This is a genomic window from Bradyrhizobium frederickii, from assembly GCF_004570865.1.
Lineage (GTDB): Bacteria > Pseudomonadota > Alphaproteobacteria > Rhizobiales > Xanthobacteraceae > Bradyrhizobium > Bradyrhizobium frederickii.
Genome location: NZ_SPQS01000004.1, coordinates 332,906 through 438,965 on the forward strand (window position 1 = coordinate 332,906; position 106,060 = coordinate 438,965).

79 protein-coding genes, 1 tRNA gene and 2 pseudogenes (1 of these 82 only partly in view) are annotated in these 106,060 nt (G+C 59.5%); 57 read left to right on the forward strand and 25 right to left on the reverse strand.

Annotation, left to right across the window (positions count from 1 at the left end; all coding sequences use genetic code 11):
* Positions 1-1,592, reverse strand: the 5' portion of a protein-coding gene (locus E4K64_RS09435) for a hypothetical protein (protein ID WP_135163248.1). Its footprint begins 388 nt before the window's first position; 1,592 of the gene's 1,980 nt are visible here — the first part of the coding sequence; it begins with the start codon at positions 1,590-1,592; its stop codon lies off the left edge, out of view.
* 110 nt (positions 1,593-1,702) lie between these two features.
* Positions 1,703-4,027: an AAA family ATPase gene (locus E4K64_RS09440; protein ID WP_135163249.1), complete on the reverse strand. Its 2,325-nt coding sequence runs from the start codon at positions 4,025-4,027 to the stop codon at positions 1,703-1,705.
* A gap of 255 nt (positions 4,028-4,282) precedes the next feature.
* Here E4K64_RS09440 and E4K64_RS09445 point away from each other — a divergent pair, with 255 nt between their 5' ends.
* From E4K64_RS09445 to E4K64_RS09470, 6 genes are all read left to right on the forward strand, one after another.
* Positions 4,283-4,588, forward strand: a complete 306-nt coding sequence (locus tag E4K64_RS09445; protein WP_135163250.1) for a hypothetical protein — start codon at positions 4,283-4,285, stop codon at positions 4,586-4,588.
* The gene (gene rfbC, locus E4K64_RS09450; RefSeq protein ID WP_135163251.1) at positions 4,585-5,142 is read left to right on the forward strand and encodes a dTDP-4-dehydrorhamnose 3,5-epimerase; all 558 of its coding nucleotides are present in this window, start codon (positions 4,585-4,587) and stop codon (positions 5,140-5,142) included. The genes E4K64_RS09445 and rfbC (E4K64_RS09450) overlap by 4 nt, the downstream gene beginning before the upstream one ends.
* A 14-nt stretch (positions 5,143-5,156) precedes the next feature.
* On the forward strand, positions 5,157-6,215 hold the full coding sequence (rfbB, locus tag E4K64_RS09455) for a dTDP-glucose 4,6-dehydratase (protein ID WP_135163252.1): 1,059 nt from the start codon (positions 5,157-5,159) through the stop codon (positions 6,213-6,215).
* 8 nt (positions 6,216-6,223) lie between these two features.
* Entirely contained in the window at positions 6,224-7,210 is a 987-nt protein-coding gene (rfbD, locus tag E4K64_RS09460; RefSeq protein ID WP_135163253.1) for a dTDP-4-dehydrorhamnose reductase, read from the forward strand.
* On the forward strand, positions 7,119-7,994 hold the full coding sequence (gene rfbA, locus E4K64_RS09465) for a glucose-1-phosphate thymidylyltransferase RfbA (protein WP_209311951.1): 876 nt from the start codon (positions 7,119-7,121) through the stop codon (positions 7,992-7,994). Before rfbD ends, rfbA begins: the two co-directional genes overlap by 92 nt.
* 115 nt (positions 7,995-8,109) lie before the next feature.
* Positions 8,110-9,216: a hypothetical protein gene (locus E4K64_RS09470; protein ID WP_235884624.1), complete on the forward strand. Its 1,107-nt coding sequence runs from the start codon at positions 8,110-8,112 to the stop codon at positions 9,214-9,216.
* A 16-nt stretch (positions 9,217-9,232) separates the two neighbouring features.
* Here the strand turns inward: E4K64_RS09470 and E4K64_RS09475 are convergent, their stop codons facing one another.
* The gene (locus E4K64_RS09475; protein ID WP_135163254.1) at positions 9,233-10,138 is read right to left on the reverse strand and encodes a glycosyltransferase family 2 protein; all 906 of its coding nucleotides are present in this window, start codon (positions 10,136-10,138) and stop codon (positions 9,233-9,235) included.
* Between the two features lie 189 nt (positions 10,139-10,327).
* Between E4K64_RS09475 and E4K64_RS09480 the strand changes: the two genes are divergently transcribed.
* From E4K64_RS09480 to E4K64_RS09510, 7 genes are all read left to right on the forward strand, one after another.
* Positions 10,328-11,122, forward strand: coding sequence for a WecB/TagA/CpsF family glycosyltransferase (locus tag E4K64_RS09480; RefSeq protein ID WP_135163255.1), 795 nt, complete (start codon positions 10,328-10,330; stop codon positions 11,120-11,122).
* A 3-nt stretch (positions 11,123-11,125) separates the two neighbouring features.
* Positions 11,126-12,250 carry a non-hydrolyzing UDP-N-acetylglucosamine 2-epimerase gene (gene wecB, locus E4K64_RS09485; protein WP_135163256.1) on the forward strand — a complete coding sequence of 375 codons (1,125 nt, stop codon included), beginning with the start codon at positions 11,126-11,128 and terminating at the stop codon, positions 12,248-12,250.
* On the forward strand, positions 12,243-13,505 hold the full coding sequence (wecC, locus tag E4K64_RS09490; protein WP_135163257.1) for a UDP-N-acetyl-D-mannosamine dehydrogenase: 1,263 nt from the start codon (positions 12,243-12,245) through the stop codon (positions 13,503-13,505). The genes wecB and wecC overlap by 8 nt, the downstream gene beginning before the upstream one ends.
* Before the next feature lie 34 nt (positions 13,506-13,539).
* On the forward strand, positions 13,540-14,703 hold the full coding sequence (locus E4K64_RS09495) for a DegT/DnrJ/EryC1/StrS family aminotransferase (protein WP_135163258.1): 1,164 nt from the start codon (positions 13,540-13,542) through the stop codon (positions 14,701-14,703).
* Positions 14,704-14,719: 16 nt separating this feature from the next.
* On the forward strand, positions 14,720-15,721 hold the full coding sequence (locus tag E4K64_RS09500) for an NAD-dependent epimerase/dehydratase family protein (RefSeq protein WP_135163259.1): 1,002 nt from the start codon (positions 14,720-14,722) through the stop codon (positions 15,719-15,721).
* Positions 15,722-15,907: 186 nt separating this feature from the next.
* Complete coding sequence (locus tag E4K64_RS09505; protein ID WP_135163260.1) at positions 15,908-16,960, forward strand: NAD-dependent epimerase/dehydratase family protein; 1,053 nt, start codon at positions 15,908-15,910, stop codon at positions 16,958-16,960.
* Between the two features lie 426 nt (positions 16,961-17,386).
* Complete coding sequence (locus tag E4K64_RS09510) at positions 17,387-18,550, forward strand: acyltransferase family protein (RefSeq protein ID WP_135163261.1); 1,164 nt, start codon at positions 17,387-17,389, stop codon at positions 18,548-18,550.
* A gap of 123 nt (positions 18,551-18,673) precedes the next feature.
* On the opposite strand, the gene E4K64_RS09515 is transcribed toward E4K64_RS09510, so the two are convergent.
* On the reverse strand, positions 18,674-20,014 hold the full coding sequence (locus E4K64_RS09515) for an NAD(P)H-dependent oxidoreductase (RefSeq protein ID WP_135163262.1): 1,341 nt from the start codon (positions 20,012-20,014) through the stop codon (positions 18,674-18,676).
* A 58-nt stretch (positions 20,015-20,072) separates the two neighbouring features.
* The gene (rfbC, locus tag E4K64_RS09520) at positions 20,073-20,693 is read right to left on the reverse strand and encodes a dTDP-4-dehydrorhamnose 3,5-epimerase (RefSeq protein ID WP_235884625.1); all 621 of its coding nucleotides are present in this window, start codon (positions 20,691-20,693) and stop codon (positions 20,073-20,075) included.
* A gap of 190 nt (positions 20,694-20,883) precedes the next feature.
* On the opposite strand from rfbC (E4K64_RS09520), the gene E4K64_RS09525 reads away from it, so the two are divergent.
* The 5 genes from E4K64_RS09525 (at position 20,884) to E4K64_RS09545 (ending at position 26,220) form a co-directional block, all read left to right on the forward strand.
* A complete protein-coding gene (locus E4K64_RS09525) occupies positions 20,884-21,681 on the forward strand; it encodes a sugar phosphate nucleotidyltransferase (protein ID WP_135163263.1) in 798 nt (265 codons plus the stop codon).
* Complete coding sequence (locus tag E4K64_RS09530) at positions 21,678-22,331, forward strand: PIG-L deacetylase family protein (protein WP_135163264.1); 654 nt, start codon at positions 21,678-21,680, stop codon at positions 22,329-22,331. The genes E4K64_RS09525 and E4K64_RS09530 overlap by 4 nt, the downstream gene beginning before the upstream one ends.
* A 65-nt stretch (positions 22,332-22,396) precedes the next feature.
* Positions 22,397-23,884: a lipopolysaccharide biosynthesis protein gene (locus E4K64_RS09535; protein WP_135163265.1), complete on the forward strand. Its 1,488-nt coding sequence runs from the start codon at positions 22,397-22,399 to the stop codon at positions 23,882-23,884.
* A 31-nt stretch (positions 23,885-23,915) separates the two neighbouring features.
* On the forward strand, positions 23,916-25,067 hold the full coding sequence (locus tag E4K64_RS09540; RefSeq protein ID WP_209311952.1) for a hypothetical protein: 1,152 nt from the start codon (positions 23,916-23,918) through the stop codon (positions 25,065-25,067).
* Positions 25,015-26,220: a glycosyltransferase family 2 protein gene (locus E4K64_RS09545; RefSeq protein ID WP_135163266.1), complete on the forward strand. Its 1,206-nt coding sequence runs from the start codon at positions 25,015-25,017 to the stop codon at positions 26,218-26,220. Before E4K64_RS09540 ends, E4K64_RS09545 begins: the two co-directional genes overlap by 53 nt.
* A gap of 32 nt (positions 26,221-26,252) precedes the next feature.
* On the opposite strand, the gene E4K64_RS09550 is transcribed toward E4K64_RS09545, so the two are convergent.
* Positions 26,253-27,332, reverse strand: a complete 1,080-nt coding sequence (locus E4K64_RS09550; RefSeq protein ID WP_135163267.1) for a hypothetical protein — start codon at positions 27,330-27,332, stop codon at positions 26,253-26,255.
* Between the two features lie 33 nt (positions 27,333-27,365).
* Positions 27,366-28,736, reverse strand: a complete 1,371-nt coding sequence (locus E4K64_RS09555) for an O-antigen ligase family protein (protein WP_135163268.1) — start codon at positions 28,734-28,736, stop codon at positions 27,366-27,368.
* Positions 28,737-28,870: 134 nt separating this feature from the next.
* Here E4K64_RS09555 and E4K64_RS09560 point away from each other — a divergent pair, with 134 nt between their 5' ends.
* The 7 genes from E4K64_RS09560 (at position 28,871) to E4K64_RS09590 (ending at position 35,864) form a co-directional block, all read left to right on the forward strand.
* Complete coding sequence (locus E4K64_RS09560) at positions 28,871-29,665, forward strand: hypothetical protein (protein WP_135163269.1); 795 nt, start codon at positions 28,871-28,873, stop codon at positions 29,663-29,665.
* Between the two features lie 59 nt (positions 29,666-29,724).
* Complete coding sequence (locus E4K64_RS09565; RefSeq protein WP_135163270.1) at positions 29,725-30,717, forward strand: glycosyltransferase family protein; 993 nt, start codon at positions 29,725-29,727, stop codon at positions 30,715-30,717.
* Between the two features lie 106 nt (positions 30,718-30,823).
* On the forward strand, positions 30,824-31,792 hold the full coding sequence (locus E4K64_RS09570; protein WP_135163271.1) for a class I SAM-dependent methyltransferase: 969 nt from the start codon (positions 30,824-30,826) through the stop codon (positions 31,790-31,792).
* A 105-nt stretch (positions 31,793-31,897) separates the two neighbouring features.
* Entirely contained in the window at positions 31,898-32,650 is a 753-nt protein-coding gene (locus tag E4K64_RS09575; protein WP_235884626.1) for a class I SAM-dependent methyltransferase, read from the forward strand.
* Positions 32,651-32,849: 199 nt separating this feature from the next.
* Positions 32,850-33,665 (forward strand): FkbM family methyltransferase, encoded by an 816-nt coding sequence (locus tag E4K64_RS41865; RefSeq protein ID WP_167771908.1) that lies wholly within the window; start codon positions 32,850-32,852, stop codon positions 33,663-33,665.
* On the forward strand, positions 33,629-34,837 hold the full coding sequence (locus E4K64_RS09585; protein ID WP_135163273.1) for a glycosyltransferase family 4 protein: 1,209 nt from the start codon (positions 33,629-33,631) through the stop codon (positions 34,835-34,837). The genes E4K64_RS41865 and E4K64_RS09585 overlap by 37 nt, the downstream gene beginning before the upstream one ends.
* On the forward strand, positions 34,827-35,864 hold the full coding sequence (locus tag E4K64_RS09590) for a glycosyltransferase family protein (protein ID WP_135163274.1): 1,038 nt from the start codon (positions 34,827-34,829) through the stop codon (positions 35,862-35,864). Before E4K64_RS09585 ends, E4K64_RS09590 begins: the two co-directional genes overlap by 11 nt.
* A gap of 222 nt (positions 35,865-36,086) precedes the next feature.
* Here E4K64_RS09590 and E4K64_RS09595 read toward each other — a convergent pair whose 3' ends face one another.
* A complete protein-coding gene (locus E4K64_RS09595; RefSeq protein WP_135163275.1) occupies positions 36,087-36,944 on the reverse strand; it encodes a phosphatase PAP2 family protein in 858 nt (285 codons plus the stop codon).
* Positions 36,945-37,819: 875 nt separating this feature from the next.
* Between E4K64_RS09595 and E4K64_RS41870 the strand changes: the two genes are divergently transcribed.
* From E4K64_RS41870 to E4K64_RS09615, 4 genes are all read left to right on the forward strand, one after another.
* Positions 37,820-38,008 (forward strand): IS66 family transposase, encoded by a 189-nt coding sequence (locus E4K64_RS41870; RefSeq protein WP_430642484.1) that lies wholly within the window; start codon positions 37,820-37,822, stop codon positions 38,006-38,008.
* A 609-nt stretch (positions 38,009-38,617) separates the two neighbouring features.
* The gene (locus E4K64_RS09605) at positions 38,618-41,449 is read left to right on the forward strand and encodes an Ig-like domain-containing protein (protein ID WP_167771910.1); all 2,832 of its coding nucleotides are present in this window, start codon (positions 38,618-38,620) and stop codon (positions 41,447-41,449) included.
* 896 nt (positions 41,450-42,345) lie between these two features.
* Positions 42,346-44,280: a type I secretion system permease/ATPase gene (locus tag E4K64_RS09610; protein ID WP_235884627.1), complete on the forward strand. Its 1,935-nt coding sequence runs from the start codon at positions 42,346-42,348 to the stop codon at positions 44,278-44,280.
* On the forward strand, positions 44,277-45,590 hold the full coding sequence (locus tag E4K64_RS09615) for an HlyD family type I secretion periplasmic adaptor subunit (protein WP_135163277.1): 1,314 nt from the start codon (positions 44,277-44,279) through the stop codon (positions 45,588-45,590). Before E4K64_RS09610 ends, E4K64_RS09615 begins: the two co-directional genes overlap by 4 nt.
* A gap of 1,702 nt (positions 45,591-47,292) precedes the next feature.
* Here the strand turns inward: E4K64_RS09615 and E4K64_RS09620 are convergent.
* The 5 genes from E4K64_RS09620 to E4K64_RS09640 form a co-directional block, all read right to left on the reverse strand.
* Positions 47,293-48,147, reverse strand: coding sequence for a hypothetical protein (locus tag E4K64_RS09620; RefSeq protein WP_135163278.1), 855 nt, complete (start codon positions 48,145-48,147; stop codon positions 47,293-47,295).
* A 305-nt stretch (positions 48,148-48,452) separates the two neighbouring features.
* Complete coding sequence (locus E4K64_RS09625) at positions 48,453-54,158, reverse strand: LamG-like jellyroll fold domain-containing protein (RefSeq protein ID WP_135163279.1); 5,706 nt, start codon at positions 54,156-54,158, stop codon at positions 48,453-48,455.
* A gap of 158 nt (positions 54,159-54,316) precedes the next feature.
* Entirely contained in the window at positions 54,317-56,335 is a 2,019-nt protein-coding gene (locus tag E4K64_RS09630; RefSeq protein WP_135163280.1) for a preprotein translocase subunit SecA, read from the reverse strand.
* A 10-nt stretch (positions 56,336-56,345) separates the two neighbouring features.
* The gene (locus tag E4K64_RS09635; protein ID WP_135163281.1) at positions 56,346-58,499 is read right to left on the reverse strand and encodes a zinc metalloprotease; all 2,154 of its coding nucleotides are present in this window, start codon (positions 58,497-58,499) and stop codon (positions 56,346-56,348) included.
* Positions 58,500-58,509: 10 nt separating this feature from the next.
* Positions 58,510-60,426 carry an efflux RND transporter periplasmic adaptor subunit gene (locus E4K64_RS09640; protein WP_135163282.1) on the reverse strand — a complete coding sequence of 639 codons (1,917 nt, stop codon included), beginning with the start codon at positions 60,424-60,426 and terminating at the stop codon, positions 58,510-58,512.
* A 171-nt stretch (positions 60,427-60,597) separates the two neighbouring features.
* On the opposite strand from E4K64_RS09640, the gene E4K64_RS09645 reads away from it, so the two are divergent.
* From E4K64_RS09645 to E4K64_RS09665, 5 genes are all read left to right on the forward strand, one after another.
* Positions 60,598-61,545: an efflux RND transporter periplasmic adaptor subunit gene (locus E4K64_RS09645; protein WP_135163283.1), complete on the forward strand. Its 948-nt coding sequence runs from the start codon at positions 60,598-60,600 to the stop codon at positions 61,543-61,545.
* A 22-nt stretch (positions 61,546-61,567) separates the two neighbouring features.
* Positions 61,568-61,882 (forward strand): hypothetical protein, encoded by a 315-nt coding sequence (locus E4K64_RS09650; protein ID WP_135163284.1) that lies wholly within the window; start codon positions 61,568-61,570, stop codon positions 61,880-61,882.
* Between the two features lie 700 nt (positions 61,883-62,582).
* Positions 62,583-63,197: a transglutaminase-like cysteine peptidase gene (locus E4K64_RS09655; RefSeq protein WP_135163285.1), complete on the forward strand. Its 615-nt coding sequence runs from the start codon at positions 62,583-62,585 to the stop codon at positions 63,195-63,197.
* A gap of 277 nt (positions 63,198-63,474) precedes the next feature.
* Positions 63,475-64,014, forward strand: a complete 540-nt coding sequence (locus tag E4K64_RS42055; protein ID WP_488225966.1) for a GlgC family sugar phosphate nucleotidyltransferase — start codon at positions 63,475-63,477, stop codon at positions 64,012-64,014.
* A 33-nt stretch (positions 64,015-64,047) separates the two neighbouring features.
* Positions 64,048-65,166, forward strand: coding sequence for an LbetaH domain-containing protein (locus tag E4K64_RS09665; RefSeq protein WP_135163287.1), 1,119 nt, complete (start codon positions 64,048-64,050; stop codon positions 65,164-65,166).
* 60 nt (positions 65,167-65,226) lie between these two features.
* Here the strand turns inward: E4K64_RS09665 and E4K64_RS41875 are convergent.
* Positions 65,227-65,413, reverse strand: a pseudogene (locus tag E4K64_RS41875) (hypothetical protein); the annotation flags it as partial.
* Between the two features lie 43 nt (positions 65,414-65,456).
* Positions 65,457-65,777, reverse strand: coding sequence for an H-NS histone family protein (locus E4K64_RS09670; protein ID WP_430642483.1), 321 nt, complete (start codon positions 65,775-65,777; stop codon positions 65,457-65,459).
* 927 nt (positions 65,778-66,704) lie between these two features.
* On the opposite strand from E4K64_RS09670, the gene E4K64_RS09675 reads away from it, so the two are divergent.
* Positions 66,705-67,394: a LuxR C-terminal-related transcriptional regulator gene (locus E4K64_RS09675; RefSeq protein ID WP_167771911.1), complete on the forward strand. Its 690-nt coding sequence runs from the start codon at positions 66,705-66,707 to the stop codon at positions 67,392-67,394.
* Positions 67,395-67,436: 42 nt separating this feature from the next.
* Here the strand turns inward: E4K64_RS09675 and E4K64_RS09680 are convergent, their stop codons facing one another.
* Complete coding sequence (locus E4K64_RS09680) at positions 67,437-67,688, reverse strand: hypothetical protein (protein WP_135163289.1); 252 nt, start codon at positions 67,686-67,688, stop codon at positions 67,437-67,439.
* A gap of 220 nt (positions 67,689-67,908) precedes the next feature.
* Here E4K64_RS09680 and E4K64_RS41880 point away from each other — a divergent pair.
* Positions 67,909-68,265 (forward strand): annotated as a pseudogene (locus E4K64_RS41880) (hypothetical protein); the annotation flags it as partial.
* A gap of 780 nt (positions 68,266-69,045) precedes the next feature.
* Here the strand turns inward: E4K64_RS41880 and E4K64_RS09690 are convergent.
* The 4 genes from E4K64_RS09690 to E4K64_RS09705 form a co-directional block, all read right to left on the reverse strand.
* Complete coding sequence (locus E4K64_RS09690) at positions 69,046-69,837, reverse strand: Crp/Fnr family transcriptional regulator (protein ID WP_135163290.1); 792 nt, start codon at positions 69,835-69,837, stop codon at positions 69,046-69,048.
* Positions 69,834-70,190 carry an SRPBCC domain-containing protein gene (locus E4K64_RS09695; RefSeq protein WP_135163291.1) on the reverse strand — a complete coding sequence of 119 codons (357 nt, stop codon included), beginning with the start codon at positions 70,188-70,190 and terminating at the stop codon, positions 69,834-69,836. The genes E4K64_RS09690 and E4K64_RS09695 overlap by 4 nt, the downstream gene beginning before the upstream one ends.
* A 100-nt stretch (positions 70,191-70,290) precedes the next feature.
* Complete coding sequence (locus tag E4K64_RS09700) at positions 70,291-71,322, reverse strand: LLM class flavin-dependent oxidoreductase (RefSeq protein WP_135163292.1); 1,032 nt, start codon at positions 71,320-71,322, stop codon at positions 70,291-70,293.
* Positions 71,323-71,488: 166 nt separating this feature from the next.
* Entirely contained in the window at positions 71,489-73,546 is a 2,058-nt protein-coding gene (locus E4K64_RS09705) for an ATP-dependent helicase (protein ID WP_135163293.1), read from the reverse strand.
* A 121-nt stretch (positions 73,547-73,667) separates the two neighbouring features.
* On the opposite strand from E4K64_RS09705, the gene E4K64_RS09710 reads away from it, so the two are divergent.
* The gene (locus E4K64_RS09710; RefSeq protein WP_135163294.1) at positions 73,668-74,258 is read left to right on the forward strand and encodes a TMEM175 family protein; all 591 of its coding nucleotides are present in this window, start codon (positions 73,668-73,670) and stop codon (positions 74,256-74,258) included.
* Between the two features lie 9 nt (positions 74,259-74,267).
* Here E4K64_RS09710 and E4K64_RS09715 read toward each other — a convergent pair whose 3' ends face one another.
* On the reverse strand, positions 74,268-74,648 hold the full coding sequence (locus tag E4K64_RS09715; RefSeq protein WP_135163295.1) for a YciI family protein: 381 nt from the start codon (positions 74,646-74,648) through the stop codon (positions 74,268-74,270).
* Positions 74,649-74,846: 198 nt separating this feature from the next.
* Between E4K64_RS09715 and E4K64_RS09720 the strand changes: the two genes are divergently transcribed.
* Complete coding sequence (locus tag E4K64_RS09720; protein ID WP_126258047.1) at positions 74,847-75,032, forward strand: hypothetical protein; 186 nt, start codon at positions 74,847-74,849, stop codon at positions 75,030-75,032.
* A gap of 27 nt (positions 75,033-75,059) precedes the next feature.
* Positions 75,060-75,263, forward strand: a complete 204-nt coding sequence (locus E4K64_RS09725) for a hypothetical protein (protein ID WP_135163296.1) — start codon at positions 75,060-75,062, stop codon at positions 75,261-75,263.
* Between the two features lie 10 nt (positions 75,264-75,273).
* On the opposite strand, the gene E4K64_RS09730 is transcribed toward E4K64_RS09725, so the two are convergent.
* Positions 75,274-75,987, reverse strand: a complete 714-nt coding sequence (locus E4K64_RS09730) for a substrate-binding periplasmic protein (protein WP_167771912.1) — start codon at positions 75,985-75,987, stop codon at positions 75,274-75,276.
* 338 nt (positions 75,988-76,325) lie between these two features.
* On the opposite strand from E4K64_RS09730, the gene E4K64_RS09735 reads away from it, so the two are divergent.
* Positions 76,326-78,731 (forward strand): ATP-binding protein, encoded by a 2,406-nt coding sequence (locus E4K64_RS09735; protein ID WP_135163298.1) that lies wholly within the window; start codon positions 76,326-76,328, stop codon positions 78,729-78,731.
* A 329-nt stretch (positions 78,732-79,060) separates the two neighbouring features.
* Positions 79,061-79,134: transfer RNA gene (locus tag E4K64_RS09740), tRNA-Gly, on the forward strand.
* A gap of 72 nt (positions 79,135-79,206) precedes the next feature.
* Here E4K64_RS09740 and E4K64_RS09745 read toward each other — a convergent pair.
* The gene (locus E4K64_RS09745) at positions 79,207-79,701 is read right to left on the reverse strand and encodes a site-specific integrase (protein ID WP_235884631.1); all 495 of its coding nucleotides are present in this window, start codon (positions 79,699-79,701) and stop codon (positions 79,207-79,209) included.
* 417 nt (positions 79,702-80,118) lie between these two features.
* Positions 80,119-80,643, reverse strand: coding sequence for a DinB family protein (locus tag E4K64_RS09750; RefSeq protein ID WP_135163299.1), 525 nt, complete (start codon positions 80,641-80,643; stop codon positions 80,119-80,121).
* A 65-nt stretch (positions 80,644-80,708) separates the two neighbouring features.
* Between E4K64_RS09750 and E4K64_RS09755 the strand changes: the two genes are divergently transcribed.
* A complete protein-coding gene (locus E4K64_RS09755; protein WP_235884633.1) occupies positions 80,709-81,347 on the forward strand; it encodes a TetR/AcrR family transcriptional regulator in 639 nt (212 codons plus the stop codon).
* Positions 81,348-81,625: 278 nt separating this feature from the next.
* Positions 81,626-81,871 (forward strand): VOC family protein, encoded by a 246-nt coding sequence (locus tag E4K64_RS41095; protein ID WP_235884635.1) that lies wholly within the window; start codon positions 81,626-81,628, stop codon positions 81,869-81,871.
* Between the two features lie 662 nt (positions 81,872-82,533).
* Here E4K64_RS41095 and E4K64_RS09765 read toward each other — a convergent pair.
* Entirely contained in the window at positions 82,534-83,106 is a 573-nt protein-coding gene (locus E4K64_RS09765; protein WP_167771913.1) for a hypothetical protein, read from the reverse strand.
* Between the two features lie 90 nt (positions 83,107-83,196).
* On the opposite strand from E4K64_RS09765, the gene E4K64_RS09770 reads away from it, so the two are divergent.
* The 14 genes from E4K64_RS09770 to E4K64_RS09835 all read left to right on the forward strand — a co-directional run.
* Complete coding sequence (locus tag E4K64_RS09770; protein WP_135163301.1) at positions 83,197-93,624, forward strand: VCBS domain-containing protein; 10,428 nt, start codon at positions 83,197-83,199, stop codon at positions 93,622-93,624.
* Positions 93,625-94,464: 840 nt separating this feature from the next.
* Entirely contained in the window at positions 94,465-94,680 is a 216-nt protein-coding gene (locus E4K64_RS09775) for a hypothetical protein (RefSeq protein ID WP_135163302.1), read from the forward strand.
* A gap of 105 nt (positions 94,681-94,785) precedes the next feature.
* The gene (locus E4K64_RS09780; protein WP_135163303.1) at positions 94,786-95,292 is read left to right on the forward strand and encodes an A24 family peptidase; all 507 of its coding nucleotides are present in this window, start codon (positions 94,786-94,788) and stop codon (positions 95,290-95,292) included.
* A gap of 1 nt (position 95,293) precedes the next feature.
* Complete coding sequence (gene cpaB, locus E4K64_RS09785; RefSeq protein ID WP_135163304.1) at positions 95,294-96,262, forward strand: Flp pilus assembly protein CpaB; 969 nt, start codon at positions 95,294-95,296, stop codon at positions 96,260-96,262.
* Complete coding sequence (locus E4K64_RS09790) at positions 96,262-97,458, forward strand: CpaE/TadZ family protein (protein WP_135163305.1); 1,197 nt, start codon at positions 96,262-96,264, stop codon at positions 97,456-97,458. The genes cpaB and E4K64_RS09790 overlap by 1 nt, the downstream gene beginning before the upstream one ends.
* Complete coding sequence (locus E4K64_RS09795) at positions 97,455-98,831, forward strand: TadA family conjugal transfer-associated ATPase (protein ID WP_135163306.1); 1,377 nt, start codon at positions 97,455-97,457, stop codon at positions 98,829-98,831. Before E4K64_RS09790 ends, E4K64_RS09795 begins: the two co-directional genes overlap by 4 nt.
* Positions 98,831-99,760 carry a type II secretion system F family protein gene (locus tag E4K64_RS09800; protein ID WP_135163307.1) on the forward strand — a complete coding sequence of 310 codons (930 nt, stop codon included), beginning with the start codon at positions 98,831-98,833 and terminating at the stop codon, positions 99,758-99,760. Before E4K64_RS09795 ends, E4K64_RS09800 begins: the two co-directional genes overlap by 1 nt.
* Positions 99,757-100,665 carry a type II secretion system F family protein gene (locus E4K64_RS09805; RefSeq protein WP_135163308.1) on the forward strand — a complete coding sequence of 303 codons (909 nt, stop codon included), beginning with the start codon at positions 99,757-99,759 and terminating at the stop codon, positions 100,663-100,665. The genes E4K64_RS09800 and E4K64_RS09805 overlap by 4 nt, the downstream gene beginning before the upstream one ends.
* Positions 100,666-100,667: 2 nt before the next feature.
* Positions 100,668-101,315, forward strand: a complete 648-nt coding sequence (locus tag E4K64_RS09810; RefSeq protein ID WP_135163309.1) for a methyltransferase family protein — start codon at positions 100,668-100,670, stop codon at positions 101,313-101,315.
* A gap of 54 nt (positions 101,316-101,369) precedes the next feature.
* Entirely contained in the window at positions 101,370-101,816 is a 447-nt protein-coding gene (locus E4K64_RS09815; protein WP_135163310.1) for a hypothetical protein, read from the forward strand.
* A gap of 8 nt (positions 101,817-101,824) precedes the next feature.
* Positions 101,825-103,162, forward strand: coding sequence for a TadG family pilus assembly protein (locus E4K64_RS09820; protein ID WP_135163311.1), 1,338 nt, complete (start codon positions 101,825-101,827; stop codon positions 103,160-103,162).
* Positions 103,159-103,578, forward strand: coding sequence for a TadE family protein (locus E4K64_RS09825; RefSeq protein WP_135163312.1), 420 nt, complete (start codon positions 103,159-103,161; stop codon positions 103,576-103,578). The genes E4K64_RS09820 and E4K64_RS09825 overlap by 4 nt, the downstream gene beginning before the upstream one ends.
* 430 nt (positions 103,579-104,008) lie before the next feature.
* A complete protein-coding gene (locus tag E4K64_RS09830; protein ID WP_135163313.1) occupies positions 104,009-105,670 on the forward strand; it encodes a type II and III secretion system protein family protein in 1,662 nt (553 codons plus the stop codon).
* A 12-nt stretch (positions 105,671-105,682) separates the two neighbouring features.
* On the forward strand, positions 105,683-106,060 hold a 378-nt coding region (locus tag E4K64_RS09835; protein ID WP_135163314.1), incomplete at its 3' end, for a hypothetical protein.

Here is a 106,060-nt window from a genome sequence, read left to right on the forward strand (position 1 = left end):
TTCGTGGACCGACCGATCTCGGCTGCCTTGTCGGACTTAAGGGGCAGAATTGCAGTGAATCCTGAGGCAGTCGAGGCATGCTCGCGCGTGGATTGGTGCGTTGAGGCCAAGGCTTCATTCGAGCCGGCAACCGATGTAACTGAGAGTCGATCACTGAAAGGCCACCTTTGCGAGACGATCCAACCCGTTTGCGCAGCCAACAGCAACCCGATCATAGTCAGAGCAACGCGGGTCGGAGGCCATCGGGAAGCGAAGATAGGCCAAGGAATCCGTCGCGCTGCCGTGGTTTGGTCGCTGGCCTCCGTAGGCGGCCGCAATTCGAGGGTCTCCACGTCGCGAGCCGTCCCCGACAGGCTTTGAGCAAAAGCCAGGCCGAAGACCGCCGCCACCAACAGTGATGCCCATAAGTCGAAAAGGCTGTTTTCGGCAAAGGCCAGTATTGTCAACGATACGGAAGCGCCGGCGCCGACGGCTGGGTACAAGTAAGAGTGATTGCGAGACAAGGCGCGCCCGAACAACATGCAGGCGCTCATGACGGTAACCATCAACAGGCCACAAAGGAACGTACGTCCCATTTCGACCGCGACCGCTGCGGCGGCGGTCGGTCGTTCGCGCATTGCGAGCATGCCACCGTCCGCATAAATCGGCAGAAGCGCAACAAACGTACCTGCACCGCTCCCGATCGGGTGAGTGTCCTGTAGCATCCGCTCAGTTGCTGCCCGAGTCTGCGTCGACAGGGCAGTCGTCAGGTCAGCATTCCGATTGATTGGAATGAAAGTGAAGCTGGCGACGAACAACATGGCGGCGGTCGCGAGAACGCCAGCTCTGCCCCACAGGCCAAAGAACCATTTGCGAATAGCGACCACCGTGAGGATGGTTGTCATTCCGAGCAGGACGGCAATCAGCGCGATCCAGCCGCCACAAAGCGCGGCCGCCGCAACGGAGACGATCAATGACAGAATGGCGCAGGTCATCATGACGAGCGGTCCTGCCGGCGAGCGAGGGGATCTTCTAGGCCGCCGGAATTGGTCGACCGCACGGATAGCCATTGCAGTGGAGAGAAGGGCACCAAGTGCCGCCGCGGTCAATGTCCAGACTTGTTCGGCGGGCCAGGAACCACTCTGATTGCTACTTCTCCATACCGAAAATATGCAGATGGCCGCGGTGATCGATACGAGGATATAGAGGACTTGCGCCGCCCGATTCTTGTCCAGAGTAACGACTGCGGTGACGACGCCCGCAGCGAGGACAGCGTTGTAATGCGAAAGCGCCAATATCGTCTCGCGTACATCAACCGAGAACCTCTCTGCGAGAGGTTGGTCTAGGGCTGCCGATGAAATCGCCCAGATCTGATTTCCAAGGCCACGGAGCGGGATCGGAACCACCTGCAAGGCAATCCAAAGCACGGGCGCGGCGAGAGCCAAAATGAAGAGGGGCCGCAGAAGCTTCGCGAAGCAAGCGAGGGTTGACGACGTGGAGAAAAGGCCGGCGGCCAGTATAGCGGCCGCAAGAACGCCCGATAGCGCCGCTAGACCTAGCAGGTTCGGGACCACAGCAAAATCCGCAGAGACGGCCGCCAGCGCAGCGAGCATCGTAGACTGAAACATTTTACACCATCTCTGACTCTGACTCGCCCAAAACGGAGAGCATATTGCAGAAGGTGCGGACTCCGTCGTGAGGTCCGACGTATGTCAAAGTCATCCTAAGAATCCGACAAGCCATATCTGATGTAGTGGCTGTCATCGTAGTAATCACTTCGATGGGCGTCGTACCGTGCCATTGCCCTTATATCAGTCTTGTTGAGGACGACGCCGATCAAGGAATCGGAGATGGTCGGCGCAGTATGCAGGGCATGCTGAACGACATCGATTTTGGTCCGTCCCCATTCGACGACGAGAACGTAGCAGTCGATCAACGGCGCAGTGACGCGCACATCCACCAGAGGCGAGAGCGGAGGGAAGTCCACAATGACGTAGTCGTAGGACTGCCGCAAGCGATCGAATAGCTTGGTCATGTTCTCGGCGGAAAGGATCTCGCTCGTGTGAAGCAGGGGTCCGCGCCGGACAGCTGGCAAGAATGCGAGATTGGTTCTGGGATCGTGCCACAGCGCTTCTTCGAGCGAGTGCTTTCCGTTTGCCACCTCAATCAATCCAAATGCAGCTTTCGGAGCCATAGCCGCAGAAAGTGAAGGGTTTCTAAGGTCGCAATCGACTACAATAGCGCGCTTTCCGCTATGTCCGATGAGGTGAGCCAGGGAGGCTGCAATCGTCGTCTTGCCTTCATTTGGCAGAGCCGACGTGATTCCGATCACCTGGTTGGAGGCCTTCGCGGGGGTGTGGTCTATGGCAAGCTTGATCGAACGGATGGCTTCCGTGAAGCGGGAAAGGGGCATTCCGACGACGGTTCGGTGAAGCGCTGGCACGGTTGACATCGTGCGTGATCGCAGATCTTCATCCGCTTGCTGGGATCGGACGGTCGACTTCTGCGCCTTCGGAGGCGACAGCAAAGGGATCAGCGACAAGCAGGGTAGCTCCAGTGCGGCCTCCACCTGTGAAGACGTGCGAAAAACTCTATCCATGAGATCTCGCAGAAGAGCCAAGCCGATCCCGAGCGCGAGTCCAGCGACCAGGCCGAAGCTCAGCACCAAGTTTGCCTTCGGCTTGCTTTTGCGCTCTGGCGTGGCGGCGGGAAAGATCACCCGGGTTTCCGAAATCGGAAATGTCTCCTGCTGAGTCGTCCCCATGGAGTGTTGCAGAAACGCCTCGTGCATGGCGCGCAGACTTCTCGCTCGGCTCTCTAACTCCCGTATGGTTAGCTCTGCGGAGTTCGTCAGGCGCGATTGCGAGACGGCCCGAGCAAGCTGCTTCTCCAGTTCCTGCTGCCGCTGCTGAGCAGCTTCCAGTTCATTTTTGCTGGTTTCGGCGAGCCTCTTGACCTCTTCGAGGATAGATGTGCGAATGTCACGTATCCGAGCCCGCAGGTTGACAACCGCCAAATGGTCGCGCCCGAACCGGGTTGACCAATCGGCTTCGCGACGTGACAACTCGAGATATTGCTGGCGAAGCGTAGTGACAATCGCACTCTGGAGGACATCGGCGCTCGCCGCGTCAGGAGCGCTGATGGTGGATGAGCCAGCTGCATTGGCGCGCAGGACCGCGTCGTAGCGATTGAACTTGACCTGTGCATCGGAGGTCAGGGTTCGGGCGGCTACCAATCGCGCGCTGAGATCGTTGACAGGCTGTTCGTCAATCGATTTTCCGCCTGCCGAGACGATGTTGTTCTGGGACTTATATGCGCTCACGGCGCGTTCGGCCGCTAGTGCTTGCTCATTGAGATCCTGGAGCCGTTCTTGCAACCAACTGGCTGCCGTCCGCGTGGCCTCGAACCTCGAATTCATCTGGTCGTTAAGGTACGCGTTAGCCACGGCATTCGCGATCTCTGCCGCGCGTTCCGCGTTGCTCGAACTGTAGCTTACCTCGATGATCTTGCTATATCCGACCCGGTACGCGGACAGCCTATCCAATAACGCGGCAATCGCGCCTTCCCTGGGCGTATCAGCCTCCGCATCGTGCTCCGGCTGCTGGTTCCGGTTTCGAATGCGATGCAGCAGCGAGCTGAAGGACCACCGCGAGCCGGAAAGATCTGGATCCTTGGCGAGGTTAAGCTGCGTTATGACTGCCGCCGCAATTCCCCGCGACCTTATCATCTGTAGTTGCGTTTCGATTTGGGCCGCGTCGACGACGGGCTCCGGAAGAAGCGACTGTTGTTGAACGAATTGAGCGCGAGGATTCGACAGCAGGATTTGTACCTGAGCCGTGTAGGTGGGAGGAGAAAACCGCAGGTAGAGCAGCGCGGCAGCGAATACGAGAGCCGCGGTGACGATGATCATAAGATATCGACGCCTTACGAAGATGACCGCGAACTTGACAAGATCGCCGATTCCCCCGCCGTTGATTTCGTTCGACTGGGTCGGGCCGCCCAGAGGGAAGCGCGTTCTGTCGGTCTGTAGAAGATTACTCTGAAGCATGGGGTACCTGTCAGGCTCGGGAGCGCGTCGGATTGGTCGCCCGCATGCGGGCGTTTGGGCTATGATCTATTAAATTGAATAGTATCTCAAAAAAATATCATTGCCAAATTAAATATTATTCTGTTATTAATTTGTGGCTGGCGCGGAAAGGCGGCTCGGCCTGTTCGCATGGTGTCGCTGCTGCGCCCGACGGGATTCGGCGGATAAAATTTAAATATGATTTGGATTCGTGCGATTAAAAGCCCGGCGGGGCACATGTTGAAGGTGAAGACAGTGTCGGGCCTCCCTAATCATCCAATGACGGTGGAACGCTTTGAATGGGCCGCGTTGTCGCTGGCAAGGCGGGGCGATGCGAGTCGGCTCGAAACCCGGGATTCCTACCGCGCCGCAGAGGCGTGGCATGCGCAGGTACCCATCATGACGGGCCGGCAAGTGCCTATCATGAACTCGAACGACAACGGCAAGAGCAGTCTCGACGAAAGCATTTTCGATCAGTGGTTTGAAGACCTCGTTGCGCCTTTTGTCGGGACTGAGCAGCAACTGGCTGAGGGCTTTCCATGATGGAAGTACGGTGTTTGGAGATCCCAGATGTCAAGATGATTCAAACGGAGCGATTATCGGACGCCCGGGGTTACTTCTGTGAGACGTTTCAGCGATCCGCCTTCGCGGAGAAGGGGATTCTCGTCGATTTCGTCCAGGACAATCAATCCAGCTCAGACAAGGTTGGGACAGTCCGAGGCTTGCACTTCCAGCGACCGCCGTTCGCCCAAGCCAAGCTCATACGAGTGCTAAGCGGTGCTATTCTCGATGTCGTGGTCGATCTTCGGCGTTCGTCGGCAACCTTCGGAAGGCATATAGCTGTCAAGCTGGATAGCCGAACCGGAGAGCAACTGCTTGTCCCGAAAGGCTTTGCGCACGGTTTCTGCACACTGCAACCAGGGACCGTCGTGTTCTACAAGGTCGACCAAGTCTACACGCCAAGCCATGACGGAGGGCTCTATTGGGCCGATCCGGGACTGGCGATTGAATGGCCGGTGACAACGGCCGAGGCCCAAGTGTCGCCAAAGGACAGATCCCTGCCCAGGCTGGACCAGCTTGCGGCCGTTTTCGAGTGATGGAGAGCGGTCAGATGCGCATTTTGGTGACTGGGGGAGCGGGATTTATCGGATCTGCCGTGTGCCGTAGCCTAGCGCTGCAGAAGGGCGCCGAAGTGATCAATGTCGACAAGCTGACCTATGCGGCCAACCCATCCTCGCTAGCGCCCATCCAAGGGCTAAAGTCCTATCTGTTCGAGCAGCAGGATATCTGCGACCGCGAGGCCATGGATTTCGTGTTCAGCAGCTACCGGCCTGACGCGGTCATTCACCTCGCAGCCGAGAGTCACGTCGACCGCTCAATCACCGGCTCCGCGGCCTTCATTGCCACGAATATTGTGGGCACCTACACGTTGTTGGAAGCAGCGAGAAAATACTACGAGGGCCTCTCGGTACCAGGGCGAAAGCGGTTTCGCTTCATTCACGTCTCGACAGACGAGGTCTACGGTTCACTCGGAGCCGCTGACTGCTTCCGGGAGGAAACGCCTTACCGGCCGAGCTCACCCTATTCGGCGAGCAAGGCAGCCTCGGATCATCTCGCACTTGCGTGGTTCAAGACCTATGGCCTGCCGGTCATTGTGTCGAATTGCTCGAACAATTACGGGCCGTTTCAGTTTCCAGAAAAGCTCATTCCCTTGACGATTCTCAATGCGATCGAGCGCAAGCCGTTGCCGGTGTATGGCGACGGCCGAAACGTACGGGACTGGCTGCATGTCGAAGATCATGCGGCAGGGTTGATCACGCTTCTGTTCAAAGGCAAGCCCGGCGAGAAGTACAATTTCGGCGGAGATAGCGAACGCTCCAACCTAGACGTGGTTACCCAGATCTGCGACGTCGTCGACAGACTGTATCCCGGTCCGGCAGCGAGACGATCGATGATTACTTTTGTGCCAGATCGTCCGGGGCACGATATCCGCTACGCGATCGACGCATCGAAAGCTCACCGTGAACTTGGCTGGCAACCCACAAGGACGTTCGAGCAGGGGCTGGCCGAGACCGTCGCATGGTATCTCAAGAGCCGCGCGTGGTGGGAGCGTGCCCGCAGCGGGGTCTATGACGGCTCGCGTCTGGGGCTCCTCGCTACACAACATTGAGGCTGCAAATGACGGAAAGGCCCATTCTGATTGCTGGTCGCAACGGTCAGTTGGCAAGGTGTCTTCATGACCTGGCGACGCTGCACAGCACGCCAGTGGTCGCCCTTGGACGCAGCGGCATCAATCTGGAGGCCCATGGCGAACTCCGCCGAACGATCGATCCGTTCGCACCGTCCATGATCATCAACGCTGCCGCTTACACGGCGGTGGACCTAGCAGAGTCGGAAGTAGCAAAAGCATTCGGCATCAATCGCGACGCAGCGGCCGCGTTGGCCGACGTCGCATGGCAAATGAATATTCCATTCATCCACATCTCGACCGACTATGTCTTTGACGGCACAAAGCTGGATGCTTACGAGGAAAGCGATGTTCCTGCGCCATTGAATGTGTATGGCGCATCGAAGCTGGCCGGCGAAGCTGCGGTTCTAGCTGCTCATCCGCTCGCAACGGTGATTCGCACTTCATGGCTATATAGTCCCCATGGCAACAACTTCGTTCGGACGATGCTGCGGCTCTGTGAAGCGCAACCGATCGTCAAAGTCGTTGAGGATCAATGCGGAAGTCCAACATCCGCACTCGACCTTGCGTCGGCGATCCTTCAGCTCTCGGGACGGCTGCTAACCCACGATCGCAGAGCCATGGCCGGCATCTTTCATCTTGCCGGACAAGGTGAGACGACTTGGCATGGGTTTGCCCAAGCGATTTTCGAGTTGCTCGCTCATCGGGGAATCCGGGTGCCGCAGCTTGAGGCCATTACGAGCGAACAGTACCAGACCGCCGCGCGACGGCCACGGAATTCGCGCCTCAATTCATCCAAGGCCGAACGTGTCTTAGGCCTTCGATTGCCGTCGTGGCGTTGCTCTCTCGAAACCTGTCTCGGCCAACTCGTGGAAGGTGGAATCGATGCTGAAAGGAATAGTGCTGGCTGGCGGCAGCGGAACTCGACTGTATCCAATCACGAGAGCGGTCAGCAAGCAGCTACTGCCCATCTATGACAAGCCGATGATCTACTACCCGTTGTCAACGCTGATGCTGGCAGGGGTGCGCGAGATCCTTATCATAACCACTCCTTCAGACCGGTGTCAGTTCGAGCGCTTGCTGGGGGACGGTAGTCAATGGGGAGTTAGACTCAGTTACGCGGAGCAGCCCCGACCCGCCGGTCTGGCCGATGCGTTCATTGTCGGCGCCGACTTCATCGGGAGCGATCGCGTTGCGATGGTTCTTGGAGATAACATCTTCTTTGGCGACGGCCTGAGCGAATTGCTCGCAAGGGCTGCCGGGCGTCAGGAAGGTGCAACCGTCTTCGCCTATCGCGTACGAGACCCGGAGAGGTATGGCGTCGTTACGTTCGACGAGGACGATCGCCCACTGCGAATTGAGGAGAAGCCGAACCAGCCGAGCTCGAACTGGGCGATCACAGGTCTCTACTTCTTCGACAACAACGTGGTGCGCTACGCACGGCGCATCGAGCCGTCGTCGCGCGGCGAACTCGAGATCACCGATCTACAGATGCGATATCTTTCGGCCAAGGCACTCCATGTTGAGCGGATGGGGCGGGGGTTCGCCTGGCTGGATACCGGAACAGTGGAGTCGCTAATCGATGCGGCGATGTTTGTGCAGACGCTCGAAAAGCGCCAAGGCATGAAGGTTGCCTGTCTTGAGGAAATTGCGCTGAGGCAAGGTTTCATCGAGCGCGACCAGATCGAAGAGCTGGCGCGACCGTTGGAGAAGAGCGGTTACGGTCAGTACTTGCGCGAGATCGGTTCTCTCCTGACTTGAGGTCGGGCTGAATCATCCACAGAGGTCGAAACGAGCTAACCGTGGTTCTTCGATGAACATCAGCCCTATTACGAGTGGATCTTTGATACCCGATTCCTCGCAGGACTCGCCCCTGGTGCGCTATGCGCTCAGAGGATTGGAGCGGTGCTGGTTATCTGAACATCGCTGCTGGTCACATATCTACCATCTGGACGGGCGCGCGTCGCCAAACGAGTCGTTACGGCGCAGTGATGTGTTCTACACGCTTAACGTTCTGCTCGGAATGTCGAGGATAAAGAAGGGTCCTAGCGGCCTCAACTTATTGGAAACATTCCATCACAATGCGGTCCAACTCACGGTCCTTGCGGTGCCAAAGTATGCACTAGGTATGGCGCTCTGGGTTTCCGCGGAACTCCGCTTCGAGCTACCCGAGCAGGTGAGGCGCGACGTGCGAGCGCTCTTGAGCGATCAGGCGGGCTGGAAGACCTTTCGGGCTCAGGATCTGGGTATGCTCTTAACGGGCGTGGTGGCTCGGGCCAGGGCCGGCGACAGGGAGTGGGTGTCTTTCGCCGCTCCGCTGTATCGCTTTCTCCAGGAGCGATTCCACAGCGGATCGGGGCTATTTTTCGACGCATCATCAGGATTTCGGCGGCGCTTCGCTTCGTTCGCCACGCAGATCTATCTTTCAATTGCGTGCTATCACTACGGCGAGTTCGCAGGCGAGTCATCCGCGCTCGCCATGGCCGACGCCTGCGTTCGCAAGTTGATTGCACTTCAAGGCCCCGACGGCGAGTGGCCCTGGTTTTTCGATGCGGCTGGGGGGCGCGTGCTTGATTTCTATGAAGTCTACTCGGTGCACCAGTATGGCATGGCTCCGGCTCTGCTGGAATGGGCGGAGCGCTATCGAGTTCGGGGGGCACGGAATGCCTTAATCAAGGGATTTAATTGGGTGCTGGGTCAGAACCAGCTTCGCCGCTCGATGCTGGTGCCCGATCTGGGGCTGACTATCCGATCCCAGATTCGAAAGCGGGAGCTGACAACGCGGGCGCCGAGGATGCTGCGCGCAATCAAGAACGCATACTCCGGATGCGAGGCCGGGCTAATTGAAGATTCCGGTGTTGGACTTCGGCTGGAATGCCGTAGCTACGAACTAGGTTGGATGTTGTGGTCGTTCGGCCAGCGAAGTGACTTGCTGGAACTGACCCACAACTCGGCATTTGGCAAGATACCCATACCGGCCTGATGCCGAGAATATCCTTCTAACGATTCCAGGCGACGGCTCGCCGATTGCGCAGCAGCGACAGCATTGTTATGACCCGATGCATTCGTACGGCACACATGACGGCGATAGCCTTGATACGGGCTCCGATACCGTAGAGCCGGTCACTCGTTAAGATCGTGATGATGCCGGGAGCGGGCGAAGCTAGGACAAGCAGGGCCTGCGCAATCCAGCGCAATCTCCATGCCGGCTTGCCGTCGGCCATGTTGCGGTAGTGCAGGAGTTGTCGGTCCCACTTGACATATAGCTCCTGCAGAGAACTCCTGGCCGGGTGGAAGACGATCATTTCCGGGATATACCGGAATCGAAGCCCGGCACGCTGGGCCCGTTGTCCCCACTCCATATCCTCCGCCACGTCGATCCCTGCGAACGGTCCGACGGAATGGAAATCCCGGCGAAACATCGCCATGTTGCCTGTGCCGCAGTAGCCATCGCGCTCGATGTAGAGCTTGAACCGATAGGCGAAGACGCTCTCGTAGGCTGCGATGGCATCCAGGTGTGGCTTCGCGTCGCGCCAGATGCGGACGTCCCCTCCGAGCACTGTCCCAGGCGGGAGCGAATGCAGTGAGCGCCATACGCTGCTCAGCCAATCACAATGTGCCCTGCAATCGGCGTCGATGAAGGCAAGCACCTCGCCGCTCCCAGCAGCAACTCCGGTGTTACGCGCCGGGCCAGGCCCGGGCCGTGCCTCGCGCAACAGCCGTACGCCTGGATATTGCGCGATGACGTCGGTCGGCAACGTAACGGAGCCGTTGTCAACGACAATGATCTCGAACGAATCCCGGGGGATGCTCTGCGCCTCGAGACTGGCCAGACATGTCTTAAGCGCCATGGGCTGATTCAAATGTGGAACAATCACCGAAATCGCTCGAGGTTTAATGTCCATTTAATTTCCTCCGACGCCAACGTTGCGGCTTGGTCGTTGATTGGAGCTTCTTATCCCGTATTCAAGCCGAAAATATAATATCAATATAACTTGCAAATAAAATCGCTGTCATTATTATCTCGATATTAATTAAGTTCAATTGAAAGCGGTCTTTCGCTCAAAGCGAATCTTGGCCGGGGGAGGAAACCCATGCGTGCCTACTTTCTGGGGTGCCCCATCGATATCTTGACCATGGCAGAGACCGTCGGCCTTGCGCGCAAGGCCATGCGAAGCCGCCAGCGTCTGCAGCATGTCGCCCTGAACGTGGCGAAGTTCGTCAACATGCGCTCCGATCCAGTGCTCGCCGCTGATGTCGCCAGCAGCGACATTGTCGGAATCGACGGCATGGGAATCCTTTGGGGAGCGCGGGGGCTTGGTCTCCCGGCAACGTCGCGAGTCACCGGCGTAGATCTCCTCGGCGAGTTGCTGAAAGTGTGCGCGCAAGAGGGCTTCCGACCGTATTTTCTGGGAGCCTCACCCGCCGTCGTGCAACAGGCGGCACAGCGTGTTCGGGACGAGCACCCCTCGCTTGTCTTTGCTGGGGTGAGGCACGGCTATTTTTCCAGCGAGCAGGAGAACGAGGTCGTCCGCGATATTCGGTCCAGTGGCGCCGATTGCCTCTTCATTGGTATGCCCACGCCGCGGAAGGAACGCTTCCTTGCGGCCCACCGCGACGAGCTCGGCGTACCGTTCATTATGGGCGTTGGCGGAGGGTTTGACGTTCTCGCGGGCTCGGTTCTGCGAGCTCCCATTCACATGCAGCAACTCGGCCTGGAATGGTTGTACCGCATCTATCAGGAGCCCAGACGGATGTGGTGGCGGTATGCCAGGACGAACACGCTGTTTGCAGGAATCTTGACGCAAGCGTTCGCGCGGCAGGCACTTAGACGGCCGCCCAGCATGTACAATGTGCTGCCCCCCGGGACAGGCCGGATCGGAGGGTGAGGCGTGCGAAAGCATTTTTTCATATTGTTAGGAACCAGGCCGGAAGCGATCAAGCTGTTTCCGGTCATCAAGCGGCTCAAGGCCGAGCAGAACAAGGACATCTCCCTCACGGTCTGCGCGACAGCGCAGCACAGAGAACTGCTCGACCAGGTTCTCAAGATGGCTAAGGTGGTCCCGGATTTCGATCTCGACGTCATGACGGTGAATCAGACTCTCGATAATCTGACCGGCCGGCTATTGGCGCAGATCGGAGATGTCCTGGAGAGGGTGAAGCCCACCAGAGTGATCGTCCAGGGCGACACTGCGACTGCCATGGCAGGTGCGCTGGCGTCATACTATCACCGCGTCCCGGTCTCGCATGTCGAGGCGGGACTGCGAAGTGGAGATATCTTCGCGCCCTGGCCCGAGGAGGTGAATCGCAAGATCGTCGGCTCGATCGCCGATCAGCATTTCGCGCCGACTGAGCGTGCTGCGAGAGCGCTCCGGGCGGAGAACGTCTCCAACGATCGCATCCACGTCACCGGAAATACTGTTGTTGACGCGCTGATCATCGCGAAAGCCATGGTAGAGGCCGATCCGCAGCTCTCATCCCGTTGGGACGGAATCAGGAAGCGGCACGGCAACCGTCGCATCATCCTGGTCACCTGCCACCGCCGGGAGAATTTCGGTGGAGGTGTTCTCAACATCGTGAATGCACTGGAGACGATCTTGAGCCGGGAGGACGTTGCCGTCGTCCTTCCGGTTCATCCGAACCCGAACGTCCGCGACGTGTTCGCAACACGGCTCGCCGACCATCCGCGCGTCGTGCTGATTTCCCCCCAAGAGTACACGGATTTTGTCAGCCTTCTCTCCATGGCGCATTTGGTGCTGACCGACTCAGGCGGCGTTCAGGAAGAGGCGCCGACGTTCGGAAAGCCGGTCCTTGTGATGCGGGAGACGACCGAACGCCCGGAAGGAGTCGACGCGGGAACCGCGCGCCTGGTTGGAGCGAACTACGACAGGATCGTCGGGGAGACGTTCCGGCTACTCGACGATGATGAGACTTATGCTGCTATGTCTCGCTCCCACAATCCATTTGGCGATGGGCGTGCCAGCGAGCGGATCGTGAAGGTGCTTCTCGATGCCTGAACTCCAGAAGGTTGCTGTCCTCGGGCTTGGCTATATCGGCTTGCCGACGGCCGCGCTGATAGCCAGCCGCGGCCTGCAAGTGGTTGGCGTGGACACAAAGGAGTATGTGGTCAGGACGGTGGCCTCCGGAGCCATTCACATTTCGGAGCCCGATCTCGACGGTCTCGTTTCCAAAGTAGTGTCGAGCGGCGCGTTGACGACTTCAAGCAAGCCGCAGGCCGCCGACGTCTTCATCATCGCGGTACCCACACCCATTGACAGCAATAATCGGCCGGATTTGTCCAACGTGAATGCAGCCGTGGAAAGCATTCTCGATTTGCTTGTTCCGGGCAATCTCGTCATTCTCGAATCGACCTCGCCAATCGGAACCACTGAAGGCATCGCAAAACGGATTAACGAGAGCAGGCCGGACCTGAGAATCGGCGTCAATGGCCGCGAGGACGGCGCAGTGTACGTCGCATATTGTCCTGAACGCGTGTTGCCTGGGCGGATCTTGAGCGAACTCATCGATAACGACCGATGCATTGGGGGGATCACTCCTGCCTGTGCGCGGCGCGCTCAGCGCTTCTATAAGATGTTCGTTCGCGGCGCTTGCGTTGCCACCACCGCGCGCGCCGCCGAGTTGGTCAAGCTAACGGAGAACGCGTTCCGGGATACGAACATCGCCTTTGCCAATGAACTCTCGATGATCTGCGACAGATTCGACATCAATGTCTGGGAGGTGATCGATATCGCGAACCGCCATCCACGCGTGAACGTGTTGCGGCCGGGCCCAGGCGTGGGCGGGCACTGCATTGCCGTCGATCCGTGGTTCATTATCGATTCGGCGCCCGACCTTGCGCGCGTAATGCGAACGAGTCGTGAGGTTAACAACGCCAAGACGCAGAAAATTATTGAGCGCGCAGAGGCGCTGATCGAGGATCATCCCTACGCAAACGTGGCCTGCTGCGGGCTAACCTTCAAGGCCAATGTCGACGATTTGCGCGAAAGCCCGGCCATGGAGATCGCCGTACATCTGGCGAAGAAGTACGGACAGCGCATCAAGGTTGTCGAGCCCAATCTGCGGCGGCCACCGCCGGAGCTTGCCGACCACCATATCGGCTTGCTGAACATCGACGAAGCATTGCGCACGTGTGAGATTGCCCTTCTCCTGGTCGACCACGACGAGTTCAAGATGGTTCCGCTGGCCGAACGCCGTCATCTTGACGTAATCGACACGCGAGGTATCTGGCAAGACATGCCTGTGCGGACGTGAAGCTGCCGAACGTTCCAGAAGCGGGAATACCGAATTGATACCATTCTTGGACTTGAAAGCACAAGCTCAGACGGTCGGATCGAAAATCGACGCCGCGATCAGGCGTGCCATCCGACATGAGCGCGCTACATCGAGGCTTGAAGCGGGCGCTTTCGAGGAACGCTTTGCGGACTACTGCAACGTTGCGTGCTGCCGCGCTGTTAGCAGTGGCACATCGGCGCTCCATCTCGCATTGCTGGCCGCCGGAGTGGGGCCGGGCGACGAGGTGATCACGGTCTCGATGAACTTCGTCGCGGCGACGGCCGCCATCATCAGGTGCGGTGCAACACCCGTCTTCGTGGACGTCGATCCAGTCACGTGGACGATGAATCCAGCTTTGATCGAGGCTGCGATCACGAGCAAGACGAGAGCAATCCTGCCGGCGCATCTGCATGGACTGATGGCGGACATGGATTCAATCATGTCGATCTCCCGCCGCCACGGCCTCTTGGTAATCGAGGACGCTGCGCAGGCGCATGGCGCTAGCTACAAGAGCAGGCGGGCCGGCTCGATCGGAGATTTCGGCTGCTTCAGCTTCTATCCCGACAAGAATCTCGGAGCCTATGGCGAGGCTGGCGCGGTTGTCACGGATCATCCGGAGCTCGCGCGACGCGTGTCCTGGCTTCTCGACCGGACGCAGGAGGACGAGGGCAATCATGCTCTTGCAAGATGCGATCATGGAATGGACGAAGTTCAGGCGGCAGTGCTGAACGTAAAGATGGACTACATCGAAGCCTGGACCGAGGCACGTCGATCGATCGCCGCGCAGTATGATCAGGCATTGTCCAGTCTGGCGGTCGCGCGTCCGCGGCCACCCAGCCACAGCCGGCATGTCTATCATATTTACGCCCTGAGGCTTCGGCACCGCGATCAGGCTATTGCCATGCTGGGACGCGCGGGGATCGGGGTCGACGTTCACTACCCCGTTCCGGTCCATTTACAACAGCGTTACGCAGAGCTTGGATATCGCGTCGGCGACCTGCCTGTAAGTGAGAGGCTTGCGAGCGAGTTTCTATCGCTCCCCATTTATCCCGAGATGTTACCGGAGCAAACCGGCATCGTTGGCTCCGAAGTGAAGAAAATTGCGGGAGGGGAGCAAACGTTCCGGAGCGGCTGGACATTCCAGGACGGAATGCCTCGACATGGCCTCGTAGCCTAGAACCAGGAGGGCGGTCGTGCTGGATCTCAAGGGAAAACGCGTTCTCGTTACCGGAGGTGCCGGATTCATCGGTTCGCATATCGTGGACTCGTTGTGCGACGAAGGCTGCAGCGAGATCGTGGCGCTCGACAATATGGCGACCGGTCGACCCGAGAACCTCAGGAGGTCGCTTAACCGAGGACCGGTGCGATTGGTCCGTGGCGATTTGCGCGACACGAAGCTGGTTGAAGCTCTGGTAAGAGGGGCCAACATCATCTTTCACCACGCCGCGCCGTGCAGCGCTCATTGCTTGGCTGAACCGCGTCTTGCCATGGAAGTCATGGTGAACGGCACCTTCGATCTGCTTGAACTCTGCGTAAAGTACGACGTCGAGAAGATCGTCGCCGCGTCATCTGCTTCGGTGTACGGTGTAGCGGAGGAGCTTCCGACGACGGAACATCAGAATCCATATGGAAACCGTACGGTCTATGGAACAGCGAAGGCTTGCAGTGAAGGCCTGCTCCGCGCCTTCAACGATATGCACGGACTCGACTATATCGCTTTGAGATATTTTGACGTGTATGGCAGTCGAATGGACGTGCACGGTCGATACGGCGAGATGTTGATCCGCTGGATGGAGGCGTTGGAGGCTGGAACGCCCCCGGTGATAGTTGACCACGACCAGCAGACCGTGGACTTGGTGCATGTCCGTGATGCCGCACGCGCAACCATCCTTGCGGCGAGGGCAAAGGTCAGCGACGAGGTGTTCAACGTGGGGAGCGGTATCGAAACAACCTTGGTGCAGCTCGCTTCGGCCTTGGCTTCCGTTATGGGTCATGACGGCATGCTCCCGCAAATCGCGCCCGAGCATTCGACCAATCCGATGCAGCGCCGAGTGGCGTCGACAGGCAAGCTGGAGCGTCTGCTGGGCTTCCAAGCGACGGTGCCGCTCGAACTCGGACTGACGGAGTTTGTGAAGTGGTGGCGCTCCGAACGGGGACTTGTTGCCGGGCGGCATAGGCAGGCCCTGGCGTCATGAGTCTCCCTGCTGGGCCACGGCATCCCGTGAAGAAGCCAAGGCCGTGCGAGCAGCCGTCCTGGCTCTGCACTCTGCGTGACGAGGCGGTCTTCCCGATGGCAGGGGGCGGCACTTGACAGAACTCTGGCCGAAACACGTACAGCGGGCAACTTTCGTTCATGAAATTGAGTGCGAGGGAGAATGGCAATGCGAGTTCTTGTAACAGGTCATCTTGGCTACATCGGCACGGTCTTAATCCCAATGCTGGTCGGCGCCGGTCACGAGGTGACTGGAATGGACAGCGATATCTACTCCCGGTGCACATACGCCCCTGGCGGTAGCATTCTCGAGGTCCCGACGATCTGGAAGGACGTCAGAGATGCGGAGGTCACGGATCTCGTTGGCTTCGACGCTGTGCTGCATCTAGCCGCACTCTCCAACGATCCGCTCGGCAATCTGAGGCCTGAACTGACCGACCAGATCAATCATCGCGCAAGCGTTCGCATCGCCGAGATAGCAAAGCATGCCGGCGTGCGTCGTTTCGTGTTCGCCTCATCCTGCAGCAACTATGGAAAAGCCGGTGAGGAAATGATCGATGAGACCGCAGCGCTCAATCCGGTGACGGCCTACGGACAATCCAAGGTCGCGTCGGAACGTGGTATTTCGGCGTTGGCCGACGACGGGTTTTGCCCAGTGTTTCTGAGGCCAGCGACAGCGTACGGAGTCTCTCCGCGGCTGCGCTTCGATATTGTCCTGAATAACCTTGTTGCATGGGCGTTTACGACAGGAAGAATTCACCTGAAATCGGATGGCTCGCCCTGGCGGCCGATCGTCCACATCGAGGATATTTCTCGAGCTTTCATAGCCGCATTGGAGGCACCTGCCGAGGCCGTCTTCAATGAGGCGTTCAATGTCGGTCAGACTGCTCACAATTATCGAATTCGGGATTTGGCCGAGATCGTCGCGAGTGTGGTGCCGAATTCTACGGTGGAGTTTGCCGAAGATGCGAGTCCAGACGAGCGATCCTACCGAGTGAGCTTCGAAAAGATCCGCCGCAAGTTGCCAGGGTTCCAGCCCCGCTGGGACGCTCGAATGGGCGCCGAGCAGCTCTACAGGGTCTATCGTTCGTCTAAGTTGACTTTGGAGGAATTCGAAGGGCCGCGATATCAACGCATCGGCCATATTCGGAGGCTGCTGGCGGAAAGAATTCTGACTAGCGACTTGCGCCACACGAGACCGCAGCTTGCAGCGGTGTCTTGAATAGTCAGCTCACCGTGCACTAAAGCCGGTTGAAAGAAGCCAACGCGGGTATATTGCTGTGCCGCCCCTGTGATTTCGTCAGCGCAGGCCCCGCGCTTACTGGCTGGATTCGGGCGTTGCTTCGGCCAGCACGACGCGTTGGCGATCGTCATCCAGAGGGCGTCGTTCGCCGAAAATGTCGCGGGTAGGGCATTGCGAGGTCGCGTCCTCTTGAAAGTCATCAAATGACGGAATCTCTCCGAGTAGCGGCCGACTGAGCTTCACTAGGACATAAGCCGAGAGGCCGCGCTGGCCTCGGGAACTACCGCGATCATGGTCACCTTATTCTGAGTCAAAGTCTAAACATTTAGATTTGTTAATGACCAAGCGTCAAAATCCCGACAAATGGAAATGAAATAATGTTCTCCGAACCAACGTTAGCGATACGTGCCATCCTTTTCGACTCAACCGAAGCAAGGAAAGGGCGCCGCGCTGAAGAAGTTTCGAGCCATCGAAGGACTGCGAGGCTGGCTGGCGTGGACCGTGGTGTTGGCGCACCTCGCATATTGTTCGGGCTTCAGTGTCGGAGCATTGGGACCGCATGTCAGATCGCTGGGCCCGCCGGCCGTTCTCGTTTTTCTTATCGTCAGCGGCTTCGTGATCACACACGTTGTTATCGAAAAAGCGGAGCCATATCCGGTCTACATCATCCAGCGTTTTGCTCGACTGTTTCCGTTGTTTGCCGCCACCTGCTTTTTCGGGTTCTTCACCAACGATCTACTTGCCATTTCGCTAGCTGCTCCTGGCTTTAGCGATTCCGAGTTCGCAAAAGTTGCTAATGGTGTCGCCGCAAGCAATCACAAGTACTTCTGGTCACACCTTCTCGCGCACCTCACGATGCTGCACGGTGCCATCTCCAATGCAGCGTTGCCGTATTCGGAGTACGCATTCAACATGCCAGCATGGAGCATTTCGCTGGAATGGCAATTCTATCTTGTTGCGCCGCTGATAATCTGCATCATCCGAAATGAATTGCTCATCCCGTTGCTGGCCATTGCAGTTGCGATTTGTGAGTTTTGGTTCAGGAGTTTCGTCGGCACTGCTCAGCCCGGGGCTTTGCCGCTCGGGGTTAGTTACTTTGTGGTGGGAATTGTGAGCCGGTTCACCTACCCGTATGTGGAAGGCCACAATTGGCTTGTCCAGGCCGTGGCTTTGGCGATCGTCCTTTTACCGTTGCGCAATGAACTGCGACCGTTCCTGATCTGGCTTATTGTATTTTTTGGTCTTCCGCGGAAGTGCCATGAGCGGCCGGGACTTGCTGGCAATATATACTCCTGCGCGCTCATGAGTCCCGTGGCGCAATATTTTGGTTCGCGCTCCTACTCGATCTTTCTGTGTCATTACCCCATCATTTCCGCGATTGTTTGGATCCTCTTCAGCTACTCTGGGACTGCTCCTGGGATGTTGCTGCTTTCGTGCCTGAGCATACCCGCCACGATCATCGTTTCAGAACTTACGTATCGATACATTGAACTGCCGGGGATCAAGATGGGAAAACGCGCCGCGGCTTGGATGCAGCCGCCGATCACGTCGGGTGTGGCTTCCCAATGAATATTAGTGCGAGGATCCGCTCGAGCAAGATCAACGAGTCAGACAGGCGAGCGGGCTCGTGGCGACGCGTTCGCAAGCCGGCGTCACATGGCTCGGCAAGACGTGGTCATTCATTCAGCCCCTTCAAGCCGTGAGAGCAAATGAAGCATCCCGGGTCCGTTGCTCAAGCCAAGTGTCTCCGTTGAAGTGCTTGTATTGTTCTGCACGCAGCTTGTCGGCCAAGCGACCCGGCGGCAGATCAACATCCGCATACGTCAGGACTGCATCCTTTTTTACTGCGTGCCGCAATCTGCAACCCTCTACGAGACCTTCAGGAAGGTACTGCATTTGGCTCATTTCCTCGGAGTTCACGGCTTCGCCATAGGTCATGTACATTCCATAATCATCGAGGACCTCGCCCACCTCCAAGTCACGCTTGGCGATAGCACAGACCTCGACAACCGGACCGGCGATGGGAGGGGCGACCAAATCCTTGAAAAGAAACGCGCGGGCTATCGAGTTCGGTACTTCGAAGTGAACGAGGTGATAGGGTGTGAAGAACGAGTACAAGGGGCCTTCACCCATTTTGTACAAGCTCAAATACTTCTGTTGCTTTGGATCGGTGTGCTCGGCAAGCACGTAAACCTTGGTCAGCGGTGTGCCGACGAGATAGTCGATGATTCCGCCCAGGGCGCGGACCTCGTCTATGTCGTAGAGCGCGCCGATCTTCATAACGTCGCCGCGATATTCCAGCCCGCGCGACATGCCGCGTGATCTTACCTTGAAGCCAGTCGCATTGGCCACGATCGTCTGCTCGAAACTGATCTTGGATCCATCGGCGAAGCTGGTGACCATGGCCGGGTTCTGGCCCCATTGCTCGGCAAATCCTTTCTGCGTGGTGGGGTTGCGATACGGATCCTGGAGTCCCTTGATGTTGCCGACGACGCGTGGGATCAAGCCGAGGCCCTTTACCCATCGAACTAGGTTCATTTGCACTCCCGGTTCGTCGCCATCGCATGCGGACAGGGAGCCGCCGTACTTCTTTGCATAGACCTGCAAGATCGGTCCGATGGTGGCGTCAATCTCCGCATTCATGAGGACGACGGTTTTCTGGTGCTTGAAGGCTTCCAGCGCGACCTGAGCGCCGAGCTCAACTGATCCGGTCACGTCGACGATCACGTCGACCAGATCCGATCTGGCGAGCAGGAACGGGTCCTCGGTGACCACCGGAATGCCGGCGGCAATGGCTCTGTCGAGCCGCCCTTGGCTGTCAACGTCAGCGACGTCGGTCTGGCCGGAATAACCGAACACGTCACGCCCGCGCTGGGGCTTTCGGCTGTATATGGCAACGACCCGCATTCCGGGAATGCTGTTATTGATTTGATTGGTAAGCCCCTGAGCCATGAAGCCCGCGCCGAGAAGACCGACACGGATAGGCTTTCCGGCTGCATGACGAACTTGCAGTGCGTGATCGACGAGTATCATCGTAGAATCTTTCAACGGGAAGGGATCGGTAGGGGGCTGCTAGCAACGCGCTTTCGCGTCAACCAACGATGTCGGCGAGTTCCATCCGCCCTTTCAGTTCGGCTTCGACCTCGCTGAGTAAGCGAAAGTTCTGATCCTTTTCCGAGATCACGGAAATCGGAAGCGGCCAGGTCAGCCCGAGCCTGGGATCATTGTACATCAGCCCGCTCTCCGCCTCGGGAGTATAGAACTCCCCCACTTGGTAGCTGGTGTCGGTATTGTCGGCGAGAGTCTGATAACCGTGAGCAAACCGTTCCGGCACGTAGAGCGCCCGCTGGTTGATGTCGTTCAGCTCGACAGCGACATGCTGTAGAAAGGTCGAGCTCTCGGGGCGGAGGTCGACTATAATGTCGAGGATGGCGCCACGCGTGCACCGAACCAGTTTCGTCTCGGACGCCGGCGGAAACTGAAAATGCATGCCGCGCAGGGTTCCCCGCCGGACATTTGACGCGATATTGGCCTGCGCAATGCTTGGATTGAGGCCGAGGGCCCTAAACTCTCTCTGGCAAAAAGTTCGGGCAAAAAAGCCGCGCGGATCTTCGCGCCGTTCAATATCGATAATATAGGCCCCTTTAAGTTTGGTTTCGCTTATAATCACTTCAATTCCCTCCTCAATACGCCGCGAGGCGCTCAAATGCATCGAAATATCAACAATTATAGTGCTTAAGAGCGGAATCTCAAAATAGTTTTCGAAAAATATTGATTAATGTGCCTCGTGATGTAAAATGTGAATTAAATAGTGATGGTGTTATATATTAAATAGACGACTGCCCCGCTTGTAGCCATCTGCCGCGATCGAAAAGGCCGGCAGAAATATGGGAATCGCTGCCATGAAAGTCGTACTGTTCTGCGGGGGCCTCGGAACCCGCATACGAGAATATTCTGAAAGCATTCCGAAGCCCATGGTGCCGGTCGGACAACACCCGATGCTCTGGCACGTTATGCAATATTACAGCCAGTATGGTCACCGCGATTTCATATTGTGTCTCGGGTACAAAGCCAACGCGATCAAGGAGTATTTCCTGAACTCGGATCGTTGGGCTCACAGCGATTGCGTTGTTTCCAACTTCGGCAGGAAGGTTGAGGTCATCGGCGAGCAGCCACCAGATTGGCAGGTGGCGCTGGTTGACACTGGCATTTGGCGAAACATCGGTCAGCGCTTGATGGCGGTGCGCTCTCTCGTGGAGAACGAGGATGTCTTTCTTGCAAATTACAGTGACGGTCTGACCGACGCGCCGTTACCTGAAATGATCGAGCGATTCAAGAAGAGTGGAATGGTTGGATGTTTTGTTGCCGTGCATCCTCCGTTCAATTTTCATCTTGCTGAATTCAACGGCGGAGACACCGTCAAGCGTTTGCGCTCTAGTCAGCAGTCCGAGATCTGGATCAATGGGGGTTACTTCATTTTCCGGAAGGAGATCTTCGACTACATACGTGAGGGCGAGGAGCTCGTGCTCGAACCCTTCAATCGCCTGATCGAGGACGGAAAACTTATGGCATACAGGTACGAAGGGTTCTGGCGCGCGATGGATACGCTGCGGGATCGCCAGGTTCTTGAGGAGATGATCGAGCGCGGCGAAATGCCCTGGAAGGTTATTCCGGAAGCGCGCACGCAGGCGGCTTCATGAAGGGCTTCCGACTTGCCGCGCCCGGAGAGCGTCTCTCGATCCTTTGTCTCGGTGCGCACTCGGATGATATCGAAATAGGTGCCGGTGCGACAATTCTGAATTTGATTGCGCGTGGCGTTCGGCTTGACGTGCATTGGTGTGTACTTAGCGCGCCAGGTGAACGTGAGAGTGAGGCGAGGGCGTCTGCTGCAGAATTTGTGTCCGAAGCCGCTCGTTCTCAGATTGAAGCAATGGCATTTCGAGACGGCTTCTTTCCGGAGCAAGGTGACGAGATCAAGGAGTGGTTTGAGTCGTTGAAACGACGCGTCGAGCCGGATCTGATCCTGACGCACCGCGGAAACGACGCCCATCAAGATCATCGTCAGGTGTCGCGTTTAACCTGGAATACATTCAGAGATCATCTCATTCTCGAGTATGAGATTCCTAAATGGGATGGAGACCTCGGTCGACCGAATATGTATTCGCCCGTTTCGGCTGGAGCATTGCAACGGAAGATCGATCTGCTGATGTCGCACTTTGGAAGCCAGCGTTCCAAACAATGGTTCGATCCTGAGGTCTTCCGCGGTCTAGCGCGGCTGCGGGGCATGGAATGTCGGGCGCCGGAAAAATATGCTGAGGCATTTGTGGCGAATAAACTCACCCTGTGGTGACAAGGCGTTGGGGAAGCGTGTTCCAAAAGCGAGCCGATGCCGAACTCTCTCTACCGGGGATTGGAATGGACAACCTCAAGGGGATGATGATTCGCGGCGGCGTGGTGCGGCTTGGAGGCCAAGCGGCGAATTTCGCTCTTCGACTTGGTGTCATGGCAGCCCTCGCGCGCCTGCTGGACCCGCAGGATTTCGGATTGGTTGCGATGACAACGGCCGTCACTGGGGCTCTTCAACTCTTCACAACGGCAGGATTGTCGTCGGCCACAGTCCAGAAAGAGACTGTCACCAATGAACAAATGTCGACATTGTTTTGGGTCAATCTTGCGGTCGGAATGATGCTCGCGCTCATCTGCGCGGCAGCCGCACCTGCTCTCGTGGAGTTCTACCATGAGCCTCGTCTGTTTTGGCTGACTGTCGCAGCAGGCTTTGGATTTTTCCTGAGCGCCGTAGCAGTGCAGCATTCAGCACTGCTTCAGCGTCAACTGCGGTACACAACGTTGACAGCCATTGAAGTGCTCTCACAGGCGGTAAGCGTTGCTGCCGGAGTTGCTATGGCCTTCTACGGTTTGGCATATTGGGCCATTCTAGGAATGACGCTGATTTCGACTGCGGTCTACATCGTGTGCGTATGGGTCGCCGCGGGGTGGATTCCCGGCCCACCGCGCCGGACTGCCGGTGTCCGTGGCATGTTGAGTTTTGGTGGGATAGTCACCTTGAATTCTCTCGTAGTGTACGTGGCCTACAATTTCGAGAAGTTGCTTCTCGGCCGGTATTGGGGAGCCGATGCTCTTGGGATCTACGAACGAGGATATCGGCTTGTCAATCTGCCAACGGCAGAGCTCAACGGAGCGATTGGAGGCGTCGCGTTTTCAGGATTGTCGCGGATTCAGAGCGATTTGCCTCGACTGAAGAGCTACTTCCTGAAGGGCTATACCGTCGTCCTGTCGATGACGCTACCCATCACGGTATTCTGTGCCGTGTTCGTGGATGACATCGTCGAGGTCGTGCTTGGTCCGAAGTGGAGAGATACGGCGGTCATTTTCCGCCTTTTGACTCCCACGATCTTAGTGTTCGGCATTATCAATCCCCTTGCGTGGTTGTTGTATTCGGCAGGCCTACAAGTACGAAGTCTGAAGATCGCCCTGGTGATCGCTCCTCTGGTAGGTGCGGCTTACCTCATCGGATTGCCGTACGGTCCGACGGGTGTCGCGTTCGCGTATTCCTCCGCGATGGTATTGTGGCTCATCCCCCACGTTCTTTGGTGTTTGCACGGCACGGTTATTTCCCCACGGGATATTCTTTTCGCAGCAGGCAGGCCATTGCTCGCAGGAGCGGCAGCGGCAGCAGTAGCTTTCGGAGCTCAACTCTGTCTTGGAGGTTCAGATTCGCATCTCCTGAGGCTCCTTCTTGGAGGCTGCACTATCGTCGCAACCTATGTCTGGATGCTGCTGTTCCTTATGGGACAGAAGACAGTCTACTTCGATCTGTTGAAGGAACTGCAAGGCGCACTTTCCACGAAAACTCACGAAAAAAGCGCGGCTAAGGTTCAATAGCGGACGACGGCCGCCGCCTTTGGAGGGCAAGATGACTAAGCTGCGAGCGGGCGACTGGGTAGAAGTGCGGACAAAAGAAGAAATCCTTGGAACGCTCGACAGCAGTGGTCGCTTCGAGGGGCTCCCGTTCATGCCGCAAATGTTCAAGTATTGTGGTAAGCAATTCAAGGTCTACAAGCGTTCCCACAAGACTTGTGACACCGTCACAAACACCGGTGGCAGATGGCTCCCGAACGGTATCCATCTTGATCTACGATGCGACGGTGAGGCGTATGGTGGCTGCCAAGCTGCATGTCTCATTTTCTGGAAGGAGGCTTGGCTCAGGCCCATCGACGAAAGCGAAGACGGTGTGGTGATTTCACCAGATCGTCGGAACGAACGGGTCAGACAAGGCAAAGGCCAATGTACAGAGGAAGACGTCCTTCGGGGGACGCGTATCGGCGATAGTGCCGCGGATGCAGAAATCCGATACTCCTGCCAGGCAACCGAATTGCCGCGCTTTACCACGTTGGCTCGATGGTGGGACGTCAGGCAGTACGTGGAGGATTATACCTCCGGGAACGCCAGCTTGGGACGGATCGCACGCGGATTCGTATACCTGGCCTACTGGCATCTTGCACTCGCCAAGAGGGCACGACTGGGTCACGTTTCCCGCCTGGCTTACGACTTCTTCCAGGAACTGCGGGGCGGCATTCCGTTTCCGCGGTGGAAGGGAAAAATACCACATCGGCATCAGACTCCGACTGTCACCTTGAACCTCCAGCCTGGTGAATTGGTGCGAGTGAAGACTTACAAGGAAATTCTCGCGACCGTCGATGCCGAAAACATAAATCGAGGCATGGCTTTTGATGCGGAGCTGGTCCCGTATTGCGGCGGCGTCTACAAGGTTAAGGCACAGATGACTAGATTCATCGATGAGAAGACCGGAAGGATGAGGTCACTCAAGACGCCGGCTGTGATCTTGGAGGACGTTTGGTGCAGGTCTCGATACAGCAATTGCAAGATGTTTTGCCCGAGGAGCATCTACTCCTGGTGGCGTGAAGTATGGCTTGAAAGGATTACTGAAACGCACGAGCGGGGACTCGCAGCTGATGGTCGTTTGAAGGAGAGATCGCGATTGGAGCTAGTTGATGGGCCCCATGCTACTTCGGATGCCGGAAAAATCGGAGCAATGGAACATTGATCGGTCGTCAGTGATCGCCACCGATGGAATGACACAGGTTTTCGAGTTCGCCATGCGAGTTTCAAGCGAGATCGAGAATTCATCCTCACCCGTCAGTCTGCAGCGGTCGGAAGCTGAAGAGTCCATCGCGGGACCGGATCCTGTCTCGCGGTGGACCGACCCTCTGGTGACCATTGCAATTCCCACGTTCAATCGAGCTACGTGGTTGCGGGATTGTGTTCGCCTGGCGCTGAATCAATCGTATCCACATTTCGAAGTGCTCGTGTCAGACAATGCGTCGATCGATGAAACTGCCCTGGTCCTGGGCCAATTCAATGACGAAAGACTACGGGTCGTGCGTCAGCCCAAGAACATAGGGGCGACCGCAAACTGGAATGCTTGCGTGGCACAGGCGAGAGGTGACTATATCGTATTTGTTCCAGACGACGACAGAATTGCGCCGTGGCTGTTGGAACGATGCCTTTCGCTGATCCGTAGAGAGCCCGAACTACCGATCGTGATGGCATTGGGTGAGGCCCGGATCGTCGCGTCGGGGCGCAACCTGCCACCACAGGCTAGTCGAAATCTGACGACTGGAATCTGGGACGGCGTGGATGTCCTTGATGAATATCTGAAACGGCGGATCATGGTGCAAGGTTGCACCACGCTGCTTCGTACCGAGAGACTCCGGGCCTGGGGAGGATTCCCGGCAGGATGGCCGTTCGCGAGTGATCTTTCAAGGCATCTCCCATTGCTGCTGGAAGGCAAGGCAGGTTTTATAAATGAATGTTGTGGCTCCTATTCCCTTCACGATGCCACGCAGACATCTCGGCTAGCTCTCGAGAGCCACCTGGAGGATCTCAAGAAACTGATTGATCTTATATCGCTCACGGCGGAGCGCAGAATCGGGAATGAACGAAAGCGCGTTCAATTGCAATTGCGAGCCAGACATTTCCTGGCCCGTGAGGCCGTCGGGATCATTGCCTCGTATCGCAGAAGGGGCACTCGGTTTCGCGAACTTCTTCCAGTGTTGAGGCAACGGGGCCACTACCTGCTGGCCCTGCGGGGTCAGGACACTTTCGCGCTCATGGGACTGGCCTGCTGGCTGCTTCTCCCGGCACCGATTATTGGCAGGCTCCGCCGCCTCAAGAGGAAGCTCATGTCAAAGGCGTAGCAGCCGCGTCGGATGTTGAGTGATGCGCGAAGTCACGGGCGTGAGGGTTTCGGCTTCGGCCTTGTGGCGTCCTGGACGACCCGCCCGGTCACCATGTTTATGTTGTTTGTGAAAACGGTCTTCGCGTAACGGTCGTTTGGCCCGGCTGCCGGATAGTTAAAGCCAAAGGCCTTTGTCACATCAAAATAGTTGTCATGCGTAGAGAATATCCCGGACAGATTGGCGGCGTCGGTGCCCGGACCGGATACCGACATCCAGTAGGTGACGCTGCCGATCAGGGTATTGCAGCCAAACTCGCCCGAATTAGTGTTATCGGCAATGAACCCCTGAGTGCTGCCGCCATTCTGGACCGCGGTGTTGTAAAGGATGCGGGTCGCTTCCACGGTCGGCCCGTAAACCTGCAGATAGTCCCCGTGGGTCCCTGGGCCGCGCATTCCCGCCTGTTCTAGTAAATTATACCGAATGATGATGTTGCCGCCGTCTCGGCCATGCCGGCCGATCAGATCGGAATTGGAATTCTTCAGCCACGAATACTCGATCGTGAGGCCGGGCCCTTCCATTTCGATCAGGAATTCGGCACGTCCGCCCCCGCTCAGGCCGTCAATGATGCAGTTGATGATGCGCAAATTGGAGGCGGACGGTGTGCCGCTGATGACACTACTCTGCGGACCGCCTGGATTCAGACCGTCGAATTTCGAGTTGATCAGGCTGGTGTTTGCTGCCGTAGTCACAACGGACCAGCCGCTGAAATCATAACCATCGAGCGCAACATCGTCGCCTGTCACCGTGATGCTCTTCTGAGCCAGGTCGAGCGAAACGCCTTCCATCGAGATCTTTGCCGGATCGTTGATAGGAGTATTCGTCGAATAGCCAACGCAATAATCAACACCCGCTACCCTCCACTCCGGACGGACTCTGTATTTGGTCAGGAGAGACGGATACTGAATTGTACAAGCGGGCGCGTGGCCGGAGCCGTCGTCGTGGGCTGGCTTGTCGACTGCAGAGCGCTCCGGCGCGGGCATATCTCCGGAAGGGACGTTTTGCGCCTGGCTAGCGACTATCGACCAAGGCAGCGCGAACGCGAGAAGAGGTTTAATATAGCGCGCTGTCATGGGGGAAGCAGGAGCCTTGCCCGGCGAGGTTCGTTACCTAGACGCATAGAATCCCCGAGTTACGTGCCCGACGGTGAGGTCACGATCGGCGCTAGCCGTCACTTGGCGATAGAGCACTAGGCTTTCGGCTGCCGCGACGGAGTCCTCCTTTAGCGACGCGCGAATGCCGATCCAAATCCCCCAAAGTATCCAGCTGTTGTTCCAATAATGGACTGTCAAGCCCACGAACATGAACATTGCGAGGCCCAATGTGAATGCCGTACGCATATTCCTCATATGGGCATCAAGGCCGTGCGGAATGCTGGCGGTCCGCCTGGACGGAAAGAATGCTGCAATATTCGCTAGCAGAATAAATATGACCAGTGGGATACCAAACCGGAGCGCCAAGGTCAGCCAAACACTGTCGACTGAGGCGTTGCCAAAGAAATCATCAGGGGACGCGTACGAGCCGAATCCGTACCCTACATAAGGAGAGAGATCGATATAGTAGCTGGCGCTTTCCCAAGTCGCGACGCGGAAATATCCGGTAGCTGGGTCGAGCGTCAGGTTTGCGACGATCCAAGAGAATGGCTTGTTAGCGGCCAGAAATACGATTCCAAGGAACATGAAAAGGCTTGCCACCAAGGCGTGCCATCTCCAGCGTTGCCCTAGCAGCATCTGATCGTAAAAATAGACGGATAGTACAATCCCGAATGCCATCAGCGGCGCCGAAGACATTGATAGGACACATCCAAAAAGGCACAGCCCGCAATACAAAGTTCGACCAAGGAAGCTGCGCTCCGAGTACAGAAAGATGGCGCCGACGACGGCGCAGAATGAGCCGAATAGGATCGCGTGAGGAAATGTTGAGGTCGCTCGCAGCAAGCCGTAACGATATTCATAGCCCGTGCTCTGCAAGCCCATAAGGGCTGCGACGACATTGTGCCGGGTGAGATGCTCCAGGACCGCAACAGCAACGATCGCTGCGGTAACAGGCTTCAGGACTCGAACAAAAGTCTCCAACCCCTGGCGCCCAAAAAAGTAAGCGCGAGCTACGATGTAGCCGCCGGAAAATTCGAGGACGAGAGCGGCCGCGGAAGACCACCCTTGATCGGTTTGCAGTACCGCCACGAACATCCAAGCTGACGCAGCGCATACGAAGAAATCCGATGCGCATAGCCGTCGCCCTCTTTGAAACAGCTGGGCCAGGGCAGGAACCATCAGCAAGGAGATTGCAATCCGCGCCGGAATGAACTTGGCACCCCCCACGTACATCGTCATGTACGAGGGCATGGCGCACCCGAGCAACAGCAGCCATGCCACCCATCTATTTGAACCCGTCGCGATTTTCCTTTCAAGCGCACCGGCCTGGAGCAGCGGTCCACTTTCCGCCAGGCCGGATCCATTGAGGCCGTAGGACGACATGAGCCCTTCTCGATCCGAAACATTAATTTAGGTCAGGGTATATATTATTTAATGTCGACTGCCAAATAATATGTTGATAATAAATCTTGCGGCTGTATATTTAATTTAATTGGCCGTGCGGCCGAAGGTGGGAAATGACCTGTTCGATAGAGGTTTATTGCGTCGCCAACGAGCAAGCGACACTTGCTCGAAATCTGAACCGATCTCCAGAACTTGCGGACAACCGTATTAAGGTTTCCGTTATCTGGGGGGCCACCGCCGCATCAGCGGCATATCACCAGGCGATCGCGGCGGCCAAGTCGGATATCGTCGTATTCGCCCATCAGGACGTTTATTTTCCCGAGGGCTGGTTTATGGCGCTGCGGGCAGCTTGCGAGAGATTGAATTCGATTGACCCGTCATGGGCTGTCGCCGGAATCTGCGGCATGACGCCCGACGGAGAATTCGTTGGGCATTTGTGGGATTCCGGCCTGGGCACCGTATGCGGCGGGCGATTTGACCGAGCCCGCCCTGCTGCGAGTCTCGATGAGGTCGTTTTGATCGTGCGCCGGGCCGCGGGCATTCTGTTCGATCCGAGCCTGCCCTCCTTCCACCTGTACGGAACGGACATCGTGCTGGAGGCAAGGAGGGCCGGCATGAAGTCCTACGTGATCGACCTGCCGATTATCCACAATAGCAAGGCAACTCTTCGTCTCGACCGCTCCTACCTGGCTGCCTACCGCTTCATGACTCGGAAGTGGACGGCGCAACTTCCTTGGCCGACGGTGATCGTTCAGTTGACCAGGAATCCCCTGCCGCTGCTGCTTCGTCGTCTCCGGCTGAGATACAGGGCGATACTGAGCGCGCCCACGCTAAACCCCAAGTTCGAGTGTCCTGAAGCAAAGGCGAGGGAACTGGGATTTGCACAAGCAAGTGAGGATGCCATTTGACCGATTGCTTGAGTGGTGCCGTGCAGAGGCGGGACGATGCTGCTGGTAAGCAGCCTTCGATGACGATTGTGGTCTGCATCGAGTCAGGGATGCTGGAGCCACTTACGCTGCGCATGGTGGAGAGCCTTCGGCGCTTCGGCGGCCGCTTTGCAAACCTGGAAGTTATTGCCGTCACGCCTCGGTCTACTCCGGTTCTCACGCGAGAGACGCATCGCCGAATGGAGGAGCTTGGGATCAAGCATCTACGCGTCTTTCCCGATAATCCGTATGTCTGGCACCATTATATGAATAAGGCGGAGGCGATTGCTGCCGTCGAGAGCAGGGTCACAACAGAGGCGATTGCGTGGATCGACAGTGATATCCTGTTCTTGCGTGAGCCCAACGGACTTGAACTTCCTCCTGGGGTAGATTTCATCGCGAGCGCTCCGGATGCCGGTGTGATCGGGTCGGGGGGAGTAACCGATCCAAATGATCCGTTCTGGGAGCGGTCCGCTGCACTCATCGGAAGAGTTGCTGACGACCTTCCATGGCTCCAGACGGGCGATGGACACCGGATTAGGTTCTACTGGAACGCGGGCCTCTACGTGTATCGGCGCAACACGCGGTTCGGGAGGGAATTTCTCGCCGACTTCAAGACATTTCTTGACCGGCAAGTGGCCCGTACACACTCGCAAGTGCACTTCATGGATCAAGTCGTGCTGGGTTTGACGGTGATCCGGCTCGGGCTGGCTTGGCAAGCGCTCCCGGATTCAAGCAACTTCCCCCTGTGTAGCTATCTGCCGGGAAATTATGACGGGGCAAAGATAACGGGAGTAAGTGTACTGCACTTTCACGATTCCATGGAGCCGAGGCTCTGGAACAAGCTTCTGGAAACGCTCGTACCGGGACATCCGCAGATACGTGAATGGCTCGAGCATCTGGGCCCGGTCATCGTGCCATCTTCGATTCCATCCTCGCTGGCGCGTGAAGGTCTCCGAATGGTTCGGGGCGCACGTAGACGCGCCTACTATGCTCGGTCCGGCTTTATCAAAGCTTGGAGTCCGGCACGATGATGTCGACCGAATGCACAGATTGGGAGATTGAGACAGTGGGCCGCGATAACGACGTGACCTCGCAGGAGGGGCCAGGTCATGGTTCAGCGTCCAAAGGGAGAGAGTTGTGGGTATCGATCTGACGGGCCTCCGTGCGCTCAGCTTCGCGAACCGAGTCTATGGATTCGATTTTCGGAATACGGTCACTCTCGGAAGACATGAGATTCATTTCTGGAAGCAGGAATTTCATGCGGTTCGGAAGAATTCGAACCTCGCATACGATCAGTCGATTGCAGTAGGGTGCTACTGCGAGTCGCTCCTTCGCAAGCTTGGTGCCGAGAACATCGTCTCGATTGACGCATCAGCTTTCGAAGGTGCATCGCTTATACATGATTTCAATCTTCCGATACCGAGCGATATGCACGAAAAGTTCGATACGTTCCTCGACTTCGGGTCGATCGAACACATCTTTGATGTCGCGCAGGTGGTCGACAACATAGTGAACCTGGTCAGGCCGGGCGGACACGTCCTTATAGCGACGAACGCAAACGGCTTTCCCGCGCACGGCCTTTACCAGTACTCGCCCGAATTCTTCTACAGTCTTTTCAGTAAACGAAATGGCTTCGAAGATACCGCTATCTTCCTGATCAAGTCATCCCGCCCGATGAAGTGGCATCTGATTAGGCCGCCAGTGGCCCTCAACCGCAGGAATCAGATCCCCTTTGAAGAGCAGAAGGTGATGATGGTATTCTCGAGAAAGGTCCGCAGCGTTTCCGACTTGAGCGTGCAACAGTCAGACTACGATGCGACCTGGTCGAGCTTCGCTACTGGAAGTTGGGCCGCCTGGGATAGACAGAATATTCCGAGGTGGAAGAGCATGCTTCATGAGTTCATAGGTCCTTTCCTTTTTCGAAGCCTCTCGTATCACTTCAAATCAGCTCAGGCCCAGCGCAAATACCGGGCCGATCATATTGTCGTTGATCCCGACTCCGTGGACCCGGCGGACTTCGCGAGAATGATAGCGGATGCGGGAGTGCCGAAGCCGCCCTCAAGGGGCGAGATGAATCAGGCTGAAGGGGCAACGCAACTGCATTGATCGGCCCAGCATGCCAACGCGTTACGCACTGGGCCACAACCGGAGGTCTCCGGGCGAAGGTCTGGCCGCTTTTGGATAGACATAGTGACTGGAAGGGTTTGGAAGATGCGGAGCCTCGAACATGCGGTTGACCCCCGTGCTCCTTTGCTGAGCGATTTGAACAAGCAACGGGCCTTGGCGCCCGGAGCAAACATGAGCTGCTACTTTCATCATGTGCGTCAGGAGATACGACCATTGCTGCCGAGGACCGCAACGAACATCCTCGAGATTGGAGCCGCCTCCGGGCAGACGTTGCGGTGGATCAGAACGATCTACCCGGATGCAATGACGACCGGCGTCGAGATAAATGACGCGGTCGCAGAGGAACTTAGCCGCAATGCGGATGTGGCGATCTTGGGTAGCATTGATGAATGCCTACCTCGGCTCAAGAAGTATGATCTCATACTGTTGCTCGACGTCCTCGAGCATCTGGTCGAGTCGAAAGCTGTTCTGCAGAAGGTGCGAGGATTGCTCCAGCCTGGTGGTCACGTCGTGGTGTCTGTGCCAAATGTCGCGCATCTCAGTGTCGCGATTCCGCTTCTGTTCAAGCGCCAGTTTGAATATCAGGATGCGGGTATTCTGGACCGCACCCATCTCAGGTTCTTCGTCGAGGATACGGCGATCGGGCTCATGAACGACGCGGGTCTGAGAGTCTCGAAGGGTCTGATTTCCGGAATGCAAGGCTACAAGGCAAAGACGCTCCATCGTCTTTCGTTCGGCCTGTTGAAGCACCATCTGGCGAAGCAGTACATCATGCTTGGAGAGGCCATCGATGGCGAGGAACCTCAGAAGTCGCTTAGCTGGAAGATCGCCGAATGAGGCCGCTCGCTGACCGCGCTCGCATGTAGTGCGTCCGCGTACTATTGCACTTGATACGCCGAGGCGCACGAAAGGTTGGAGCGGTACTTGATCGTCGATGTGGCAGCCTCATCCTGCTTCAGGTGTGGAGTTGTGGCCGCCGCACAAAAAATATCAGAGGAATTGTTTGCCGTTCCCCAAGGATAGTGATCGAGCAACTATGAATTTGAAGGCAGTAGCCCGCTATCTTTATGCCAACGTTCCCGGCGTTGCGGCGATCAGGTTTGCTATTAAAGACAGTGTTGCGCCGTACTTCTTCAAGCCGGAGTTTCGCGGAGTTGGGTTGCTCGGCATCGGAGGCGCCTTGATAGTGGATGTGGGCGCGAACCGAGGCCAGAGCACTGCTGCGTTCAAGAGACTTGCGCCAAACTCCCGTATCATAGCCTTCGAGCCCGAGCCGCGGTCCGCGAAGCGACTCGCACTTCGCCATCGTCGTGATGACGCGGTGACAATTCTCGACTGCGCGCTTGGCTGCAGGTCCGAAGTTATCGACTTCTTTCTCCCAAGATACGGCCGATGGGAATGCGACGGAATGGCCGCGACTTCCTACGAGGAGGCGACGGCATGGTTAAAGAATCCGGGCAGGATGTACCGTTTCGACGCAAAGAAGCTAACAGTGCGAGAGCATCGGGTTACGTGCAAAGCGCTAGATTCTCTCGACTTGGCACCGGTTCTTATCAAGCTTCATGCCCAGGGAGCGGAGCTGGAGATCCTCAAGGGCGCGCAAGGAACGTTACAACAGCAGAGACCTGCATTGATGTGTGCGTTTGCCTCGCCAGCGATTACTAAATTCCTGTCTGACCTGGGCTATCGCCCCTACGTTTACGATCGGGGATGCTTTAGGTCGGGAACTGCACCGCTATCCGTAACCTTCACTTGGTACCTGACAGAGGCACACGTGAAAGGATCTCATCGAGCTAGGCGCAGGATGTTTTCAATTTGGAAAACTATGCGCCGCGGATGGCACCCAATCTAGACGGTCATACTACAGAGGTTGCATTGAGTGTCTCGACGGGCGTTTTGATGCCATTGCCGCTTACGGGCAAAGGAGTGGGCTACACCTGCGGCTCCCTCGCAGAGGCTATGGTCGATCAGAATTTTGGCGTGACGATCGTTACTCCGCGCAGCCGATGGCCTCTGCCCCTGGTGGAAGTGATCGAGGCCTTGCCCGCTTGGAAGCGGTACTTCCCATATGGCTGGGTGAAGAACAGCGCTGGCCGGAGCATGGAGGCTGCGTTCCTCTCATATCTGGATCGCTGTCGATCGCGCAGGTTGGCTGCCTATCTCTGGCCCAGCGCAAGCATGGAGTTGCTCCAGGAATTGAAACGGCGTGACGTCACGGTGTTTCGAGAGCAGTTCAATTGTCATACCAGGACCGCCAAGACAATTCTCGACCAAGCATACGGCAAGATCGGTGTGGCGCCCATGCATGGGATCACCGACGCGACAGTTGATCGCGAAGCCAAAATTCTGGAGGCGATGGACTACATATTCTGCCCGAATCAACCGGTCGAAAGTTCGTTGGTCGAGAACGGTGTGTCGAAAAGCAAATGTTTAGAAACATCATACGGCTGGGACCCAGTCCGCCTTTCGGGAAAGAACCAGCTGCTTCCCTCGAGCCACGGACTGACGGCGGTCTTCGTCGGGATCATTGGCGTACGAAAGGGAGCCCATTTGATCCTCGATTATTGGGCGAAAAGCAGGGTGACGGGCAGGCTGGTACTGGCTGGAAGAATGGAGCCAGTCATCAAGGAAAAATACAGCGACTTGCTCGCAAGGGAGGACGTGACGGTGCTTGACTATGTCGAGGATGTCGGGGCGCTTTATCGATCGGCTGACATCTTCGTTTTCCCATCCCTGGAGGAGGGGGGACCCCAAGTCACCTACGAGGCGTGCGGTTGCGGCCTACCGATCATAACGACCAGCATGGGCGCGGGACGGATCGTCCGAAATGAACGTGAGGGCCTGGTGCTGGATCCGTATGATGCAGCTGGTTGGATTACCGCTATTCGTCGGCTGGCGGAGGATACTGAACTTCGACAACGAATGTCGGTTGCTGCGCTTGAACATGCGGAGCGTTTTACCTGGACCGCGGTCGCTCGCAAGCGCCGCGAGCAGATAATAGGGCGTCTGGGCTATGGCAACTGATCGCGCCAAACTTGCGGTGCTCATCGTCTCCTATTGCAATCCGGATGATGTTGATCGGTGTCTGAAGTCGTTGGTTCATTCTGATTGGAAGGATTTCGAGGTCTTCGTCTGTGAGAACGGTGGGAAGGAGGCGTTCGAGCGGTTGGTGGCGGTAGTTGCCGGTCCAGGGCAAACGCTCCAGCAGCTGCACGGCGGCTCGGATATTCTGGATCAAGCGAGAGGAAGACTAGGCGCCGTCGAAAAATGTCGATTCCTGAGCCGGACAAATATCGTTCGGCTTGGACTTGCGGTGGATAATCTGGGCTATGGCGGTGGCGTCAACGCCTGGCTCGAGCAATTCCTTGAAAGCCCGGGCTGGGATGCGGTGCTCGTTCTCAATCCCGACACTGAGGTGGACAGTCGTTGCTTGTCCGAACTAATGGCGAAGGCTGCCGCAGGATTTGGTATGGTTGGTGCGACCTTGGTTTTCGATCACGTGCCGGATAAGATTATCAGCTACGGTCTTCATTGGTCGTCGACGACGGGCCGTGTCGTAGCAGTTGGTCGAAACGCTCCGGCGGGGAGTGCTCCGTCGCACGAGCAGATGTCTGAGATTGACGCGATCAGCGGTGCTTGCGTTCTGGTCACACGCGACTTCGTTGAAGAGGTCGGTCTGATGACCGAAGATTACTTCCTCTACATGGAGGATCTGGACTGGGGGCGTCGCCGTGACAGGCATCTGATCGGCTTTGCTGAACGAGCGATCGTACGGCACATCGGGGGCACGGCTATCGGTTCTGCCGTAGATCCGAGGAAACGCTCCTACTTGTCGGTGTATCTGTCTGCCCGCAATAGCATTGTCTACGCTCGCCGGGAGGCAGGATGGCGATGGGGCCTCCATTTTGCTTTCGGCTTGTTGTATGCGACCAGATATGTCGCCATGGGGGCTCCAACCGCCGCGAAGATCACGGTCAGGGGACTGATTGACGGAGCGCTGGGAAAGACGGGAAAGCCGGATGCTTCTCTCCGATTGCACGCGGTTGGCTAGAACTCCTGTCTGAGAATCCCGAGAACTGGGAACGCGCGCGGCAGCGGCTGGGAGAGGTCGTTCGTCCTTAACGTCGTGCAGATCGCTTCCAGCCAAGCCATGAAAGATGAGAGCAGGCCAGCGCCGCGGGCTTCCTTGATTCCGCAGTCGTATTGGCCAGAGGGTACCGATGTAGACTCGATATGACCGCGAACAAACTATCGGAGCTTCACGCTAGTGTGGCTAGCCCAACAATCGCACAAGATCTTTTCCGAGTTTCTGTAAACTAATGAACAACATGGACGCGTCACTCAAGAAAATGAACAGAAGTGCATGGACAATATACATGTAATCCCGAAATCGGATCAGCATGCGTTCGAATAGCTCTCGCGGGTATGGAATTACGTAGAAGAGTAAGACGCATGCCGGTCCTAAGACCAGCGAGCCGGCCACGTCGCTCGGATAGTGCCATCCGAAGATGACCCGCGGGACTGCTATAATGACGGCGACCCAGAGAAAGCAAAGTAGTCCGACCAATCGATTTTCTATGAGGATCAGTGTGGCTAGTGCAAAGAATAGTGTCGAAGTGTCGCTAGGGAACGAGTTTCTGCGGTCCCAATCCAAACTCCATCGCGGATCGGCTACATTCAAAGGAAGCGCTGGGTCCAGAAGCGGACGAATGTGAATGGCAAAATGAAATTGTACCCAGACGGAGAGAACGGTTGCAAGGCAAACCGCAATAATTCCGGTGAGCATCCGGCCGCGCCGTACTCGGTCATCGCCGGCGAACCACAACGCGAGGATTGAGAAGAAGATAGGAAATCCCCTGAACAGGGAATTGTTGGCAAGTTCCCATACGTATAGCGAGTCAGTTGCAGCGAACGAGTTGAGCCTGAGAAGGAGGTCCCGATCCCATGCGCCGCTTGCCGTCCCGCTGAATCTTGCCGTAAGAAGCTGCAATCCGAAAATTGTCGCGGCGAGCGCAATTGCTGGCGCGGCCAATGTTTTCGACAGCCTATCCCAGGCGGAGCGCGCGCCCTCCGTGGGCACGCTCGAGGTCACAGATGACCTCGTCTGATTCTTCGCGAGCTGCCGTTTCATGCGTATAAATTCCATTGACTCCAAGGCTATATTAATCCGTTGAACAAATAAATGGGGGATATTGTAGTTAAATATAGGGGTGGGGCTCGCGGGTAACGGTGGCTTCAAATGACCTGGAGCGGCAACACCGAAGCTGCTGTCCACGACAATGGCAGTCCCCAAGTTCTTCAGAGCACGACACGAGTAACGGGACGATTTGCTGCCGCTGGCGCAGGGCACATTCAGGCGAGGTGAAGACGTCGACGGAGAAGTGGTCAACCCCCCAAACCCTTGAAACGGGGGAGATACAGCACTCGCTCTCTTAGGGGTATCGTTCGGAGCGTGATCGCCAAGACAGCCCCAATGCAGGCACCAGGCCCGGCTAGGCCGATCGAAGGGGACCGAGGTCGACCGTCGCCTAGATCCTGGTCTCCGAACAAGGCGTCCGCCTGCCGTTCTACCAGCAGGGCGAATTGTGCCTATTGAGCTCGGCCCAGCGTTGACAGGACCGAGGCCAGGAGCATCGACCCGCGTCCGTTGCATGAGTGCCTCATCGGCAGGGATCAGCTATCCGCCGACGAAACGATGATGCCGGTGCTCAACCCCTGCCGTGGGCACCCCAAGACTGTTCAGCTCTGGATCTAGGCGGTGGACTACCGGCCATGGAGCTAGGCCGATCTGCCTCGCCTATGTCTTTCAACCAGCGTTCTGTTCGTGGCGCAGGCGGGGTAACTTCTTCGAACTTGCCACAGCGGCCGGGCTCCCGTTGTCGGCGAAGCGCTCAGGCCTGTCGAAAAGGGCATCGGTGGCCATAGCGCCGAAGAGCGCTGTTCGTTCGGCAACAGAACCGGCCGCTGGAGGAGGCTTTACAAGGGGGGGCTCCGTGCAGAGCTCGCATTGAATCAGCCAAAAGAGCAAGCTGGCGAGCCAACCGGAGCGCCCTGACGCGCTTCACTGAAGATGGCCGCATCGCGCTCGAGAACAGCGCGGTCGAGCGCTTCATCCGTCCGATCACGCTTTGGAAAATGCGCGGTTCGCAGGCTTCGACTAAGAAGCCGAGCACTGGGCCATCTTCGCCGCTGTAAGGTGAACGACTCGATCCCCTTGCCTGTCTGTCTAACACTCACCCGGATCGTCAACGGCCAAGCAACGAGATCGATGAACTGCTTTCGTTGGCCTATTGTCGGTACGCATCCAGCTGTGGTCTGAAGAAAGCATGAAGCACATTGAGACTGTGCAGTGTCGCTACGAAAAAAGTGCGAGTCGCGCGCCGCGTGTGATGAAGTTCGGATTTTGCTTGCCACAATATTTATTCGCGTGTCGATTAAACTCTCGTATGTAAACGAAAACATTAAATTGCGGATTCTGCGGATTGCCGAAAGTGTCGGACCGCAATGCGCAACAGCAACTATTTCCACAGAAATCAATGGCGCCAGACGATAATATTCTTTGTTTTGAATTGCGAAGGATTCACAATGCGAGCGTCTAGGCACTTCTGCAGTTTGATTTATTTTCAAGTGAGTGTGGCAGGTGCGAGCCAAACATCACCCCGGCGTAGCCTAGTTGTGGTCCCAAAAAAGCCTGCGGCGCCCAGCCAATAGTCGCCTCGGCGATCATCACGTGGTGGTTTGTCCAATAATCAAAGTGAATGGCGTGTTGCTCGGGGAAGGCCCTTCGGGGTGGAGCACATGCGGATGGACATCAAATCAGGAGAACAGGTAATGGCAGTTAACGACGGTTCTGCGAACGCGCCGGTTGGATCAGCGCAGCTTTCGAGCTTGCTGGACACCTATGGTGCGAACCGGCCGGCATGGAATGTCGCGGGGGTGGACTATCACGTCGGCGTACCAACGGGGCTGACGCTCAAGGATCCTGCAACGATCTCGATGGCAGGCGTGTCCGTTGACGCGGCTCAGAAGAGCATCACGGTGACGGGCAGCAACGTCACGCTCGACGGTTATGATTTCGGCGGCTGGGCTGTCGTAACCACGGCAGCGAACACCACCCTGACCAACTCGAACTTCAATGGTCTCAATCCGTCGGGTCCGCAGGATGCCGTTATTACAGGGTCGTCGTCGTCCTCAAATCTGCATATCACCAACTGCACCATCGATGGCCTGAGTGGCGGTGGGCATGCCGAATTTCTCGTCGAAATGGAAGGGCCCGGCCTCACGATTGAATATTCGTGGCTGAAGAATTCCAACTCCGACCTGATCGGCCGCCATGGTCAAGACGGTGGCGACATCACGATTCAATATAACCTGCTGCAGCAGGCCGGCATGGGCGGCGCTGGCACCCACGGCGACTATCTCCAAGTCTATGGTCCGACCATCGATTCGACCCACATTCTTTACAACACGGCGGTCCAGGATGGCGGTACGACCCAGGGCTTCATTGCCGACAACACCAAGTCGGGCGAGTTTGCCGGCAACACTCTGATCGGCAGCGTCAGCTATTGGATGTCCGTCTCCGGTCCGGGGACCGATGCCGCCAATCTGAGCGGCGCATTTTCCACGCACGACAACTATTTCGATGTAACCAAAGCCTTCGGGTTCAACTATCCGGCCGCTGGCCCGGACGACTCCTATTCCCAGACCTCCTTCGTGCACAATGTGAACATGGTGACCGGCGAGGTCGAGCAGGATGCCAATGCGCCTGCTTACACTGGCCCAACCTACACGGCGCCAAGCTCGCCTGCTCCGAGTGCCCCTGCGGCGCCGGTTGTCTCCTCGTTCTCGACCGACAGCGGTGTTGCGGGGGACGGCATTACCAACGACAGCACGCTCGAGCTCAAGGGCACGGCTGCTGCCGGCAGCACGGTCAAGATCTACGACGGTTCGACCCAGATCGGTACGGCGACTGCGACTTCGACCGGAAGCTGGGACTACATCACCCAGGTCCTGACCGACGCAAAGCACACGCTGACTGCGACCGCGACCAACTCGTCGGGCCAGACCAGCGCGGCCTCGGCGGCGGTGGCTGTTACCGTCGACACCAAGGCACCCGCGGCACCGACGATCGCGAGCGATACCGTCAACGCGACCAATCAGGTCGTGATGTCGGGGACCGCTGAAGCGAACAGCGCGATCAAGGTGTTTGATGGAACGACGCAGGTCGGGACGGCGACAACCAACTCGAGCGGCGCCTGGAGCGTCACGACGTCTGCCTTGTCGGCCGGTTCGCACGCCCTGACGGCGAAGGCGACCGACGTTGCCGGCAACGTCAGCGCAGCGTCGACGGCCGTGGATCCGGTCATTGGCACCACCACGTCCGGCACGGGCACGGGCACGGGCACGTCTGGCACCTCGGGTACGGGCACCTCAGGCACTGGCACCTCTGGCACTGGCACCTCTGGTACGGGCACCTCTGGTACGGGCACCTCGGGCACTGGCACCACTGCGCCTGCCGCACCGAAGATCGCTTCTTTCTCGACCGACAGCGGTGTCGCCGGTGATCACATCACCAGCGACAAGACGCTGACCCTGGCGGGAACTGCGGCTGCCAACAGCACGGTAAAGGTGTTCGACGGCTCGACCCAGCTCGGCATCGCCACGGCGGATGCCAACGGAGCCTGGCACTACTCAACCGCTGGGCTGCTCGACGGCAAGCACAGCCTCACTGCGACGGACACGGTCTCTGGCGTCACCAGCAAGGCATCGACTGCGCTGGATGTAACGGTGGATACTACTGCTCCGGATGCTCCGGTTCTGTTGAGCGATCCCACCACGCACAACCGCGCAACGGTATCCGGAACGGCGGAGGCGGGGAGCTCGATCAAGCTCTATGAAGGCACAACCCTGCTTGGCACGACGACGGTCGGAAGCGACGGCGACTGGAGCGTGACGACCCCGAATCTCAAGCACGGGTCCCATACCTTCACCGCGACCGCCACCGACGCTGCCGGCAACACCAGCGCGTTGTCGCAGCCGATCGATCCGCCAATTGGCTCGCATGGCCCCAAGGAGGGCAGCTCGACGGTGGAAGTCACCAATGTGCGTCCGCATTGGGATTACACCGCAACAATCAAGGGCATTGCCGATCCCAACAGCGAGATCAGGCTGTCCGACGGCACGGCGTCGGTCGGTTCGGTCACGGCGGGAGCCGATGGCAAGTGGAGCTTCCACACCTCCGATCTGTCGGGCAAGACCCACGCCTTTACCGCCGAGCAGGTCGACACGACCGGCCAAGTGGTTGGGACCAGTTCGGGCGAGGCGATCATTGGCTCCGGCCACCGCGATACGCTGACCAGCACCGCGGGCAATGATGTCATGGTCGGCAAAAGGGGGGCGGATACGTTCGAATTCGCGTCGAACTTCGGTCACGACGTCATCAAAGACTTCGCTGCCCGCGGACCAGCTCACGACACGATCGAGTTCAGCAAGAGCGTGTTCGACAGTTTTGCAAGCGTTCTCTCCCACGCGGCCCAGTCAGGCCACGACGTCGTCATCGCGACGGGAAGCGACACGCTGACGCTGAAAAACACGCAGCTCGACAAGCTGAACAGCCACGACTTCCATTTCGCGTAGGCGCGAATTCAGCGACATGGAGTAGCCGATCTGCGGTGCAGATCATGGAAGGCGGGGATGGTCCCCGCCTTCTTTTTTTGATGCCTCTATTGCGATCTGCGCGTGAGCAGCTTCCCGTTGTTCGCTGGATACAGCGCGCGAACAAGATCGATGCGCGCGACTGGAGCCGGTCGCGCTTCGTGCGAAGGTGATTCTCAGGCCGGTCGCGACAAGCATCGGGCGCGTCGAATGGCGATTCTTTCGTCGCTCCGATTACCAGCCTTGTTTGGCCTTCATCGCATTTAAAAAATGTGAGTGCGAGAAAATTGAACATTAAAAATTAAATAAGGCGCGGAAGTCCGTACTCAATTGTTGGCCGGATCGGCTGGCCGGGTTGTTTAAGTAAACGATTTCTGTGTGTTCACGCCGTGCTGCGATGGAGGCGTGTTGAGTTTCGTGATCTGGCATGACATCAGGGAAATTCGCGACGATTTAATCGAAGGCCTACCGCGCGATTATTGTAGTGCCGCGAGTTGACGTGCTGGTTAAAAAAAACCTCGGCCCGGCCCCCGTCTGGTCCCAAAAAAGCCCATGGCGACCGGCACGTGAGGCCAAGCTGATTAACCATGAGTGGTGAATACAGGTCGCCACGACATCGCGCTCTGCAAACGATTTCGTAGCGGAGCACGTGTTGGAAGCCGGGAGAGCGGATTGAGCGAATTAAATGGCAGGACGGTTATCATGTCCGCGTTGGTTATCGGGGAGGCGACACGCTCACGTTGGCTTGGCTCGGTGCAAAATCGGTCTGACTTCTATCTCGCGTAACAGTAACTCGATGACGGGGAAATCAAACTCACATCTGCCTTGGGGAGCCTCTCGGGGATCATCACTTAAGGCACGGTTCAAGGGCGGGAGCCATGACAAATTCTGAACGGTGGGGCGCAATCCCCTTGCCAGCAAGCCTTTATCGGATCCAATTTTCGCGTTTGACGAGACTTGGGGTCGTCGCACGACAATGGGCGGAAGATGCCGAACTGCGGACGCAGGGGCCGATCGGCTGGGCAAAGCGTCTCGTCGAAGTCTTGCGGCAACGATTGTTCTCCGGTGTCCCGCGGCCGGCTGGCGACGATGATGAGTCGCGGTCAGAGCTGTCGGCTTTCCTGCGGTCTTGCCGCCGGATTTTCTGGGCTCTCGCGGCCTTCAGCGGGATGAGCAATCTCCTCATGCTCACCGGCTCGTTCTTCATGCTGCAAGTCTACGATCGGGTGCTGCCCGGGCGCAGCATACCGACGCTGATCGCCTTGATGGTTCTGGCCACGGTGCTTTACCTGTTTCAGGGCGGGCTCGACCTCGTCAGGAGCAGGATCAGCGCCCGGGTCGGCCGGTATTTCGATGAAGCGCTCGGCGTTCGCATATTCGATGCGCTTGTTCGCCTGCCCTTGAAGACCAGAGCCGATGGCGATGGCTTGCAGCCAATGCGTGACCTTGATCAGGTCCGCAGCTTCCTGTCGAGCGGAGGGCCGACGGCGCTGTTCGATCTGCCCTGGATGCCAATCTATCTCGGCGTCTGCTTCCTCTTTCACTTCTGGATCGGCGTCACTGCGCTGGCCGGCGCGCTGGTGCTGGTCGGCATTACGATGCTCACGGAAACACGCACGCGAGGCCCGGCAAAGGCGACCTCGCGTCTCGCTGTTTCGCGAACCGCACTGGCGCTCGAGGGGCGGCGAAACGCCGAAGTTCTACAGGCCATGGGCATGCGGCAACGGGCGGCCTTACGTTGGCACGATGTCAACGCGAAGTACCTCGCTGCCCATGAGCGAGCCAGTGACGTCGCAAACGGACTCGGTGGTGCCTCCAAGCTTTTTCGGGCGATCTTGCAATCGCTGGTTCTCGCCGTCGGCGCCGTCCTCGTCATCAACCAGGAATCGACGGCCGGCATCATCATTGCGGGATCGATCCTCACCGCGCGGGCACTGGCGCCCGTCGAATTGGCCATCGCGAACTGGAAGGGATTCGTCGCCGCGCGGCAATCAGGGCAACGGCTCGATGGGTTGCTGAAGCTTCTGCCTCACGACGAGGAGCGGTTGGCGCTACCTCCGCCGGTTGAGACCCTCACGGCCGAGCACCTCTATATCGGCGCCCCAAACGCGGAGAGGCCCACCGTCAGTGAAGTGTCGTTCCAGCTGCGGTGCGGGCAGGCGGTTGGAATCATTGGTCCGAGCGGATCCGGCAAGTCGACGTTGGCACGTGCGCTGGTGGGAGTGTGGCCATGCATGCGAGGCAAGATCCGGCTCGACAACGCCGCGCTCGATCATTGGTCTTCGGACGCCCTCGGCAAGCACATCGGTTATCTGCCTCAGGACGTCGAATTGTTCGACGGCAGCATTGCGATGAACATTGCACGGTTCGACCCGCATGCAACGGCCGCCGCAGTTCTGGAAGCTTCGCATGCCGCGGGCGCGCACGATCTCATCCTCTCCCTTCCGGACGGCTACAGTACGAAGATCGGCGAGGGAGGGCTGGCGCTGTCGGCGGGGCAGCGGCAGCGTATCGGGCTCGCGCGCGCCTTTTACGGCAAGCCCTTCCTGGTGGTGCTTGATGAGCCCTCTTCCAATCTCGATGCCGAGGGCGAGGAGGCCTTGACCGAGGCGATCCTGAACGTGCGCCGCCGGGGAGGGATTGTCGCCGTTGTCGCGCATCGCCCGAAGGCGCTGGAAGGCGTGGACCATGTCTTGTGCCTCGGCGAAGGCAGGGTTCAGTCCTTCGGCAAGAGAGAGGAGGTTCTCAGGAAAGTGCTGCGAAATCCGGTACCGCTCAAGGTCGTCGCGGAAGCTCAAGGAGGAGGCCGATGAGCGGTCAGATAGCGCCGGCGTTGCAATCCATCCAGCGTTACATGATCGTCGGAATGATCATGCTCGCTCTGGTGACCTTCGGGGTCGGCGGCTGGGCGACAACGACCCAATTGTCGGGCGCGGTGATCGCCCAGGGCGTGGTCGTGGTGGATTCGAGCGTCAAGAAGGTTCAGCACGCCACCGGCGGGATCGTCGGAGAGTTGCGCGTGCGGCAAGGCGACCGTGTCAATGCAGGCGACGTTTTGATCCGCCTCGACGAGACCCAGACGCTCGCGAATGCGACGATCGTTACCAATAGCATCGATGAGCTGCTCGCGCGGCAGGCTCGTCTCGAGGCCGAGCGTGATGGCGCCGAGCAGGTCGTGTTTCCAAAATTGCTGCTTGACCGGGCCAAGGAGAGCAACTCCGAGGCGAGCCGCGCGATCACCGCGGAGCGGAAGCTGTTCGATTTGCGTCGTCAGGCGAGGAGCGGCCAAAAAGCGCAGTTGCAGGAGAAAACCCAGCAGCTGGAAAACGAAATCAAGGGCTATACGGGGCAGACCGAGGCCAAGCAGAAGGAAGTCGAGTTCATCCGCCAGGAGCTGGAAGGCGTGCGCAGCCTCTGGCAAAAAAATCTGGTGCCGATCACGCGGCTCAATTCCCTCGAGCGCGACTCCGCGCGCCTCGAAGGTGAGCGCAGCCAACTCGCAGGAATGATTGCTCAGTCGAAGGGCAAGATCTCGGAAATCGGACTCCAGGTCATTCAGATCGACCAGGATCTGCGGACGGAAGTCGGCAAGGACCTGATCGAAACGCGCTCGAAACTCTCCGAACTGGGCGAGCGCAAAACTGCGGCGGTCGATCAGTTGAATCGGGTCGATATCAGGGCACCACAATCCGGCCGTGTCCACGAGCTCAGCGTCCACACGGTTGGAGGGGTCATTTCTCCCGGCGAGCAAATCATGCTGATCGTACCTGATGCGGACTCGCTTGCAGTCGAGGTCAAGATCGCACCGCGCGATATCGACCAAGTCTATGTGGGGCAGACCGCGACGATGCGCTTCGCAGCGTTCAACCAGAAGACCACGCCCGAGATCGACGGAGAGGTCAGCGTGGTCTCGGCAGACATCACACAGGATCAGCGTGCCGGCACGAGTTACTACACGGGTCGCGTCCTGCTGAAGCCCGAAGAGCTGGTAAAACTCGGGTCGGCCAAGCTGCTGCCGGGCATGCCGGTGGAGGTCTTCATCAAGACCGCTGGTCGGACTGCGCTGTCCTACCTGCTCAAGCCGCTGCACGATCAGGCGGAGCGTGCCTTCAAGGAGCGCTGAGTCTTCGCGGAAGCTGGGCAGCGCTCGACTTCACGCAAGCGGGGCCGACACCTATTCGTGGGGGTCGGCGTTGCGGCCCGGCTCTGAAACCAGGGCTGGTCGGCCGGACGCATCGTCGGCGGGCGGGCTCGACGGACGAAAGCGCGTCACGAGCCGGGACGGAGTTTGCGATCTGGCTTGAAGGCCTAACCGCGACGTTCCGGGGATATCAGGTCGCTGCCAGAGATTTCGCGGGGCGTATGTAGTGAGCTCGCCCCACCTCCTGATCAACTGCAGTAAATCGTGCGGCTTTCGGCGGATCGAGCGTGATGGATGCCTGTTGCCCGGGGGCGAAACTACCGATCGCTCGATCGACCTCCCGCTCAGTACGTCCATTCGCCTGGCGTACAGGGTCATCGCCGCCACGCAGGTAAGTATTGTAGCTTCAGCCCCCAGAATGACTAGTAGCTCACTCGGCATGTGAAATCTGTCCTACCCGAGAAATTACTGCATGAAGATTTGACGCCGGAGAAATACAGCTATGGGTTTTTGCCGTTGAATGGCTGCGCCGGCTCATGGAATGGCTGCGCCGGCTCATGCGAAGCGCGTGCAAGATCAGGCGGAGCGTGCGTTTCAAGGGGCGCTGACGCCTAATCGGCATTCGTCCACTTGCGCGCAGGCGCAGGGACGGCCTGTCGGTCGAGCGGCCGGTACTCGGCTTGCAAGCTTGCACAAGCTTGCAAACAGCGTGGGCTGAATCCGACCGCCCCTGCTCGCAAGCTATACGCCCCGAGCAGGATCGTTCGACCATCGCTCTGAACAGAGCCGATTGCTTAGTCCGGTTTGCGTCGACGGCGCTTGATTACCCAATAGGCCGCATATGCAACTGCGGCGAAGGATAGTCCCGCGCCCGCGACCGGTCCAGGTGCGCCCTGTGCCGTCCCCTGACCCACGTAAGTGTAGCTTTGGTCGGGAGGAAAGAACAGAGTAGCCGTGAAATAGACGCCGGCCGGCACCGCCGCGGCCATCGTGAGGAAAATCGCAAGGACCCACCCAGGTAAGGTCATATTTTCTTCTCCCTTTGCGCGGCACATTAATAAATATTTGATCGTTTAATAATCATAATAATTAATTTCCGTCAATATAAATCTTGGGTAGATTCCAGCTGACAATACGCGCGCGACAATTTGACGTCGGTGCATCGAAGTTCAGATATCCAGTTCAGATATCCATATGAGGAGAGTCGTGAACATCCGAGAGCTCTTTGAATCACGTGGGTCGATCTTGAAGTTCACTCCATGGGAGCCGTTCCGCATTGCAGGCCAAGCTTTCCGCCACGTCGATGACGGGAGTGATTTGTCGAATGAATCCAAGTTCGCGAAGGAATCTCGATCGCAGATAGTGCAACACTGTCCATGCGGTCGGTTGTTGCGTGTACACTTCGCCCCGAAACACGACGAACGAGCGATCAGTCCCTGTTGCAAGATGTCGAATAAGATGTCGGTTCGATCCGTCCGGAGTAAGCTTAGCGACCTGCAATTGACACGACGCTCTGGTGGCTCGGATGATCAGAGTGCCTGTCGTAATTTCATTAGTTGCTGTGACGCTGAAGTGATTTCGTTCGAGGAATCTAATAATATCCTCTCTTAGCTGGCCTGGATTTTCGAATGGAATCGCAATCTTCCATCCAGTGGCCAGTAATAGCACGGCCGCGATAAACCACTTAAATCCGGCGGAAGAGCTCACGCCTCACCCCCAGCACGCAGAAGCCGACCGTCAGGCCCAAAATGGTCGTGTTCGCGACCGCGTCGCCCCACCAACTATGGAACATGGCGTAGTGCCATTGGCTCAGGCCCATAAAGCTTATGCGAGTAACATTCACCGTTACGACGGAGATGCAAGCCATCAGGCACCAGAATAGATCGTAAGCAGATTTCTTGTGGTTGACTAACTGGCTCACAGTCACCCAGCATAGAAATGCAAGCGATACGTTTGCGAGCGAAGAGCACCCTGGCAGAATGACCAGAACGCCGGAAGCGTCGGCAAATTCGACGACGTCCCCGGTTCGAGAGGTGCGCAATATCCAACCAACGAGACCCGCATCGATCCGTAAAATTAGCTCGGCAAAGAAATGAAAGAATAGCCGGCTCCAAAACATGGGCACGGTAACAGCCAGTAGTATGAGAGCGCCGCGCCGCGATGATGAGGCATCGGCCGTGTTGATGACATAGAGACTGAGCGCGGTTACTGCCAGCCAGCTGACGGGACCTACCGGTAGAATGGCGAGCAGCACAAAGGCCGCTCCCAAGACGAGTTCTGAAGAGCGAATCCCGATCGTTCGGTCTTGAAGAACAAGGGAAATTCCAGCGGCGCATGATATCCAAACGAGTACACTGATTTCAAACGTGCCAAGAAGCGCATCTAGCCATCCAAGCCCATGGACCGATTGAATGACGCGGGATGCTAGGCCACTCGCACAACCGAGAGCGAATAGACCCGCGAAGAACTCACCTCGAGTTAGGTCCTTCGCCAGCGCCGATGCGCAACTACCAACAATCGGTTCATCCGAAGCGGTCATAATACAGTGCCTCGTGCCACTTCAACTTAGCCGTGAAAGGCTCCGACGACAATCGGAGTGCCGCGAACCCTCCGACGTCTCTCCCTCCTGGAGGCTATTTAAGCCTCCGCGGCGGTGGAGTACAGGTCGGAGCCCTACGCAAGCCACCGTTCTGCTCGGTCCGGCACCTCGGTGCGTCAGTTCGACCAACCAGCCGCCGAACGACTGGGGCACGGCGCCGGCGCGTTGGCTATTCAGGGCGTTGCTGCACACGCGGTTGTGCGCAACGGCGTTGGCGCATAAGCCTTGGGACCGCGGCATGCAGATTAACTCACTGCCTTGAAGGTCGCGACCTGCATCACCCATGCTGCAGAGCCTTGGAGAGATGCGGTTGCGCTGTAGCTACCTGTCGCGGTTACGAACCGGTCCTGGGCAATATCAAGGTCGGGCGTCGTAATGACGCGCGTGGTAAACCCGCTGCCTGCCGCAGTGAAACCACCCGTCGTCGTTCCGGCACCAAAAATGAGTTCATGCGCGGTGGACGTTGTAACGGCCCCGGTGCTGGCTGAACTGCTGGTGCCGGCCGCCGAGGCGCCGACATCGAACGGATTGATGACAGCGAGACCGCTGTATTCCAGAGCGCGAATATCCACGTATTGAGTCGCAGTGTTGAAGGTCACGGTCACAGCGTTCGCGCCGGCGGCGGCTTGCTTGATATTCGGGGCGTAGTAGATGGCTTGGCTGATACCGCTGCCTCGCGCTGTCGGGACGGCGAGCTGATAGACGTTGCCGGCCGAATCCGTGACGGATGTGATATTCGATGTCGTGTTATTCCATCCGATCACGAGGATGTTCGTGTTCCCTGTCGTCTGCGCGTTCGTGTAGGCGACCGATACCTGGGCCTGGTTGGTTTGCGGGGTCGCGGAATTCACCTGGACGAATGCTAACGGGGCCGGCGTCGTGACGGCATTATAAGTCGCAGTATAGGTCGCGCCGCCGACGGGGACTGTGATGATGTGATCTTGAGTGCCGCTATCCGACCACGAGACGAAGTTGTAGGTCGTGCTTCCGACGGTCACATTGCGCGCTTCGATCTCATGATTGAAGCCGACCAACGTGTCGTAGGTGAACGGCGTCGTGCGCGCGATGCCGTCCACATACAGTGTTAATCCGGCAGGCGCCGTGTTGAAATTGAGATTGACCTTATCGGGGAAGATCGTGACGGATTGGCTCGACTGCAGCCCGCTGGAATCGGTTACGGTCAGTGTGATTCGATACCGCGTGAATCCGCTGAAGTCGTGCCCGGACGTCGGGATCGTGAACGTACCGCTGGTCACGCCGGTGATGGGGATGCCCGGATGAACATGACCTTCGTGGAGGAAGTCAATATTCCAGGTGTAGGCGCTTGCGGCGAGCGTACCATCTTCGGCATCGGTTGCGGTGCCGCTGAATGTGATCACGTTGCCCGCCCTGAAGATCGCGCCATCAGTTGGCCCAAGGAGGCTGACAACGGGACTATTGCCGACGCTGATTGTGATCGGGGTCGATAGCGTCGAATTGACTCCGTCGGAGACCGTTAGCCGGGCCTGATAAGGGCCGGAGACCGAATATGTGTGCGATGGGTTGGCCGCGGTCGAAGTCGCGCCGTCACCGAAGTTCCACGAATAGGTGAGAGGCTTTCCTTCAGGATCAGATGAACCGTTGCTGGAGAAGTTGACGGTCAGCGGGCTGGGTCCTTTCGTTGGTGATGCCGAAACCGTCGCTACCGGAGGCAGATCCGATTGAATGAATTCTATGCGGCGGATTTTGCTTACGCCGAATGTGCCGCTGATATCGGAATAGCCGAGGTCGACATAGTAGAGCGCGCCATCCGGGCCTTCGGTCAAGTAGACAATGTCGCCGTAGGGGCCATCTACCGAACCGTCGGCTGGCTCGAAGTTGAAGACGCCGGCGACGTTTCCGTTGGCGTCGAACGTCAGCCGCTTGATCCAGTTCTGAGTGTAATCCGCGAAGAAGAAGCTGCCCTGATAGCTGCTTGGGAACTGTGTGCCGTGATAGACAAATCCAGCGACGACCGCGGCGTCGCGTCCATTGTGCGGGTAGTAGTAAGCCGGTGCAGTGTAGGCGGGATTCCCGTTCGGAGTTTCTACGTTCGGCCAGCCGTAATTGGCACCCTTCGCCCCGATGTCGATTTCCTCGATTGCGGTTGAATAGCCGTTCCCGCCGACATCGCCGATGATCAGTCTCCCGGTGGGCGCGTCGTAGTAGGCGCGGAAGGGATTTCTCAGGCCAAGCGCCCATATTGCATCGTAGTTCGGTCCGTTGCCGTCGTAGAACGGATTGTCGGTGGGAACGGTGCCATCCATGTTGTATCGCAGGATCTTGCCGCGCGGCTTCGTGAGGTCCTGCGCTTCGCCAGCCTGGAAATGCTCCCCGGTCGTGAGCAGGATCTTGCCGTCGTTGCTGAAGTTGATCGCACCGCCGTGGTGCTCGGCATTGGCAATTTCCGTATCTTGATAGATGACGAACTCGCTGCCAGGGACAGTACCCGTCAGCGTTGCGTTCGCCGTGAAGCGCGAGAAGCGATCCACGTTCGGCGTCCCCAGCGTATAGAAGATGTAATAGTAATGATTGGTGTTGAAGTTGGGGTCCAGTGCAATGTCATAGATGCCCTGCTGTACGCCCGCCGAGCCGATATTGGTGAGTTGCAGGAACGGCGTTGGATCGGGCGTGGTGTAGGGCGGCGGCAATATCTTGATTATGCCCGCAAGTTCCACCACCAGCATGCGGCCATCGGGAAGGAATTTGATTGCGGTCGGCAGATTGAACCCCGTCGCGAGAATCTCGTTCTGGAAAAAGCTGCTGTTCGCGACGTTGACGGTTATCGGTGCTGACAACGTCGTATGGCCGTCTATGTCGGTCGCCTTTGCGGTGATAGTGTGCGCGCCGTTGCTCGCCGTACGCGTGTCCCACGCAAGCGCGTAAGGATCGGTCGCATCGGGGGATCCGGTTGCCACATTGTCGATATAGAACTGCAGATTGGCGATGCCGGTATCGTCGGTTGCATCTGCTGTCACATTGACGATGCCGCTAACTTGCGCCCCATTGATTGGGGAATCTATCAAGACCTGCGGCGATCCGGCCGTCGGGTTGCCGACGGGCGTGGTCATATCCGATTGGACTTGCGCCAACGTCAGCACGCGGTTGTAGATGCGCAGATCGTCGAGCGCTCCCTTGTAGAATTGCGCGGTCGACGCATCCGCCCCGACGCGCATGGGGTTGCCGCGCGCCGTGATAGTTGCTGACAGCGCTTGCGTGTTGACGAGGGTTCCATTGACATAGGTTTTGACTTGCGCGCCATCGAAGGTGATGGCGAGGTGGGACCACTGGTTGAATGGCAAGGTAGTTCCCGAGGCGGCGACGCGCGCGCCACTGGATGTCCCAATATAGAAATCGGTCTGATTGCCGCCGCGCAGTTCCAGTCCATACTGGTAGTAAGGTGACGACATGGTCGTATTCCAGAACTTCCCGATAACGACGGAGTCGCCGCTCGCGAGTGGCTGGGGATTGATCCACGTCGACAATGTAAGGGCACTACCGGAGATGTTGGTCGAGGCAGAGTTTGGAATGGAAATGTAGTCATTCACTCCGTCAAAGCTCGCGGCCTGGCCATGCTTGCCGACCACCCAGGCGACGCCATTGTTGAGTGTGGCGAGGTTCGACTGCCCTGAGGAATCGCCCGCCGTCGTTCCGGATCCTTCATCGAAGGAATAGGCCGCAACCAGACCCGGCGTTTGAGTGTTTGACACCGTGATGCTGACGGGCAGCGAATCGCCGGTGTTTCCGGAGGTATCCCGTGCGCGTGCCATGATCGTGTGGACGCCATTCGCGACCGTCGTCGTATCCCAACTGACGCTGTAGGGTGACGTTAGGTCTTCGCCCCCGCCGACCGCGATATTGTCCACCAGGAAGGTCACGCCCGCCACCCCGGCATTGTCGGATGCATTGGCACTGATCGTGATCGTACCCGAAACGGTCGCTGATCCCGTCGGCCCTGTGATCGTGGACGTAGGTAGTGTCGTGTCGGGCGTCAGCGTAGTGGCAATGGCCGGTGTGGACTGTCCGGAGAGGTTCGACGCCGCGTCCCTCGCCCGCACGGTATAGGTGTAGGATGTGCCTGGCGACAGACCGGTATCGCTGAACGTGGTCGTCGTCGGGGTGCCAACCTGCGTACCATTGCGGAAAACCTGATAGCCGGTGACCGCAACGTTGTCGGTCGAGGCGTTCCATGACAGATTGATCTGCGTTGTCGAAGCCCCGGTCGCCACCAGGCCTGTAGGAGTCGATGGCGGCGTGGTGTCCTGGGTGGCGGTCGTCGTGAATGTGGCGTTTGAGCCGATTCTTTCGTTCCCGGCAGCGTCGATCGAACGAACGCGGTAATTGTAGGTAGTGTTGGGAGCAAGGCCGGTTAGCGCAACGCTGTGTGCCGTCACCAGGGTCGCGTCGAGCGTCGTCGACGATCCGTAACTGTTCGTCAGTCCGTACTCGACCCGCGAAGTCGCGGGCTCGTTGGTGGTCCAGGTGACTCGTGCGGTGTTGGCGGTTAGGTTCGTCGCTGTCTGCCCACTGATCGTCGGCGCCGTGGTGTCGAGCACGATGGTATCGGTCACGGCTGCGGACCAGTTTCCCGCGGCGTCCATGATCTGGACATAGACCGTCTTAGTGCCTGTTGTGTTCGATAGCGTCCAGGTCTTGGTCGGGGCGAAGGCTTCCGCCGTCGAATACGAACTCCCGTTGTTGGAGAAGCGCATCTGCTTGACGGAAGTCACTGCATCGGTCGCAGTGATCGTAAGCGTGACTGAGGTGCTGTTGGTTGCCGCGGCGCCGCCGTTGATCGTCACCGTACCGGTCGGCGCCTGATTGTCGACCGTAATGCTGATTGGCGTCGAGGTGGTTATGTTGTTGGCGGCATCGCGTGCCTGCGCGGTCAGCGCATGCGAGCCGTTCGATGCCGTGGTAGTGGTCCATGAGACACCGTACGGCGAGGTGGTATCCTCCGTGCCGATCAGGGTGTTGCCATCGAGCAGAAACTTGACTCCGGCAACGCCGATGTTGTCCGATGCGCTCGCTGCGAGACTCACAGACCCGGATACGATCGAGGCCGGAGGCGTGAGGGACACGGCCGGGGCAATCGTGTCTGCCGTTCCGGCGAGGGGAGTCGCCATATCGGTCTGGATCTGATCGGGGGTGAGCGCATGATTGGCGATGCGCACGTCATCGATAAGGCCAGGAAAATCGAATCCTGTACGGCCCGGCCGACTGCCGATATTCACGTTGGCCGTCGAATTCTGCTGGGAGCTCGTGACTGTGCCAGTCAACTGCCCGTTGTCGAGGACGCCATTGAGATAGACGTTCAAAGTTTGGCCCGCGGCGTCATAGACGCCGGCGACGTGATACCACGTGTTGGGCTGCAGCGCCGTCGCGCCGTAGCGGAACATCTGCCCGCCCGAGCTGTTGGTGAGCTTGAACCCGATCGTGCGAGGTCCGGTGTCCGCGGTGATGTCAAGCTGGTATCCGGATTCGCCCCAGGTGCGCTTGGAGACAACAGGCGCATCGTCAGCGGGGAATGAACGGACGTAGACCCACGCACTGAGAGTCATGCTGCCAGTCATTTGCAGCGCACTCGGATTCCCGAGATCGACGAGGTCGTTCACGCCGTCGAGTGCGACCGCATTGCCGTATCTTCCCCCTGTGAAGGTCGCACCGTTCGTGAGCGTGCCGACGATGCCGTGACCAGATGCATCTGCCGTTGTGGTGCCCGAGACCTCGTTGAAGGCGTAGCCTGCCGTGATGCCAAGAGGATCCGCGGCGAGCAGCATGCGCGGCTCGAGCGTCTCGAAGATCAGCGGCGAATGACTAGCCGAATGACTAGCATCGCTTTTGCCATCGACGATCGTCTTGCGATCGCTTCTCGCGCTGCCGTAAATGATCCGTCGCGCCAGATGGCCGAACAAGCCCCAGGAATTCGACATCGTTGTCTCCGAACGCCGCAACCTGAAATCGCGCTGGACAATTAATTGATATGTAATGTCCAATTAAATAGTACCATAATGTACCGCGCTGGCCATATATTTATGATCTCCAAGATATAATAATATTTGCGTGTGTGCTGCGGATGGGCGCGGGACCATCATTCAGTCCCGGTGAAGCTGAGAATCCTGTTGAAACGCAGATCTTCGGCGAGGGCGGTACGTCTGGCTCGCCCGTGAATGCGCTCGGCTGCGTGTTGGCCGTAGCTGCGCAATGCGCGTCCTAAAGCTCCTTGAATTGGCTGCGTTCGTTTCGATTGTTTGCCTAGTAACCGAAGAAGCTTCGGATTGATAAAGCGCCTGAAAAGCTCATCATCGAGCGCGACGATCGTTTCGTAGCTACCGGAATCACCCTGGCGGCCGGCGCGCCCAAAGAGTTGGCGGTCGATGCGGCGGGACTCGTGATATTCGGTCAGGATGACATGCAAGCCGCCGCGGCTCCGGACTGCAGGATGTAGTTGTATGTCGGTGCCGCGGCCGGCCATGTTGGTGGCGACCGTTATGCGGCCCGGTTGACCCGCGCCCGCAATGATCTCGGCCTCTGCGTGGTCCTGGCGCGCGTTGAGAACCACGGATTCGAGGCCCGATCTGCCAAGCAACTCCGAAATTTGCTCAGAGGCTTCAACCGAGCGGGTCCCGACGAGCACGGCGCGACCTTTGCGAACGATCTCGTGAACAGAAGCGACCACGGCGTCCCATTTGACGTTGGCCGTCGGGAACAAGCGTGTGCCGGAATTCGTTCGTCGCAAAGGCCGGTTTGTCGGGATGCGTACAACGCGGAGGCCGTAGATGCCGTACAGTTCACCTGCCGGCTCGATCGCCGTCCCGGTCATGCCGCAAAGGTGCACGTAGCGGCGAAAGAAGCGCTGATAGGTAATTTGTGCAAGGGTCGTGCGTTGCTCCGTGATGCTGCAATGTTCCTTGGCTTCGATAAGTTGGTGAATGCCGCCTTCCCACGAACGGTCTGGCATGATGCGCCCGGTGTACTCGTCGACGATCTGCACCTTGTCATCGGCGACGATATACTGAACGTCGCGTCGGTAGAGATGAAGGGCGGCAAGCGCGTGCTGCGCGAGTTCTTCGCGCGCACGTCGGATTGCCCATAGGCCTGTTAGTCCTGCAGCGAGCTGAGCGATCCGGCTTTCGCCGCGGCTGGTTAGCCGCACCGATTTCTCGTTTGCGCGCACATGAAAGTCGTCGCCGGGCACCAGGCGTTGAGCGAACTCAAGTGCGGTCTCGTGCAGGCTCCCGGCATTCTCAGGCTTTTCTTGCGTTCCGGAGAGGATCAGCGGCACGCGAGCCTCGTCAATCAGGACGCTGTCTGCCTCGTCTACGATCGCAAAATGCAGTCCGCGCAGAAGCGGTGTTTGATGGTGGCTGGCAAGTCTGCTTTTGAATATTGTATCGAGAGAAAGCCGAGAACGGGCACGGCGAGGGCCGAGCGTGAGCCGATCGCGGAGATAGTCGAACACAAGCTCCTTATTGGTACAATAGGTGACGTCGCTCGCGTAGGCTCTTTGCCGTTCCTGCCGCGACTGCCCGTGCTCGACGAGCCCGACGGTGAGATCAAGCGCGTTGTAGATTGGTGCGAGCTGTTCGGCGTCGCGGCGCGCGAGATAATCGTTGACCGTGATGATATGAACCGGACGTCCCATGAGTGCGGCGGTGATCGCCGGCAGCAGCGCCGTCAAAGTCTTGCCTTCACCGGTTTCCATTTCGGCGACTGCGCCTCCCATCATGGCGGCGCCGCCGAGCAATTGGACCGGAAAGAGACGCACTCCGACGTGACGACGCGCCGCCTCGCGCGCCAGCGCAAACGAACGCGCCATTTGATGCGAGTAGGGGGGAGTTGACAGTAATGATGCGCGCAGCTCCTCCGCGGTTTCGCGCAAGCGCCGGTCTGTCAGGACAGCGAACTGCGGTTCCAGATCACCGACCGACCGGACGAAGCGGCCGAGGCGGTCACGCGCGAGGGCCGGCTGCAGGAGAGGCAAGACCCGGCCCCAAGCGTCGAGGAGTGCAGCATCGAGTCCAATCTCTTGACGAGCGGCCTGCTCCGCATAGGGTGCATCTACTGCCACCGAGGCCAAACCGACGAAGTTTCGTTTGCGCGTGAGCATACGGATGCCTTCAGACCTGCAGCTGAGACAGCAGCAATTGTCGTAGACGACGCCAGATCTGCTGGCCCGGCGGCTCCCAATTGAAGTTGAAGCGGACGTAGGCGCGGCCACCGAACGCGGTGGCCGCCGGTGCAATTTCGGGCAGTACAAGATCGATCTGGAAGACACGTTGCAGCGTCTTTACGCCTTCGGGATCGCCGGGATCGACGGTGAAGGCGCCGCCGCCAGCGCCTCCCAAAGCTCTACTGGGGAGGACGTCACGGCCTGACGGTATTTCGCGAATGGACTCAACGCGCAATGTCTCATCTGGGCGCTCTGCGAGTCTGACTTCGGCGCTCTGCAGCCGATGACGAACGAGGTCGATGTCGTCCTGACGGATCGTTGCGCGCACGATGCGTGAGCCGGGAGTAAGTACGTAGCCGATTTGTTGCCCTTCGCGCAGGAACCGTCCGGGGAGATCTTGTGGCTTCATAACGGCAAAGGTGCCCTCGCTGCGGCTGTGCACGACGAGGCGCGCGGCGCGATCGGTCGCGGTCGCAAGTTCGGCGCGTGCCTGTCCTATTTCCGTCGAGGTGATCTCTGCGCTCGCGCGGTCGGTAAAGCGCTCGATGGCAAGCCTCGTCTCGAGTTCGGCGACGTGTGCGCGGAGAATTACGAGTTCGCCCTTGAGTGTCGAGTCTTCGCTTTCGACCAGCGCTTCCCCGACCGTGACGTTCATGCCGGGATGGACCAGCAGCGCGCGCGCGAAGCCATCGGTTCTCGCGCGCACGATTGCATTCTCCGGCAACCAGGCAACGCCTTCCGTCGTGGTGTAAGATGGGGCCGGAATTAGGAAAAGCATCAACCCGCCGGCCAGGATCATGCCGAAAGTCGCTGTTACTGCGCGGGCGCGATTGCGATGAAGCCTCGGGCTCGCGAGCACGAACCACAGTGCCTTGCCGATGGGCAGCGCAACACCGGTCAGCAGACTCCAGACCGCGATCAAGACGCCGAGGGCGAGATACTGCGAGGCGACGAACACGGCGATCGCGAGCATCACGAATTGGCGGTAAAGGAAAGCAGTCGGTGCATATAGAAGTAGCCAAATTCGTTCGCCAGTCGCGGCCACGAAATCCTTCGACCCGTCCGCGCGAAACACATGGCGATTGACGAGGTAGCCCCAGTACCGGGTAGCACGCTGCGCCAGGTTAGGGATTTCCAGCAGATCCGCGAGAATGTAGTAGCCGTCATATCGCAGGAGTGGATTGCCGTTGTATACCAGGGTCGAGACACCGGCGACGGCCAATGCGTCGAATGCGAGCGTGCGGACAAGTCCAGGCTCAACAGTAAGCCATACGTAGAGCGCGAGCGCCGCGAAGAACACTTCGACAATCATTCCGGCCGCGCCAACAAGCGCGCGCCTCCACTTGCTGCGGAATGCCGATGCGGCAGAGGCGTCGACATAGGGCAACGGGGCGAACACCAGGATCATGACTCCGAATTCGGGTATTGTTCCCCCGAACGCCGCGACCGCAAATCCGTGCCCAAATTCATGCAGCGTCTTGAGCAGGAGATACACCAGCGCGAGCGACAGAAGGTTATCGGTGGCTAGTATTCGGTCGGAGACGTCGGCTGTTAATTCCTGCCAGTTTTGTGCCGCGAACAGAGGCGCCGGCAACACCACCAGTAGCCACAGCACGGCACCCGGCAACCCGAACAACCATTCTGCAAGCGGCCGGGTACGTTCGAAAAACCTGACCGGATGCCAGAGCGGAATCCGCAGGGCCAGCGGGTAGAGCACGTTGCCGAGCCACCTGGATCGTTTGGCTTTCGCCGCACGTGCGACCAGCGCACTTGCATCCGGAGTCACTTCGGTTTGTAACAGGTCGAAAGCGCTGAGTTCGGCCAACAATTGGATGGCCTCGCTCTGGCTCGGCGCCTCCTCTGCAAGAGCGGATCCGACCTCGTGCCAAATCTGGTCAACCGTTCGCACGCCGTCCATCGCGGCCACGATCATGTAGCCGGCGGGCGACAAGCGGTGCATGCGGCCGGTCGCGTGATCCTGAACGACATACCATATGCAGCCGCGATACCGATGTCGGTAGATCGAGGTGTGGTCGTGAAGCTTCGGCCTGAGTTGCGCGACGCGATACCAGGACGAGCTCAGAAACGGGGCTGCGGTCATATCGCCCCTCTCATGGCAGGTACTTCCAAGCGGCAATGCGCAGCCAATCGATCACGGGATGCAGCCATATCCACGCAATCGAGCGTCGTCCCGAATTGATCTTTGCAACGCCTTCCATCCCGGGGCGCAGTGCCATGCCCGGTTCCGAGAGGCGGGCCTCGATCCGAAAAGCATTGCGTCCTTCCTCGGCGAGCGTAACCGGCGTGATCTTGCTCAGCGTCATCGGCACCGGTTCGCCGGGCCTGCCTGCGAGTGCGACGGTGCCGCTTTGTCCGACCGCCACGAAGCGAACGTCACGTTCGTCGATCTGAACGATCAAGCGGTAGGAATTGAGTGGCGCCACCTCGAACAGTGTTTTTCCCTTCTCAACGGGAGAGCCGAGCATCTGGCTCAGATCGCCCGAGACGACAATACCGTCGAATGGAGCGAGGATTCGGGTGCGCGCGAGCTTCTCTTCCGCGAGTGCCAACTGGGCTTCCGCTTGCCGGATCTGCGGTTCCAGTACCGCGAGGCCGTTGCGATTGTGCTTGGCGAGCGCCTCGCGATCGCGCTGAAGTAGCTTGTCGAGCTCGGCTCGCCGCTGCAACCGATCGAGAACAAGATCCCGGTCGTCAAGCAGGGCGAGAAGGTCGCCTTGGCGAACCGTGTCGCCAGCTCGAGCCGGAGCCGCTCGAACAAATCCGTCGAACGGAGCCACAGCTGCGCGCTGCACTTCGGCCTCAAGGACCGATTTCGCGGTGACGCGGTGCTCGCCTTTCGCAAAGGCCAAGATCAGCGCAAGCGCGATGGCACCGGCGACGCAGAGTTTGAGGGCCGGCCGCCGTGCGCCGAACAGCGCCGCGCATCCGTCGCCGATACCATCAACCACACGTCCGCCCAAGAGCCGGTTTGCGCGCAGCTGCAATCCGATCTGAGGTCCCAGCAGCGCCGCGATCCCTTCCACCAACTTCAGCTCGTCGTCCGAAAAGGGCTCGGCGCGGTGACGTTCGAACGTGAGAGCGCCGGTCGGTTTTCCATGGGGGCCGATCAGTATAGCTGACATCGTCGACGAGCCCGACGCCTTTGCTTCCTCCGCCAGCGCCCGGTGGGCGATGGCCACGACGCGTCTCATGCTTGGCAATGGCGGATAAGCGACGCATTCACGCTGCTCGATCGCCTCTTCCATTGCGCTCTCGATCGAATTGACGAGGCGGCTCTCGCGTTTGAAGCTGGACGAGAATGAAACCGCGCGCAGGCAGATTGTGCCATTGCGACCGACAACACCCAGCGATACGCGCTCGCACCGCAGGCGGGTTGCCAGCTCATTGACGACCGCGATTGCCATACCGCTCAGCCGCGGCTGCGCGTTCACCGTGATGAGGAGGTCGAGGCACGATGCGGCTCGCGTTACGTCAGACGAGAGATCCTTGGTATGTCTGGCCCAAGGCAGTGCCTCGAGCCAGCCCGCGCCCCAGCGCAATTGCTCAGCGACGATGGCCGGGGTAACCAGAGGCTTGGCGGCCGTCGTCGTCAATGCGATGGCCACAGCCGCAATCGGCTCGTTCGTAGTGCCCAGTGGCTGGGCGACTATCAGGGCCACCGGTTGTGCCGGCCTGGAATCGGGACCGACGCGACCGGGAGCAACGACCAAGCGACGCTCCTTGTAGGCAGTTTCGGCCAGGCGCATGAGATCGCTGGCATCGACATCCCGAGGCGGCCACGTCACGGATAGTGACGGCGCAGTTGAATCAACCCGCCGCATGAGCAACAGACCAGCTGACACGCCGGCAATACGGCTGCATTGCAGCGCCAACCAGGCCGAAACAAATGTCGCTTCGTTTCCCGCGTTCAGCAATCCCTGCCAGTGCGGCGACGTCGTCGCATCTGAGGGCACCCTCCGCAATTGTGGAGCGGGGCCGCCGCTTGCTGTCAAGTCGGGCTCAGACATTTGCTTTCCAAAGCAAGCGACCAATGACCAGTTGCTGCTGCCGGAAGGGGGTCGCCATCTTGTCAATCGCCTTAAAATATTTATTGTAGTTGTTATTTTAATCCCTATTAAGTCAAATTAATATAATATAAATGCTATGAGAGGAAAAGCGAAATTCGGTGGGAACCTCGCATGGTGCGTCCGATTGCGGAAATTGTCCGCAGAGCTCAGCGCATGAGCTGCATCCTGTTGTGCTTGTACGTGCCGACGGGGATCTTGCTAGCCCTTTCCGGTGCAAGGGCGGAGACCTTAGAAATCTCGGCGGAGAAGCGAGAATTCAATTGCGTGATCGAGCCGCAACAAACCGTTAAGCTGGCGAGCCCGGCGGTCGGCATGATCGCGCGCCTAGACGTTGACCGCGGCGACATCGTTCGGCAGGGCCAGATCATTGGCAAGATCGAAGATGGGGTCGAGGCCGCGACGCTGGCGCTGGCGCGGGCCCGCGCAACCAATGATGCCCCCGTTAAATCGGCCGAAGCTCGCGCACAGTTCCTGCATCAAAAACATGAGCGCCTGAGGGAGCTTCATACAAGGTCCGTCAGTCCACTCGCTTCACTCCAGGAAGTTGAAGCCGAGGTGCAGGTCGCCGAACAGCAGCTCAAGGAGGCGAAGCTTCACAAGGAGCTTGCTCGCCTGGAAGTCGCGCACGCCGAAGAGGTTCTGAATCAACGCGCGCTGCGTAGCCCGATCGACGGCGTGGTGGTCGAGCGCCTTCTCGTTCCGGGTGAATACCGAAATGACCAGAGCCCAGTGTTCACCCTCGCACAGATTGATCCGCTGAGGGTCGAAGTGTTCGTGCCCACCGCGTATTTTGGTCAAATCCGTACCGGCAGCAGAGCCAATGTGCGACCGGAACTGCCCATCGCCGGTCTCTATGCTGCCTCTGTCACCGTTGTCGATCGTGTCCTCGACGCTGCGAGCGGAACGTTCGGGGTGCGTCTGGCCCTGCCGAACCCGCGTTTGGCGCTACCTGGGGGAATTCGCTGCAAAGTCGAATTTGTCTTGGACGGTGACAATCCGGCGCTGATGGCTGGTGACGCGCCATCATCCTTTGAAAACGGCAAAATTTACAATCAATGATTAACAGAGGCGGGAGCTCGATATGACACTGAGTTCTACCGGAGACATTGAGTTCGTCGGCGAGGTCGAATGGGACGGTAAGGCCATCGCGGTTAGGGCAGTGACCCCATTTGGGCACGTATCCTGCCGTATCCCTCGTGAGACAATCCACGCGATTCCGATCTACTCGGACGCCCTCGAACGCGAGATCCGTTTGGAGCGGCGCCTGATTTTGGAACGGCTCGCCCCCGCCCTGCGCGCAAAAATATCCACTTCGGGAGCAGGCGAACTAGTGGATTTGTGGCCCTGGGAGATCAGCCGCGCACGCACCGGCCGTCGCGAGCCCATTACACGCTGATCAAGAGGCCGCTGGCAGACTGCCGGAAGGTGATCGAAAAGCAGCACCGTCATGACTGGTCAGTGGGCACAGTAGCGGAATTCGTTCGGCTGCCTTGACGAACAACCCACACCTAAAACTCGGCACAAGCGGACCTGAACGTCCAATCCCAGCGCTCGGATTGAATTCCGATTGGAAGACCTCACCGCAGGCTTTTGTCAGGCGTCACAACGCGCGAGAAGCAACGCCGACGAGTTCGACTCGCATCGCCGCCCCGCGCACGAAATTGGGCACGATTGCGGCGATTCCCCGACGCAAGAAATATGCCCGCTCAGTGCATCCATTCGCCTGGCGGCAAAGTCTTCGCTCCGATGTCGCCTGAACCTGAGACGACGAAGTTGGGCCCAGTAGGCGCGCCGCTTCGTTCGCCCGCACGATAACAGCGCGATGCTCGTGACACGAACGCTACTGCAGATGGCAACGGCAGGGCGGCGTAGGAGCAGCGTTCCCGGAAAGAACCAACCGCCGTTGACCCTGCTTGTCCCCTGGCAGGCAAAACGTTTTTTCGCCTGAGGCGGGATTATTTAATCCATTATTATTCGCTTGATCATTATATAATAATTAATATAATTAAATAGAAAAAATCATTAACCGCGCGGTCGCGTCCATGGCCGCTGCGGCGGGATCAGAACCCCAGTGGTGTTTGCAAGGGGATCGGCAGATGTATCGAGTCTCCGGCTCCATCTTGGTTTTGGCGGTCGTCATGACGGCCGGAAGTACTCCATGGGCGGGCGCAGGACGCCTGGCGATGCCCCCGATTCCTCAAGCAGCACCAGGGCGCATCAAACTCGGACCGCCCGCTCTTCCGCCTCTGACGTACACGATGTTCTGCCTGCGCTATGAGGCCGAATGCCGCTCCCGGCGGGGATTCCGGGGTGGTCCGGTCCGGTTGACCGACGAGCGGTGGGCGGATCTCTTGGAGGTTAATCGCGTGGTCAATCTGGCTATTGTGCCAGTGCCCAATGACCTCGGCTTGGCCGGCGAGGCGTGGAGCATCAATCCCGATCGCGGGGACTGCAATGACTACGCCGTAAGCAAGCGCCACGAACTCCTGCGGCGTGGCTGGCCGGCGCGGACCTTGCTACTGAGCGAGGTCATCGTCAGTTCCGGAGAGCATCATTTGGTGCTGCTCGTCCGCACCCAGAGCGGCGATCTCGTGCTCGACAATCTCGCTCCGGAGATCAAGCTCTGGTCGCGCGTCCCCTATCGTTGGCTTCGCGTACAAATGCCGAGCAGTCATCAGCTGTGGGCGACAATCGACGGCAAAGGAGCATGACGCCGCCTCGGCCAGCGTAACGCGAATTACCTTTCCTTCCATTGGCCAGTAAGCTGCTGAGAAAGGCGCCGAGGCTTTAGCGTGGGCTCGGGCGAGGGCCGCCGCAATGGCCCCGATCCGCTCACTGCACTGGTCCATGGGAGCACTCGCGCCTCGAAGCCCTTCGGATTATCTACTCTTCGGCAAATCGTGGTAGAGACGCTTAGTTCCAGACTTGCGAGCTTTGGCGGAAGGCCAGGAGACACCAATGCGGCCCAGTGACTTGTTTTGCTCTCCTATGGAGGAGGAATTCGAGAAATGGCTGTCGAGGTTTGCAACGCTTGAAGATCTATTTTCCTCTCGCGATCAGCTTTACGCCAAGCTCGGTCGGCAGCAGATTGACGGGACTATCGAAGACAAGGCCATTGTGTCAGGGCTCGTCTACTTGGGTCCGAATAGTCACGTCAAATCGGGAGCCGTTTTAAACGGCCCTCTAATAGTTGGCCCGGACTGCGTCGTTGAATGTGGGGCGAGAATTTTTGGCAGATCGTTCATTGGGACAGGATCACAGCTTCGAGCCGGGTCATTCGTTGCTAACAGCATACTCATGAACCGCTGTATCATTTCTGAGAACTCCGTTTTGCAGAACTGCGTTCTGGGGTCTGACGTATTGGTCAGAGCAGGGTGTCTCGTGGGAGATGCAGCAGCTCAAGCACCAGATCTGGTGGCATTCGTCGGCGACGGAGCTCAATTAGGTCTTGGGGCTATAATTTGCCCAGGCTCGATTGTGGCTTCATCTGACAAAGTCGCGGCGGGATCAGTCGTTCGCAGTTCCTAAGACATCCAATGTAATGAGCCAGGTACGCTACAAATGAAGAAGCTTTCGCTCGTCGACAGACTTGAGCTCCTTGCTGAGAAGGGCGTGGATCTCGTTGATCCCCGCCAAATATTCATCGACGATCAAGTTCAACTTGATCGCATCTTTCCGGGATCTGTACTTTTCCCGGGGGTCCGCTTGCTCGGGTCTGGGACCGTTGTTGCTCCTGGCGCAAAGCTGGGGAGCGAGGGACCAGCAACCGTTGTGAACTCGATCGTTGGAGAAGGCGCGGAAATCGCCAGCGGATTCGTCACCGACTCGGTGCTTCTTTCCAAAGCTAGAATAGGACCGAATGGGCACATTCGCGGAGGTACTCTTCTTGAAGAGGAAGCTTCGACTGCTCATGCGGTCGGCCTTAAGCACACGATCCTGACGAGCTTCGTAACTCTGGGTTCGCTCATTAATTGTTGCGACTGCTTTATCTCAGGGGGGCGTTCAAGGTCCAATCACACGGAAGTCGGTAGTGGGTTCATTCATTTCAATTTCACCCCGTGGGGAGAAGCCGGTGACAAGGCAACTCCCTCGCTGGTTGGAGACGTTCCTCAAGGGGTCTTTCTCAGGCAGGAGCGAATCTTTATAGGTGGCATCAGTGGGATGGTAGGCCCTAACCGGATAGGCTACGGCACCTTCACTGTGGCCGGGCAAGTCATACGTTCGGATGTTGGAGCCGGACGAATCCATGCCGAAAAGCTGCGCGAGATCGACGCTCCTTGGACCTTCGAAGCAAGAGGGCTCTCTGGTCCAAGAGTCGAACGAAACCTGGAATACGTCGGCCAACTAGCGGCCCTTCGTTCTTGGTATGTTTCGGTACGAAAGGCACGCTTAACTAGCGAGCAGAGACAGTCTCATTTAGGGATGACGATGGATGCAGCGATCCATCTCATTGACAGCGGGATGTCGGAGCGGTGGTTCAGGCTTGCTCAATTTCTTGGAGTCAGCGCTCTGCCTGCCATGCAGCTCCCCTCAATTGCATGCCCTTTGGCAATAGAGCCAAGCTCCATGAGCCATGTGGAGTGGCTACGGACGCTTCCTGACGATGCAGTTGATGCCGGGACAGATTGGTTGCAAACCATCGTGCAAGAGTTTGTCGGAAAGAATCAAATCAGGAGTTAGAATACGCGAAGGTTATTTTGAGACTTTTCAAACTCATTGTACTCGCGACAGGGGGCACACTCACCTTTTGTAGAAGCCTTCGATGAAGGCGAAGATGTCGCGCTGGGCCTCGGCACGGGTTCGGTACCGGCGGTGATGAACGAGTTCGGTCGACCCGCATGTGGTTGCGCATCGCCCAACCGACGATCTTGCGGTTGAAAAGATCCATGACGGCGGCCAGGTACAACCAGCCCTCCGCGTGGGGCAGACTACGGGATCGTCGCGGCGCACTACGATAGCGCGGTCGGCGCTCAGCCGGTCCTGCGGCGCCTTTGTGCGGACGAGCGATCGATCAGGAGATCGTTTAGCTTCTTACCGGCTCGAAGCTGAGCTTTCAGCCATCGGGGCTGCTTACCGCGACCGGACCAAGTTTCGGACGGATTCTTCGGGTTCTGGTATTTCGGCAACACTGGGGGGTAGGGGCGGCGCGGACGTTCCTCGTCCCGGGTTGCAGCGGCCCTCCCCTCAATCTTGCGAAGCCGCTCTTCGAGCTTGGCCTTTTCCGCGGTCATCCTGCGACCAAGAACAGTCGTGACCTCATCGTAGAGTCGCCACAGCTCAGCTGTGGACATGGATGCCCAATCCTCATTCTCCATGGAAGCCGTCCCCACCTAGCTCCGAACCGAAACCGGAGGGGGATTATCAGGTCAAGCCGGGGTCCGGCAAGCGCGATCCACTCGCGCGCCCGTGCCGGCGGGGAACGTGGTGATCGGAGTTACCGGGTGGGCCCGTGCCTTCGAGCGAGGGGGCACCTCCCAAGCGCCCGCCGCCCGTGGGCTCGTCGCCTGGGTGCAAGCAACCGCTGCTCGGCCTTAAACACACGACTACGCAAGTTCTGCAATTCAGTGAATTGAATGATGAGAGCTTGATGAGTTTGACGCAAAACAGCCGAAGAATACATGTGACCACCTACTCATTACCAACGATGCCCCTGCTGACGCGCTCATTGAAGTTGCTGAATTGACGAAGATGCAGCTCCAACTTGGGCGACCGGCTTTCTTTCATCGGTGCTAGACTGGCTGCGGTCAGACGCAGCCATTGTCGTGGTTAGTGTCCATCGTCGCCCTGATGAATAGTATTACTTTTCCCCCTTTCAGAAGCGCGGGGTCTTCGATGGCCTCGCTTTCGCCGAAACTTCGTCAAATGTTAGATTTGAATCGTGAAGGTCCCAATATATCATTCGTAATAACTGTGCCGGCGAGGTTAATTGGATGTTAGCCATAATACCGGGGTGCCAATCGGCGCGCCGACATTTGCTGAGGGAATCTCTCCCATTTCGCCAGAGTTGTCCAAGATGCGGTCCTTTCGTCAAGAATCGGCAGACCTGAATTTGCGAGCCGCACCGCATTCTTACGGTGCTGCGCGCATTTGTCGCCCAAGCTACGGTAGCGACCATCGACGGTGCCGGGCGGTCCGGGCTGGTTATCCTCGCGTGCTAGAAAAGGGCTTGTTGGACTAAACGGCTGCACAGGGGGTTGTTAGCAATAGGCAGGGGCAGCATGCGCCGCATCAGAATTGTCATCGCGGATCGACACCCGATCGTCTTGCAGGGCATCAGGAGCGTTCTTGCGATGCAGCGTGATTTTACGGTCGTTGCGTCTTGCAACGACGGAGCAAGCTGCATTGAGGCCATCCGATTTCTTGCGCCGGACATTGCGCTTGTCGATCCTACGCTGCCGGACCTTAGTCGAGAGCAGATCCTCGGGCCAGCAAAGGCTGCAAGCCCGGGTGCGCCGATAATCTTCTTTGCCGGTACTACGGGCGACCATGAGTTGCAAAGTCTGGCCTTGGATGGCGGCTGTATCCTCCTGCCAAGAGACGCGCATCCGGAGCTGCTGGTCGAGACCCTTCGGAAGGCTGCGCAGGGCCAAGCTGTAATCTCGCCGATCACCGAGCAGGTCAGCGAGGAGCTCCGCGCCGATGACGAGCCTCTGACGCAACTCACGGACCGGGAGCGTCAGATCGTGCAGCTCGTCTCGGAAGGTCTATCGAATAAAGCGATCGGCCGTCGGTTGAATCTTGCCGACGGTACGATCAAGGTCCACCTCCATCACATTTTCCAGAAGCTGGACATCAGCAATCGCACAGTTCTCGCGGCAATAGCGCTTTCTCGAAACGAGCTGCAGGCAGCGCCACGTGAGCCGAACCCTCTTGATCTGCTGCATCAGGATCCGGTCGGCGTGAAATGACGAGGACGTCCGGCGTCTTCCGAAGCGTGCACCAGGAGCGGGCTATGGCGGTGCCAGATGCTCAATTGTGTTGCGGCAGGCCCCTTCGGCCTCGGCTAACGTTTGAAAGGGCGAGCCGGCAATCTTGATTGCGGCTTGGTTTTCGTGGAGCGGGCGCCAGCTGGCCAAGTAGCCGGAGCGGCCGTGAAAGCCCGGACCTTCGGGGCTTTCGAAACTGATCACAAACGAGAAGCCGTCGCTGCTCGCGCTCCAGATCTCCATGCCCCCAAGGGGCCGATGGAATTGCAGGGGCATCGCAATGATCCATTGTAGTCGAGCCTGTGCTCGATCGCATTAAATGCAATTTAAACACATTAATTGGCCAGAGCAACCCGAAATCGCGCGCGAGCGACAGGAATGCGTCGGGAATTGAAGGGGTTGGCACGGAGGTCGCCGACGGTCTGCCAGCGGCGCACGTTCGGCAACGCCATTCAGCAAAGAAATTCTTGGTTGAAAAGTTATTTAAAACATAATAATGTGGATTGAATTTTTAAATCAAGGAGTGGGTATTGTGACCCGAGACGGCAACGAAGATGATGACCGGCGGGCGTTTTTGAAGACCTGCGGAAGATTTGCGGCGGTGACACCCCCAGTGATGACCCTGCTTCTATCCACGTCCCTGACCTCAAGTGCCATCGCAAGTTCGGGCGGCCTGCAGAGGGTGGGGCAGGACGACAGGGGGCGGTCGTTCTTCGATAATGATCGGGAGGCCGCGGCAGGGCCGGGGCGCTCCAGCGGCAGGTCATCAGGAGGTGGGGGGTCATCAGGAGGTGGGGGGGCACCTGGCGGTCCTTCTGCTGGATCATCTCGCGCCGCAGCGAGATCCGGCGGTGGTGGCGGATCCGGTGGCGGCGGATCCGGTGGTGGCGGAGGCGGTGCAAAAGGGCCCTTCGCAACCGGCGGCAGCTCTGGAATTCCGAGCGCAGATGGTGGGGTCGATTGCGCAGACGAAGAGAACGAGGAAAGGCGCAAGGTCGACTGCCCCGGAGCTGGTACTCGGATTTCCAGCGCGACCGAATCGGGCCGGTAGGAGCCGTCTCAGCAGTGCGTGAGTCCTTGAGTCCCACCGCCGCAGCTTTTGCGAGCGCAACATGCCAAATGTTAGTGCGCTTGTCCCAGAATTGCATATTTTTCCCGACTCGCGAGAGTGAGCCAGTTCTTCCGAAGAGCTCGATCAGGAGGCGCGTCATGAATAGCCCCGTTCAAGCCGGCGATTCCAGGGCTCTGCTTCAACAGCGTCTCGAAGCGCTTGTCTCCCAACTCGCGGAGCTTGAGAAGCTCAGAGAGTGGGTAACTCGAGAGGAGAATCGTCAGCGCGAGCTGCGCAAGGCGAGCAGGTCGCGCAGCACAGCTCGGACCGCGAGCGGTCGTCGCAGCTTCGCAGAAGCAAAGCTCGTGTCTGCGCTGCTTGGTCCCAATAGGTCCGGTCGTTGTAACGAGCGTCGCAAGGCGATTGAATGAGGGATGTTGATGTCTTAGTTTGGCTTCGGCCGGGAGCCCCAGCTCCAAAGCAGCAAAGTTCTTGAGCTCGCTTGCGCGCAGGATTGGGCGACCGTAACGACGGGCGCTTGCGAACGTTTTGCGGGACTGCGTTCGCGAAAACAAGCCGGCTCTACGAGCATGTGCCGGCTCTTCGGCTGCCAGGCAAGTGGGAGGCGCCCCGCGCCGGCGCCCCATGAGCCAGGCCAATTGCGCCCCGTGAAACTATCCGATCAATTTCGCGGTTCATGATCTGGTAGCATTCGCATGCCAACGCTTCGAGCCGCGGCCGATCAATCTCGAGCTGGCCGCGCCGATTGGATTTCAGCGCTCTTGATGCGCGCATTGTGCTCACGACATGTGTGACTGTGGTGCGGCGGACGCCCAGCAATTCCGACAATGTTTCCTGGGTCAGCGGGAGCAGATCGCCGCCATTCGCTCGATCGTGAATGTGAAGCAGCCAGCGCGCCAGACGGGCTTCGACGGAATGCAGTGCATTGCAGGCCGCCACCTGCTGGAGTTGCGCTAACAACGACATCGTGAAGACCTGCACCATGGATGCGATTGCAGGGCTGCGGTGTTGCGCTGCCAGAAATTGCGCGCGAGAGATCTGCAGCGCGGTCCCTGGTATGCGAACGACCGCCGTCGTGGGCGAGACGGACGCGCCTAACGATGACGTCAAACCCACAGCCCCCTCGTGCCCGATTATCGCCGTGGCAACTGTTTGCCCGTTCGGCAGCTCCGTGATATCGGCGATCGCGCCCCTGAGCGGGAAGAAGAGGTGTTCGATCCGATCGCCTGATCGGACGAGCACGGAATCGCGTTCGATCACGACTTTCCGCAGATGAGGCGCAAGCAAAGCAAAATCCGCTGGCGGCAACGCCGCTAACAAAAGGTTACCGACTCTGGTTGCGTGGTCCATCATGGGATTGTCTCCCGACGGATGCTCGGCACCAGAACTGACGCCGGCGTGTCGAACTGCTCTGCAGGGGCCAGCTCAACAGCAAGCCAACCGACCACCACAGATATGGTTCCGATAGTCCATGCGAGCAAGGGTGGCGCGACAAGCCTGGTCGGCGGCTCCCAGGCGAGAACGCTGCCCCCGTTGCACGTGCTGCCGTCTTCGCCGCGTTCGAACCAGAGCCCGCCGACGCGCGGCTCCATGACCGCGTCGACGGCGCCGACCTTGCCGATCTTGTAGTGCGCGAGCAGCCACCAGCTTCCCAACGGTTCGGTGAAGACGCGCCAGGCCACCGCGGGCGGCGCCTGCACGGTCATGACCTTCCGGACGCTGTAGGGATCGCATCCTCCTTCAGGACCCGGCGTGGTGTCCGGCGAAGCCCGTAGGGCGAAGACGGACTGAAGCGATCGCTCGCAGCTACCCCATCATCTCCCTGACCATCGGCACCACCGTCCGCCCATAAAGCTCGATGCTCTTCATCAGCTTCTCGTGCGGCAGGGAGCCTGCCGAATACTTCAACTGAAACCGCGAAATGCGAAGCGCCTTCGCCGTCTTGGCGATCTTGCGTGCGACGGTCTCGGGCGAGCCGACATAGAGCGAGCCGTGCTCGGCCTCATGGACGAACTCGTCGCGGCCCATCGGCGGCCAGCCGCGCTCCTTGCCGATGCGGTCGCGCATGGCCTTGTAGTCGGGCCATAGCTGCTCGCGCGCCTCTTCATCGGTCTCGGCGACATAGCCGGGCGAGTGTACGCCGATCGGCTGCGCAGGTCGGCCAAACTCCTTGTAGGCGCGGTGATAGAGATCAACGTAAGGCGCAAAGCGCGCGGGATCGCCGCCGATGATCGCGAGCATCAAAGGCAGGTCGTAATGCGCGGCGCGCACCACCGATTGCGGGCTGCCGCCGACACCGATCCAGGTTTTCAGCCGGTCGTGCTCGACCGGCGGATAGACCAGCTGGTCCCGCAGCGGCGGCCGCAGCTTGCCGTCCCAGCTCACCGGCTTCTGCGACAATAGCGCGGCGAACAGGTCAAGCTTCTCCTCAAACAGCTCTTCGTATTTGCGCAGGTCGAAGCCGAACAGCGGAAAGGATTCGGTGAACGAACCGCGGCCGAGGATCACCTCGGCGCGCCCGTTCGAGAGCGCATCGAGCGTCGCAAAGCGCTGGAACACGCGGATCGGATCGTCCGAAGACAGCACCGTCACGGCCGAGCCGAGATGGATGCGCCTGGTGCGCGATGCGATCGCCGCGAGCACGGTCTCCGGCGAGGAGATCGCGAAATCGGCGCGGTGATGCTCGCCAAGGCCGATGAAGTCGAGGTTGAGCTCGTCGGCCAGCACCGCTTCGTCGACGACGTTGCGGATCACCTGCGCGTGCGAAAGCGTGGTGCCGGAGGCGTCCTTGGTGACGTCGCCAAAGGTGTCCAGTCCGAATTGGAGCGGTACGGTCATCGATCAGGGTCTCTGTGGGAGGACGGGGCAGACTTAATGGACCGCGGCCGCGCGACAAGTCGGCTTTCGGAAATGCTCGGTTTCCGATTGTGAGCGGATTCGGATGCGCCGCAGGTTCGCGCCGCTCGACGTCTATTGCGCTTGCTGATTGCGCCGGCCGCGCCGTCTAGCGCCACATCCCCCGCATCCGCGCCCCGATGTCGATCTTCGGTCCCTGCGCCGCGCTGCGCGCTGCGCCCGAAGCGGCCTTCGGCCAGGCGGTGCGCTCGAACAGGTGAATCAGCTGCTCCGGGATGAAGCGGGTGCGCGAGGCGTAGACGTGGCGGTCGCCCTTGGCCGCCTGGCCGTGGGTGAAGAAGCGCTGGGGAACGACGAGGTGCAGATCGTCCTTGGCGCGCGTCATCGCGACATAGAGCAGGCGGCGCTCCTCCTCGATCTCGGCGCTGGTGCCGGCGCCGAGATCGGAGGGGATGCAGCCGTCGACGACGTTGAGCACGAAAACCGATTTCCACTCCTGGCCTTTGGCGGAGTGGATGGTGGAGAGGATCAGAAAATCCTCGTCGCGCAACGGCGGACCTGATTTGTCGCTGGTCGCATCCGGCGGATCGAGCGTGAGCTCGGTCAGGAATTTTTCGCGGCTGGAATAGCCGCTTGCGATCTGCTCGAGCTGCATCAGGTCGGCGCGGCGCGTCTCGGAATCCTCGTGGATGCGGTCGAGATGCGGCTCGTACCACAGCCGCACGCGCTCGAGATCGACAGGCCATTCCGAATAGCGCAGGTTCTGGGTCGTACGGACGAAGTCGGTCCAGTCCGCGCCGGTGCGCGCCGGCACCGGAAGCTGGCCGAGCGCTGTGAGCGGATCGGTGCTCTCCGCCATCTGGTCGAGCACGCGCTGCGCGGTCGCGGGGCCCACGCCCGGCAGCAGATGCAGGATGCGGAAACCGGCGACGCGGTCGCGCGGATTTTCGGCGAAGCGCAGCAGCGCCAGCACGTCCTTGACGTGCGCGGCATCGAGGAATTTCAGCCCGCCGAACTTGACGAACGGGATGTTGCGGCGGGTCAGCTCGATTTCGAGCGGGCCGGAATGCGAGGAGGTGCGGAACAGCACCGCCTGGTGCTTGAGCAGCGCGCCTTGCTCGCGGTTCGCCAGCACCTCCTCGACGATGTAGCGCGCCTGGTCGGCCTCGTCGTGCACGGTGACGAGCTGCGGCTTCCGCCCCGCGATGCGATCGGTCCAGAGGTTCTTGGTGAAGCGCTCGCGGGCGAGACCAATCACGCCGTTGGCGGCGGCCAGCACGGCCTGGGTCGAGCGGTAGTTGCGGTCGAGCGTGATCATCTCCGCGCGGGGCGAGAAGCTCTGCGGAAATTCCAGGATGTTGCGCACGGTGGCGGCGCGGAACGAGTAGATCGACTGGGCATCGTCGCCGACCACGGTGAGCCCGCGTCCGTCGGGCTTCAGCGCCAACAGGATCGAGGATTGCAGGCGGTTGGTGTCCTGGTATTCGTCGACCAGCACGTGGTCGAAGCGGCCGCCGATTTCCTCCGCGATCAGCGCATCGCTCATCATCTGCGACCAGTACAGCAGCAGGTCGTCGTAATCGAGCACATGCTGGGCCTGCTTGGCCTCGACATAGGCCGCGAACAGGCCCTTCAGCTCGGCGGCCCAGCCACTGCACCATGGATAGTGCTGGCCGAGCACCTTCTCGATCTCCATCTCGGCGTTGACGCAGCGTGAGTAGATCGACAGGCAGGTGCCCTTGGCGGGAAAGCGGCTTTCGGTCTTCGACAGGCCGCGCTCGTGCCGGACCAGGTTCATCAGGTCGGCGGAGTCTTCGCGGTCGTGGATGGTGAAGGCGGGATCGACGCCGATCCGCTCGGCATATTCGCGGAGCAGCCGCGCGCCGATACCATGAAAGGTGCCGGCCCAGGTCAGGGCATCGCGCATGATTGCGGCGTTGTTCTCGCCCAGCACCTTTCGGGCGATGCGCTCGACCCGGCCGGCCATCTCGGCCGCCGCGCGGCGGGAAAACGTCATCAAGAGGATGCGGCGCGGATCGGCGCCTGCGACGATCAGATGCGCGACGCGGTGGGCCAGGGTGTTGGTCTTGCCGGAGCCGGCGCCGGCGATGACCAGCAGGGGGGCGCCCAATGTAGCGCCGTCGGCCACGCCATGCACGACGGCGCGGCGCTGCTCCGCATTGAGCGTGTCCAGATATGTCGCCACGAATCGCCCCGGTGAAAGGGCGAGAGTCGGCCATCCCGGCGCGAATCGCAATGCGGCTGGACGGAGCTGGAATTAGGATTTAGGGGAAGACGGCCCCGAGTTCCAGCAGCACACGCCCGAGATGACCGAGCTCAAACCCGACCAGTTCGAGATGCGGCGGCTGGAATCGCTCAGCAACACCATCTTTGGCGTGGCCATGACGCTTCTGGCCTACGACCTGCCCAAGGCGGGGGTCTTCACCAGCGCGCCCGGCTGGAGCGACCTCGCCCGGGTCTATTCCGGCAAGCTTGCCGGCTTCGCCCTCAGCTTCATCATCGCCGGCGTATTCTGGATCAGCCATCACCGGCGGCTGGCGCGCCAGCCGGTCGGCGGCCGCGGCGTGGTGATCCTCAACCTGTTCTTCCTGCTCTCGATCGTGCTGCTGCCTGTCACCAACGGCCTCTACACCAATTACGGCATGAGCAATGCAGTCGCGGTGCTCTACGGCCTGCACCTTACTGCCATCGCCGGCCTCAATGCCTGGCTGTGGTGGACCATCCTCGGCAGCTGGCGCCACGAGATCATGGCCTCGCTGTTTCCGCTTCTGGTGTTCGTCCCAGGCACGATCGTGGCGGCATTTGCGCCGCAGGTCGCGCCTTTCGTCTGGTTCATCGCCTTTGGCGGGCTCCTGATCCAGCGCTTCTACGGTGCGCGGACAGGGCCGGGCGCGTAAGGCTGCGCCTCACCCGGACGTCGCGCTGAACCCATCGGCTGGCACGTAAAGCTTGACCGGGCGGATTTCGTAGACCGCGGTCGGATTGACCGCACGCAGCTTCCGCGCTGCCGCGATCGCCTCCTCCTCGGTGGCGCATTGGATCAGATGGAAGCCCAGGAGCTGCTCCTTGGTCTCGGCAAACGGTCCGTCCAGCACCATGCCGGCGCCGGGGCCACGCAAGGTACGGGCCTTTCGGGTCTCGTCCAGGCGGGCGGCCGGCCCAAACTGTCCGCTGGCCCGCAAGGGCGCCTGAACTTCGATGACCTTGGCCACGACCGCGGCGTCCTGCTCCGGCGTCCAGGACATGACCTCGTCTTCCACATGGTAGGCCAGGATGGCGTAAAGCATCGTCACCTCGTTGTTTTTCTGTACAGATCCCAAGGACGTAGCACCGCCTGCGGTGCCGACAATCCCGAAGCAAAATATTGCGCGGCCCGCAAGCGACGAAACCGTCCTGAAACCCGATTGCGCCCTTGCCGCGTGAACGCGGCCGGAAGCGGTCGCGACTGATGACCACAAACAACAAGATGTCTGCTGGAGGCGGTAATGTCGGGTCACATCATCAAGATCATCTGCGACGCGCGTCGGGCCGGACGGTCGGAGCCGTCCGATCTGCACGACCAGGCCGGCCATCACCGCTATTACGGCAGCTCGGCCGAGAATGGCGGCGAGCGGATCGCCGAGAGCCGGCGCGGCAAGCGGCCGCGCGCACTCGGCGTCTGCGGCTTCTGATGCATCTGGTGAGACGGTCTGTCCGCGATGGACGTCCTGCAGATATCGATCGCGCTGATGCCGTTCCTGCTCGCACTGATGAGCCGGATGGGCAAGGCCATCGTGCCCTGCCTGCTGACGAGCCTCTTCACCGTGCTGCTCGGCGGGGAGCCTCACCGCGCAGTCGTGGCCTGGTGCGTCGGCATGCTCATCTCAGCCGTCGCGTTTCGCGAGCGACTTCGCGCGGGCTGATCCGCGGCGGTCAATGCGTGGCCAGGACCCGCTTGACCAAGGCCTCACGCAGCGCCGCCAATTCGCCGCTCGCCTCCATCTGAGCGATCACCTTGCCCACCTTTGGCACCAGATCGCGATGGCGTTCATGCAGGTAATGGTAGATGTGGATCCGCTCGAGCGGCGGCGAGAGCGGGTAGATTCTGGCCTGCAGATTGAGTTTCCTCACCGCGACAAGTCCGCTGAGGAGGTCGGTGACCATCACGTCGAAGCGGTCAGCGTCGAGCATCCTGACCATGTTGTCCAGGCTGGCGGTCGCCGTGACGCGGGCCATGTCGCGCGTGCCGGCCTCCGAGGAGCCGACGCCGCGGACGATACCGATGCTGTAGTCCTTGATCGAATCCCAGCCGGCGACGTCGAACCGGAGCTTGGTCGCGAACACTGCGGGCTCGATGTAGTTGATCGCCGGCGTGACCTGGATCAGCGTCGGGTAGTCGCGCGAGAGGGTTCCGATCCGCTGGATCTCGCCGTCGACCGCGCCGGCGCTCGACAGCGCGAGCGCGCGCTTGCCGGGGACGTCCTCGAACTCCAGCCTGATGTTGAGCTTGGCATAGACAGCCCGCAGCATCTCGCCGCCGACATATTGATCGGGGATGTCGGCAATGCGCGCCAGCCGGATCAAGTCCTGCGCCTGCGACGGACCGGCTGCGAGCAGCGACAGGCAGACGACGACTGGCCGCCACATCAGGCGCCTCCTTCGGGGCGCGCATCGCTAGCCCGGATTCGCACGCCCGCGCGATCTGCCGGAACTGGGCACCTTTGGAGGGCGGCAATTGTTACCGCTCGCCCGCCATGCCCGCGACTCCGGACTTTCACTGGTGTCATTCTAGCACGCGGAGTGGTAGTTTGCGCCGGAATCCTGCTGCTCGGCGCAAGGCGTGACTCGCCGACCTCGATCCGTCCAAATGCCGACAGGGTGATTGCGCGCATCGTGTGACGAGGCAGGCGTCTCAACTCTTGGACGGCTCGAGACTGCAACCGGTGGACCGGAGCAGGGAGACGCCATTTCCGAGGACGTGGTGCATGGGCAACGCAGCTGACGAGGACCCCAAGCGTAGCCACGCCATCGCGCCGGCGGCTGCGAAGCCGGGCTTGACCGGCGTCGGCACCGCGCTCGCGCCTCCGATATTCGCACCGCTGCTGTCACGGCTCTTCAACTGGTCGCGCAGCGGCATCGGGCCGCGCCTGCTCGCCGCGGTGCTGCTGTTCTCCTCCGCCGTGACGCTGACGTTGACCGCGCTTCAGCTCTATCTCGATTACGACCGGGAGGTCGGGCTGATCGAGACGCGTCTCGACGAGATCGGCCGCAGCACGACCGGCAGCCTCGGCGAGAGCCTGTGGAATCTCGACCAGAACCAGCTCAGGCTTCAGCTCGACGGCATCCTGCGGCTGCCCGACATCCGGGCCGCCGAGGTGCGCGAGATCGCCGATCGTCCCAATCCGATCCGCCTTGCGGTCGGCGAGCCCAGCTCCCGCTCGGTGGTGACGCGCGACTATCCCTTGACCTACAGCGTGCAGGGCACCCCACGTGAGATCGGCGTGCTCCACGTCGAGGCGACGCTGACCGACGTCTATCAGCATCTGTTCAATCGGGCGCTGGTCATCCTGGTGAGCCAGGCAGCGAAGACATTCCTGGTTTCTCTGTTCATCATCTACATGTTCCATCTGCTGGTGACGCGGCATCTGGTCACCATCGCCGAGTTCGTCAGCAAATACAGCCTGGCCCGGCCGCCTCCGCCTTTGCGCCTGGAGCGCCGGCCGCCCTACAATGCCGACGAGCTGGACAAGGTGGTCGGCGCCTTCAACGCCATGTGTGCGAACCTCGAGCAGGCCTATGGCGAGCTGCGCGAAGCCAATGAAAGTCTCGAGCGCGATCTGACCATCCGCCGGCGCGCCGAAGAGGATGCACGGGCGAGCGAACAGCGTTTCCGCGACTATGCCGAGACCGCGTCCGACTGGTTCTGGGAGACCGGACCGGACCATCGGTTCACCTACATATCCGACCGCGCTGGCGCGTTCGGCATGGACGGCGCGGCGCTGATCGGCAAGCGCCGCACCGATGCCGCGTTCGGCCGCGATGCCGAGCCCGAGAAATGGCGTGCGCACTTGGCGACGCTGGACCGCCACGAGCCGTTCCGCAAGTTCGAATATCGCGGCCGCGACGTCGCCGGGCGGATGCATCATTTCAGCGTCAACGGCCAGCCGATCTTCGCCGCCGACGGACGCTTCATGGGCTACCGGGGGTCCGCGACCGACCTCACCGCGCAGCACGAGGCCGAGGAGCGGCTGCGTCAAGCCCAGAAGATGGACGCGATCGGCCAGCTCACCGGCGGCGTCGCGCACGATTTCAACAACGTGCTCACGGTCATCACCGGTACCATCGAGATCATCCAGGAAGGTCTGGCAGACAAGCCCGAGTTCGCCGCGATCGCGCAGCTGATCGACGATGCGGCCGCGCGCGGTGCCGAGATCACCTCGCAGCTGCTCACCTTCGCGCGCCGCCAGCCGCTGGAGCCGCGCGAGATCGACGTCAATGCCCTCGTGGTCGAGACCGCGAAGCTGCTCAAGCCGATCCTTGGCGAGCATATCGAGATCGAGACCAAGCTCGCCGACGACGCCTGGTCCGCGATGGCGGATCCGTCGCAGCTCTCTTCCGCGATCGTCAACCTGGCCGTCAATGCACGTGACGCGATGCCGGGTGGCGGCAGGCTCCTCCTCGAGACCGCAAACCGCGAGCTCGACGACACGAGCGGCGACGGCGAGGTCGTGCGCGGCGCCTTCGTGATGGTCGCAGTCAGCGACACCGGCCACGGCATTCCGGCCGACATCCGCGCGCGCGTGTTCGAGCCGTTCTTCACCACCAAGGGCGTCGGTCGCGGCACCGGACTTGGGCTCAGCATGGTCTACGGCTTTGCCAAGCAGACCGGCGGCACCGTCGCCATCGAGAGCGAGGAGGGGGTCGGCACGGTGATGCGGGTGTTCCTGCCGCGGTCGAAGGGCGAGGCGCCGGCCAGGGCGACACCGGTTCAGCCGCTTGTCATGGCACGCGGGCAGGAGACGATCCTCGTGGTCGAGGACGATCCGCTGGTGCAGGGTTACGTCATTGCCCAGCTCGGCAGCCTCGGCTATCGCACGCTTGTGGCCGGCGACGGCGCATCGGCGCTGGCGCTGGTCGACCAGGGTGCCAAATTCGATCTGCTGTTCACGGACATCATCATGCCCGGCGGCATGAACGGGCGGGAATTGGCCGACGCCGTCCGGCTGCGCCGGCCCGGCCTGAGAGTGCTCTTCACCTCCGGCTACACCGACAACGCGATCGTCCACGAAGGGCATCTGGACCCCGGCGTGGCGTTGCTCCGAAAGCCCTACCGGAAGTCGGAGCTGTCGGAGAAGATTCGCGAGGTGCTTGCCGGCAAGCCGCCGGCCTGAGCCGCGCGAGCGACGAAAAAGGCGCGGCGGGGAAGCCCCGTCGCGCCCGATTTCGTGCTCGCTGGTCCAGGGCTGAGAGCGCCCCGATGCCAAGCCTTCACTCAGAGCTTAGCGGGCGACCCCAGCGAGGTGACAGCGCTTGGTAAGAGACACTGGATCACCTCCTTTCGTTGGTTTCGGAAGACTCCAATATAGGCGGCATTGCCGGCGCTGTTAAGGGCCGGCGGGTCCGGACGGAACCAGGGCGATTCGCAGGCCTGAGGACATACCGGAAAGCGGCGTCCTGAGCAGTTGAGACCGCCGCCCGGCCGTGTTAGGGAGCCCGTAGCGCGGGTGTAGCTCAATGGTAGAGCAGCAGCCTTCCAAGCTGAATACGAGGGTTCGATTCCCTTCACCCGCTCCAATGTTTTCAGTCACTTATCGGACTTCTTGATTTCCATTCCGACAAGACGGCCGAATCCATTCCGACAAATGTTCACTTTCTGGCCGCCTGCTTGCGCCGCCTGATGCGCTTGATCTGTGCGTCCTGTTTGGCCTCGTCGTCATGGTGATGGTAATGCGCCATCGCTTTAGTCGATGACCATTGGCCCTTCTTCATCAACTGGGTTTCTGTGAGGCCGAATGTGCTGGCTTCGGTGGTCCCACCATGCCGGCCAAACGACGTGAAGGTCAGCTCAGCGCGCAATCCCGCGGCCAGAATGACCTTCTTCGAAATGCGCTCAACTTGAGTCAGCATCTCGCCCTTGCCGCTCCAGGGCAAACTACTGCCATCTCGGCGCAGCATCAGGCCACCCGTCGGGCGTAATGCTTTCATCGCGTCAAGCTCGGCCATTAGCAGGGGATAGAGCGGCTTGCCCTTCTTATCGAAGAGCGGCTCCCATGAGCCCGTGCTCGTCTTGTAGTTGATGACATAGACGTGGTTCGGGCGTCCACCGCGATCGCAAGTCGAATTGGAGCGGGCCCAACGCATGGCGGGGCGGGCCAGGAGGCTGTGACACCGGACTCTGATCTAACCCCGCTCATCCACGCGTCTTATGCGGAGGCGTTTCGGATGGTGCTAGCAGCTCTGGCCGTGCTCGCGGTGCTGACGGCGTTCGTCTGCATCGTCACGCTGAAGCCGCCGGCTACGAAGCGAACAGAGTGAGCTGCGATTGTCCTTCGAGCTTCGCCATCTTCGCTATGTGGTCGCGGGTGCCGAACACGTCAGTTTTCGCAAGGCGGCGAAATCAGGCCGATTCAACAAGATTAGATCGTCGTCGTAGTGGCCTGGCGTGCAAATACAGGAGATCGGCGGAAACGGTTTGGTGGGCAAGCGGACACTGTCGGTTGTACCGACGGCAACAGCCGCTTCGGGTGGGAGGAAAACGCTCGTGCCCCTCCAGCTATTCTAGGCTGGCATGGGCTGCTTGTCGCCCTGTTGCCTGCGCGATGGCTCACTCTGATGGAGGAACACGGCGAATGTATCCCACGGTGGCGTTATGGAGAAGATGGAGAGTATGCGGCCAACCTCGCCGCGATGATATCCTCCATGGAGTGCGACGTGAGTCAGCATCTCTTCTCTCGTCATGTATCCCTTGTCGCCGTCGGTGAAGGTGAACGGGACAGATTCGGAAAGCTTCGCGGGGGAGACATTCTGAACGTAGTCCAGGTACCATTGATCCGATGCTGCGACAGCGGCGCGCAACTCGCTCAACGTCGGTGTCTCGACCGTGTTATCCGACTCGTAGTGATGATTCGTGCCACTGAGATGAGCGGCAAATATCTGGGCCACCACATAGTAGTGATTGATCAGCCGTATTGCGGAGTGTCTTTCGTCCTTTTGCGACTCCCCGGCGAGCATCTCTAGCTTGCCGAATAGATCGTTGTTGGCCCATGCGTGATAGCGATACACGGTACGAAGCAACGTGCTCATAGTCGGTATCCCTTTCCCAATCCACGGAATGTGAGTAATTTGCTTGTATTCTGCGCGGAGGGATAATGTCTACTCGCATTGCAAAATCGCAGCCCGTGATGCGGAAAGAGCCGCGTCAGGCCCGGTCCCGAGCGACCGTTGAGGCGATGATCGAAGCTGGTGCTCGTATTCTGGGCGACGAAGGATGGGCCGGTTTTACAACCAACAAGGTCGCAGAAGCAGCCGGGGTAAGCATCGGCTCGCTTTATCAGTATTTTCCCGACAAGCTGTCGCTAATCGAGGGCATTCGTCGTCGCCACCTTGATGACTGCCTTGCCGTGATGCGGAGATCTCAGAAGGAGGGGCGGCCGGTGATGCAGTTCGTAGAGGCTCTTGTTGGCGACATGATCGCAGCGCACAGCATCCATCCGGGACTTCATAAAGTGCTGCTCGACGAAGCCCCGAGCTTTGACGGCCTTAGGGATCCACGCAGTTCATTCGAGGCAGAATATCTCGCCTGCTACCAGGCGGCTGTCGCTACATATCGGGCGCAAGAGACAAATGCGAACGATTATACGGTTTCGCTAATCATCTCGGACGCCATCGACGGAGTGATCCATAACGCGGCGCGCCGCGGCATGCTCGAAGACCCGGACGTCAAAAACGAACTTGTCCGGATGATTGGCTTGTACCTTTCCGCCGGAGGCGAGGGGCCTACTGGGTAGATCGATCAGTCGAAGTCTCAAGGTCGGCAACGGGTTCTTCCCAGCCATTCCCGGTGGTTACCAAGCGTCAGATCTCCGTTGCTTCATCGGCGCGAAGCTCTGGCACGACATCATCCGGGATTTCCCGTAGAAAGCTCTGACCATCATGTAGCCGTTTGCCGAGCGTCTCGACGAAGCCTTCGAAGCTTCGAAATATCATGCTGATGGGCTTCTGTCGTCGTTAAGCCCACTTGGTTGGGGATCCTGTCGTAGTGATTCACGTCGATGGGAGATGCAGGATGAGTGACGAAATCAGCATGGAACTGTGCTTGTTCATTGAGCATGGCCGGGAGCGGGAAGCCGCTGGGTTCTACAGCGCGGCTCTTGGAGCGCGGGAAATCGACACGTTAGAAATTGATGGATCGCTTTTGGGAATCGTAATGCTGTTCGGTAATATGCCCGTTTCTGTCGCTGGGGCGAACCCCGAAGAGAATCCGAGCCAAGCCGTGGCGGCCCCTTCTTTCCCAAGGTTGCAGGGGCAGTGAGCACCATCTTCCGAATCAACGTGCCTGACATAGAGGTCGCAATGAATCGCGCTACTTCGTCCGGAGCAACCATCCGAGATCACGTCCAAACGGATCCACTCGGCAGGCGCGTTGCATCGATTTTCGACCCCTTCGGTCATATTTGGGCTTTGGTGGAGCGCAAGAGAGACGCGGCCGCGCTGGCTGCATAATAGTTGTCGCAAAAGTCGGTCGCCAAACTCTGATTTCTGCGACCGATTTTTGCGACAGAAATTCCCCTTAAATATCAGGGGGCCCTTTTTGTCGCGGAAACCTAGGGCGTCAACGAAGGGCAGTTCATGTGCTGGCGTTCGTCATGCCGGCCAACATGGGGCGCATCGCTTTCACGGCGGGAGGTCGGATCCTCGGATCCTCGGATCATCACCGGTTGGAGCAAAGTATTGCGATACTGGTGCTTTCGCGCCTGCTCTTCCGAGATAGGGCTGAGTTTCGGCTAGTTGCTCCCTGCGAATTTGCTGATCTACGCGAAGCAAAGATCATCTCGCGAACCGAGTGCATCTGGGTGACAAGCCGTAGAATTCCGGTGTCGCCTCGCAAAGGGGGGCGCAAAAGTCTCTTTGTCATTGATTTAATGCATTAATCATCAAATTGGACAAATAAATAAATGGACAGGGGCTTTAATTTTAAATAGAGATTAATTTAATGAGGATTGAATGATCGTGGCGCTTCTTTGCTCGCGGTCGTCGCTTCTGAAGCCGCGAATAATGCAGAATCAATGTTGCCAAAACGTGGGCGGCTAAGCGCCGACCTCGATGGGCAAGGGGGATACCGCTCCAGATCTTTTCACGTAACTTGGCAGCAATTGATCGATCGTCGCTGGTGGACGAACCCAACACCGTCCGTGCGAGCGCTATCAGTTTGCGTGAATTGATCTTGCGGCGGCGCTCTCTGCTCTGCATTGGCAGACGAGGGTTGCGAATGACGTGCACGCATTTTGTCGCAATGTATGGCGGGGCTCGGGCAGTTTCGAATTCTTCTCCGTCAATTTGCGATCCTTCGATCCAGCCAAGTTTGCGGTTTGCAAACATGGCGGCTGTCAGGCGCGCGACCGTGCACACGACATCCGCTCGCGAACTCGGAGCCACTCTAGCCCCAAACAGAGCTGAGCGGCATGTGTTCTCTATGCACATTTTCGAAGCGCTGAGCAGGACGGTAGGCATTCTGAGCAGCTCTTCGGTATTTTTCTTGAGCAGCATAGGCAAGGCAACGGCCGATCATCCCCGCGCAATTGTGCAATTTGCCCACATCTGTGAACGCGGACGGCGTATCATCCGGAGGATTTAGCTATGGCGACGCAGACCACGGGCGGCGGCAGCACGGTTTCGTTTGGCAATACTCCGCAAGCCAACACCGACATTTTCTCGTTTACGGAAGATGCCAGCAACATTCTGATCTTGAATGTGCTGGCAAATGATCTTGGTGGCGCAGCCAAGACGCTGTTCTCGCTGGACGACGGAACGAGCGCCTCCGCGTCCACCAAGAGCTACGCACCTGCGGATTTGCTGGTCAAGGATGTGGCCTATAGCAGTGATGCGGCCGGCATGGCCGGAACCGGTGACCGCAGCGCGCTCGGTGCGCGCATCTGGATCGAGTCGGACGGCACCGTTCATTATGACAAGGGCGACATCAACGCTCAGCTTCAGGCGCTGGCGACCGGGCAAACGCTGACTGACACATTCACATACGCTATCCAGCTGGGCAATGGCACGCTCAGTTGGGCGACCGTGACTCTCCAGTTCAAGGGCGCAAACGATTCGGTCTTCATCACATCAAGTCCGCAGAGCGGCTCGGTGGTAGAAGACGCGAATGCCACACCGGATCTCTCGGATTCGCAGAGCGCGGCCGGCACTATCAGTTTCAACGACGCCGATCTCAGCGACACGCATTCGACCTCGTTCGCGGCAGCCTCTTCCAACACGACTTCGCTCGGCGCCTTCTCGCTCGATCCTGTCAACGAGGCGGCCAATGCCGCGAACGGCTCGGTGCAGTGGCACTATGCCTTGAACAATGGTGCTGCGCAGTATCTCGGCGCCGGCCAGAGCGTCACCGAGAGCTTCGTGGTGACGATCAACGACGGCCACGGCGCGACAGCGACCCAGACCGTGACGGTGACGATCACCGGCACCAACGATGCGGCCACGGTCTCTTCGGACTCGAAGTCCGTCACCGAGGACGACACCGCGGCCGCGCTGAACACCAGCGGCCAGCTCAGCATCACCGATCCGGATACGGGCGAGGCCCATGTCGTGGCGCAGAGCAACGTCCACGGCACCTATGGCGACTTTACCATCGATGCCAACGGCGCCTGGAGCTACAGCGGCAACGGCGCCCACAATGAGCTCACCGCCGGCCAGCAGGTGCAGGACCAGTTCACGGTGACCAGCCAGGATGGCACCGCGAGCGGCATCGTGACGGTGACCATCACCGGCAGCAACGACAACGCGACCGTGAGCTCCGACTCCAAGGCGGTGACGGAGGGCGACACCGCGGCGGCGCTGAACACCAGCGGCCAGCTGACGATTGTGGATCCCGACACCGGCGAAGCCCATGTCGTCGCCCAGACCAACGCGCATGGGACCTACGGCGACTTCACCATCGATGCCAACGGCGCCTGGACCTACGTCGGCAACGGTGCCCACAATGAGCTCACCGCCGGCCAGCAGGTGCAGGACCAGTTCACGGTGACCAGCCAGGATGGCACCGCGAGCGGCATCGTGACGGTGACCATCACCGGCAGCAACGATGCGGCCACAGTCTCGTCGGACTCGAAGTCCGTCACCGAAGGCGACACTGCCGCCGCATTGAACGCCTCCGGCCATCTGACGATTGTGGATCCCGACACTGGCGAAGCCCATGTCGTCGCCCAGAGCAACGCGCACGGGACCTACGGCGACTTCACGGTCGATGCCAACGGCGCCTGGAGCTACAGCGGCAACGGTGCCCACAATGAGCTCACCGCCGGCCAGCAGGTGCAGGACCAGTTCACGGTCACCAGCCAGGATGGCACCGCCACCGGCACCGTGACGGTGACCATTACCGGCAGCAACGACAACGCGACCTTGAGCTCGGACTCCAAGGCGGTGACGGAGGGCGACATTGCCTCCGCGCTGAACACCAGCGGCCATCTGACGATTGTAGATCCCGATACGGGCCAGGCCCATGTCGTGGCGCAGACCAATGCGCACGGGGCCTATGGCGACTTCACGATCGATGCCAACGGCGCTTGGAGCTATACGGGCAACGGTGCCCACAACGAGCTCACCGCCGGCCAGCAGGTGCAGGACCAGTTCACGGTGACCAGCCAGGATGGCACCGCCACCGGTACCGTGACGGTGACCATCACCGGCAGCAACGACGCGGCCACGGTCTCGTCGGACTCGAAGTCCGTCACCGAAGGCGACACTGCCGCCGCATTGAGCGCCTCCGGCCAGCTGACGATTGTGGATCCCGACACCGGCGAAGCCCATGTCGTCGCCCAGACCAACGCGCACGGGACCTACGGCGACTTCAGCATCGATGCCAACGGCGCCTGGAGCTACAGCGGGAACGGCGCCCACAATGAGCTCACCGCCGGCCAGCAGGTGCAGGACCAGTTCACGGTCACGAGCCAGGATGGCACCGCCACCGGCACCGTCACGGTGACCATCACCGGCAGCAACGACACCGCGACCGTCAGCTCGGACTCGAAGTCCGTCACCGAGGGCGACACCGCGGCGGCGCTGAACACCAGCGGCCAGCTCAGCATCACCGACCCCGACACCGGCGAAGCCCATGTCGTGGCCCAGACCAACGTCCACGGCACCTACGGCGACTTCACGGTCGATGCCAATGGCGCCTGGAGCTACAGCGGCAACGGTGCCCACAACGAGCTCACCGCCGGCCAGCAGGTGCAGGACCAGTTCACGGTCACGAGCCAGGATGGCACTGCGAGCGGCATCGTGACGGTGACCATCACCGGCAGCAACGATGCGGCGACCGTGAGCTCCGACTCCAAGGCGGTGACGGAGGGCGACATTGCCTCCGCGCTGAACACCAGCGGCCAGCTGACGATTGTGGATCCCGATACGGGCCAGGCCCATGTCGTGGCGCAGAGCAACGTCCACGGCACCTATGGCGACTTTACCATCGATGCCAACGGCGCCTGGAGCTACAGCGGCAACGGTGCCCACAATGAGCTCATCGCCGGCCAGCAGGTGCAGGACCAGTTCACGGTGACGAGCCAGGACGGCACCGCGACCGGCACCGTGACGGTGACCATCACCGGCAGCAACGATGCGGCCACGGTCTCTTCGGACTCGAAGTCCGTCAGCCAGGGCGACACCGCGGCGGCGCTGAACACCAGCGGCCAGCTCAGCATCACCGACCCGGATACGGGCGAAGCCCATGTTGTGGCGCAGAGCAACGTCCACGGCACCTATGGCGACTTTACCATCGATGCCAACGGCGCCTGGAGCTACAGCGGCAACGGCGCCCACAATGAGCTCACCGCCGGCCAGCAGGTGCAGGACCAGTTCACGGTGACCAGCCAGGACGGCACTGCGAGCGGCACCGTCACGGTGACCATCACCGGCAGCAACGATGCGGCCACGGTCTCGTCGGACTCGAACTCCGTCACCGAGGACGACACCGCGGCGGCGCTGAACACCAGCGGCCAGCTCAGCATCACCGACCCGGATACGGGCGAAGCCCATGTTGTGGCGCAGAGCAACGTCCACGGCACCTATGGCGACTTCACGATCGATGCCAACGGCGCCTGGAGCTACACCGGCAACGGTGCCCACAACGAGCTCATCGCCGGCCAGCAGGTGCAGGACCAGTTCACGGTGACGAGCCAGGATGGCACCGCCACCGGCACCGTGACGGTGACCATCACCGGCAGCAACGACAACGCGACCGTCAGCTCGGACTCGAAGTCCGTCAGCGAGGGCGACACGGCGGCGGCGCTGAACACCAGCGGCCAGCTCAGCATCACCGACCCCGACACCGGCGAAGCCCATGTCGTCGCCCAGACCAACGCGCACGGGACCTACGGCGACTTCACCATCGATGCCAATGGCGCCTGGAGCTACACCGGCAACGGTGCCCACAACGAGCTCACCGCCGGCCAGCAGGTGCAGGACCAGTTCACGGTGACCAGCCAGGACGGCACCGCCACCGGTACCGTGACGGTGACCATCACCGGCAGCAACGACAACGCGACCGTCAGCTCGGACTCGAAGTCCGTCAGCGAGGGCGACACGGCGGCGGCGCTGAACACCAGCGGCCAGCTCAGCATCACCGACCCCGACACCGGCGAAGCCCATGTCGTCGCCCAGACCAACGTCCACGGCACCTACGGCGACTTCACCATCGATGCCAACGGCGCCTGGAGCTACAGCGGCAACGGTGCCCACAACGAGCTCACCGCCGGCCAGCAGGTGCAGGACCAGTTCACGGTGACCAGCCAGGACGGCACTGCTACCGGCACCGTCACGGTGACCATCACCGGCAGCAACGATGCGGCCACGGTCTCGTCGGACTCGAAGTCCGTCACCGAGGACGACACCGCGGCCGCGCTGAACACCAGCGGCCAGCTCAGCATCATCGACCCGGATACGGGCGAAGCCCATGTCGTCGCCCAGACCAACGCGCACGGGACCTATGGCGACTTTACCATCGATGCCAACGGCGCCTGGACCTACGTCGGCAACGGTGCCCACAACGAGCTCACCGCCGGCCAGCAGGTGCAGGACCAGTTCACGGTCACGAGCCAGGATGGCACCGCCACCGGCACCGTCACGGTGACCATCACCGGCACCAACGACGCGGCCACGGTCTCTTCGGACTCGAAGTCCGTCACCGAAGGCGACACCGCCGCCGCATTGAACGCCTCCGGCCAGCTGACGATTGTGGATCCCGACACCGGCGAAGCCCATGTCGTCGCCCAGACCAACGCGCACGGGACCTATGGCGACTTTACCATCGATGCCAACGGCGCCTGGAGCTACACCGGCAACGGTGCCCACAACGAGCTCACCGCCGGCCAGCAGGTGCAGGACCAGTTCACGGTCACCAGCCAGGACGGCACCGCCAGCGGCACCGTGACGGTGACCATCACCGGCAGCAACGACAACGCGACCGTCAGCTCGGACTCGAAGTCCGTCAGCGAGGGCGACACCTCGGCGGCGCTGAACACCAGCGGCCAGCTCAGCATCACCGACCCCGACACCGGCGAAGCCCATGTCGTCGCCCAGACCAACGTCCACGGCACCTACGGCGACTTCACGGTCGATGCCAACGGCGCCTGGAGCTACAGCGGGAACGGCGCCCACAATGAGCTCACCGCCGGCCAGCAGGTGCAGGACCAGTTCACGGTGACCAGCCAGGATGGCACTGCGAGCGGCACCGTCACGGTGACCATCACCGGCAGCAACGACAACGCGACCGTCAGCTCGGACTCGAAGTCCGTCAGCGAGGGCGATACGGCGGCGGCGCTGAACACCAGCGGCCAGCTCAGCATCACCGACCCCGACACCGGCGAAGCCCATGTCGTCGCCCAGACCAACGTCCACGGCACCTACGGCGACTTCACGGTCGATGCCAACGGCGCCTGGAGCTACACCGGCAACGGTGCCCACAATGAGCTCACCGCCGGCCAGCAGGTGCAGGACCAGTTCACGGTCACGAGCCAGGACGGCACCGCGAGCGGCACCGTGACGGTGACCATTACCGGCAGCAATGATGCGGCCACGGTCTCGTCGGACTCGAAGTCCGTCACCGAAGGCGACACTGCCGCCGCATTGAACGTCTCCGGCCAGCTGACGATTGTGGACCCCGACACCGGCGAAGCCCATGTCGTCGCCCAGACCAACGTCCACGGCACCTACGGCGACTTCACGGTCGATGCCAACGGCGCCTGGAGCTACAGCGGGAACGGCGCCCACAATGAGCTCACCGCCGGCCAGCAGGTGCAGGACCAGTTCACGGTCACGAGCCAGGATGGCACCGCCACCGGCACCGTGACGGTGACCATTACCGGTACCAACGACAACGCGACCGTCAGCTCGGACTCGAAGTCCGTCAGCGAGGGCGACACCGCGGCGGCGCTGAACACCAGCGGCCAGCTCAGCATCACCGACCCCGACACCGGCGAAGCCCATGTCGTCGCCCAGACCAACGTCCACGGCACCTACGGCGACTTCACGGTCGATGCCAACGGCGCCTGGAGCTACAGCGGCAACGGCGCCCACAACGAGCTCATCGCCGGCCAGCAGGTGCAGGACCAGTTCACGGTCACCAGCCAGGATGGCACTGCCACCGGCACCGTGACGGTGACCATCACCGGCAGCAACGACAACGCGACCGTCAGCTCGGACTCGAAGTCCGTCAGCGAGGGCGACACCGCGGCGGCGCTGAACACCTCGGGCCAGCTCAGCATCACCGACCCGGATACGGGCGAAGCCCATGTTGTGGCGCAGAGCAACGTCCACGGCACCTATGGCGACTTTACCATCGATGCCAACGGCGCCTGGAGCTACAGCGGCAACGGTGCCCACAATGAGCTCATCGCCGGCCAGCAGGTGCAGGACCAGTTCACGGTGACGAGCCAGGACGGCACCGCGACCGGCACCGTGACGGTGACCATCACCGGCAGCAACGATGCGGCCACGGTCTCTTCGGACTCGAAGTCCGTCAGCGAGGGCGACACGGCGGCGGCGCTGAACACCAGCGGCCAGCTCAGCATCACCGACCCCGACACCGGCGAAGCCCATGTCGTCGCCCAGACCAACGCGTACGGCACCTACGGCGACTTCACGGTCGATGCCAACGGCGCCTGGAGCTACAGCGGCAACGGCGCCCACAATGAGCTCACCGCCGGCCAGCAGGTGCAGGACCAGTTCACGGTGACCAGCCAGGACGGCACTGCGAGCGGCATCGTGACGGTGACCATCACCGGCAGCAACGACGCGGCCACAGTCTCGTCGGACTCGAAGTCCGTCACGGAAGGCGACGCTGCCGCCGCATTGAACGTCTCCGGCCAGCTGACGATTGTGGATCCCGACACCGGCGAAGCCCATGTCGTCGCCCAGACCAACGTCCACGGCACCTACGGCGACTTCACGGTCGATGCCAACGGCGCCTGGAGCTACAGCGGCAACGGCGCCCACAACGAGCTCATCGCCGGCCAGCAGGTGCAGGACCAGTTCACGGTCACCAGCCAGGATGGCACTGCCACCGGCACCGTGACGGTGACCATCACCGGCAGCAACGACAACGCGACCGTCAGCTCGGACTCGAAGTCCGTCAGCGAGGGCGACACCGCGGCGGCGCTGAACACCAGCGGCCAGCTCAGCATCACCGACCCGGACACCGGCGAAGCCCATGTCGTGGCGCAATCGAACGTCCACGGGACCTATGGCGACTTTACCGTCGATGCCAACGGCGCCTGGAGCTACGTCGGCAACGGTGCCCACAATGAGCTCACCGCCGGCCAGCAGGTGCAGGACCAGTTCACGGTGACCAGCCAGGACGGCACCGCGAGCGGCACCGTCACGGTGACCATCACCGGCAGCAACGACGCGCCGGTGCTGAATGCCAATGGCGGTTCACTGTCCTATACCGAGGGTCAGGCGGCGACCGCGATCGATACGGCGCTGATCGTGTCGGATGTTGACAGCACCAATCTGACCGGCGCGACGGTCTCGATCACGGGCAACTTCGCCTCCGGCCAGGATGTGCTCGGTTTTACCAATCAGAACGGCATCACCGGCAGCTATAACGCCAGCACTGGGGTGCTGACCCTGACGGGATCGGCGAGTGTGGCGAACTACCAGGCGGCTCTGCGCTCCGTGACATATTCGAATTCGAGTGACAATCCGTCGGGCGCGACCCGCACCATCAGCTACCAGATTGACGACGGCCAAACAGTCAGCCACGCCAGCAATATCGTGAGCTCGACAGTCGCGGTCATCCCGGTCAACGACGCGCCGGTGAATACCGTTCCGGGAGCACAGACGACAAACGTCAACACGGCAAAGGCGATCACTGGACTTAGCATCTTCGATGCCGACTCGGACGGCGCCACCGAAACGATCACGTTGTCCGTAACCAACGGCACCTTGACCGTTTCAGGAGGTACCGCAGGGATCAGCGGCAGCGGAACATCGACGGTGACGCTGACCGGAACAGTCAGCGCCATCAATTCTACACTAGCCTCGACGGTCAACTACGTTCCGACACCGAACTTTGCCGGAACGAGCACTCTGACCATGACAACAAGCGACAATGGCCACACCGGAGCGGGTGGTGCATTGACCGATGTCGATACGGTGACAATTTCGGTCACGAGCCCCAGCCCCTTCGCTCTCACGACCGGCACCGATACGGTCTTCTTCGTATCGGGCACCAATACCGTGACCGGCACGCAATCTCCCCTAACGCTAAACAACGGTGACATGCTGACCGGGGGAAGCGGTACGGACACTCTCGTCGTCAGTGGTGGTGGTTTGGGGCCATTCACCTTCGGAGATGGTGCAGGAAGCATTGGCCTGACAAATTTCGAGACAATAAGTCTGAGTGATAGCAACAGCGGAAATCACACGGACACCCTGACATTCCTTTCGACATTCCAAAATGGAGGAACGCTCACGATCGACGGATCTGGCATCACTGGTAACGGCGACCTGGTCGTAGATGCTAGCGCAGTCACGTCTGGATCGTTTGTCATCATGGGCAGCTCGGGAAACGGCGGTGATGATACCCTCAAGGGCGGTTCAGGTAACGACACGATCAACGGTGGCGCAAGCACTGGCGCGGACAGGATCGTGGGTGGTGGTGGCGCAGATGCGCTGACTGGTGGTGGGGGGAACGATACATTCGCCTATCTCCGTGCCACCGACGCCGGTGACCACATCACCGACTTCAGCACCTCAGGGGACAAGCTAGAATTCACGGTAACCGCCGGGCGATTCGTCATTGGTGATGTCGATACAAGTGTTGAAAACGTCAGAACGGGCAACAACGCCGCGATAAATCTGGCCAACACGGAAGTCGGCATCAAAACAGACGCGTCCGTGACGACAGCGACAGTTCAATCAACGATCAACGGTTACTCGAATATCACGACAGGGGCCCTGTTCGTATTCCACAATTCGACGGTCGGCCACGCGCAGGTCTACTACGATCCCAATCCGAGCGTGGCGGGCGGCGCGATACTCGTTGCAGATTTGGACAATCTGACCACTCTGGCCAGCATAACCGGTAGCTTCAGCGCGGCGGACTTTGCGTTTGGAACGGCGCTTGCTCCTGCGGGCGTAGCGGGGCAGCCAATCAATCTGGGTCTGACCGACTCGCCGGCCAACGAGGGGCAATTCGCCACGGTTACTGTGGCCAGCATGCCCGCCGGCTGGATACTAAATGGTGGGACGCTGCTCCCCGATGGCAAGTGGACGATCGAGACGACCGACGTCAGCTCGCTAATGGTGACATCGCCAGTCAGTTTCGTCGGGGCATTGCACCTCGACGTGACCGTGACCCGGATGCAGCTGGACGGCTCGGCCGCAATCGAGACATTCGCCGACAATGTTGAAGCTTTTGCAGCGGGATCAGCCATCATCGCCGTTTCCGGTGACGACTATCTCACAGCATCAAGTGGCAGCGATCTGCTCGTATTCTCACAGCCGATCGGCCATGACGTCGTCTATAATTTCGACATTGCGCATGATCAGATCGACTTGATTGGCTACGCCGCCTTCAAGACCTTCGCCGACGTCCAGACGCATCTGTCGAGCGACAATGAGGGCAATGCCGTCATCGCGCTGGCCGACGGTCAAACGATCACTTTGGATGGCGTCGATGCTGGCTCGCTCGCTGCGGACGACTTCGTGTTCGACTTTAAGCCCATGGTCGATAACGCCGAAACAATGACAATCGGCAACGGCGCATTGCTGCCGTTGTCCGGCAACATCCACAATACAGGCACAATCTTGTTGAACGCGACCGGCGCGGAGACCGACTTGCAGCTTGTCGAGCACGGCATTTCGCTCGACGGTGGCGGTCAGGTGCTGTTGTCCGACAATAGCGAGAACACTGTCATTGGTGCTGTTTCCGGTGTCACGCTAACCAACGTCGACAACACCATTTCCGGAGCCGGACAGCTCGGCGAGGGGACATTGATCCTCGTCAACCAAGGTACAATCATCGCGACGGGCATCAACGCGCTCGAGATTGACACCGGCGACACCACAGTTGTCAATTCCGGGACGCTTGCGGCCAGCGGCAGCGGCGGTCTGGTCATCGACAGCAATGTGGACAATTCAGGGCTGCTGTGGGCGCATGGAGCCAACATCACTCTCAATGGCATCGTAAGCGGCAGCGGCACCGCACTGATGGATGGCGTGGCTACGATCGAATTCGGAGCGGCTTCATCTGCGCATGTTGCGCTTGATGCCGCAGCTACCGGGACAATCGTGCTCCATGACTCCTTCGACTTCAGCGGAGTCGTGTCCGGGTTTGACGAAAATGACCACTTGGATCTCCTCGACGTCGCATTCGGGGACGGCACGACCACAAGTTATGTCGCAAATCCAGCCGGCACTGGAGGAATCCTTTCGGTAACCGACGGAGTTCATACCGCCAATATCAGCTTGCTGGGCCAGTTTGATCCCGCGAGCTTCCAGGCTGAGGCAGACAAGAACATGGGAACGCTTATCAGCTACCACGGGGATCTAGTCTGACGCGTTGCGGGGAGATGGCTCAAGGCGCTGAGCGCAAAGTCGGTGCTTCGGTTCGCACGGAGATCCGGATGCGGTACACCGGACCAGATGGTGGAATTGGCTGTATGCGTCGTTGCCTCAACGCCTTGCCGACTGCGCTGATGCATCCCGCCGCTTCTGAATAGCTGGTATCTCATTGGGCTTGACCGAATCTCGCTCGAGCTGCGATTTACCGCAGCCCGTTCCAGTTCATCGAGCCTCTGCTTGCAAACGGCGCAGATATCGATCCGCGTACCCGAATTGGTGATTGCGACACACCCGTGCAGCTGACGGGATCATGCGGCTGCAAGGCAGCGATCAGTGCGATCGGAATCTTCGAAGGGATCACCTCACCCATCGTGGCAGATGTGTTGGGTCGCGCCTTCGCACGTCACGAAATTTGCCCCATGCACGCCGGCCTGGTCGCAGCATCCGGTCAATCATATGTGAGTGGATTGACAGGTTGATACACCAGACAGCTCATCGCCTTTCACATATTTATCATAATGCCAGAATAATCGGAATATATACCGCTTCCAGCCGTAATAATACGGTGATTTCTCACCGATTGTCAGCCAGTCCTCTGCCCGGGAGTCGATTGTTGGGTCAGCTATACCCTTTGTATTACGAGGGTTTTGTCGATGCTTGCATTGTCGCGATGACTCGTTTCGCGGTGGTTAATTCAAGAATGGGATTATATATTAAATGTTGACGATTATATCTATTTAATGGATAGTTTATCGCTGGCGGGGCCGGACATAAATCCGCAGCCGCTGGAAGTTGCCGACGTGTCTGCAAATTCATCAAAGAAGGAATTCCTCTATGTTGCATCATTTCATCGAAGCCAAGGAAGCGTTGAAGCGTCTGCGGTCGGACCAGAGCGGCGTGGTGTCATTCGAGTACATCATCGTCGCGGTTTGCATCGTTGGCGCGGTGGGCGCCGTGTTCGGCGGTGGAGCTGGTGGCCAAATCGGGGCCGCCCTGACGACCGGGATCACCGCTATCACTACCGCCTTCGCCACAGCGATCGCTGGCTGAAGCGGCGATTTGACCCCAGAGGGGGGCATCGGAATGTGTCCCCCTCTCGAATGTTCTTTCTGCATTCTTAGTGTGCCTTCCCCCTCTTTTGCGGCATCCATTTTTATGAGCTGGGTTTCATACATCGCCTCGATACTGGAAATCCTGTTGCTGCTCCACGTCGCAACGATCGACGTCGCGACGCGCCTGATCCGAAATGAAATGTGTCTGGCGCTGGTGGCCCTCGGGATCGCCAGTCAATTGCCCAATCCAATGCAAATGGCCGAGTCGCTGATATCGGCCGCGATCCTCTTTCTGCTGCTGTTCGTCCTGTACGCGCGCGGAGGAATTGGCGGCGGCGATGTCAAATTGCTGACTGCGCTGGCGATCGGGTTTCCACTGACCGGCCAGATTCAGCTCCTGACAATAACTGCGCTGGCCGGCGGCGTGCTTGCCCTGGTGCATCTGATCATGCGCCACCTGCCTTATCCCAAATTGGCACCCGCCAGATCGTCACTCCCGCGCCGGGTCTACGCGATCGAACGTTGGCGTCATTTGCGACACGCCCCGCTGCCCTACGGGGTTGCAATAGCGTGCGGGGGTATTTGGACGATCTTGAGCAAAGGATTGTGAGATGTCATCCGCGTTGCGTCTGTCGATCATCATGGTGCTTTTGCTCGCAACCACTGCGTTCGGGCTGATCGCCTATAACATGAACCTGCCGAAGGCGGAGCCTCCGGCACCGGTACAGGTCACCGAGGCGGCGCCGGCACCAGCAAGTGCGCCGGCAACCGCGGGGTACTTTGTTGCGACACATCCATTGCCGAAGGGGACTTTGGTCCGCGAGGAGGATTTCAAGGTGCGGTCGGTGCCGCCGGAGCACGTTCCACAGGGGGCCATTCTGGAAACACCGGAGTCCAAGGCCGGACTTCCCGGTTCGCTAATTCGCAAGTTCGTCGAAGCGGGCAGTCCAGTCACATTGCAGGACATCCTGCGCCCGCGGGATCGGGGTTTCCTCGCAAGTGTGCTCGCACCGGACAGCCGTGCCATCAGCATCAAGGTCGACGAGGAGTCGGGCGTCTCGGGGCTCATCAGGCCGGGCGATCATGTCGACGTCGTACTGACTCAGGTCTTCGAGAAGGCCGATCCGGTGAAGCGCGCCCTGAGCGAAGCCATTCTGCGCAATGTTCGGGTCATCGCAATTGACCAGGAGATCGTGCAGGGCGCTCGACCCGTCGGCGGCATGGCAGGCAAGCAAACGCAAACCGTGTCACTTGAGCTTACGCAGGAGCAGGTCAAGCGGGTCACGGTTGCAAAGCAGCTTGGAACGCTGTCGCTGGCCGTGCGCGCGGCAGTCGATCAGTGGGACAAGGCGGACACCGGCGCGATGTCCAGCTGCGATGTTTCGCCGGAGCTTGCCCGGCAGACTGCTATTGCGGCTCAGAGGACGGCGGTGATCGTTCATTCGGGCGGCGAGGTCAAGCAATACACTGTCAGGAGACAGGACGAAGGCGCTCTCGTCAGCTGCGAGGGAGCGCCGGAGGTTGTCCGCCAGGCCGCAACGGCCATGGGTTACGCAAACAGGTTGCCGGAGAAGCGTTGATGAACATTGCCATAGCCACTCCGCCCGAAGAAGCGACGTCGATCGTCGCGCGTAACCGCATCGTTTGCTTCGTCAATGACGAGCTCAGTGCCGCAGCCCTGCGCAAGGGCCTCGAAGGTAGCAACATCTCGATCAAACGTGGCACGATCCGGAATGCGATACGAATGCTCGAAACCGACACCGACCTTTTCGCGTTGGTGACGGACATCAGCGGCATCGATGATCCCTTCGCCGAACTGGAAAGGCTGGCCGGCGTCTGTCCGCCCGATGTCCGAGTGGCTCTGATCGGCGAGAGCAGGGAGATCACCTTCTATCGTGCGCTGATGGAACTCGGCCTGACCGAGTATTTGCCGAGGCCGATCACGCGGGACATGGTGCTGGACCAGCTGCGCCCGAAGCTGCTTGGCGAGATTGCGCCACGTTCGACCGACCGTGGCGGGCATGTGATCTCGATCTGTGGTGCGCAGGGCGGTGCCGGCGCGACGAGCATCGCGATCAATCTCGCCCTGCAGCTGGCCGAAACCACCAAGGCCAAGGTCGCACTGCTTGACCTGCATCTGCAAGGCGGCGAGACCGCGGTTATGTTGGGTGTTCAGCCGGGACCAGGGCTCCGCATCGCTTTGGAGAATCCGACGCGGGCGGACACGTTGTTCCTCGAACGTGCGGCGATTGAGGTCAACGAGCGCGTTTGCCTGATCTCGGCGGATGAGGAGTTGGATGCGCAGCTCGACATCACTGAAGCAGGCGTGAGACACGTACTGGGTCTGCTGCGCCAACGTTTCAATTATATCGTTGTCGATGTCCCGGTGCCGTTTCCGGCATCCATCCACCCGGTGATTGCGCTTTCCCGTCACGTGCTGGTGTTGCTGGAAGCTGAAGTGACCGGACTGCGCAATGCGCATGCAGTGCGCGCTGCGGTGACCAATATCGCTGGCAAGGATCGGGTGTTTACTTTGCTCAACCGTGCTGATCGTCCCGGCGGCCTCCCCCGGGCCGCCGTTGTCAAGGCGTTGGGTGCGGAGCCAGACATGGTGGTGCCGGATCTCGGCAAAGGCATGACCCAGGCGGTCAATCTCGGCATTCCAGCGCTGAAGCACGTATCAGGACTGCGACGTCACCTCGCCCCCATCGTACGGGAGATCACGGGGCTCGGCGCCGAGCGGAAGGGATGGCTGAGGAGGCTGCTCGGACGATGAAGACCTTCGGTAGGCGCGACGACGATACGCCAACTCATTCGTCGGCATTGACGCCATTGCTTGCGTCGGCGCCGAGCCCGCCTGTAGCGGCGCCCAGGCACGAACCTCCGCCCCAGCGGCCTCTGATGCCAACCTCGCTCCGCGAGCGGGTTATCGAGCAGATTGAGCCATCAGTGGCTGCAACTGTTTCGCGCGATGTCCTGAGGCGGCAGATCGAGCAAATCATCCATGGAATCGCCAACGAAGAACGGCTCGAGCTGTCAGCTCGCGAACAGGTTCAGCTTGCGGACGAGATTGCGGACGACATGACGGGCTACGGGCCGTTGCGGCCGCTTCTGCTCGATCAATCGATCAACGATATCATGATCAACGGACCGAGTAACATTTATGTCGAACGAGCCGGCAAGTTGGAACGGGTCGCGGTGCGATTCCGCGACAATGACCACATCGCATCGGTGGCGCAGAAAATCGCCGCGCAAGTTGGGCGGCGCGTTGACGAGTCCAGTCCGATGGTGGATTGCCGCCTGCCTGACGGCAGCCGGGTCAACATCATTTTTCCGCCGCTGTCGATCCATGGCCCATGCATCTCGATCCGAAAATTTCCAAGCCGCCGTTTGGACATCGCCGGGATGATCGAAAACGGCTCAATGACCGCAGCCATCGGACACTTGCTTGAGATTGCCTCTCGGTCTCGCCTCAATGTTCTGGTCTCCGGCGGCACCGGGTCTGGCAAGACGACGCTGCTCAACGCCATGAGTCAATTCATCGATCACAGCGAACGCGTCGTCACCATCGAGGACGCGGCGGAGTTGCAGCTCCAGCAGCCGCACGTGATCAGCCTGGAGACCCGGCCTTCCAGCCTCGAAGGCACGGGGCAGGTGACACAGCGCGATCTCCTGTGGAATGCGCTGCGCATGCGTCCCGACCGGATCGTTGTGGGTGAGGTGCGTGGAGCTGAGGCATTTGACATGCTGCAAGCAATGAATACCGGCCATGATGGTTCGATCTCCACGGTGCACGCGAATAGTACCCGAGACGCCCTGACTCGTATCGAAAATATGGTGCAGATGGGGCAGGTCAATCTACCGACGCGCGCCATTCGAACTCAGATCGTCGCTGCGCTGGATCTCATTGTGCAGGTCGAAAGGATGCGGGACGGACAGCGTCGGATCGTTCAGATCAGCGAGGTGGTCGGCCTGGAAGGGGACGTGATTACGACCAATGACATCGCAGCCTTCGAGTATCACGAGGAGGATGTGCATGGGCGCATATCGGGCTCCTACAGGTGCAGCCTTGCAACCCCGAAGTTCAAGAGCCGTCTTGTCTATTACGGGCTGGATGGAGCTTGGGCTGAGGCGATGAGGCAGGTGTGATGCCGGAGTCTCTGATTGTCACCGTTCTGGTGCTCGCGATGTGCGCAGCAGCCATTTCGCTGTGGCTCGACGCTCGCGAAAGACGCATCGATCGCCGGCTGTCGGTTGCGCTGCCGGCCTCACATCCAGCTAATCTGCCATCCATTCGCCGGTTGGAGACCGGGGCCGGATCCCTGTTTCTCCATCGCCTGGTCAATTACAATTGCGAGATCCCTTACATTTGGCATCCGGCCTATGTGCTGCTTGCCGGTGTCGTTGCCGCAGCAGCAACTCTCTACGCGAATTACCTGCTCGGGTATTCCATTCTCTACGGGGGTATTGGCGCCGCAATCGCAGCCATCATCGTGGCGCGCCGCCTGTTTGGATGGCAGCAACGTCGCGTCGCGCTTCAGCTTTTTCGACAGCTGCCCGATGCGATCCAGCTGGTGACCAGTACCGTTCGATCGGGTCTGCCCGTGCACGAAGCATTCCGCGCCCTCGCGCGCGACATGCCGCAACCAACGGCTGGCCAGTTTGCGATCGTATGCAGCGAGGTGAATCTGGGGAGGCCACCAGAGCAAGCGGTCGAAGCTGTCTATCGGCGAACGCAAGTGGCGGAATATGCGATGTTTGCGGTGACACTTGCAGTCCAGTTGAAGTCAGGTGGCAGCTTGGCTGAAACCTTACAGAACCTGGGAGACACGGTCAGGCAGCGTGTTGCGCTGGCTGGTCGCGCCAAGGCGCTCGCAGGCGAGGTGATCTTTTCCTCACGAGCGCTGACGATATCCCCGTTTGTTGGAGGCGGAGTATTATACGCGGCCAATCCGCAAACCGTTGATCTGTTGTTCACGGATCCGGTTGGAAACAAGCTGCTGGCTTACGCAGTGGGCTCAGTGCTTCTTGGGGCGCTGGTGATAAGCTGGATGGTCAGAAGGGAAACAGAGCTGTGACTGTTGGCTTAGGTCTGGTAGCCCTCGCACTAGCAGCTGGCAGTGCGACCTGCGTCTTGATTATCCAGGAATTGCACCTTCGTGCACTGGACACGCGGGTATCGAACGCCGTGATGGGCATCCCTTACCAGTCGACCCCGTTCCAGGACGTGACCGGTTGGTTTTCATGGCTCGGCATGCGGTATCGGCGCTTCTACGCCGAGGAGAATCTGGATCAACTACGCGCCATCCTTCAATCATCAGGTTTCAATCATCGGCGGGCGTTGCCGACCTGGATCGGCGTCAAAGCCGTGAGCACGTTCCTATGCCCAATCATCGCCGCGGGTGTCGCCCTGCTTCTTGGAAAGGCGCTGACGGATGTGCTGGTCTTCACACTCATGGGCGTGATGATCGGGATTTTGGGGCCGCGATTGATACTAACTGTGATGAAGCGGCGGTTTGATGCTGCGATTCGGGTCGGCACGCCGGATATGATCGATTTACTGGTTGTGTGCAGCGAAGCGGGAATGGGTCTGGAGAGCGGGCTCGCACGGGTAGCGCAGGAAATGAGCCAGACCAATCCCTCTGTCGCGCGGGTCTTGCAAGGTCTTATTGACGATCTCCGGATATTGCCAAGCCGCAGCGAGGCATTCGAGAAATTAGGGGCTACATCGGATGGGCTTCGCCGCTTCGGCACCATGGTCGCTCAAAGCCTGCAATACGGAACGCCCGTGGGCCAGGCTCTGCGGAGTATCGCTGTCGACCTCCGGCGAGAACGTATTACCAAGCTTGAAGAAAGAGCACACAAGCTGGGCGCCAAGCTGACCATTCCGATGGTGTTGTTCCTGCTTCCAGCCATGTTCGTCATTTTGGGAGGAAGTCCCATTCTGCACCTGGTGCGTTCGTTTGCAAGCTTCGGTAAGTAGCCATGAGCACGGTTACCCTGTCGAAAACCTCCTCGTACGATCGAACGATGCAACTGTTCGGCGGCATGTGGTTCATGTTGCTGGCACTCGGCGTCGCCTTCAGGATTGGATCATCTGGTAGTGATCCTTGGCCGTCGCTCCTGTCGAGTTTTTGCCTGGCTGTCTTTTACGTGCTCTTGGGGCTGTTGGTCATCACGCGTCCGCCGGCGAAGGCGCGAGCGGATGGCCTTCTCCCAAGGCTGGCGGCGTTCGTCGGCACTTATATGCCATGGACGATCGCCTTCTTCGGCAAAACCGACCAAGCGTTGCCGAACCTGGCGTCCACCGCGTGCGTGTTGATCGGCATGATCATGATGCTGGTCACCATTCGACATCTTGGTAGGTCGTTCAGTCTAGTGCCGCAGGCGCGCAACGTGGTGCAAACGGGTCCGTATCGGTGGATCAAGCACCCGCTCTATCTTGCGGAAGAAATCGCGGTGCTGGGCGTGGTGCTGAGAAATCCGACGCCGCTGACAGCGGTCTTGCTCGTGTTGCATATCGGCATCCAGATTTGCCGAATTTACTATGAAGAGGACCTGCTTCGGCGCAACTGCCCCGAGTATTCCGCTTACGAAGCGTCGCGCTGGAGATTGATCCCTCATGTTTGGTGAGTGCTGTTGACCCGGTCGACGACCGGGGCGGTGAATATCGGTCGAGGTGGGCTCATGAGCCGCAAACAATCTTTCATCGCGGATCAACGCGGCGCTGTCGCGCTTGAGACCATGATCGTTTACATTTTCTTGGTGTCCTTCCTGCTTGTGCCGCTCGCCGACGTCGCTGCCGCGAGCTTCCAATTCATCTCCGCGTGGTCGGCGTTGCGCTCCTTCGGGCAGTACGTCCAGTACTACAATCCGCTCGCCCCCGACGGTACAGTGACCTGGAGGGCAGGGCTCCAGACAATGGTTGCTGGCCATGCGATCAGCAATCTCCAAGTCAAGTGCGGTGACGGGGGCGCTACCTGCTCGCCGAGCAATCTTGAGTCTCCGAAGTACATTACGTTTTCGACAACCATCACTTTGGCTCCGATTGGGGCGCGTGTGCCTTTTTGGAGGTCGGTGCTATGTCCCACTACTTGTACGTACACGCTGGCTTACTCAGAGCGCTTCCAGTAGGTGCTTCCATGCGCAATCTGCTCCGTTCTCGACGAGGCTCTGTCGCATTCGCGACGGTCATCGCGCTCGTGCCACTCATCGGAGTTGTCGCGCTCGGGGCCGAGGCAGGATCTTGGTACGTCACCCACAAGCATGCACAGAACGCCGCCGACTCGGCGGCCTTCTCGGGCGCCTTGCGACTTTCATGCACGATGGCTGGCGCGGCCTGCGATACACAGTCGGTGGATTATCGTGGGAAGGAATTTGCGGCACAGAACGGGTTTTGCAATTCGAGTCCACAGGACAGCACGCAGTATCCCGACACCCAGTGTCCGCCCGCCCTTCCAACCAGAGTCTCGCGAGCCGTGCAGATCGATATCGGCACCTACAATGCAGGCGCGTTCACAACGCCACCAACAGGCACTGGCAACGCCGTGCGCGCCAGGGTCAGTCAGCAACAACCGGCCTACCTGGCGGCAGTGCTGGGCTTGACCACCGTCAACATCCCCGCCCAAGCGATTGCAATGGTCCAGCAGCCGAACAAGGCCTGCGTCCTGGCGCTTGGACCTGACCCTGGCGCACTCAAGCTTGCTGGTAACCTCAGCAACAACGGAACTGGCTGCGCTCTGATGTCGGATACCAGTGTTCAACTTGCCAGCACGCCAACGTTCACAGGCTCGGGGTGGGCAGTTTATGGTGTGAGTGGCTGCACCCCCTCAGGCAACTGCAGCAATGTTGGCGTGCCGTACAACTATTTCATGACGTATGCTAGCAATCCGCTCAGCAAGCTGGACACCGCATCGTTCAACAGCAGGACGGGCAATACAAACATGCCATGCACCCTTCAGGCGGATGGGTGGAAGCATTGCGCGCCGAATAGCGCGGGGACTGGAGCTTACGGTAGTTTCACGATCCAGAACGGGGACAAGTACGTTTTGGACCCAGGAACATACTTCTTCTACAAAGCAAACATAAAGATGACCGGAGGAGAGCTGAAGGGCACGGGCGTAACCCTCGTATTGCTCGGAGATTCGCAGCTCTCCATCAACGGGGGTACAGTCGACCTCTCCGCGCCTGTGACCAACACGTTCTCTTCTGATCTGAATGGCGTCCTGATTGATGATCAGGCTCCGACCAAGACCAGCAACAAGGTTACCATCAACGGTGGTGGTCAAGTTAGTCTGGGCGGGGCTCTGTACTTCCCCAAGGTCGACGTTAACTGGGCCGGAACGACTGCCAGTGCCAATACGACCTGTGCGCAGGTGATCGCCAAAACACTCGACATGAGTGGCGGCGCCTATTTGAGCACGCAAGGGTGTGCTCCGTCGACCATCATCTACACCCAAATGGTCGCATTGGTGCAATGATGAGAAAGCTCGACAATCGCGGTGTCGCGCCGTTTGAGTTTATCATGGTGTCCGTGGCGCTCTTCACATTGATGTTCGTCATCTTCGATCTTGGGCGCTATGCCATCACGATGCAATCCTTGCGGACGCTCGCGAGTGCTGGCGCCCGTGCGGTCATGATTACCTGCTATACGCCTGCCTTGCTTCAAAGCCCGCCGCAGTCGCCGGCCGGCTGCACCGGGGATCCCCTGTCCACCACCGCCAAGCAGAACGCGGCCCCCTTTCTGTTTTTCGGAGGTCTCACGCCAACGCTGACCGTAGGGGCCAACAGCAACAGCTTGAGTGTTACGGCTTCCCAGGCGAACTTTACGATGCTGATGCCCATCTGGGGCCCAGCTCTCAATGCGCCGAGCGCCTCGAACCAGATTCCCTTCTAGTGCGAATATGACAGCATGACTGACGCGTTTCGCCCGGGAACCAGTTGCTCGAGTTTGGCCACACGTGCGGGTGTGGAATTGCACCAGAGTGATTTGCACTCGACCAGCGAATCTCGCGTGCGACCGAATGTCCTTCGATAGCAAAGCGGCGACGCGCGCCACGGCGGTCGTGCCGCGGGATAGTTCCCCAGCTATTGGGAATGATGCGGGCTGGCAACATTGAGGAGTTTTCTTTCTGCTTGCGGTTGTGCGGTAAGTATTCGTCTTGCAAGCAGCCTGCATGAGGGACGATGATCTTGGAAACACGAAGTAACGAATTGTAGTGGGTCAGATAGTAAGCTCTGCGACGTGGTGCGCAGAGGGGACATGGTGAGGGCGTCGAGCAGGTAGATTTGCGGGGATCTCCGTGGATCGCAGTGGGGGAACTCGGATGAGTGGCGATCGCGTTTCGGGTAACAAGGTCGGGAGGCTTCTCGCCTTCGGCGTGATGGGTCTCGGCGCGGCGCTCGCCTCGTATGGGTTCACGGACCGCGCTGCGGCCGCGGACCGGCGGGGTTCCTCCGGCGGCGTCTTCGTCAGCGAAATGAACGACGTCCAGCGGGTCAAGCTCGTCGTCAACAAGTCACGCACCTTCAAGGTCGACACTCCCTTTGCAACGATCGTGGCGGGATCGTCTGACATCGTCGACGTGAAGTCGTTGAGCGATCACCTCATTTACGTGCAGGGCAAGCAGACCGGTACAACAAACGTCATACTATTTGACTCATCGATGAAGCAGATCGGGATCCTCGACGTCGAGGTCGTGATCGATACCGGCAATCTGCAGCAGAACATCCGGACCAGCACCGGCGGGCAGGGTATCCGCGTGTCGGCTTCCGAGGGGCAGGTGGTGCTCAGCGGGGTCGCCGCCGACGCAGTTACGGCCGAGCGGGCCATGGCGATCGCGACCAGCACGGTCGCGAAAGGGGGCGTCGTCGTCAACGCGATGAGCGTCGCGGCGCCGCAACAGGTGATGCTCGAGGTGCGCTTTCTCGAGGTCAACCGAGAAGCCGGCCGCAACCTGGGCGTAAATCTTTATGCGGCCAATGCCAATGGGACCAATGTTGGGAATACGGGGCTTGGTGGTGCGACCAGCGCAACGGGCCGACGCCCGATCGGTGGTATTAATACGGTCCAAAACCCTGTAGGGAATACTGGCGGTACGCCTGTTGGCGCCTCTCCTACGGGAAGTCTTCCGATACTCGGAACTCTGGGAACGCTCGCCGGTACAGCAGGAGGCATTGCGCCGGCCCCGTTCGGAAGCCTGTTGACCAGCATTATCAGGACCAGCAGCGGCGGCTCGGTGGACCTATTGATCTCGGCGCTGGAAACCAAGGGATTGGCACGCCGGCTGGCGGAGCCAAATCTGACCACGCTGTCCGGCGATGCCGCCCGCTTCCTCGCCGGCGGTGAATTTCCGGTGCCGATACCGACCCAGACGCAGAACGGCTTTCCCACCATCACAATTGACTACAAGAAGTTCGGTGTTGAGCTCGCCTTCGTCCCCACAGTGCTCTCACGCGGTGTGATCAATCTTCGGGTCGAGCCCTCGGTCAGCGAACTCGATTTCGCCAACGCGGTGACGATCCAGGGGACGACCGTTCCTGCGCTGACCCGCCGCGACGCGCGAACCACGGTTGAGTTGCGCGATGGCCAGAGCTTTGCCATCGCCGGCCTGTTGCAGACCCGCAATCGCCAGGACGTCTCGCAGTTGCCTTGGATCGGCTCGGTGCCGGTGATTGGAAGCCTATTCAGCAGCAAGTCGTACCAGCAGGAGGAAACCGATCTCGTCATCATCGTGACGCCGCGCCTGGTCGCGCCGGCGGCACCCGGTCAGCAATTGGCGTCGCCACTCGACTCCCGCCTGCCGGCCAACGACGTCGATTTCTTCCTCAATGGTCAGATGGAAGTCCGCAAGCGGTACCATGACTACGTCAATTCCGGAGGCGAGGTGAAGGGACCGTATGGCCACATCATCGCGCCTGAAGTCCGGGCCCCCGTCGTTGTCCCGGCCGCGAGTGCCGATCAGACGGTCGTCAAAACTCTAAACTAGAGGAAGCGCGAGATGACGATCAGGTATTCGGTTCTGTTTGCGCCCATCCTTCTCGGGGGATGTTACGGCGTCGCCGGTCATGACGAGGTGGACCGCTACTTTCAGCGTTCCAACAGCATCACGATGACCGCCGGCGATGCCAAGCAGGTCAACGCCGTGACCCATACAATCCATCCATGGCCGCGATACGTCGGCGATCGCCGGATCGCATACGACGCGCGGCGCGTGGGTGCCGCCGTCACGCGCTACGGCAGCACGCAACCGCCGGTGGATCAGCTTCCCGACATAGGCGATCCGACGAAACTCATGGGCCAGCGGCCTCCGGCAACGCAGAACGTCAACGTAACTGGATTGGGGGCGGGAGCATCGGCGGGAATATCGGTGCCGGTC

Excerpts from the sequence above, each read along its gene's own strand:
- E4K64_RS09565 (WP_135163270.1), top strand. The coding sequence starts at position 29,725 with ATGACGATTGTGGTCTGCATCGAGTCAGGGATGCTGGAGCCACTTACG.
- E4K64_RS09530 (WP_135163264.1), top strand. The coding sequence starts at position 21,678 with ATGAAGGGCTTCCGACTTGCCGCGCCCGGAGAGCGTCTCTCGATCCTT.
- E4K64_RS09745 (WP_235884631.1), bottom strand. The coding sequence starts at position 79,701 with ATGCGTTGGGCCCGCTCCAATTCGACTTGCGATCGCGGTGGACGCCCG.
- E4K64_RS41865 (WP_167771908.1), top strand. The coding sequence starts at position 32,850 with ATGAATTTGAAGGCAGTAGCCCGCTATCTTTATGCCAACGTTCCCGGC.
- E4K64_RS09700 (WP_135163292.1), bottom strand. The coding sequence starts at position 71,322 with ATGACCGTACCGCTCCAATTCGGACTGGACACCTTTGGCGACGTCACC.
- E4K64_RS09540 (WP_209311952.1), top strand. The coding sequence starts at position 23,916 with ATGACTAAGCTGCGAGCGGGCGACTGGGTAGAAGTGCGGACAAAAGAA.
- E4K64_RS09795 (WP_135163306.1), top strand. The coding sequence starts at position 97,455 with ATGAAGACCTTCGGTAGGCGCGACGACGATACGCCAACTCATTCGTCG.
- E4K64_RS09635 (WP_135163281.1), bottom strand. The coding sequence starts at position 58,499 with ATGACCGCAGCCCCGTTTCTGAGCTCGTCCTGGTATCGCGTCGCGCAA.
- E4K64_RS09560 (WP_135163269.1), top strand. The coding sequence starts at position 28,871 with ATGACCTGTTCGATAGAGGTTTATTGCGTCGCCAACGAGCAAGCGACA.
- E4K64_RS09545 (WP_135163266.1), top strand. The coding sequence starts at position 25,015 with ATGGGCCCCATGCTACTTCGGATGCCGGAAAAATCGGAGCAATGGAAC.
- rfbB (WP_135163252.1), top strand. The coding sequence starts at position 5,157 with ATGCGCATTTTGGTGACTGGGGGAGCGGGATTTATCGGATCTGCCGTG.
- E4K64_RS09820 (WP_135163311.1), top strand. The coding sequence starts at position 101,825 with ATGCGCAATCTGCTCCGTTCTCGACGAGGCTCTGTCGCATTCGCGACG.
- E4K64_RS09620 (WP_135163278.1), bottom strand. The coding sequence starts at position 48,147 with ATGACCGCTTCGGATGAACCGATTGTTGGTAGTTGCGCATCGGCGCTG.
- E4K64_RS09800 (WP_135163307.1), top strand. The coding sequence starts at position 98,831 with ATGCCGGAGTCTCTGATTGTCACCGTTCTGGTGCTCGCGATGTGCGCA.
- E4K64_RS09630 (WP_135163280.1), bottom strand. The coding sequence starts at position 56,335 with ATGCTCACGCGCAAACGAAACTTCGTCGGTTTGGCCTCGGTGGCAGTA.
- E4K64_RS09735 (WP_135163298.1), top strand. The coding sequence starts at position 76,326 with ATGGGCAACGCAGCTGACGAGGACCCCAAGCGTAGCCACGCCATCGCG.
- E4K64_RS09640 (WP_135163282.1), bottom strand. The coding sequence starts at position 60,426 with ATGTCTGAGCCCGACTTGACAGCAAGCGGCGGCCCCGCTCCACAATTG.
- E4K64_RS09790 (WP_135163305.1), top strand. The coding sequence starts at position 96,262 with ATGAACATTGCCATAGCCACTCCGCCCGAAGAAGCGACGTCGATCGTC.
- E4K64_RS09810 (WP_135163309.1), top strand. The coding sequence starts at position 100,668 with ATGAGCACGGTTACCCTGTCGAAAACCTCCTCGTACGATCGAACGATG.
- E4K64_RS09770 (WP_135163301.1), top strand. The coding sequence starts at position 83,197 with ATGGCGACGCAGACCACGGGCGGCGGCAGCACGGTTTCGTTTGGCAAT.
- E4K64_RS09690 (WP_135163290.1), bottom strand. The coding sequence starts at position 69,837 with ATGATGGACCACGCAACCAGAGTCGGTAACCTTTTGTTAGCGGCGTTG.
- E4K64_RS09780 (WP_135163303.1), top strand. The coding sequence starts at position 94,786 with ATGAGCTGGGTTTCATACATCGCCTCGATACTGGAAATCCTGTTGCTG.
- E4K64_RS09550 (WP_135163267.1), bottom strand. The coding sequence starts at position 27,332 with ATGACAGCGCGCTATATTAAACCTCTTCTCGCGTTCGCGCTGCCTTGG.
- E4K64_RS09625 (WP_135163279.1), bottom strand. The coding sequence starts at position 54,158 with ATGTCGAATTCCTGGGGCTTGTTCGGCCATCTGGCGCGACGGATCATT.
- E4K64_RS09825 (WP_135163312.1), top strand. The coding sequence starts at position 103,159 with ATGATGAGAAAGCTCGACAATCGCGGTGTCGCGCCGTTTGAGTTTATC.
- E4K64_RS09440 (WP_135163249.1), bottom strand. The coding sequence starts at position 4,027 with ATGCTTCAGAGTAATCTTCTACAGACCGACAGAACGCGCTTCCCTCTG.
- E4K64_RS09755 (WP_235884633.1), top strand. The coding sequence starts at position 80,709 with ATGTCTACTCGCATTGCAAAATCGCAGCCCGTGATGCGGAAAGAGCCG.
- wecC (WP_135163257.1), top strand. The coding sequence starts at position 12,243 with ATGCCTGAACTCCAGAAGGTTGCTGTCCTCGGGCTTGGCTATATCGGC.
- E4K64_RS09695 (WP_135163291.1), bottom strand. The coding sequence starts at position 70,190 with ATGACCGTGCAGGCGCCGCCCGCGGTGGCCTGGCGCGTCTTCACCGAA.
- E4K64_RS09815 (WP_135163310.1), top strand. The coding sequence starts at position 101,370 with ATGAGCCGCAAACAATCTTTCATCGCGGATCAACGCGGCGCTGTCGCG.
- E4K64_RS09765 (WP_167771913.1), bottom strand. The coding sequence starts at position 83,106 with ATGCTGCTCAAGAAAAATACCGAAGAGCTGCTCAGAATGCCTACCGTC.
- E4K64_RS09505 (WP_135163260.1), top strand. The coding sequence starts at position 15,908 with ATGCGAGTTCTTGTAACAGGTCATCTTGGCTACATCGGCACGGTCTTA.
- rfbD (WP_135163253.1), top strand. The coding sequence starts at position 6,224 with ATGACGGAAAGGCCCATTCTGATTGCTGGTCGCAACGGTCAGTTGGCA.
- E4K64_RS09675 (WP_167771911.1), top strand. The coding sequence starts at position 66,705 with ATGCGCCGCATCAGAATTGTCATCGCGGATCGACACCCGATCGTCTTG.
- E4K64_RS09525 (WP_135163263.1), top strand. The coding sequence starts at position 20,884 with ATGAAAGTCGTACTGTTCTGCGGGGGCCTCGGAACCCGCATACGAGAA.
- cpaB (WP_135163304.1), top strand. The coding sequence starts at position 95,294 with ATGTCATCCGCGTTGCGTCTGTCGATCATCATGGTGCTTTTGCTCGCA.
- E4K64_RS09615 (WP_135163277.1), top strand. The coding sequence starts at position 44,277 with ATGAGCGGTCAGATAGCGCCGGCGTTGCAATCCATCCAGCGTTACATG.
- E4K64_RS09475 (WP_135163254.1), bottom strand. The coding sequence starts at position 10,138 with ATGGACATTAAACCTCGAGCGATTTCGGTGATTGTTCCACATTTGAAT.
- E4K64_RS09605 (WP_167771910.1), top strand. The coding sequence starts at position 38,618 with ATGGACATCAAATCAGGAGAACAGGTAATGGCAGTTAACGACGGTTCT.
- rfbC (WP_235884625.1), bottom strand. The coding sequence starts at position 20,693 with ATGCATTTGAGCGCCTCGCGGCGTATTGAGGAGGGAATTGAAGTGATT.
- E4K64_RS09830 (WP_135163313.1), top strand. The coding sequence starts at position 104,009 with ATGAGTGGCGATCGCGTTTCGGGTAACAAGGTCGGGAGGCTTCTCGCC.
- E4K64_RS09715 (WP_135163295.1), bottom strand. The coding sequence starts at position 74,648 with ATGCTTTACGCCATCCTGGCCTACCATGTGGAAGACGAGGTCATGTCC.
- E4K64_RS09555 (WP_135163268.1), bottom strand. The coding sequence starts at position 28,736 with ATGTCGTCCTACGGCCTCAATGGATCCGGCCTGGCGGAAAGTGGACCG.
- E4K64_RS09710 (WP_135163294.1), top strand. The coding sequence starts at position 73,668 with ATGACCGAGCTCAAACCCGACCAGTTCGAGATGCGGCGGCTGGAATCG.
- E4K64_RS09575 (WP_235884626.1), top strand. The coding sequence starts at position 31,898 with ATGCGGAGCCTCGAACATGCGGTTGACCCCCGTGCTCCTTTGCTGAGC.
- E4K64_RS09665 (WP_135163287.1), top strand. The coding sequence starts at position 64,048 with ATGAAGAAGCTTTCGCTCGTCGACAGACTTGAGCTCCTTGCTGAGAAG.
- E4K64_RS09595 (WP_135163275.1), bottom strand. The coding sequence starts at position 36,944 with ATGAAACGGCAGCTCGCGAAGAATCAGACGAGGTCATCTGTGACCTCG.
- E4K64_RS09515 (WP_135163262.1), bottom strand. The coding sequence starts at position 20,014 with ATGATACTCGTCGATCACGCACTGCAAGTTCGTCATGCAGCCGGAAAG.
- rfbA (WP_209311951.1), top strand. The coding sequence starts at position 7,119 with ATGCTGAAAGGAATAGTGCTGGCTGGCGGCAGCGGAACTCGACTGTAT.
- E4K64_RS09590 (WP_135163274.1), top strand. The coding sequence starts at position 34,827 with ATGGCAACTGATCGCGCCAAACTTGCGGTGCTCATCGTCTCCTATTGC.
- E4K64_RS09720 (WP_126258047.1), top strand. The coding sequence starts at position 74,847 with ATGTCGGGTCACATCATCAAGATCATCTGCGACGCGCGTCGGGCCGGA.
- E4K64_RS09650 (WP_135163284.1), top strand. The coding sequence starts at position 61,568 with ATGACACTGAGTTCTACCGGAGACATTGAGTTCGTCGGCGAGGTCGAA.
- E4K64_RS09775 (WP_135163302.1), top strand. The coding sequence starts at position 94,465 with ATGTTGCATCATTTCATCGAAGCCAAGGAAGCGTTGAAGCGTCTGCGG.
- E4K64_RS42055 (WP_488225966.1), top strand. The coding sequence starts at position 63,475 with ATGGAGGAGGAATTCGAGAAATGGCTGTCGAGGTTTGCAACGCTTGAA.
- E4K64_RS09610 (WP_235884627.1), top strand. The coding sequence starts at position 42,346 with ATGACAAATTCTGAACGGTGGGGCGCAATCCCCTTGCCAGCAAGCCTT.
- E4K64_RS09670 (WP_430642483.1), bottom strand. The coding sequence starts at position 65,777 with ATGTCCACAGCTGAGCTGTGGCGACTCTACGATGAGGTCACGACTGTT.
- E4K64_RS41095 (WP_235884635.1), top strand. The coding sequence starts at position 81,626 with ATGAGTGACGAAATCAGCATGGAACTGTGCTTGTTCATTGAGCATGGC.
- E4K64_RS09645 (WP_135163283.1), top strand. The coding sequence starts at position 60,598 with ATGGTGCGTCCGATTGCGGAAATTGTCCGCAGAGCTCAGCGCATGAGC.
- E4K64_RS09730 (WP_167771912.1), bottom strand. The coding sequence starts at position 75,987 with ATGTGGCGGCCAGTCGTCGTCTGCCTGTCGCTGCTCGCAGCCGGTCCG.
- E4K64_RS09535 (WP_135163265.1), top strand. The coding sequence starts at position 22,397 with ATGGACAACCTCAAGGGGATGATGATTCGCGGCGGCGTGGTGCGGCTT.
- E4K64_RS09480 (WP_135163255.1), top strand. The coding sequence starts at position 10,328 with ATGCGTGCCTACTTTCTGGGGTGCCCCATCGATATCTTGACCATGGCA.
- E4K64_RS09750 (WP_135163299.1), bottom strand. The coding sequence starts at position 80,643 with ATGAGCACGTTGCTTCGTACCGTGTATCGCTATCACGCATGGGCCAAC.
- E4K64_RS09445 (WP_135163250.1), top strand. The coding sequence starts at position 4,283 with ATGTTGAAGGTGAAGACAGTGTCGGGCCTCCCTAATCATCCAATGACG.
- E4K64_RS09655 (WP_135163285.1), top strand. The coding sequence starts at position 62,583 with ATGTATCGAGTCTCCGGCTCCATCTTGGTTTTGGCGGTCGTCATGACG.
- E4K64_RS09725 (WP_135163296.1), top strand. The coding sequence starts at position 75,060 with ATGGACGTCCTGCAGATATCGATCGCGCTGATGCCGTTCCTGCTCGCA.
- E4K64_RS09680 (WP_135163289.1), bottom strand. The coding sequence starts at position 67,688 with ATGCCCCTGCAATTCCATCGGCCCCTTGGGGGCATGGAGATCTGGAGC.
- rfbC (WP_135163251.1), top strand. The coding sequence starts at position 4,585 with ATGATGGAAGTACGGTGTTTGGAGATCCCAGATGTCAAGATGATTCAA.